Here is a 112,560-nt window from a genome sequence, read left to right on the forward strand (position 1 = left end):
AGTTCGTAGAGGACCCTGGCGTACGTCTCCGGGCGGGGCGGTTCCGCGAGGGCGCGCCCCAGGCAGCGGCGGGCCGCCTCGGGGGCTCCGACGGCGAGGTGCTCGACGGCGGCGGCCCTGAGCTGGCTGACGACGTCCTCGTCGTCGTCCGGGTGCACTTCGAGGAGGTGCCGCGAGACGGCGGCGGGGCCGAGGCCCGCCGCGGTGAGCGCCCAGGCGGCGCGCCCGTGCAGGGCGGTCCGGACGGCCGGCGGCACCGATCCGTAGACGGCGGTCGCGATGAGCGGGTGCACGAACTCGAGACGGTCCGTGGCGGAGGCCGTGACCGCCGTCCGCGTCTGCACGATCCGGGCGTGGCGGAGCCGCTCGGTGTGTTCGGCCACCTCCGCCGGGCGCATGCCCGTGAGCTCGGCGAGGAGTTTCGGTGTGCTGTCCGAGTCGAGGACGGCGATCGCCCAGGCGAGGCGGGCGGGGCCGGAGCCGAGCGCCTCCAGGCGGGAGACGAGGCCGCCGCCGCGCGCGGCCGCGCCGAGGTCGCGGAGGAGTGCGGCCGATCCGGCGACGGGTTCGAGCATCCGGTCGCGGACCTTGGCGAGCAGCTCGACCGTCTCGTACGGGTTGCCGGAGGTGACGGTCCACAGTTCGTGGCAGAACGCCTCGTCCGCGTGTCCGCCGAGCACGTCGCGGGCCAGTGCGGCGGTGGCGGTGGGCGTGAGGGCGTGCAGGCCCAGGGTCAGGACGGCGCGGTCACCGATCGCGGCGAGGGTGGCGGGCACGCCCGGGCCGCTCGGTTCCGTCGGCAGGGGGCGGTGGGCGAGGACGACGAGGGCGGGCAGCCGGCCGTCCCGCCGGATCCGGGTGAACGTGTCGAGCCAGGCCAGCGATTCGGCGTCGGCCCATTGCGCGTCGTCCACGAGCAGGACCAGGGGCCGGTCCCGCAGCCGGTCCGCGAGGTTGTCCAGGAGCTTGGCGAGTCCGTCCCGTACGCCCTGGGGGTCGGCGGGCGCCGCCGAGGGCGGGGGCGGCGGTGCGAGGCCCAGCGCGGGGGCGAGGAGGTCGAAGTGGCCGCCGAAGAGGAGGCGGACGTCCTCGGCGTCGAAGCCGTCCAGGGCGGGCTGGAGGAGCTGACGGGCGAGGTGGAAGGGGACCGAGGTGAGGGTCTCGCCGCCCCGGGCGGTCAGGACGGTGCACCGGTCCTGGGCGGTACGGCGTATCTCGGCGAGCAGCGCGGTCTTGCCGATTCCCGGTTCGCCTTTGTAGACGAGGATGCCGCCGTGCACGGGGCCGCCCGCCATGGCCGCGGCGACCAGCTCGTCGACGGCGTGGACGGCTGCGGCGAGTTCAGGACCGCGTTCGAGCAGCCCGTCCTGCGGTGAGGGTGCGGAGGCCGCCGCACGACCGGGACCTGCGGGGGTCTCGAAGGGCCTGACGGGCGGCGACTGTTCGGATTCCGACGGCACCGGTGACTCACTCCCCACACGTACAACTGCCTTGACGTGACCCGCGCGACCCACGCGGACCAGTGACCCACTGGATCGATGAGCCTAGCGGTCCTGATCGTCCAAAGGGCGACAATGGACGGGTGAAGCGGACAGTGAGTGACCGTGGGAGAGACCGTGACGACGAGGGGCGGGCCCGCAGCGCGCGTCCCAGGGACGGCCTCGGCCGGCCGCTGCCGTACGGCACGGAGGGCGTGCCCCGGCAGCCGGAGGGCGTCGTGCGTGGCCCCGCCGAGACCCTGCGGGAGGCGCAGCGGCTGCTCGACGCCGGAATGCCCTTCCACGCGCACGAGGTCTTCGAGGACGCCTGGAAGTCCGGCCCGGAGTCGGAGCGGGAACTGTGGCAGGGCCTCGCGCAACTCGCGGTGGGCCTGACACACGCGGCCCGCGGCAACTCGGCGGGCGGGGCACGGCTGCTGCGCCGCGGCGCGGACCGGCTGGCGGGGTGGGAGGCGGGGGGCGGGCCGGGGGCGGGGGGTGAGACGGCCGGTGGTGAGGTGCCCGGCGGTGTGACGGCCGTCGGTGAGACGCCCGGCGGGGGGACGGCCGGCGGGGGGACGGCTGGCGGTGAGGCAGCCGGCGGGGGGAGGCCCAGCGGCGTGACGACCGGCGGCGGGACGGCCGCCGGTGCTACGCCCGGCAGTGAGGTGCCCGCCGGTGAAGTGCCCGCCAGCCAGGCGGCTGCCCGTGAGGCGCCCGCCAGTGACGCGCCCGTCGGCGCGTACGGCATCGATGTCGGCGGGCTCGTGTCGTGGGCGCGGGGGTTGGCCGACCGTACGGAGGGCGTCGCGGTGGTCGGCGCGGTGGTCGGCGCGGTGGTCGACGCCGCAGGCGAGGCGCCCCGGTTGTGCCGGGGCACGCCCTGAGGGCGGTTACCTCCCGGACGGGTCGAGCTCGCGTCGCAGCACCGAGGTGTGGCTGACGGCCGGGTCCTTGGCCGCCGTGAGAAGGGTGACGGTCTGCCCGGCCGCGAGCTCCCGCAGCCGGTCGAGGGCCGCGGCGGCCTCGGGGGCGGCGAGTTCGGCCTCGTACCGGCGGCAGAACTCCTCGTACTCGCCGTCCGGTCCGTGGTACCAGCGGCGGAGTTCGGTCGACGGGGTGAGGGCCTTGGGCCACTCGTCGATACGGGCGTCGGTCTTGGCGAGGCCGCGCGGCCAGAGCCGGTCGACGAGCACCCGGACGCCGTCGTCGGGCGAGGGCGGCTCGTAGATCCGCCGGACGCGAACGTCATGGCTGCGTGCGGGCATGCTTCCAGCGTGCCGGACGCGGTGGGGGGTGTCCTGGCGATGGGGCCGACCGGGGTCAGCTCACGCCTCGGCGCGGGAATCCGGGGACACCCGTCTCCACGCCGGAGCCCGGGGACGCCCGTCTCCACCCGAGAGCCCGGGGACGCCCCGCCTCCACGCCGGAGCCCGAGGACGCCCGCCTCCACGCCGGAGCCCGAGGACGCCCGCCTCCACGCCGGAGCCCGGGGACACCCGCGTGCCACGCCGGAGCCCAGGGCTTCAGCCCTCGACCCGCAGGGCCGGGAGGAGGACCGCGTCCACGAAGCCGCGCAGGGGCGTCGCGTCCGTGAAGCGTTCCTCGAAGAGGCGCTCGATGCGGAGCATGCCCAGGAAGCAGGGCGCGACGAAGCCGATCGCCGGGTTGTCGGCGTCCACCTCGCCCCGCTCCACCGCGCGCGCCACCACCGCGTCGATCGCCGCGACCTCGGGGGCGATGACCGTCTCGCGGAGCGCGGCCCGCAGGTCGGGGTGCTGGATGAAGGCCTGGGCGACGGCCTCCATGAGTTCGGCGTCGCGTTCACGGTGGGACGCGGCGATACGGGCCGCCTCCCGCAGGTCCCCCGCGAGGGAGCCGGTGTCGATGCCGGCGAAGACGACGCAGCGCCGCCGGGCGAGCGCGGCCGTGACGAGCTGCGGTTTGGTGCCCCACTGGCGGTAGAGCGTGGCCTTGCCGCACTTGGTGCGGGCCGCGACGCCCTCCATGGTCACCGAGTCGTAGCCGCCCTCCCGGAGGAGGCGGAGCACGGCGTCGTACAGCTCCGTCTCGCGCTCCGGCGTGATCTTGCTGCGACGGGCTGCGGCGGTCGCGGCCTCTGTGGACATCGATCTCTCCCGGACACCTGACACCGGACACCTGAACACCTGGTTCTGCACATACGAGAGTAGGGGGTGCACAATCGAGACGCAAACGTATCGAGACGTTTGCGTCTCGATGAAATCGGATCTAGGCTCACTCCGTTTGTTGCCGATTGGACGGATTAGAGGGCCGCGCGATGGCTGCCGGGACAGGCGGGATACCAGGACCACGTCCTGCGAGACCGGGGCTGACGCCTACCCCCGGCGCCGCCGGGCACCACGGGCACGGCGGGGACACGCCGGGGCAGAGCGCGGGCGGGGACACTCCGGAGGAGAGCGCGGGCGGCGAGCGCTCAGGCGAGTCCGCCAGACCGCCCCTCCTGCGCGAGCTCGCCCTCGTGACCGCGCTCTTCCTCGTCTACAAGTTCGGCCGGCTCTTCGCCAACGGCCACGAGACCCGCGCCTTCCGGAACGCCGACCGCGTCTGGGACGCCGAGCGCGCGGTCCACCTGCCGGGCGAGGGAACGGTCCAGCAACTGCTCCTGCACGGCGAACCCCTGGTCCGGGCGGCGAACACGTACTACGCGGCCGTGCACTTCCCGGCCACCCTCGCCTTCCTCGTCTGGCTCTACGTGCGCCGCCCCGACCACTACGTGTGGTCGCGCCGCGTGCTCGCGCTCCTCACCGCCGCCGCGCTCGCCCTGCACCTGCTGATGCCGCTCGCCCCGCCCCGGATGCTCGCGGCCAGCGGACTCGTCGACACCGCCCGGGTCTACGGGCCCTCGGTGTACGGCGCGACGCCGGAGACGGACTCGATGGCGAACCAGTTCGCGGCCATGCCGTCGCTGCACTTCGGCTGGGCGCTCATGGTCGCGATCGGCCTCATCGCCGCCACCCGGTCCCGCTGGCGGGTCCTGTGGCTGCTCCATCCGCTGCTCACCCTGCTCGTCATCGTCGGCACCGCCAACCACTACTGGTTCGACGCGCTCGCCGCCGCCGCGCTCCTCGGCCTCGCGCTGCTCGCAGTCCGCGCCCCCGGGCACCGGACGGCGCCCCCACCCGCGCCCCGCGCGCTCGGGACGACCCCTCTCCCGGCCGGAGCCCTCCGATGAACGCCGCCGCCGGCACCGTCGTCGCGGTGCTCCTCTCCCTCGTCTCCGCCGCCGGATACGCGCTCGCCGCCGTCGCCCAGTCCCGGCTCGCCGCCGCCTCGCCCGTCCAGGACGGGCGAGGGGCGCTGCGGGCGCTGCTCGCCCACGGGCAGTGGTGGTCGGCGGTCGGCCTCAACGCCGCCGGAGCCCTCGCCCACGTGGCCGCCCTGCACTACGGGCCGTTGACCTTGGTCCAGCCGCTCGGCGCGCTGACGCTCGTGGCGGCGCTGCCGCTGGGCGCGTACCACGCACGGCGCCGGGTGACCCGTACCGAGTGGCGCGGGGCGCTCTGGACCTTGGGCGGCCTGCTCGGCCTGGTCGCCGTGACCGGGCCCGCGGCGCCCGGCGAAGCGCTCAGCCTGAGCGAGGCCCTGGTCGTCGCCGCGGCGACGGCGCTCCTGATCGCCGCGCTCGCCTCCGGCCGGGGGCACGGGCGCCAGGGTGGGGCGGGCGCCCGGGGCCGGCGCGGACTCGGTCACGCCACGGCCTCCGGCATCGCCTCCGGGGTCGCCTCGGCGCTCACCCAGACGCTGACGGCCGCGCTCGCGCGGGAACTGCCGGGCGGCGCGGCGGCCTGGTGGCAGACCACGCTGCTCGCGCTCCTCGTCTCGGGCTTCGCGACGGGCGGACTGCTGCTCTCGCAGGCCGCCTACCGAGGTGGCCTCGCCGCGCCGCTCGCCGTGGTCAACCTCTCCAACCCGGCGGCCGCCGCGGTGATCGGGGTGGCCCTGCTCGGCGAGACGTTCCGCGCGGGCGCGTGGGGCTGGCTCGTCGCGGCCGCCGCCTCCCTGGTCGCGGCCCGGGGCGTGGTCCTCCTGACGAAGGACGGCGCCACCACCCCCGAACCCGACGCCACGCGCGCGCGTGAAGCCGAGGACGGCCCCACCCCCGAACCAGCCTTCACGCGTGCGCGTGAAGGCTGGGAGACCCGGACGATACCGTCGCCGCGCGTGACCGGGACGGCCGGCGGGGAGGGCGCCGCCGCGACGGCGGCCGGGGCACGCACGGAGCTCGTCGCCGTCGACGCGATCGCGCCCCTGGCGGAGTTCGCCGTCACCGGCACGGCGGCCACCGATTCGCCCCGCGCCGAACCGAACCGCGGCCTCACCGAACCGATCCGCGCCCTGGTCGAACCGGACCGCGGCCCGGCCGAACCCGAACCGGTCCGCGGCCTCGCCGCGCCCGAAGCCGAGCCGTTGCCCGCGCCCGAAGCCCAGCCGCTGCCCGCGCCCGTCGCGGGCTGAGAGCGGCCCCCCTCACTCCCCACCTCATCCCGCCCCGATCTTGCATTCGTCATCTTGACGACAAGCGACGGAACCCCCTATCGTCAACCTGACGACAAGGGGGCTTCTCTCATGGCAGACATCACCCGCCGCGCCGGCTGGCGCCACCTGCGCTCCGCGCCCACCGCGCACATCCGTCACCAGCGCCGCGGCCGGCTCGTGCACGACGGCGAAGGGCTGAGCTTCTGGTTCCGGCCGCTCACCGCCGCCCTCTCCGAGGTCCCGGTGAACGACCGTGAGCTCGCGATGGCGTTCCACGCCCGTACCGCCGACTTCCAGGACGTCAGCGTCCAGTCCACCGTCACGTACCGGATCGGCGACCCGGCGGCCGCGGCCACCCGGCTCGACTTCTCCATCGACCCCGACACCGGGGCCTGGCGCGGCGCCCCGCTGGAGCAGATCGCCACCCTCCTCACCGAGACCGCCCAGCAGCACGCCCTCGACGTCCTCGCCCGTACCGCGCTCGCCGAGGCGCTCGTCGACGGCGTGGCGGCGGTACGGGACCGCGTCACGGCCGGGCTCGCGGCCGAGCCCCGCCTGCCCGCCACCGGCATCGAGGTCGTCGCCGTCCGGGTGGTGGCGATCCGCCCCGAACCCGAGGTCGAGCGCGCCCTGCGCACCCCCGCCCGGGAACAGATCCAGCAGGAGGCCGACCGGGCCACGTACGAGCGCCGCGCGGTTGCCGTCGAACGCGAGCGCGCCATCGCGGAGAACGAGCTCGCCAGCAAGATCGAGCTGGCCCGGCAGGAGGAACGGCTCGTCGAGCAGCGCGGCACCAACGCGCGCCGCGAGGCCGAGGAGAACGCCGCCGCCGACGCCGTACGGGCCGAGGCCGAGGCCGTACGGAAGGTCCGCCTCGCGCGGGCCGAGGCCGAGGCGGCGCGCGAGGTCGGCACGGCGCGCGCCGGCGCGCAGTCCGCGTGGCTGCGAGCGCACACGGAGGTGGACCCCGCCACCCTGCACGCCCTCGCCGTGACCACGGCCGCCGAGAACCTGCCCCGGATCGAGCACCTGACGCTCTCGCCGGACGTCGTGACGGGGCTGCTCGCCAAGCTGGGCGAGGGCGGGGCCCGGCCGTGAGCCTCGCGCCGCGCGCGGTGCTCGTGCACCGGACCACGGAGTACGAGGAGCTGCTCGCCCGGCACGGTACGCACGGCCAGGCCGCGTTCTTCCTCTCCGCGCGCGGCCGTTCGGTCGACGCCGTGCGCGAGCGGCACGAGCGCGCCCTCCGGGCGCTGGCCGAGGTGGCGGGCGCGGTGCCGCTGACGTGGCGGCAGACCCGGGTGGAACGGGCCGACCTGGACCGCTTCCTGTTCGGTCCGGAGGACGTGGTCGTCGTGGTCGGACAGGACGGTCTGGTCGCCAACGCCGCGAAGTACCTGAGCGGCCAGCCGGTCGTCGGGATCGACGCCGACCCCGGGCGCAATCCGGGCGTCCTGGTCCGCCACCGCGCGGACCGGGCACGACGGCTGCTGCCGTACGCCGCGGGGGACGCGGCCATGGTCGACGAGCTGACGATGGTCGAGGCCGTCACGGACGACGCTCAGCGACTCCTCGCCCTGAACGAGATCTACGTCGGCCCCCGCGGCCACCAGACGGCGCGCTACACGCTGGACCTGGACCCGAGGGCTGTTCCGCCCGAGCCCCAGGCCTCCTCGGGTGTGCTGGTCGGCACCGGCACGGGGGCCACCGGGTGGCTGCGGTCCCTGTGGGAGCAGCGCTCCAGCGCGCTCCCGCTGCCCTCGCCGGCGGACGCCCGGCTCGCCTGGTTCGTACGCGAGGCCTGGCCGTCGCCGACGACCGGCACGAGCCGGGTGGAGGGGCTCCTCGATCCGGGGCAGGGCCTGCGCCTCACCGTCGAGTCGGATCGTCTCGTCGCGTTCGGCGACGGCGTCGAATCGGACGCCCTGGAACTGACGTGGGGTCAGACCGTCCGTCTGTCGGTGGCCGGTCCGCGCCTGCGTCTCGTCCACTGAGGAATGCCGGGAATGCCCCTTCCGGGCAGCCCGCGGGCCGCGGCCGGAATCGATCGGCCGTCAGCCGGCCCGGTCCCGCGCGGCGCCGTGACGGCGCTATGCTCGGCGCGCTTTGTCCGCTTTCCCAAGCGGTCTGTGCGATCCGCGCAGTCCACGTCAGTCGTACGACCCGTGGGGTCCGTTCGGCCCGCGGGGTCCGTGCGGCCGTGCGGCCCGTGCGACCGGACAGCCACCCGCCCGCTCCCGGCCGTCGAAGGACTCCCCATGGTCTCCGTCTCCTCCGGCTTTTCCGGCTCCGGCTCCTCCGGCTCGCTGTCCGTCTCCCCCGCCTCTGCCCAGGACTGGGAGCTCGTGCGTTCCTGGGCCGCCGAGGAGGGGTGGAACCCCGGTCTCGCCGACGCCCGGGCGTTCTTCGCGCAGGACCCCCGGGGCTTCTTCCTCGGGCGGATCGACGGGGAGCCGGTATCCGCCATTTCCGTCGTCACCTACGACGACGCCTACGCGTTCCTCGGCTTCTACCTCGTACGTCCCGAGCTCCGCGGCCTCGGTCACGGTCTGGCCACCTGGCAGGCCGCGCTGGCCCACGCGGGCGACCGGTCCGTCGGGCTGGACGGGGTGCCGGCGCAGCAGGACAACTACCGGCGCTCCGGCTTCTCCACGGCGTACCGCACGGCGCGCTACGTGGGCGAGGTCCCGGCCCCCGACGGCCCGGTGCCCGGTGTGGTGGCCGCCCGGCGGGTCGATCCGGGCGCCCTCGCCGCGTACGACAGCGCCTGCCACCACGCCGACCGGCCACGGTTCCTCGCGGCCTGGCTGACCACGCCCGGCCATCACGCGCTGGTCCGGGTCGTCGACGGTCGTGTGACCGGGTACGGAGTGGTCCGCCCCGCGCGGGACGAGGCGCGGGTGGGGCCGCTGTTCGCGGACAGCCCGGCCGACGCGGCCGCTCTGCTCGACGGGCTGGCCGCCGAGGCGCGGGGCTTCGGGTCGGCCCGGATCGCGGTCGACATGCCGGAGTCGAACCCGGCGGCGGCGCGGCTCGCCGAGGAGCGGGGTCTCGAGCCGACGTTCGAGACGGCCAGGATGTACACGGGCCCGGTGCGACCGGTGGCGCGCGAGCGCGTCTACGGTGTCACGACGCTCGAACTCGGCTGAGCACACGACGCTCGAACCCGGCTGAGGGTCACGACGCTCGGACCCAGGAGGGTCACGACCGCTCGGACCCGGCCGAGGGACACGACCGCTCGAACCGACTGCGGCACCCGGCCCGGCCGGCCGACCTGCCACCCCTCACTCCGAGGGGCCGGCCGGCCCCGACCCGCCCCCTGGCGGCCCTCCCCTCACCGACCCCCCGCCGCCCCCCGAGGGGTGACAAGGGTTTTCCCCGTATCGGGTTCACCCTCCCGTTCCCTACTGTCCTCCGCACCGGCAGATATCATCCCCCGATCGCACCCTGACAGGTGCATGAGGAGGGTGGCGTCCGCCGGTGACGGCCTTGACCCGGGCCGTCGCGCCGGTGGCGGCGCACGGGCTCCCCAAGCCCAGGGACCGACGGACAGCGACCCCACTTCGCCCCGTGTGTCCCGCGCCGCCGCCACTGCTCCGCAGTTACGTCGTACTTGAAAGGGCCACACCTTGAACGGTTCCAGGCGGAGAGTCATATCCGTGGTCGCGAGCGCCGCCATCCTCGGCGCCGCTGCCACCACCTCCGGGGCGTTCGCCGCCGCCCCGGGCGCTGTCACCCCGAAGCCCGCGCCGGCTTCGCAGACGATGCGGGCGCTCCCCAGCGCCCCGGTCGAGAAGGTCATCGTCACCTACAAGAGCCAGGCCGCCGAGGCCGGCTCCAACACCGCCGCGAAGAGCGACACGGCCGAGAAGGCCGCGAAGACGGGCGAGCAGCTCTCCTTCGAGCGTCGCCTCGCCGGCGGTGGCGCCCTGGTCGACCTGGGCGACAGCGCCACCAAGCAGGACCTGACGGAGGTCATGGACGCGTTCCGCGCCGACCCCGCCGTCGCCTCCGTCGAGCCCGACATCCGCGCCTACGCGATGGCGGCCACGCCGAACGACACCGACTACGCCAAGCAGTGGGACCTCTTCGAGCCCACCGGTGGCATGAACGTTCCTGCGGCCTGGGACAAGACGACCGGCTCCGGCGTCACCGTCGCCGTCATCGACACCGGCTACGCCGCCCACTCGGACCTGGCGGCCAACACCGTCGCCGGTTACGACTTCATCTCCACCTCCTCCGACGCCCGCGACGGCAACGGCCGCGACGCGGACGCGAAGGACGAGGGCGACTGGAACGCCACGGACGGCGAGTGCGGCACCGGCTCCCGGGCCTCCAACTCGTCGTGGCACGGCACGCACGTGGCCGGCACCATCGGCGCGGCCACCAACAACACCAAGGGCATCGCGGGCATCGCGTACGGCTCGAAGCTCCAGCACGTCCGAGTCCTCGGCAAGTGCGGCGGCTCGTCCTCCGACATCGCCGACGCCATCACCTGGGCCTCCGGCGGCTCCGTGCCCGGCGTCCCGGCCAACGCGACCCCGGCCAAGGTCATCAACCTGAGCCTGGGCGGAGCCAGCTCCACCTGCCCGAGCGTCTACCAGACCGCGATCAACGGCGCCGTCCAGCGCGGTACCACCGTCGTCGTCGCCGCGGGCAACAGCAACGCCAACGCCTCCGGCTTCACCCCCGCGAACTGCTCGAACGTCATCAACGTGGCGTCGACCAGCCGCGAGGGCAACCGGTCGTACTACTCCAACTACGGCACGATCATCGACGTGTCCGCGCCCGGTGGCGAGACCCGCCGCTCCACCGACACGCCCGGTACCGTCACCACCCCCGAGAACGGCATCTACTCCACGCTGAACTCGGGCTCGACGACCCAGTCGACCGAGAACTACAAGCCCTACCAGGGCACCTCGATGGCGGCGCCGCACATCGCCGGCCTCGCCGCCCTGCTGAAGTCGGCCAAGAGCACCCTCACCCCGGCCGAGATCGAGTCCGCGATCAAGACCAACGCCCGCCCGCTGCCCGGCACCTGCACCGGCGGCTGCGGCAGCGGTATCGCGGACACGGCGAAGACCGTCGACGCCGTCACCGGCACCACCACGCCGCCGACCGGCAACGTCTTCACCAACGCGACCGACGTCACGATCTCCGACAACACCACCGTGTCGTCCTCGATCGCCGTCACCGGCCGCACCGGCAACGCCCCCGCCGCCCTCAAGGTCGGCGTGGACATCAAGCACACCTGGCGCGGGGACCTGGTCATCGACCTGATCGCCCCCGACGGCACGGTGCGCAACCTCAAGGCGTCCTCCTCCTCGGACAGTGCCGACAACGTCCTGACCACGTACACGGTCGACGCGTCGAGCGAGGTCGCCAACGGCACCTGGAAGCTCCAGGTCCGCGATGTGGCCTCGGGTGACACCGGCTACATCAACTCGTGGAGCCTCACCTTCTAAGGCACGACCGCTCCACCACCGAACCACCCCCCACAACAGCATCATTGCTGGTCAGCGGCGCGCTCGTGGTCTACACCACGGGCGCGTCCTGGCGTTCGGCCGCACCGCTCCGCCGGGGTGCCCTGTCCGTATGCCGGACAAGGGGCCTGGACTCCGCCGGATGGCTCCGTATTCTCTGCCCACGGGGCTCTTGGGCAGGGGGCCCGAGCGGCGGAGGTGGTGGGACAGTGACGACAGCTCCGTATGCCGCCCTGCGCCCTGCGGGCGCGGGGGCTCCCCCGGCGCCGGTGGGCCGCGAGGAACTCCTCGGCCGGCTGGAACGCGCCCTGCACACCCGCGGCCGCGCCCTGCTCACCGGGCCCGCCGGTGTCGGCAAGACCGAACTCGCGCTCGCCGAGGCGACCCGCGCGGAGGCGCGCGGCGAGACCGTGCTGTGGCTGGCGACCCTGCCGTCCGACCGTGAGATACCCGGCGCGTCGGCCGCCGCGCTCGTGGCCTCGGTGGCGGCCACGGTGTCCTGGCCGGACCTCGGCCCCGGCCGGCCGGAGGCCTGCGGGGTGTTCGACGAACTTCCCGGCCCCCAGCGCACCGCCGTCGCCATGCTCTGCCGCGAGGCACCGCTCGACGCGGGCGGCTGGGACCCGATCGCGCTCCGGCTCGGCATCGCCCAGATCCTGCGCACACTGGCCGGCCGGGGCCCCGTCCTCCTCGTCGTCGACGGCGTGCAGCACATCGACGCCGACAGCGCGGACCTGCTGCGGTTCGCCCTCCACCTGGCGCCGCCCGCGCTGCGGGTCGTCGCCGTGGAGACCCCGGAACCGTACGGCGAGGCCAAGGAGCCCCACCGCCCCGAGGACCCGCACGCCACCCACCTCTGGGTGCCGTCGGAGGCGGACGTGCTGCTGGTGCCCCCGCTCCAGGCCGACGAGATCGCCGCCCTCCTCATCCACCACCGGCTGCCCTCCCGGATGGCCGGCCGCATCCACCGCGCCAGCGGCGGCAACCCCCGGCTCGCCCTCGCCGTGGGCCGCTCGCTGGCCGACGCGCGGACGCCCGTGCACCACGCGGAGGCGCTGACGCTCTCCGGGCGGGCCCGCGACCTCGCCCGCCAGCTCCTGGGCGCCGCGCCCCTCGCCGTACGCGAGACGCTGCTGCTCGCCGCCCTGGCGCTGCGCCCCTCGTCGACGCTGGTACGGCGGGCCGGGCGGCCCAACGCCGAGGCGGACCTTGCGGCGGCCGAGCGGGCCGGTCTGGTGTCGCTCGCCGAGGACGGCTCGGTGACCTTCACCGCCGGGCTGCTGCCCTCCACCCTGGTGCACGACGCCTGCTGGGCCGAGCGCAGCGCCGGACACGCGGCGCTCGCCGAGGTCGTGGACGACCCCGTCGAAGCGGTACGCCACCGGGCGCTCGCCACCGACAGCCCGGACGAGGACCTCGCCGCCGAGGTCGCGGCCGCCGCCGACCTGGCCCGGCGGCGCGGCAACAGCGCCCTCGCCGCCGAACTGGCCCTGCTCGCCGCCGAGTCGACGCCCGGTCGGCACGGCAGGCGGCGGATCGCGCGGCTCGTCGACGCCGCCGAGGAGGCGGCCCGGGCCGCCCGCGCCGACCTCGCGATGCGGGCCGCCACCGATCTGCTCGCCCGGGACGCGGCGCCCTCCGACCGGGTCAGGGCGCGGCTCGCCGTACTCGACACGGCGGGCCAGGGACTGACGGGGCTCGACGAGATGTACGTCCACGCCATGGAGGACTCCGAGGGCGACACCGCCCTGCGGGCCGCCGTCCAGCTCCGCCTCGCCGTCAAGTACGTCCTGGCGGACGGTGATCCGCAGCGCTCCCGTGCGGCGGCCGTCGAATCGGCCGCGCTCGCCGCCTCCATGGGCGATCCGCGTACGGCGGCGCAGGCCCTGACCGTACAGGCCCGGATGGAACGGGCCCTCGGATCACCGGACGCGGAGGCGGTGCTCGCGCAGGCCCGCGCGCTGGAGTTGGCCGAGCGTCCGCTCGGGATCCGTAACGCCGCACAGATTCTGACGATCCGTCACGCCCTCTTCGACGACCGGCTCACGGACGCCCGCGACGAGCTCAACGCGCTCCTCCCCCTCGTGCAGCGGCGCGGCTCGGTGGAGGACGCCATCGAGCTGTTCTCCACGCTCGCCGCGATCGAGTCCCGCAGGGGCGCGTGCCCGGCGGCCCTGGCCCACGCCGGGCAGGCCCTCGCGCTGACGCTTGAGGCGGGTCTCTCCCCGGGCCCCGCCTGGTACACCCTCGCGCTGGCCGAGACGGCGGGCGGCAGCTTCGCGCGGGCGGCGAGCTACGCCCGGCGCAGCATCCAGGCCTCGGAGGAGGAGGGCGACCGGGTCTTCCTCTCCCGCAGCCGGTACGCGCTCGGCCGCGTCCAGCTCATCAACGGGGACGTCGCCGCGGCCCTGGAGACACTGCGACGCGTCCAGGCCGACGAACGCGCCCAGTCGACGATGGACCCCTCGATGCTGCGCTGGCACGAGGAGCTCGCCGAGGCGCTGCTCGCCCACGACGCGGCCGACGAGGCCCTGGCGGTCCTCGAAGAGGTACGGCCGGTGGCGTCCCGGCTCGGACGCTCCACGGTCCTGCTCGGCTGCGACCGGGCGTACGCCCTGTGGCTCGCGGTGGAGGGCCGGACCGACGAGGCGGCGGACCTGCTCACCCGCACGGCCGAGGCCTTCGGGCGGGCCGGGCTGCCGCTCGAGCGGGGCCGGGCCCTGATCGCGCTCGCCCGGGTGGAGCGCCGCAGACGCCGCCGGTCGGCGGCGCAGAGCGCGCTGCACGCGGCGGCCTCGGTGTTCGAACGGGCCGGGGCGGCTCCCTGGCTGGTGCTGGCGAGCGAGACCCCGGCGGGCCCCGCGGGCGAGACCCCCGGGGGCGGTTCCGGGGGTGAGGAGGCTCCGGCCGCGCTCTCGGCGCTGACGGAGGCGGAGCTGCGTCTCGCCCGCCTCGTGGGTCAGGGCGCGAGCAACCAGGAGGCCGCGGCGAAGCTGTACCTGAGCGTGAAGACGGTCGAGGCGCGCCTGACCCGGATCTACCAGAAGCTCGACGTCCGCTCCCGGGCGCAACTGGCGACGGCGCTCAGACGGTGACCGGCGCGCCGGTACGGATGCCCGTACCGGAACGCCGAAGCGCGCTCAGCCCTTGGCCGCGCCGAACCACTCGCTCAGCCGGCCGCGCAGCCCCTCCTGGTCCTCACCGACCCACACCACGTGTCCGTCGGGCCGCAGCAGCACCGCCGGGACGTCGAGTTCCTCGCTGACGTCGACGACGTGGTCGACCCGGTCCGCCCAGCCCTCCACCGAGAGGCTGCCCGTCTGGTCGAGGAGCAGTCCGCGGCCGCCGCGCATCAGCTCGTACAGCCGCCCCCGCTTCAGCTCGACGTCCCGCATCCGCAGGCCGAGCAGTTCGTGGCCCTCGCCGACGTCGTAACGCACGTCGACCGCGGTGATCATCGCCGTCACGTACCGGTTGACCTCCTCGAAGTCCATCAGCTTCGAGAACAGCTCCCGCAGCGCCGTCGCACCCGCGTCGGTGCCGAGCAGCGTCATCTGCGCGCGGGTGTTCTCCACCACGCGGGCGCCCGCCGGGTGCCGTTCGGCCTGGTAGGTGTCGAGGAGCCCCTCCGGCGCCCATCCGTCCACCTCGGCGGCCAGCTTCCAGCCGAGGTTGAACGCGTCCTGGACGCCGAGGTTGAGTCCCTGCCCGCCGGTCGGCGGGTGGATGTGCGCCGCGTCGCCCGCGAGGAACACCCGGCCGACGCGGTAGCGCTCGGCCTGCCGGGTGGCGTCGCCGAACCGGGAGAGCCAGCGCGGCGAGTGCACCCCGAAGTCGGTCCCGGCGACGGCCCGCAGCTGGGTCCTGAACTCGTCGAGGGTCGGGCCGGTCGCCCGGTCCTCCGCCACTCCGTCGGCGGGCACGACGATCCGGAACACCCCGTTCTCACCGGGGATGACGCCGAACCGCAGCTGGGTCTTCTGGACTTCCTTGACGGTGGCCGCGATCGTCTCCGGATCGGCTGTCGCCTCCATGTCGCCGAGGAGCGTCTCCACGGTGGCGGGCTCGCCGGGGAAGTCGACGCCGATCAGCTTGCGCACGGCGCTGCGGCCGCCGTCGCACCCGACGACGTAACGCGAGCGCAGCCGCGGCCCGTCCGCGAGCTCGACGGTCACCCCGTCCTCGTCCTGGCTCAGCCCGACGACTTCGCAGCCGCGCCGGATCTCGGTGCCGAGTTCGCGGGCGCGCTCGTCGAGCAGCCGCTCGGTGACCGGCTGCGGAACGGCGACACCGAACGGGTGCGCCGTGTCGAGGCTCGTCGGCCACGGCTTCATGATGCCGCCGAACAGGCCGCCCACCTGAAACTTCGGGCTGACCTCGAGGAACCGGTCGAGCATGCCCCGCTGGTCCATCATCTCCACGCTGCGCGCGTGCAGGCCCTGCCCCCGCGACTCGCCGCTCGGCTCGTCCCGCTTCTCCAGCACGACCACGTTCACGTCGTGGAGCCGCAGTTCGGCCGCCAGCATGAGACCGGTCGGTCCGCCGCCGACCACGATCACGTTCATCATCAATTGCGCCCCGTTTCAGAAAATCGCCAGAGTCACTGGCCACGAGCGGAGATTCTGCAACACGACGGGGGCCTTGCGGCAAGGCCCCCTGTGCGCTATACCTTGAGAGTGGCAAGGAGTGCTCGACTCTCCTTGTCCTTCTTTTTGCCCTCAGGTCGTGACCGGCCCTCAGGTCGTGACCAGCCCTCAGATCGCTCAGATCGTGAACGGGCGCTGGGTGAGGAAGTCCTGCGCCGGTGTGCCCGTCAGGTAGAGGTTCGGGCTCTGGGTCGGGGGCAGCCGGCGCTGGATCGCCCGGTGGAAGTCGCGGTAGCCGCCTCGGAAGGCGCCGTCGTCCCACACCCGGAGCAGGGCCGCGGTGAAAGCTCCGTTGACGTCGCCGTCGGAGGCGACCTGGTTGTCCTGGCAGGCCGACACGAGGAGCGCGTCGGGGCCCGCCCCGTCGGCCGGCGCTTCCTTCGCGAGGGAACGCCGGAGCTCCTCGAAGAAGCCGCGGTCCCGGTCGGCCAGCTGCCTCTGCTGGGGTTCGGGGAGATGGCGGGGCGTGCCCTCGGCCGCCGCGCCGCCGCCGGGGACCTCGATGCTGCTGCCGCTGTGGCAGCAGTCGAAGAGGGCGAAGATCCGTACGTCGTCGGCGAAGGCGCGGAAGGCCCGCTGGACCTCGTCGTCGAGGAACTGGCGGTCGTAGAGGACCAGGGTCTCGTCGAGCGCGTCCGGTTCGTCGTCGGAGCCGGTGGCGTCCACCTGCCCGCCGTGGCCCGAGTAGGTGAGGAGCAGGATGTCGCCGGAGCCGAGCCGTGCGGCGGCGTCGCCGAGCGCGGCGGTGACGTTGGCGACGGTGCCGTCCGGGGTGAGCAGGACGGTGCTCTCGAATCCGGCGGTGCGGGCGAGTCGCGCCATGTCGTGGGCGTCGTTCTCGCAGGCGACCAGGGTGCCGTCCCAGCCTTCGTAGCGGGCGGGGTCGACGCTGTTGAGTCCGATGTGCAGGGCGAGTCCGGTGGCCATGGTTGCCTCCTGGCGGGAAGCGGAGGGAGACCGGCGGGGGCGTCTGATCGAGTGGCCTGTGGTCCGGCGCCGAGCGCGACCCTCTCCACGCGGTACTTACATCGTATGAACCCTTCCGATCTCCCGCCCCCTCCGGGCTCGGGCGGCGCCCCCCGTGATCTGCTCGCCGACCGTGCCGGCTACGACGAGAGCTTCCTCGGCCCGGTGGTCCCGCTGCCGCTCCCGGCGCGGGAGGCGGTCGAGACGGTGGTCCTGCCGTACACCCACTTCACCGTGGTCTTCCGGCCCGACCGCCGTCTGGCGGTCTCGACAGCGGTGTGCATCGAGGGGCGCGAGCTCCAGGAGGACGTACCCCGGGACGACGTCTGGCTGTTCGATCCCCGGCTGCCCGAGGAGCAGCAGACGGGCAACGAGGTCTACCGGAACAACAGCCTCGACCGCGGCCATCTGGTGCGCAGGCTCGACCCGGTCTGGGGGCCCGCGGCCACGGCGCTGCGCGCCAATACGGACACCTTCTACTTCACCAACGCCGCACCCCAGGCGGACGTCTTCAACCAGGGCAGACAGCTCTGGCAGGGCCTGGAGAACCACCTCCTCGACCACGCCGCCGGTTTCGACCGGAAGCTGACCGTCCTCACGGGCCCGGTGCTCCAGGACTCCGATCCGCCGTACCGGGGGATCCAGGTGCCGATGCGTTTCTGGAAGGTGGCCGCGTTCCTCCAGGACGGGGCGCTCGCCGCCGCCGCGTACGTCCTCGACCAGAGCCCCGACCTGAGCCGGGACGCGGAGCGGGCGCTCGCCGGGGCGACGGCGGGGGCGCCGCCGCCGCTCGGCCCGTTCCGTACGTACCAGGTCCCCGTCTCGGACATCGCGGAGATCACCGAGCTGGAGTTCGGGCCGTTGCCCGACGTGGACGTGATGCCGCCGACGCGCGCGCCCGAGGAACGCTGGCGGCGCCTCGAGTCGTACGAGGACATGGTCCTGCACCCCTGACCCTCCTCGCCCGTCCCCGGCGGCCGCGATTGCGACGCCTCCGGGCCGGTGGAACGATGGGAGGGATCGGTCGTCACATCCGATCGGTCACGTCCCGGCGCCGGAGCTTTCCGGCGCTGCGCCGAGAGCGCCGGACAGGTGCGGTATGCCGCTCACCGAGACCGAGTGGGGGCTCGTCGTCAGCTGGGTGCGGGACCATCTCCTCGACACCCCGGAGCCACGCGGCCGGTTGCTGCGCGCGGGCCTCCCGGCCGACTTCGTCGAGGATCTGCCGCTCACCCCGGACGCCGACCGGAACGCCCTGCTGGTGGTCGCGGCCGCCCGCCGGGACATCGCCCACCAGCGCCGGCTGCTCTCCGTCCTGGCCGGTCTCGACGCGCTGGCCGCCATCGACGCGCCGCACGCCTTCGAGCAGGGCGCGGAGGCCCGGAACCTGCTCACCCGGCTACGGGAGGACGAGCGGCTCGGGCGCTCCCCGCGGGACCCGTTCGACAGTCTGCTCCTGAAGCACGGCACCGCGGTGTTCCTCGACCGGTCCGAGCTGCGCGAGAAGCTCCGGGGCTTCCTCGCCGACCCGGAGCAGACGGTCCTGATCGTCGACGGCCCCCCGGACAGCGGCCGTTCCTACACGTACGAGCTGATCCGCCACCTCGGGCAGCACTGCGGCTTCCGTCCGGTACGGGTGTCCCTGTCCCGCACGTCGACCGCGGCGCGTCTGATGGAGCGGCTCTCGGCGTTCCTCGCGGGGCCGGAGGCCGACGGCTTTCCGTTGAATCCCACACGGTTGAACGATCCACTGCCGTCCTTCGAGGACGCCGCCCACCGGATCGTCGCCCGCGCGACCGCCGCCGAGGACCGCTTCTGGCTGGTCCTCGACGACTGCGACCGGCTCGACCCGCACACGGACGTGTGGGACGCCATCGGCGTCCTGGCACGGGCGATCTACGAGCACACCCCGGTACGGACCGAGACGGTACCCCGCCTCGTGCTGCTCGGCTACGCCACGACGATGCGTCAACTCCCCTACGAGATACGCAAGAACGAGTGCCGGGACACCACGCGACTCGCGGACGAGGACGATGTACGGCACTTCTTCCGGGAGTTCTTCACCGACGCGGTCACCCCCGGACAGGAGCAATGCGTCCACGAGCTGACCGAGACCGCCGTGGCGGAGACCTTCCGTTCTGTCAGTTCACCGTCATGCGACGACAGTTACATGCGACGGCTGTGTACGGCGGTGGAGGACGTCGTACGGATCTACCGGACCCTCCCGCCGTCGCCCCCGCCCGGGGAGGCGGTCCGGCTGCTGTGCGACGCCCTGCGCGCGACCCTCTCCGCTCCCGCCGCCGCCCTGCCCGACCCCCGCCGCTCCTACCGTGAGGCGGCCTGCCTGCTCCAGGAGTTCGACCCCGCCCTGCTCCGCCTGCCCGGCGAGGAACGGTCCACCGGACGAGCCGTCCTGGAGCTCGTCGACGACTGTACGGCCCTGCCGTCGCCCGGGGCCACGGTCTGGACGCTCAAGCCCGAGATCCGCGACGCGACGCTCGCGGGGCTCGCCGGGCCCGGTGCCGCGCTCGACGTCCTGCGGACCAACATCGGGCTGCGCCCCGAGGGACCCGGCCCGGAACGCACCGCCCTGACGCTGCTCGCCGGCGCTCCCGTCGGCGCGCCCGTCGCGGCGCCACCGACGTCGGCGGCGATGGAGGACGACGAGGTCGAGGAGTTGTCCGACACCCTTCAGGCCGTGCTCTGGCTGGGCCGTGTACCGGGCGTGACCGGTCTGCCCTCCGTCGACGAGATCCAGCACCATCTGGAGGAGGCCCGGCTGCTCCAGCCGCTGCGCCGGCTGATCCGGGGGACCTTCCACGGCCGCGCCGCCGAACTCGACTCCCTCCACGCCTACCTCGCTCTGCCCGAGGAGCCCGCGGAACCCCCGGTACTCCTCCACGGACTCGGTGGCATCGGCAAGAGCACCCTGCTCGCCAAGTTCCTCGTCGACGCCCTGGCCGCCTCCCCCACCGGATTCCCCTTCGCCTACATCGACTTCGCGCGGCCCACGCTCTCCGTCCACGAGCCCGCCACCGTGATCGCGGAGACGGCCCGGCAGATCGGCGTCCACCACCCCGGCCTCCGCACCTCCTTCGAGGCGCTCGCGGACGAGTGCGAGCGGACGGCGGCGGCCCAGCGCGGTGAACGCAACGAGCTCGACGAACTCCGCGGTCTCGCCGGCACCCGGGCCACCCTCGCCCGCGACTACTCGTCCGACTTCCACGCCCGTGCCAGCGCCCGCGAGCAGGAACTCGCCCACCGCCTCGCGTCCCTGGTCGCCGAGGCGGTCCGCCCGGAGCCCGGTGGGAGCGCGCCGCCGTTCCTCGTCGTGATCGACTCCTTCGAGGAGGCCCAGTACCGCGGCTCCCCCGTCATCACCCGGATGTGGGCGATCTGGACGGCGCTCAGGGCCGCCTACTCGCGCCTGCGGTTCATCGTCTCCGGGCGCGCGCCGATCGACCACCCGGCCCGGGTCCTCACCCCGCGCACGATGGAGCTGACCGAGCTCGACCACCAGGCGTCGGTGGATCTGCTCATGTCGTCCGGGGTCCTCGACGAGACACTCGCGGAGGACCTCGCGGACCGGATCGGCGGCCATCCGCTCAGCCTCAAACTGGCGGCCCGGACGGCCGTCGCCCTGGGGACCGACTCCCCCTCACTCGGCGGACTCCTGCGCGGACTGCCGTCCCGGCGACGGTACTTCGACCGCCAGGTCGACCAGATGCTGATCCAGGGCACGCTGTACGACCGCATCCTCAAGCACATCGCGGAGGACGACGTCAGGGCCCTCGTCCAGGCGGGTCTCGCGCTCCGCTTCATCACCCCCGACCTGGTCCGGGAGGTGCTCGCCGGTCCGGCGGGGCTGACCGTCACGACCGCCGGAGAGGCCCGCCGGCTGTACGGGCTGCTCACCTCGCGGGTCGACCTGATGGAGTCCGCGGGGCCCGACGCCATACGGCACCGGGCCGATCTGCGGGCCATCATGCTGCGCCTCTCGGACAGCGCGCGGACCGATCTGATGCGGGCCGTCGACCAGAGCGCCGTCGCATACTACGCGGTCCGCGAGGGGGCCCGGAACCGCGCCGAGGAGATCTACCACCGGCTCCGGCTCGGCGAGAACCCCCGTACCGTGGAAGAGCGTTGGGAACCCGACGTCGCCGCCTACCTCGGCGGGGAGACGCACCGGGAGATGGCTCCCCGCTCGGCCGCGTTCCTGCTCGGCAGGATCGGCGGCCACGTACCCGACCAGATCATGATCGAGGCCGACCAGGAGGACTGGGAGCGGATCGCCGCGCGCGAGGTCGAGGACCTGCTCACCCAGGGGTACGTGGAGGCCGCCGCGCAGCGCCTCGCGGAGCGGCGCCCGTGGACGCCGTGCAGCCGGCTGCACGCTCTGCTCGCGGAGACCCTCGCCCGCTCCGGGCGGACGGCGGAGGCGCGCGCGGGCGCCGAGCGGGCCGTGGACGGGGCGGCGGAGGCGGGCTGCGCGGAGACCCAGCTCGAACTGCTCCAGCTGTCCGCGCGGCTGGCGCAGGACACGGGCGACTTCGCGGCAGCGGACCGGAACCTCCAGGAGGCGGAGGAGATCGCGGCGGGCCTCGGGCTGCGGTACGAGTCCCTGGGCGTGCTGGTCGCCCGCTCACGGCTCGCGGCGCTCGCGGACGTCGACGCCGCACCGACACGGGAGCGGCTGGCCCGGACACTGCGCGGGATGCCCGACGCCGACCTGGCGAGGCAGCCTTCCCTGGCCCGTACGGCGGCGGCCGCTGCCTGCGGGTCGGATCCCCAACTCCTGGAGCACACCCTGAGGTTGGTGGGGCTTCCGGCGGACGAGGACACGGTGGTGACCGAGCTCGCCCACTGGATCGACACCACCCTCACCGACGAGCCCGGCCTCCGCGAGCCGCTGACCCGCATCCTGGAGGAGGCGGCGGGCGGGGCGTCAATCACCGGGGACCGATACCCGTCACCCGTCGCGGACCGATACCCGTCACCCGCCGACGAGGCATATCCGCCGACGGCCGGGGCGGGCTACCCTTCGGCCGCCGAGGAGGCCTATCCCGCCCCGGAGACGGCCGCCCCGCTGGACCTCGCCCGGATCGAGCGGGACCTGTCGGAGGCGCGGCGGCGCGGCACTCTGGACAGCGTCGCCCGGCAGGTGCTGACGCTCAGGGACGGCAGCGGGGACCTGCTGCTCGGGGTCGCCGCCGCGATGGACTCGGGTCCGCTGCCGCGCGGCGCGACACGGCGGGCCGTCGCCGGCCGCGGCGCGTCCTCGCGCGGCCTCTCGTCGTCCGGCGGGGAGCCGGGCCCCCTGGCGGCCACCCGCCCGGGCCAGGGCGGCGCGGGCCTGTGGACGCGGCCTCCCCCGAACGCCGCCGGAGCCGCGCTCCGCTCGGAGCCGTTCCTCCCGCAGCGGGAACTCGTCCGCCTCCGCAACGCCACCATGGAGGCGGGGCTCGCGGACCGGGCCCTGCGCGCCGCCCTGCTCAAGGGCATCCCCCGCTACTTCACGGCCACGCTCGAACCGCTCGACGACCCCCGGGAGCAGGTCCACGCCGACCTGAACGCGATGAACCAGGTCGAGCGGCTGATCGACGGCCTCGTCCCGCTGGAGATCTGGCTGCACAACGCGATCGAGAACACCCATGAACCGGGCCCGCGCGCCGTCCTTCAGGGCGCCCTCGACACCGTGGCCCGTGCGATCACCGGCGAGGCGGAGCTGCCGGCGGACATGATGCCCGGGGAGATGAAGGAGGAGATCGTCCTCCAGGACGACACCGTGCCGTACGAGTTCCTGCACGGCGGCATCCGGGCCGGCGCCTGCGTCGCGCTCCTGCGGATCCCCCCGTACGAGTCGGGCGCCCCGCTCCTCCCCTCGTATCCGCACGGCGGTACGGGCTGGATGATCGCGCCCGGCCTGCTGATCACCAACCACCATGTGGTGATGGCCCGTTCGCACGAGCCGGGTGTCCGTCCGTACGTGAGCGACGAGGATCTGCGGCTCCAGGCGTTGATGTCCCGCTCCCGCTTCGACTTCGTCGAGAACGCGGCGGCCGCGCCGGAGGCGACGGCCGGTGAGCTCGCCGCGTGGGACGCGACGCTCGACTACGCCATCGTGCGGCTCTCCCCCGACCAGGAGCAGCGCCCGATGCTCAGGGTCGCCACCCGGCCGCTGCTCGTCCGGGAGCGGCAGCGCGTCCCGGTCAACATCATCCAGCACCCGGGCGGCCTGCCGAAGCGGGTCGCGCTGCGCAACAACCTGGTCTACCGGGCGGACGAACACGACATCCTCTACTTCACCGACACCCGCGGCGGCTCCTCCGGCTCACCGGTCTGCCTCGACGACTGGACGGTGGTGGGGCTGCACCGGGGGACGCGGAAGGTCGACGAGGTCGAGTTCCAGGGGGCGCGGACACGGTTCGTGAACGTCGGGACCCAGATGAGCAGCGTCCTCGCCCATCTCCGGGATTTCCGGCCGAAGTTGTACGAGGAGATCATGGCGGCCCAGTCGGGGCGGCCGGGCCCCACGAGCGCGACGAACGGAAGGCCGAGGTGAGGGACCATGGCGAGCGGATCACGGAGGGTGTCACCGGTCGCGACCGCCACCGAGCAGATCTTCGGCGATCTGCGGGAGGTCGCCGCCCGGGTGCGCGGGGATCTGGAGGCGGAGATCGCCGAGTCCACGTTCGAACTCCCCGCCGACGTGGCACCGGCGGCCGAGTTCTCCCGCTTCGCCCGTGAGGAGCGGGCCCGCGTCCTGGAGGCCGGGGTCAGCGGTCTGGAGAAGCTGGCCGCGCACCGGGAGGACGAGCTCGACGGGGACGAGGTCTTCGGGGTGGAGGCGATCGTCCTCCTGGAAGGCCGTCCCGCGATCCTGGTCCAGCGCCAGGACTTCGCCCCCCAGCGCGACGAGTGGGCGGTCCTCGATGTCCAACGGCCTTCCATCCGTGAGTCCCTGGCGCGGGTCGGCCGGGTCGAGGTCACCGGGCACCCGCGGCTCGACTGGGTCGGCACGGCCTTCCTCGTCGGCCCACGCACGGTGATGACGAACCGTCATGTGGCGGTGGAGTTCAGCCGTCTCCAGGGCGACGGCGCCCCCTGGGTCTTCGAGTACGGCATGTCGGCGCGGGTCGACCCGGCGGAGGAACTGCCGGTCGACGGCGGGCCGCCGGGGGCCGCCGCCCCGTACGAGATCACGGAGATCATCGGTATCCACGAGGACGTCGACATGGCCCTGCTGCGGGTCGAGCCCTCGGCCGAGGGCGGCCTGCCCACCCCGCTGGCGGTCGCGGCGGACGCCCCGGCGAGCGTCCCAGGCCGGCCGGTGTACGTGGTCGGCTATCCGGCCTGGGACGGCCGGCGCAACGAACCGGAGTCGATGCGCCGGATCTTCATGGACGTCTACAACGTGAAGCGGCTGCAGCCGGGCATGGCGACCGAGTTCACGCCGGGCGGTCTGGTGCTGAAGCACGACTGCTCCACGCTCGGCGGCAACAGCGGCTCCCCGGTCTTCGACCTCGGTGACCACCGCGTCCTCGGCCTCCACTTCGGCGGCCGCTACCGGACGGGGAACTTCGCCGTCCCGCTCTGGGAGCTGGTGGACGATCCCCTGCTCGCCGCGGCGGAGGTCAACTGGGTCTGAGGACCGCCCGGACGCTCAGCCCCGCCCGGCGTCGGTGAGGACGACGGCGAACTCGCCCCGGGCGGTGGTCCCGTCGGGGAGCCGCCACTCGGCGACGACCCGGCCGGCGCCGTCCGGGGCCGAGTCGGTACCGGCGCGGAGGACACGCCGTACCCGCAAGGTCAGCGGTGCGGACGCGCCGGGCGCCCGTACCACCACGTCGGTGTGGTCGGCGCCTTCCGTGACCCGTACGAGCTCCACGTCGGCCGCGTCCTCCGCCGGGACGGGAGAGACGGTGACGGTGGGGTCGAGGGCGCCGGTCTCGGACTGGGCCTGGGCCTGCGCCCGGCCGGTGAGGAGCGCGTACAACTGGGCGACGAACACCGGGTCGTGGGTGGCGTCGTGGACCCAGCGCTTTCCGAGGACGCCGTGCTCCATGGTCCCGATCAGGGCGAGCTCGGCGCCCGCAACGGGCCCGGAGCGGTACGTCATGGGGGCGAGGTACGTGACGGCCGCGTCGCCCTCGCCGTCGGTCACCACCATGAGTTCGATGCCGACCTCGCCCGCCGGGTCGTCGAGCCGGAAGCCCCCGGCCTTCACCGGCCGCGCCTCCGTGCCGGTGTACCACTCCCGGGCGGGGAGCCACTCCGTGAGCAGTTCCAGCTTGGTCGGCTGCAGGGTGGTCTGGTGGATGACGGCCATCGTGCGGTCTCCCTCTCCTCCGTGATCCGGGCCTCCGCAACGTAACAGAACGCGTCGGGGGGTCCAGCCGACCCCGTCGACCGTCCTCGTGGCAGAGTCTTGGGGGTACGGCCGACCGTTGGAGGAGCGAATCATGGGACGAGTGACCGCGCGGCGGCGCGTCCTGCGCGTGCGAGATGGAGAAGCCTCCTACCGCCCGGACACGCTGGCCGCCGAGGAGCCGATGGAGATCCGCGTCGGCGGACGCCCGCTGACCGTCACGATGCGGACCCCCGGCGACGACTTCGACCTCGCCGCCGGGTTCCTCGTGAGCGAGGGCGTGGTGCACACCGCGGAGGACGTGGCCGGAATCCGCTACTGCGCCGGCGCCACCGCCGACGGAAGCAACACCTACAACGTGGTCGACATCGGCCTCGCCACCGGCGTGGCCGCTCCCGACGCGTCACTGGAGCGGAACTTCTACACGACCTCGTCGTGCGGCCTGTGCGGCAAGGCCAGCCTGGACGCGGTCCGCACCACCGCCGCCTGGACCGTCGCCGAAGATCCCCTGCGGATCAGCACCGACACCCTCGCGGCGCTCCCCGACAAGCTACGGGCGGCCCAGCGGGTCTTCGACACCACCGGCGGCCTCCACGCCGCCGCACTCTTCGCACCCACCGGCGAACTCCTCTGTCTCCGCGAGGACGTCGGCCGTCACAACGCCGTCGACAAGGTCATCGGCCACGCCCTGCGCGAAGGACACCTGCCCCTCCGCGGCACGATCCTCATGGTCAGCGGCCGCGCCTCCTTCGAACTCGTGCAGAAGGCCGCCATGGCCGGCATCCCCCTCCTCGCCGCCGTCTCCGCCCCCTCCTCACTCGCCGTCGACCTCGCGGCCGAAACCGGCCTCACCCTCGTCGGCTTCCTCCGCGGCACCTCCATGAACATCTACACCCACGACGAACGCCTCGACACCGCATAGGTCCCTGGCATGACGCCGCCAACGACCCCAGGCTGTCGCCCGAGCACCAGGGCGAGCTGCGCTTCTACCGAGGTCTCGGTACGGGCGCCCTGGCGGCCGAGGCGCAGACCGACGGCAACTGGGAGGGGAAGCCGGGAGCGGGCTACCGCCAGTCGTCCCAGGGCGGCGGCTCCTCCATCCCGTCCATGTCGTAGGGCGGCTCCTCGTCGTACGGCTCCGCGGACTCCGGAGCCGCGGGTACGGACTCGGCAGCGGCGACGCCCGCCGAGGGCGCGGCGGCGGGCTCGGGAGCAGCGGTGGCGCCGCACTCCGCCAAGGCGGCCAGGACGCCCTCGGCGTACTTGGTGAGCTTGGCCTCGCCGACGCCGCCGATGGTGCCGAGTTCCTCGGCCGTGGCGGGCAGTCGCGTCGCGATCTCGCGCAGTGTGGCGTCGTGGAAGACGACGTACGCCGGTACGCCCTGCTCGCGCGCCGTCGCCGCCCGCCAGGCGCGGAGGGCCTCGAAGACCGGCACGGCAGCCGCCGGCAGGTCGACCGGCACCCGGGCGCCCTTCCCCGAGCGCGCCCCGGACTCCTTGCGGGCGGGGGCGGCCGGCGCCTTCTCCTTGCGCATCGTGACGGTGCGGCTCCCGCCGAGCACCTCGCCGCTGTCCTCGGTGAGCACGAGCGTCCCGTAGTCGCCCTCCACCGCCAGGAGTCGCAGCGCGAGGAGCTGACGGACGACCCCGCGCCACTCCGCCGTCCCCAGGTCCGCGCCGACGCCGAACACCGAGAGCGCGTCGTGGTCGAACTGGATGACCTTGGCGGTCTTCTTGCCCTGAAGGATGTCGATGATCTGTCCCGCGCCGAACTTCTGGCGCCGCTCCTTGGCGAGGCGCCACACGGTGGAGAGCAGCTTCTGCGCGGCGACCGTGCCGTCCCAGGACTCGGCCGGCGTCAGACAGGTGTCGCAGTTGCCGCAGGGCTCGCCCGTCTGCCCGAAGTACGCGAGCAGCCGTACGCGGCGGCAGTCGACCGTCTCGCAGAGCGCGAGCATGGCGTCCAGGTGCATGGCGAGTGCGCGCCGGTGCTGCTCGTCGCCCTCGGAGCCGTCGATGAGCTTGCGCTGCTGGACCACGTCCTGGAGGCCGTACGCCAGCCATGCCGTCGCCGGTTCGCCGTCGCGGCCGGCGCGGCCGGTCTCCTGGTAGTAGCCCTCGACCGACTTCGGCAGGTCGAGGTGGGCCACGAAGCGCACGTCCGGCTTGTCGATGCCCATGCCGAAGGCGATCGTCGCCACCACGACGACCCCGTCCTCGCGCAGGAAGCGGGCCTGGTTCGCCGCGCGCGTACGGGCGTCCATGCCGGCGTGGTACGGCACGGCGTCGATGCCGTGCTCCACGAGGAGGGCCGCGGTCTTCTCCACCGAGGCGCGGGAGAGGCAGTAGACGACTCCGGCGTCCCCGTCGTGCTCGGTCCTGATCAGTTCGAGCAGCTGCTTGTGCGGGCTGTTCTTCGGGACGATGCGGTACTGGATGTTGGGCCGGTCGAAGCCGGCGACGAAGTGCCGGGCGTCCTCGAGGCCGAGCCGCGCCGCGATCTCCTTGTGCGTGGCCGCGGTGGCCGTCGCGGTCAGCGCGATGCGCGGCACCTTGGGCCAGCGCTCGTGCAGCATGGACAGCGCGAGGTAGTCGGGGCGGAAGTCGTGGCCCCACTGGGCGACGCAGTGCGCCTCGTCGATCGCGAACAGCGACACCTTGCCCCGGTCGAGCAGCCGCTGGGTGCCCTCGGTGCGAAGGCGCTCGGGGGCCAGGTAGAGCAGGTCGAGCTCGTCGGCGAGGAAGGCCTGCTCGACGGCCTGGCGCTCGTACGGATCCTGCGTCGAATTGAGGAATCCGGCCCGCACCCCGAGGGCCCTGAGCGCGTCCACCTGGTCCTGCATCAGGGCGATGAGCGGCGAGATCACGACGCCCGTGCCGTCTCTGACGAGGGCCGGGATCTGGTAGCACAGCGACTTGCCACCGCCGGTCGGCATCAGCACGAGGGCGTCGCCGCCGCCGACGACCTGCTCGATGATCTCCTGCTGCTCCCCTCGGAAGGAGCTGTAGCCGAAGACGCGGTGGAGGGCACCCGCTGCCTCGGAGATCTCGGCGGAATCGTCGGTAAGGACCATTCACCCACCCTATCGGCCGACAAGGACACCCCCGGCGTCTCCGCCGGAACCTGTGGACAACCGGAACCTGTGGACAACCCTCCGGGCGGCAGGTCACCCTCTGAGGCAACGTGCGGGGCGAACCCCGCGTCCTTCCTGGCAGGGGACGCGTCGGCCGACACGACACCCCGGCCCCAGGGAAGAGGACACACCATGAGCGACAAGGCCCGCACTCTCTTCGACGCGCTCGACCTCGACCACGACGGGACGCTGACCCGCGCCGAGGTGATCAGTGCCCTGCTGGCCAAGGGCCCGACCCTCGCCGCGCAGGGAGTGATCCCCTTCTGGGGCGTGGGGAACGCCGACGACTCCTCGGCCCTGTTCGACGCGGCCGACCAGAACGGCGACCGCGTCCTGTCGTTCGAGGAGTTCGCCGCACTGGTGGACCGCCGCTTCGGCTGGTGACCCGGGCGCGCCGTACATCACCGCCCGCTCACCTGCCCGGGGGCGTGTACGTATTGACCGGAGCGGCACCCCAGGGGCTACAGTCCTAAAAACTTGCGCCGCTAGTTTAAGGCCTTCGCCACCCCTTGGAGCCGTGACCATGCGCCCCGTGTACTTCGCCGCCGCCAGGCGCACCCCGATCGGCCGCCTCCGTGGTGCCCTCTCCGGCGTCCGGCCCGACGATCTCGCCGCGACCGCCGTCCGCGCGGTCCTGGACGCGGTGCCGTCGCTCGACCCGGCCCGGATCGACGACGTCTACTGGGGCGCCGCCAACCAGTCCGGCGAGGACAACCGCAACGTGGCCAGGATGGCGGTGCTGCTCGCCGGGCTCCCGGACTCCGTCCCCGGCGCCACCCTCAACCGGCTCTGCGCCTCCGGCCTGGAGGCGGTCACCACCGCCGCCCGGGCCATCGCCTCCGGCGAGGCCGAGATCGTGCTGGCCGGCGGCTCGGAGTCGATGAGCCGCGCCCCCTTCGTCCTCCCCCGGGCCGAACAGTCGCTCCCCCACCACCAGACGATCCACGACACCAAGCTCGGCTGGCGGATGACCAACCCCCGGATGACGGACCTCCACGGGGTGCTGTCCATGGGAGAGACGGCCGAGGAGGTCGCCGCCCGGTACGGCGTCAGCCGCGCGGACCAGGACGCCTTCGCCCTGCGCAGCCACCGGCTCGCCGCCACGGCCCGCAAGGACGGCCTGTTCGACGCCGAGACCGTCCCCGTCACCCTCCCGGACGGGACCGTCGTCACCCACGACGAGTCGATCAGGCCCGACACCACAGCGGAGAAGCTGGCCGCCCTCAAGCCGGTCTTCCGGCCCGACGGCACCGTGACCGCCGGCAACGCCTCACCGATGAACGACGGGGCCGCCGCGCTGCTGCTCGTCACCGAGGACGTCCTCCACGAGCTGGGCCTCGAGCCTCTCGGCCGCTACGTGGCCGGCGCCAGTGCCGGTGTCCACCCGGACGTCATGGGCATCGGCCCGGTCCCCGCCGTACGCCGGGTGCTCGCCCGCACGGGCCGCGCCCTCACGGACATCGACACCGCCGAGTTCAACGAGGCCTTCGCCGCCCAGGCCCTGGCCTGCGTCCGCGAACTCGGCATCGACCCCGACCGGGTCAACCCCCAGGGCGGCGCGATCGCCCTCGGCCACCCGCTGGGCGGCTCCGGCGCCCGTATCCTCACCACCCTCCTCCACCGCATGCACCGCACCGGCGACCGCCACGGCCTCGCCACCATGTGCGTCGGCGTCGGCCAGGGCACCGCGGTCCTGGTCGACCGGGACTGAACGGCCCCGCCCCCGTGGTGTGACGGGGCTCACGCACCCTCTTCGGGATCGGTGTAGACCGTCGAGGCCCTGCCAGGCGTATGCCCGGTGAAGCGAGAGACCCGGGAGTTGCCGTTGACCGTCGAAGAGTTCGAAGCGTTCTACGTCCAGGCGGTCGGGCGGCTCACCGGGCAGCTCTACGTCATGCTCGGCGACCTGCAGGAGGCTGAAGACGTTGTCCAGGAAGCGTTCATCAAGGGGTGGAACCGGCGCCGGCAGCTCGACCGCGACGGCGGACCGGAGGCATGGGTCCGGAAGGTCGCCTGGCGTCTGGCCGTGAGCCGATGGCGCTTTCGACGCCGTACGGCCGAGGCCTGGAGCCGCCGGGCGGCCCCGACCGACATGCCAGGTCCTGGGCCGGAGCACGTGGTGCTGGTCGAGGCGCTGCGCACCCTGCCGGCCCAGCAGCGGCGCACCATAGCCCTCCACTACCTGTGCGATCTCACCGTCGAGCAGATCACGGGCGAGACCGGGCTGTCCGCCAGCACGGTCAAGACTCACCTCGGCCGCGGGCGTGCCGCTCTGGCCGACCGACTGCGGGACAACGTGCAGGAGGCTCCCGGTGCATGACGACATCGACGACCCGTCCCTGAGGAGCTTGTTCCGGGCAGCCGCCGATCACGGCCGACGGCACGCCACCCCCCTGCCCATCGCGCAGGTCGTCGAGCGGGGCAGGCGATCACACCGGCGGCGCGTGACCCTCGCCCTGGTCACGGCGAGCGCCGTCGCCGCCCTCGGCGTGGTCACGGCGGTCGGGCTCGTGCCCGCGGACCCCGGCCCCGCCCTGCCCGCGACCAGTCCTTCCGCACCGCAGCCGGGACGCACCACGCCCCCACCGGGGCCCCGGCCCACGGAGACGGAGACGGACCGCTCGTTCCCGCCCACGACCCCGGGCACGACGGCCCTCCACCGCTGACACTTCACGTCCCCGCTTCCGGGACGACCCGCACGTCCGGTGCCGCCCTGCCGCGTACCGCCCGGCCCTGCCACCTCATCACGGGCCCGCGCGGCCCTTCCACGTACCCACGGGCCCGCCGCCCGGGCCTTCACGTACCCACGGAGAGACCTCACCCATGCCTGTCACGGCACCCGCCTCCCCGAGGCATGCCCCCGTAGGGACGGACCCCGCTGCACCCCGGCCTCCCGAGAACGCCCGGCGGGCGGATCGCCCAGGCCGCAGGGACACGCTGCCCGGACGCGCCCTGTCCCGTCTGCGACCGGTCGACCGCGAGGTGCTGTGGCTGTACCTGGTGACCAGGGCGGCTCTGTGGACGACCGCGTACTGCACCCGCCGGCTGTTCCCCACGGACGGCGACGCCCGAACGCCCGAACCGGTGCTCGCGTCCTTCGAGCGCTGGGACTGGGGGCACTTCCTCCACATAGCCCGCGACGGCTACTTCCCGGACCCCGGCCCCGGACCCGGCCAGGGGGACAACAGGGAGGCGTTCTTCCCCGGCTTCCCGCTGCTCCTGCGGGCGGTGCACACCGTGGTCGCCGACTGGACCGTCGCCGGTCTGCTCATCTCCTTCGCCGCCGGCGCGGTCGCCGTGGTGGCGCTGGCCCGGATCGCCGAACTCCATCTGCCCGGCTCGCACACGGGCAGACGCGCCGCCCTGTTCCTCCTGCTGTCCCCCTGCGCGGTCTTCCTCGCCGCCGGATACAGCGAGGCCCTTTTCCTTGCCTTCGCCCTCCCGGCGTGGCTCGCCGCCCAGCAGCACCGCTGGCCTCTCGCCGCGCTCCTCGCCGCCGGTGCCACGACCGTCCGCGTCAGCGGTCTCTTCCTCGCCGCCGCCCTCGCCGTCCAGTTCCTCATGACGGTACGCACGCGGCGACGGCGCGTGGCGCTCCTCGCGCTGCCGGCACTGCCCGCGCTCCTCTACTTCTGGTACCTGTACGAGCGGACCGGCGACTGGATGGCGTGGAAGCACGCCCAGGAGCGCGGCTGGTACCGCCACTTCCGCGCCCCCTGGGAAGCCTGGTCCCAGACCTGGCACGAGGCCTTCGCCCACACCCAGGCCACCGGCTACGCCGCCCTCTTCCAGGCGGACCTCGTCGCCATGCTCGTCGGCCTGGCGCTTCTGGCCCTTCTCGTCCGCCGGCGCCGCTGGCCGGAAGCCGTGTACATCGCGCTGACGTTGTGGGCGCTCGGCACCTCGTACTGGTACATGTCCATCGCCCGCAGCACCCTGCTGTGGTGGCCCCTGTGGATCGGCCTCGCCGTCTGGAGCCTGCGCGGCAGAACGACGACGGCGCTGTACGTCTGCCTGGTCGCCCCTCTGAACACGGTCCTGACCCTCACCTTCCTGACGGGCCGCTGGGCCGGCTGACGGGGCCTCCCCACAGGTTCACACCGGCTGATGCGACACGGCCACAGAGGCCGTCACCTCCCGCCGCTCGAGCTTCTCGGCGACACGGTCGCGGAGAAGCTCGTACTCCTGGCGAAGCCTGCGCCATTCGGTCACGGGCGGGCGGGCGATCACGATGCCTCCCGTGACGATCTCCTCCGGCCCGAACTGCTCGCGGGTGAGGTCGATCTCGATACCCATGCCCAGGCGGTTCCACCAGTGGTAGTCCACACGCTCCCCGTCGACGTGGACCTCCCCCCGGATCAACTCACCTCCCACCAAGTCGTTGAGCACCATGGCGGTCACCCCGCACTGATCCCGGGCCGGATTGTCCTTCGTCCAACGCGACCGGAACTCAGGCGTGCACGTCTCGGCACTCCAACTGCTGCGGACGGCTCGTTCGATGTCGGTGAGAAGCAACGGTGTCATGCCGGTGATCCTGCCAGCAGGCACTGACAACGCACCGGACCTGGCCGGACTCGGCGATAACGGAGGCGCAGTCGACTGGTCGAGGGAGAGGGGCAGGGAGAGGTCGCGTTGATCAACGGCGATGCCCCATGACAAAGTGTTCGCACTTGCATTCCGCGAACAGACGTACGCACGGGGGAATTTCCAACATGGCAGTCACGGTGCCGGACTGGGCGGACACACTGCTCGACCTGGTGGGGGTCAACTGGCCCAACGTCGATGAGGACGCCTACCGGGAGATGGCGGACGCGCTCCGGGAGTTCGCGGACGACCTCGCCGACGACGGCCAGCTCGCCAACAACCACATGGAGCGTCTGCTGTCGTCGGGTCACGGCGAGGCGATGGACGCGCTGAACGAGCACTGGGGCAAGGTCAAGGGCAAGCACCTGAACGACCTGGTGTCCGCGGCCCGGACGATCGCGGGCGCGCTGGACATGGCGGCCGGTGCGATCGAGGCCATGAAGTGGAAGGCGGTCGCGGAGCTCGGGATCCTGGCGGGCCAGACCGGTCTGGCCATGGCGCTGATCCCGGTGACCGGTGGCCTGTCGGCGCTGCTGGGTGCCGGTGCGATCGCCTTCACGAAGAAGCAGCTGCTGAAGCTCATCACGGGCGCGATGGAGGAGGCGGTCGGTCACATCGTCGGTGTGATGACCGAGCCGGCCGTGGCGGCGCTGGAGAACATGGCCGCGGACCTGGTGGTCCAGGTCAGCATGGACGCCCTGGGAGTCCAGAACGGTGTGGACCTCGACCAGACGAAGCAGGCCGGGAAAGAGGGTCTGAACCTCGCCTCCGCCGGAAGCGGAGGCGGAGGCGGAGGCGCCAAGGGCAAAGGCTTCCACATCGAGCACGAAGAGCACGACAACGCCGGCACGAAGCTGAGCGGCGTGAGCGTCGGCATCCACGGCAAGACCACCGGCAAGCTCACCAAGGCGAAGTCCGCGCAGGGCCGTAACAAGGGCCGCGACGACATCGCCAACGCCCTCGACCCCGTCATCGAGAAGGCCATGGGCGCTCTCGTGAAGTCCGCCAAGACCATGGGCGACCACGTCGGCGAAACCCTCCCCAACGCCGTCAAGCGCATATCCAAGGATCACAAGAGCAACGACGACGCCGTCCGCGACCGCCTCGCCCGCGAACGCAAGGACGACGACGGCAAGGGCAAGGACCCCACCGGACACGGGAAGGGCGGCAAGGGGCCCGGCTCCGACACGCGCGCCAGGCCGGAGCCCCTCAAGGACAGCACGTCCGACCCCCGCGGCAAGAGCATCGAGATGCGCGACCGCACCTGCGAAGGCGACCCCGTCGACATCGCCTCCGGTGAGATGACGATGGAGCAGGTCGACCTGTCCCTGGCGGGCGTCCTGCCGCTGCTCCTGCGGCGCACCCATCTGTCGACGTACCGCCACGGTCACTGGTTCGGGCCCAGTTGGGCCTCGACCCTCGACGAGCGGCTCGAACCGGCGCCGTCCGGGCAGGGTGCCTTCTGGGCGCGCGAGGACGGATCGGTCCTGTGGTTCCCGGCGCTCCCCGCGGCCGGTGCGGCGGACCCGGTCCTTCCCGTGGAGGGTCCCCGCGTGGCCCTCCGTCACGGCGACCAGGACGATGCCGTGACCACGTACCGCGTCACCGACCCGCGCACCGGAGTGATCCGCACCTTCGCCGGAAGCCCGTACCACGAGTCCTCGGCGTACTGGCTCACCGAGATCGAGGACCGCGGCGGCAACCGGATCACCATCAGCCGGCGGGGAGACGGCATGCCCACCGCCGTGTCCCACTCCGGCGGATATCTGGCGACGCTCACGGCCGAGGACGGCAGGCTGCGCGAGCTCGCCCTCCGCACGCCCGACGGCCCCCGGACCGTGATGCGCTACGGCTACGACGAGTCGGGCCGACTCACCCAGGTCATCAACTCCTCCGACCTGCCGCTGCGGTTCGGCTACGACCCGGACGGCCGCATCACCTCGTGGACGGACCGGAACGGCTCCACGTTCCGGTACGAGTACGACGTCGAGGGCAGGGTCGCCCGTACGATCGGCCCGAACGGCTACCTGTCGTCGACGTTCGCGTACGACGTCCACCCCTCCACCGGCGACCGGATCACCCGGTTCACGGACTCCACCGGCGGGTCCAAGGTCTACGTCCTCGACGACCGCCTCCACGTCCTCTCCGTGACAGACCAGTCGGGCGGCACCGTCCGCCAGACGTGGGACCGCCACGACCGGCTGGCAACCCGCACCGACCCGGCCGGGCGGACCACGGCGTACACCTACGACGAGCGCGGCAACCTCACCGGAGTCGCGCACCCGGACGGCAGCTCGGCCGGGGTCGAGTACAACGAGCTGAACCAGATCACGGTCGTCACCGGTCCGGACGGTTCGGTGTCCCGGCAGGAGTACGACGAGAACGGCAACCCGGCCCTGTTCACCCGTCCCAACGGGACGACGACCAGGCTCAGTTACGACGCACGGGGCCGCCTCACCGGGGTCGACGACTCGCTGGGCGCCGTGGACCGGGTCGAGAACGACCCGGCGGGTCTCCCGCTCGCGGTGCGCGGTCAGCACGGCGGGGTCACCCGTTACGTCCGCGACGCGTTCGGCCGGCCCGTGCGGATCACCGACCCGCAGGGCCGCAGCACCGAACTGGAGTGGACCGTCGAGGGCCGGCTCGCCCGGCGTACCGATCCGGACGGGGCCGTCCAAACCTGGGCGTACGACGGCGAGGGCAACTGTGTCCTGCACGTCGACGCGATGGGCGGCGAGACCCGCTTCGAGTACACCCACTTCGACCTGGTGAGCGCCAGGACGACACCGGACGGGGCGCGCCACGAGTTCACGCACGACACCGAACTGCGCCTGACGCACGTCACGAACCCGCAGGGCCTCACCTGGTCCTACAGCTACGACCGTGCCGGTCAGCTGACCGCCGAGACCGACTTCGACGGGCGCACCCTCGGCTACACGTACGACGGGTTCGGGCGGCTCGCCTCACGGACCAACGGGGCGGGGCAGACGGTCCGTTACGTGCGGGATGCCGGCGGCCGGATCATCGCGAAGGACGCCGATGGGGCGGTCACCCGCTTCAGCTACGACGCCCGGGGCCGTCTGGCCGGTGCGATCGGCCCCGACTCCGAGCTGTCGTACGTCCGCGATGTCTCGGGCCGGGTGCTGGAGGAGACGGTCGACGGCCGGACGCTGACCCGCGCGTACGACGAGGCGGGGCGCACTGTGCGGCGCACCACGCCGTCCGGGGCGGTCAGCTCCTGGTCGTACCCGGCCGGCTCCACCGCGCGCCTGGACGCCTCGGGATACCGGGTCGACTTCGAGTTCGACGCGTCCGGTCTGGAGACCACGCGGCGCGTCGGCGCCACGCTCACCATCGATCACGCCTACGACGCCGTGGGCCGCCTCACGGGTCAGCACGTCCGGACGGCCGAAGCCGGGCTCGTCCAGCAGCGCGCGTACACCTACCGTCCGGACGGCCACCTCACCGCCGTCGACGACCGTCTGGCCGGTCACCGGCAGTTCGAACTGACCGCACAGGGCCGGGTCACCGGCCTCAGGGCCGAGAACTGGACGGAGCGGTACGCCTACGACGAGGCCGGCAACCAGACGCACGCCTCCTGGCCCGGCGCGGGCACGGCCGATGGCGACCGGGAGTACAGCGGCACCCGCATCGTCCGCGCGGGCGCGATCCGCTACGAGCACGACGCCCAGGGCCGGGTGGTGCTGCGGCAGAAGGCCCGCCTCTCCCGCAAGCCGGACACCTGGCGTTACGACTGGGACGCCGAGGACCGGCTGATCGCCGTCACCACCCCGGACGGCACACGCTGGCGGTATCTGTACGACGCGCTGGGCCGGCGTGTCGCCAAGCGGCGCCTCGCGGACGACGGGGTCACCGTCGTCGAGGAGACGCTGTTCACCTGGGACGGCGACACCCTCTGCGAGCAGTCGACCCGCGCTCCTGGCGCACCGGAGAGCGTCGCGATCACCTGGGACCACGACGGCTCCAAGCCGCTCACCCAGGTCGAACGCCGGTTCCTGGACAGCGCGGAGGTCGACCGCCGCTTCTTCGCGATCGTCACGGATCTGGTCGGCACTCCCCGCGAACTCGTCGACGAGTCCGGCGACATCGCCTGGCGCACCCGCGCGACCCTGTGGGGAACCACCACCTGGAACCGGGACGCGACGGCGTACACCCCGCTGCGCTTCCCCGGCCAGTACTTCGACCCGGAGTCCCAGCTCCACTACAACCGCCACCGCCACTACGACCCCGCGTCGGGCCGTTACGTCTCCCCGGACCCGCTCGGCCTCGTACCGGCGCCGAACTCGGTTTCGTACGTGGAGAATCCGACCAGGTGGATCGACCCGCTGGGCCTGGCGGGATGCCCGCACCGGGGCGCGGACAAGCCCCGGCACAGCGTCGTCCTGGGGCCGAACCGACCGCCCACCCACGCGTCGAACGAACTGGCCCGGTATCTGCGCAACGACCCGGACGACCCGGATCACGACCCCGAGCGCGAGAGGGATCCGGGGGCCCACACGTACAACGGCAACGACTACGCGTACGGCACGCCGCCGGACTGGATGACCAATGTCTCCGGCGCGGTCGCCGACCGGGGGACGAGGCTGTCCATCACGCTCGACGGCATGCCGAACAGCCGTGGCGAGGTGGGGAATTGGAACACGCCGGAAACCATCGTGGAGGCCTTCCGGGAGGCCGCGGTGTTCGGCTCCCAGTTCAACATGAGCCACGAGGACAACTACCCGCCCGCCGGTGTGGGCGGAACCGCGTGGGAGATGAGCGTGGTCGCCCGTGCCGTGCGGCAGTACGACGGCGACGCGGCCTGGGGGGAGCCGGACGAGGAGCGTCTCGGCCGCCCCTGGGAGGAGATCGACTGGTACTCGAACAATGAGAAGATCGAGGTTCCCAAGCCGAATATCCCGGAAATCCAGCCCGACCTTTCGAAGCTTCCGAAGCACATGAGATGAGAGCAGAGAGATGACGGACGACGCCGACACGCGGAGTGCCGCGGAGATCGTGGCCGGGGAGTGGCGCTTTCTCCTCGGCGCAGGTCACGACCTGATCGACACGGAGACCGTCCGCGCGGCTCACGCGCTGCCGCGGCTGCGGCAGCTCTTCCCTCTGGTCAGTCATGGAGTCATGTACTTCAGCGGCTGCACCGGAATGCCGGCCGCCCACGTCGGCGGGCAGGTCCATCCGCGGGGCGCCGACGGACGGTACCGGGTGGCCGGCCCCAAGGGCGTGGGGACCCTCGGCAGAGCGGAGACGCTGGACGAGGCGTTCGCCCTGGTCGTCGGCAACCTTCCGGAGGAGTGCGGGCCGGCCGCGCTCGGAGGCGCGGGCCGAGTCTGACCGCGGGGGCGAGGTGCGCCCGGCCCCCGAAAACGATCGAGGGGCCGTTTCAGATCACTCTGAAACGGCCCCTCGATCTACGACTCTTTCGAGTCGGGACGACAGGATTTGAACCTGCGACCCCTTGACCCCCAGTCAAGTGCGCTACCAAGCTGCGCCACGTCCCGCTACCCGCCTGACCTGGGGTTTCCCCTGGCTGAGCGCGCATGAGAACAATACCGCACTTTCTCTGGTGGTCACGAACCCTTTCCCCGGCGCCCGGGGAGGGGCGAGCGCCGGGTACTGGGCGTTCACTCTCCGTGACGCGCCTTCACGCCGGGGGGTGCGCCCGCGCGCCCGCCTCGGGCGGTCCGAGAGGGCGTGCGGGAGGTCGTGAGGGCGTTCCACCTGGGCAGGAAGAGGGCGTAGAGATTCCGGAATCGAGGGTTCCTTGGGGACGAAGGTGCTCATGTGGTGACCCGGCCGCTCTCATGGCCATATGACCGCCGGTTCGTTGCCGTTGGCATGTGGCAGAAAGATGCCCACAGGGAATGGACTGCGGATCGGGCCGAGCTGGCCAAGACCACGCGAAACACAGTCAGAATCAATCGTCAACCGCTCGGGTTTCGGACAAATCTCGTGGCGATATTGATCCGTCCCGGAAAGATCAACACCATGAAGTGGTCGGCCTGTTCGGGACGGGACCACTGCCGATGCACCACCTGTTCGGACAACCGATCAGGCGTTTCGCAGGGGAGGGACTCGTATGGACGGCTACTTCAGCAGTCGACTGCATCATCAGCTCAGGGAGACGGTCCGTGACTTCGCAGAGCGTGAGGTTCGGCCACGGATAGCCGAGATGGAGGCATCCCGCACGGTCCACCACGAACTGTCACGGCTGATCGCCGAGCAGGGCTGGCTGGGCGCGACTATCGGCCAGGAGTACGGCGGCATGGGCGCCGGCCATCTGGCCAAGACCATCATCATCGAGGAGCTGTCCCGGGTCAGCGGCGCCATGGGCGCCATGGTCCAGGCCTCCCAGCTGGGCACCGCCAAGATCGTCCACTTCGGCAGCGACGAGCAGCGGAAGACCTGGCTCCCGGCGATCGCCGCCGGCGAGTGCCTGCCCACCATCGCGGTCACCGAGCCCGAGTCCGGCGGACATGTCCTCGGTATGAGCGCCAGCGCCGTGCGTGACGGTGACGACTACATCCTCAACGGCAGCAAGGTCTTCGTCGGCAACAGCCACGTCGGCGATCTGCACGGGGTCGTGGTCAGGACCGGTCCTGGTTCAAAGGGACTTACGGCCTTCCTGGTCGAATCCGATCGCCCGGGATTCAGGACCGGTCCCCAGCAGCAGGCCATGGGACTCCATGGTTTCAGCTTCGGCGAGCTGATCTTCGAGAACTGCCGGGTGCCGGCCTCCAATCGCCTGGGCGACGAGGGCGACGGCCTCTCCGTCGCGTACTCCTCCAGCGTGCTGTACGGCCGGGCCAACCTGACCGCGGTCTCGCTCGGCATCCACCAGGCGATCCTGGAGGAGACCACCCGGTTCGCCTCCGAGCGCATCCGGTACGGCAAGCCGCTCCACGACCTCCCCACGGTCAAGCTGAAGCTGGGCCAGATCCAGTCCCGGCTGATGACCGCCCGGCTCGCCGCGTACCACGCCGTGCACATGCTCGACCAGGGTCTTTCCTGCGACGCCGAGCTGATGAACGCCAAGCTCGTCAACGTCGAGTCGGCGATCGACTCCGGCCGTAACGCGATGGAGATCCACGCCGCCGCCGGGCTCTTCACGGACCGGGCCATCGAGCGGTACCTCCGGGACGCGCACCACATCTTCGCCCCGGCCGGCACCTCGGACATCCAGCTGCTGCGCCTGGCCGAGGTAGCCCTCGGCCAGGACAAGGGCAGTTGGTCGGAGCGGCTCTCCGAGCTGGTCCGCACGCCGGAACCGGAGCCGGTGCACGCCTGACACCCGTGCACGTCCGGCACCCGGGCCTGACACCCATGGAATGCAGGGAGCCCCGGTACGGCGGCGGCCGTGCCGGGGCTCCCTGCATCTCGGGTGGAGCGGGTCAGAACATGCCGTCCTCACGCCGGTTGATCTGCTCCATCAGCTCGGCGGCCATCGCCTTGATCGTCTCGAGGCCGGCGCGCCCCCACGGCCGGACGTCGGTGTCGACGACGCAGATGGTGCCGAGGGCCACTCCGGTGCGGTCGATCAGCGGGGCACCCATGTAGGAGCGGATGCCGATCTCGTCCACGACCGGGTTCCCCGCGAAGCGCGGGTAGTCGCAGACGTCTTCGAGGACGAGTGCCTTGCGCCGCACGACGACGTGCGGGCAGTAGCCGTGGTCGCGGGCCATGAACCGGCCGACGCCGCCGGCGCCCGCCGCGGCCGCGCCCAGGTCGCTGCCCGAGTGGGTGCCCTCGGGGGTGTGCAGGCCCGCGAAGAACTGCCGGTTCTCGTCGATGAAGTTGACCATCGAGAACGGCGCCCCGGTCACGTCGGCGAGGCGGTGGGCGAACTCGTCGAATGCCGGCTCCGGCCGCTCCCCGAGACCGAGTTCACGCAGCCGCTGCACACGGGCGGGCGCGTCCTTGTCGACGGGGGTCAGCAGGAGGTGACCGGTCGGGTCGTACGTCATGGTGTGGCTCCATAGCTCGGCACGGTGGCCGGGATGGTGGTGAGGAGATGCTGGACGAGGGTCAGCAGGGTGCGGATGCCGGAGCTGGAGATCCGGGCGTCGCAGAGGACGACCGGCACCTCCGGCTTGAGGTCGAGCGCGGCCCGTACCTCGTCCGGTTCGTAGCGGTAGGAGCCGTCGAACTCGTTGACCGCCACGACGAACCGGATGCCCCGCCGCTCGAAGAAGTCCACGGCGGAGAAGCACTCCTGGAGCCTGCGCGTGTCGGCGAGGACGACCGCCCCGAGCGCGCCCTCGGAGAGTTCGTCCCACATGAACCAGAAACGTTCCTGGCCAGGGGTTCCGAAGAGGTAGAGCACATTGCGGTCGTCGAGCGTGATGCGGCCGAAGTCCATGGCGACGGTGGTCGTGGTCTTGGACTCCACGCCCTCCAGGCTGTCGGTGGCCGCGCTGACCGAGGTCAGCAGTTCCTCGGTGCTCAGCGGTTCGATCTCGCTGACCGCGCCCACGAGGGTCGTCTTGCCCACCCCGAATCCTCCCGCCACCAGGATCTTGAGCGCGGTGGGGAAGGGGTCGGCGGCGAAACTGTCGTGGCGCTCAGAGCCGTTGTCGTAGGCCATCGAGCACTGCCTCCAGCAAGGAACGGTCGGTTGGGTTGGCGTGGAACCGGGGGGCGCGGGCGGTGAGCGCCCCGCAGTCCACGAGGTCGGAGAGCAGGACCTTGGTCACCACGGCCGGGAGCCGTAAGTGCGCCGCGATCTCGGCCACCGAGGTGGGCCCGTCGCACAGCCCGAGGGCCAGGCTGTGCTCGGGTCCCATGTGCGCCTGGGGTGACGATCCGGTCGCCATCACCATCGACAGCAGGTCCAGGGCGGTGGTCGGCTTGGTCCGACCACCGCTGACGGTGTACGGGCGGATCAGCCGGCCGGCCGCGTCGTCGAGCCAGGGGCCTTCCTGAGGGGACGTCACGTTCACTGCCCGAGGCCACCCACCGCTCCGGCTGCCTGCCGGGCGGGGGTGACCAGGTACGGCCGGACGCTCTTGACGAGCATCGCCATCTCGTACCCGAGGACCGCTGCGTCCGCCTCGCGCCCGGCGAGGACCGCCAGGCAGGTGCCGGATCCGGCGGTGGAGACGAACAGGAGGGTGGAGTCGAGCTCCACGACCACCTGCCGGACCTCACCGCCGTCGCCGAACCGGGCGCCCGCGCTGCGGCCGAGCGAGTAGAGCCCGGAGGCGAGGGCCGCCATGTGGTCGGCGGCGTCGGGGTCGAGACCGTGGACGGATTTGACGAGGCCGTCGGAGGAGAGCAGAACCGCGTTGCGGGTGTACGGGACCCGCTGGACCAGTCCGCTCAGCAGCCAGTCGAGGTCCGAGGAATGGCCGGTCGGCACATTGCTCGCCATGGTGCATCTACTCCTTGTGCGCGTCGCCGGGACGCAGCGGTTCATGGGGGGCGGGCTGGGATTCGGCGAGACCGATACCGCGCTGGAACGCGGCCATCAAGCCGGGGTCGTGCAGGGCGTGCTCCTCGGGCTTGCGGGCCGCGGGCTCGTCGCGCAGCTGCGGGACGAGATGCTCCTGGGCTCGCCGCTTGGGGAGCAGGGGCCGGCCGTTGGCCTCGGGCGCCGGGGGGAGCGGCGACAGGAGGGAGGCCGGCGGGCCCGAAGGTGCGGCGCCGGCCGACTGGGCCGGTATCACGGGGGTGCGGTCGGAGTCCGCGTACCCATTCGACCGCTCGCTCGTGCGGGGGTAGGTGAGCGGGTCGGTGGCGGGGCTCTCCGCGTGGCGGGCGGTGGCCCGCTCCGGGGAGGGGGCCGGCTGCGGTACGGGTGCGGTGGCGGCCGCACTCATGGCCGCGGGCACGGGGGCCTGGGGGTGGGCCGGTGCCGGGGCCGTCATCGGGGCCGTCATCGGAGCCGCGAGAGGGGCCGGGAGGGGTGCCGGGGCCGCCGTGGGGGCGGTGACCTCGGGCGCGCTCGTGGCCGGCTGGTGCGACGGCGACTGCGGAGCCTGCTGGGACTGCAGCTGCACCTGGTGCGGCGGGACCGCGGCGGAACCCGCGGCCGCCGCGGCCTGGCGCTCGTGCTGGGCGAGTCCCTCGGGGTCGGCGCCGAGGAGGCCCTGCGGCAGCACGAGGACGGCCTGGACTCCGCCGTAGATGTTGGACTGGAGGCGTACGGCGATGCCGTGCCGGCGGGCGAGCGCCGAGACGACGAAGAGGCCGATCCGGCCGTCCTGGAGCAGATGCGCGACGTTGACCTGGTCGGGATCGGCGAGCAGGGCGTTCATCTTGTTCTGCTCGGTGACGGGCATACCGAGGCCTCGGTCCTCGACCTCGATGGCGAGGCCGGCCGTGACGTACTGCGCGCGGAGCAGCACCGTGGTGTGCGGCGCGGAGAACAGCGTCGCGTTCTCGACGAGTTCGGCGAGGAGGTGGATGACGTCGGCCACGGCATGGCCCCGGAGCGTACCGTCGATCGGCGGCACGAGCTTCACGCGCGGGTACTGCTCGACCTCGGCGATGGAGGAGCGCAGCACCTCGGTCATGGTGACCGGGTTCGACCACTGGCGCCGGGAGATGGCGCCACCGAGCACGGCGAGGTTCTCCGCGTGCCGGCGGATGCGGGTGGCCAGGTGGTCGACGTGGAACAGGCCCTTGAGCAGCTCCGGGTCCTCGACCTCGTTCTCCAGCTCGTCGAGGAGCTGGATCTCGCGGTGGACGAGGGACTGCAGGCGCCGGGCGAGGTTGACGAAGACCTCGACCTTCTGTTCGTTCCCGACGCTGCTGGAGAGTCGTGACGCCTGCACGACGGCCGCGACCGCGGCTTCGTGAGAGCGCGTCAGCTCGTGGGAGAGCAGGTCGAACTCATCGCCGGTCGGGGTGCCGGCGGGCGGCGCGGGGCGGGGCGGGGGCCCCTCCCCCCTGCGCAACTGTTCGACGACGGTCCGCAGTTCGCTCTGCCCACGGGCGCTGGAGCGGCGCAGTGCGTTGCAGCGGTCGAGCACCGACTTGGCGACCCTGTCCGCGCCGAGCGCGGCGGCCGTCACGGAGGCGACGGTGAGGGCGGCGGCGCCGGTGAGCGCGGCCCAGAGGCCGGGCGTGGGGGCGGCGCCGGTGGAGCGGATGGTGAAGAGGACGGCCGCGGCCCCGCCCAGTGCCACCGCGACGGCGGGGAGCACGGAGGTGCGCAGGAGTTGGGGGCGTATGCGGGCTTCCGTCGTGTGCTGCGCGGACGACGGTGCCGGGGGGCTGTTGTGGGTACCGGGGGCGGAGCGGGCGCCTGACCGGCCGTGCCGCCCGCCCTCGCGTCGATCTGACCGCGAGGCGGGTGCGCGAAGTTGAGACATGAGTGTCCTTGGTACGTGCCCAGGAATCGGCGTACTGCGGGGTGTGCTGCGGGGGTGGTTCAGGGGGTGGACGACAAGGGTGCGATGAGCCTATCGATGATCACCAACCACACACTGTAGTCGTCAACCATTCATGTGCGGTGCGCAGTTGGCAAACTTACCCGCAGAGGGGCCCGGTCTGGTATCGCCCGTCGCACGTCAGGCCGAGAACGTTCGGCCGAAAGTCGATGGCATGGCGGGGAATCGCGGTCGGGGGCCGGGAACGGAAGAGGGCGGAGGCGCTCCCACGCCTCCGCCCTCTGCGGAAATCGACCCCTACCGGAATCCCCCGGAGGGGTACGGACCGTCAGGGTCCGCTCGCGATGTCAGGGGGTCCGTGCCGCCTCCGGCGTGCCCAGGCCGCCGTCCGCGCCGGGCTCGCCGGACGCCCGTCCGGCGTCCGCGCCGGTGTTCAGGTCCACGGTCACGTCGGCCGCGCCCGTCAGCGGCATGTGACCGTCGGTGAGAGCCGGGACTCCCCAGCCGGCGGCCGGGATCCGGGCGACCGGACGCCACCAGGGGGTCTCGGGCAGCCGCTCGGAACCCGGCTCGAACGGTTCGCCGGGGACGGGCAGGGCGACCCGCTGGGAAGCGCCGGCGGCGGCCTCCACGGTGCCCTCGCCCGGCTCGGCCCACGGATGCGGGGCGAGGTTGAAGGTGCCCCAGTGGATCGGCAGCATCACACCGGCCGGCCCGCCGCCCTGGAGGTCCAGGTGGGCCCGCATGCCCTCCGCCGGGGTCATGTGGATGTCGGCCCAGAACTCCGAGTAGGCACCGATCTGGATCATGGTGGCGTCGAAGGGGCCATGGGTCGCGCCGATGTCCTTGAAGCCGGAGAAGTAGCCGGTGTCGCCGCTGTGGAAGATCCGGTGGGCGGGTCCGGTCACCACCCAGGAGGCCCAGAGCGTCATCTGCCGGTTGCGCAGCCCGCGGCCGCAGAAGTGCCGGGCCGGGGTGGCCGTGAGCCGCAGCTCGCCGACCTCGGTGGACTCGTTCCAGTCCAGTTCGCGCAGGCGGGAGGCGGGCACGCCCCAGCGCTCCAGGTGCGCGCCGACGCCGAGGGGCACCGCGAAGAGGGTGTCGGTGGTGGCGAGCGCCTTGATCGTGGGCAGGTCGAGGTGGTCGTAGTGGTCGTGCGAGATCACGACGACGTCGACCGGGCCGAGCGCGGCGAGCGGCGCGGGTACCGGATGGAGGCGCTTGGGTCCGGCGCAGGGGAAGGGGGAGCAGCGCTCGCCCCAGACGGGATCGAAGAGGACCCGGTGGCCGTCGATCTCCGCGAGGACGCCGGAGTGCCCCATCCAGGTCAGGCGCAGACCCGTGACCGGGGGCCTGGCCAGGTCGGCGAGGGTGGTGGGGTGGACGGGGATCGTGCCGGTGGGGGCGCGGCGCGACCGTCCGTCCTTGTCGAAGTAGATCTTGGCGATCTCGACGCCGGAGCCTGAGGGGCCGCGTCGGGCCGGTTCGGGGTTCTGGAAGATCCCGTCCGCGAAATTCGGCGAGCGGCGGATGCGGGCGAGGCGCTCGCCCGTGGGATCCGCGCCGAAGGACTCGGGGCGCAGCGCGCGCAGCCGGGCCCGCGGCGAACGGTCGGAGCCGGTACCGGTCACAGGACCTCCTGATCCATGGGGGTCGTTCCATTATGGGCGGCCCGCGCCCCGAACGGTCGGGGCGGCCCACCATACTGAACGACGGTTCAGTACGACCTTCCGGCCCATGGCCCCTTCCCGAGGAGACGCGCGATGAGTTCCGCCCCCCTGCTTTCCGTCGGCTGGACCGACCACGTGACCGGCCGACAGGGCCATCTGGTGGTCGACCGGCTGGTGCGCGGAGTGGCCAGCGGCGGCCTCCGGATGCGGGAGGGGTGCACGGCCGAGGAGGTCGCAGGGCTCGCGCGGGGCATGACCATGAAGGAGGCCCTGCACTACGACCCGAGCGCCCGGTACGTGCCGCTGGGCGGCGCCAAGGGCGGCATCGACTGCGACCCCCGCTCCCCCGAGGCGTACGGCGTCCTGGTGCGCTACCTGCGGGCGATGCGGCCGTACGTGGAGCGGTTCTGGACCACCGGCGAGGATCTGGGGCTGACCCAGGACCTGGTGGACCGGGCGGTGTCCGAGGCCGGTCTCGTCTCCTCGGTGCAGGCCGTGTACCCGCTCCTGGACGACGAGGCTGCGGCCAGGAAGCGGCTCACCGACGCCTTCGCGATCGAGATCGACGGCGTCGGCCTCGACGAGCTGGTCGGCGGCCTCGGCGTCGCGGAGTCCGTGCTCGTCGCCCTCGACCGGGCCGGCCGCGAGTACACCGGGACCCGGGTGTCGATGCAGGGCTTCGGCACCATGGGCGCGGCCACCGCCCGGTTCCTCGCGCGGGCCGGGCTGCGGGTGGTGGCCGTGGCCGACGTCCGGGGCACGATCGTGAACGCCGACGGCCTCGACGTCGAGGCGCTGCTCGCGGCCCGCGACGCCCATGGGACCGTCGACCGCTCCGCCCTCCGGCCCGGCGACCGGGAGGAGCCCGGGGACGCCTGGCTCGCGGCCGAGGCGGAGGTCCTGGTCCCGGCGGCCGTCTCGTACGCCGTCGACGCCGGGAACCAGGGGCGGATCACGGCCCGCTGGATCGCGGAGGCCGCCAACATGCCGGTCCTGCCGGAGGCCGAGGAGGCGCTCTCCGCACGCGGGGTGACCGTGCTGCCCGACGTGGTCGTGAACTCCTGCACCAACGCCTGGTGGTGGTGGACGCTGTTCGGCGACATCGAGGCCGACGCCGGCCAGGCCTTCGACCGGGTACGGCGGGCCATGCGGGTACTCGTCGGCGGGATGCTCGACCGGGCGGAGGCGGACGGCACGAGCCCGCGCGCCGCCGCGCACGCGCTGGCGGAGGAGCGGCTGCCGCTGATCGCCGAACGTTACGGCTGGTACTGACGCCGTCACGGATCACGACCGCGGACGATCATGCCCGCGTCATGTGCTGTGTAGGCTGCACGGCGTGGCGAGAGTGCGGTTGAGCGTGGCCGAGCGGCGGGAGGAGCTGCTGCGGGCCGCCGTCGAGCAGATCGAGGCGCGCGGTGTCGCGGCCGTCCGGATCTCCGACGTGGCCTCCGCGCTCGGAGTGAGCAACGCGCTGGTGCTCTACCACTTCTCGTCCAAGGAACAGCTGGTCGCCGCGGCCTTCGCGCACGCCGCCGAGGCCGACCTCGCCCATCTGCGCAGGCTCCTCGGGCGCCGCTCCACGGCGGTGCGACGGCTGCGGGCGGCGGTGCGCTGGTACGCGCCGACCGGTCAGGCCAAGGGCTGGCGGCTGTGGATCGAGGGCTGGGCGGCCTCCCTGCGCGACCCGGAGCTGCGCCGGGTCGCCGCCTCCCTCGACCAGGAGTGGAAGGCCGCGCTGACCCGGGTGATCGCGGAGGGGGCCGCCGCCGGGGAGTTCCGCTGCCCGGACCCGGCCGCGGCGGCCTGGCGGCTCACCGCCTTCCTCGACGGCCTCGCCGTCCAGACGACGGCCTACGCCGGCTCCCTCTCCCGCCCCGCGATGCTGCGCTGGGCGGACGCCGCCCTCGCCCGGGAACTGAACCTGCCGGAGGAGGACGGGGACGCGGGCGGGGACGACAGGGACTCAGGCGGGGACCCGGGCGGCGGCACGGACCAGGGCGGCGAACCGGGCGACGGCGACCGGTCGGGAGAGGGCTGACCGGCCTGATACCCGGTCACCTTGCCCGCTCCCGGCTCCCCTCACACCACCAGGGACCGACCCGGCGGGGGGCGTTGTCGGTGCCGCTTGGTAGAACTCTTGGCATCAGCCGATCCACGCCAGTTCGCCGTCCGGGAGCGCAGTCATGACCGTTGACCACCACACGCGGGAATTCCACGACCTGCCCGTGTTCGACTTCCCGGCCGAGGACGCGCGGGTCGAGCTGCCCGACGCGGCGGCCGTCGCCTGGCGGATCTCCTCGCCGACCTACTGCGAGCCCGAGGACGAGCAGTGGGGGCCGCTCTTCGAGCGGTTCCTGAAGACGGTCGACACGGGGCGCGTGCGCGCGCTGGTCGTCGGCGGCTGGGACGAGGCGTACGAGACCTCGTCGGCCGCCATCGTGGCGGCGCTCATCGGGGCCAACGACCGGCTCACCGCCCTGGAGGCGGTCTTCCTCGGGGACATGACCTCCGAGGACTGCGAGATCTCCTGGATCATCCAGTCCGACGTGACGCCGCTGCTCGCCGCCTACCCGGCGCTGCGGGAGTTCGTGGTACGCGGTGGCACGGGACTGGTCTTCCCCTCCGTCCGGCACACGGGGCTCGAGACCCTCGTCGTGGAGTCGGGCGGCCTGGGTGCCGAGGTCGTGCGCGGGATCGCCGGCAGTGACCTGCCCGCCCTGGAGAACCTGGAACTCTGGCTCGGCACCGACACGTACGGCGGCGACAGCACCCCCGAGGACCTGGCGCCGCTGCTCTCCGGAACGGCGTTCCCCGCCCTGCGCAGCCTCGGCCTGTGCAACAGCGTGGTCCAGGACGCCGTCGCCGCCGCCGTGGCGAGCGCCCCCGTCGTCGCCCGGATCGAACGGCTCGACCTCTCCATGGGCGTGCTCACCGACGAGGGCGCGGCGGCCCTGCTCGACGGCCGGCCGCTGACCCACCTCGCCCACCTCGACCTCTCCCACCACTTCCTGTCGGACGCCATGCGGGAGCGGGTGCTCGCCGCGCTCGTCCCGCACGGTGTGACCGTCGTCCTCGACGACGCGCAGGAACCCGATGAGTACAACGGCAAGGTCTACCGGTACGTCGCGGTCGCCGAATGACCGCCGCCCCGCGGCTCGTGGTCGTCGGCGATCCGGCGGGCCGCCGCGTCGCGTTCTTCCAGGACGCGCTGCGGACCGCCGGGCTGCCCGAGGCGCGGGGGGTGTCCTGGCCCGAGGTACTGCGCGGTCGCGCGCGGTTCGCGGCGGGCGAGACCGTACGCCTGGACTCGCCCGGCGAGGACCCGGAGGCCGACCGGCTGCTGCGGGGCGTCGACGATCCGTCCCGGGTCGAGGGCTCCGGCCGCTGGTACGAGCGGTTCGTCGAGGCCGTGGCGGGTCTCGCCCGGTCCGTCACCGAGGCGGGCGCCACCCTCGTCGACGATCCCGCCGACCTCGCGGGCCTGTTCGACAAGCGGCTGAGCCACGGCCTGCTGCGCGCGGCCGGGGTGCCGGTGCCCGACTCCCCGACCTCCGGGCCGTCCGCCCCGGTGGTGCGCGACTGGGAGCACCTCGGGTCGCTGACCGCCGAGGCGGGGCTGCGCCGCTTCTTCGTGAAGCCCGCGCACGGTTCCTCCGCGTCGGGGGTGCTCGCGGTGGAGACCGACGGCGCGGGCCGGGTCCACGCCACCACCTCGGTGGAGCGCGGGCCGGGCGGACAGCTCCACAACTCCCTGCGGGTACGGCGCTACACGACCGAGCGCGAGGTCGCCGCCCTCGTGGACGCCCTCGCCCCCGACGGTCTGCACGTCGAGCGCTGGCTGCCCAAGGCCTCCCAGGACGGCCGGGCGGCGGATTTTCGGGTGGTGGTGATCGACGGGCGGGCCACCCACGCCGTGCTCCGCACCAGCCGCTCCCCCATGACCAATCTGCATCTGGGCGGCACCCGGGGCGACCTGGACGCGGCCCGCGCCGCGATCGACGCGGCCGGCGGGCGGTGGTCGGACGCGCTCGACGTGTGCGAGCGGGCCGCCGCCGTGTTTCCCGGCACCCGGTGCGTGGGCGTCGATCTGCTGCCGGCGACGGGCTGGCGGCGCTTCGCCGTCGCCGAGGTCAACGCCTTCGGTGATCTCCTGCCGGGCCTGACGGGCCTGCCCGGCAGCGGCGCCGAGGGGCTCGACACGTACGCGGCGCAGGTCGCCGCGCAGTTCCCGCAGACCCGAACGACCCAGCAGCGCCTCCAGACCCCCCAGCCCCAGCTGGCCCCGCTGGCCCAGAAGCCCGCGCGGACCCCACAGACCACGCGGACCCCACAGCCCCGCCCCACCCCCCGCGCCACAGGAACGAGCACCACGTGAACCAGCAGCCCGACATGAACGCGATCGTCGGCAGCCACGACCTGCTCCTGGTCACCCTCGACACCCTGCGGTACGACGTGGCGGTGGAGCTCGCGGCCGCGGGCCGTATCCCGAACCTGGCCCGCCATCTGCCCGGCGGCGTCTGGGAGCGGCGGCACGCCCCCGGCAGCTTCACCTACGCCTCCCACCAGGCGATCTTCGCGGGCTTCCTGCCGACCCCGGCCGCCCCGGGGCCCCACCCGCGCCTGTTCGCCGCCCGGTTCGCGGGCAGCGAGTCGACCGCCGGCGGCACCTATGTCCACGACACCCCCGACCTGGTGTCCGCGCTCGCCGGCGAGGGCTACCGGACGGTCTGCGTCGGCGGTGTCGGCTTCTTCAACAAGCAGCCGCCCCTCGGCGCCGTGCTCCCCGGCCTGTTCCAGGAGAGCCACTGGGAGCCCGCCTTCGGCGTCGCCTCCCCGACCTCCTTCGAGTCCCAGGTCGCGCGCGCCGAGGAGGTCGTCGCCGGGCTCCCCCACGGGCGCCGGCTCTTCCTCTTCGTGAACGTGTCCGCGCTGCACCAGCCCAACTGGTTCCATCTGCCGGGGGCGACCCGTGAGGCGGGGGACTCCCGGGCCACCCACGCGGCGGCCCTGGAGTACGTCGACCGGCACATCGGACGGCTCTTCGCCGCGATGAGCAGCCGGCGTCCCTGCTTCGCGATCGTCTGCTCCGACCACGGCACCGCGTACGGGGAGGACGGCCACACCGGGCACCGCCTCGGTCACGAGGTCGTGTGGACCGTCCCGTACGCACAGTTCGTGCTCGCGGGCCCGGAGCGGGAGGCCCTGGCATGAGCGACGCCATCCGCCCGTACCGCAGCTACGTCTACGCCTACCCGCACAAGACGGCGTACCGGCCGCTCCCCGACCCGGCACCGGCCCTGGCCTCGCTCTGGCGGGACGAGCCGAAGGACGCGCTCTCCCTCTACGCGCACATACCGTTCTGCGAGGTCCGCTGCGGCTTCTGCAACCTCTTCACCCGGATCGGCGCACCCGACGAGCTGACCAGCCGCTACCTCGACGCCCTCGACCGTCAGGCCACGGCCGTGCGCGAGGCTCTCGGGGACGCGGCGCCGGTGCGGTTCGCGACGGCCGCGTTCGGCGGGGGCACACCCACCTTTCTCACCGCCGGAGAGCTGGAGCGGCTCTGCGACATCGCCGAGAAGCGGATGGGGGTGAATCTGCGGGCGGTGCCGCTCTCCGTGGAGACCTCGCCCGCGACGGCGACCGCGGACCGGCTCGCGGTCCTCGCCGACCGGGGCGCGACGCGGCTCAGCATCGGGGTGCAGAGCTTCGTGGAGGCCGAGGCGCGGGCAGCCGTCCGGCCGCAGCGGCGCGCGGACGTCGAGGCGGCGCTCGGGCGCATCCGGGACACCGGTGTCCCCGTGCTCAACATCGACCTGATCTACGGGATCGACGGCCAGACCGAGGAGTCCTGGCGCTCCTCGCTCGACGCGGCCCTCGCCTGGCGCCCGGAGGAGCTGTACCTGTATCCGCTGTACGTGCGCCCCCTCACCGGCCTCGGCCGGATCTCGCCCGCCGACCGGCTGCGGGCCGACCGGGAGTGGGACGAACAGCGGCTGCGTCTGTACCGGCACGGCCGGGACCATCTCCTCGCGCACGGCTACGAGCAGGTGTCCATGCGGATGTTCCGGCGGACGGACGCCGCACCGCTCGGCCCGGACGACTACGCCTGCCAGACGGACGGCATGATCGGCCTGGGCTGCGGGGCCCGGTCGTACACGTCGGCGCTCCACTACTCCTTCGACTACGCGGTCGACATGCGGGAGATCCGCTCGATCATCGATTCCTACACGGAGACCGAGGACTTCTCCCGCGTCGAGGTGGGCCGCTGGGTCGATGCCGGGGAGGCCCGTCGCCGCCATCTGCTCCAGTCGCTGCTCCAGGCCGAGGGCATGCCGGTCGCGGGGTACGCGGAGCGGTTCGGGTCCTCGCCGTTCGCGGACTTCGCCGAGGAACTGGGCCGGTTCGAGGCGCTCGGCTGGCTGGACGCGGAGGCCCCTGAAGGGCTCCTGAGACTGTCGCCGGAGGGACTCTCGTACTCGGACGGGCTCGGTCCTGAGCTCTTCTCCTCCTCCGTGCGGGCCGCGATGGCCGCGTACGAGCCGAAGTAGGGGGCCGGCATGGAGCTGACCATCGACTCCGGCATGGAGCTGACCACCGACTCCGGCATGGACCTGACGCTGCTCTACCGGGGGCCGCTCTCCTCCTGCGACTTCGACTGCCCGTACTGCCCGTTCGCCAAGCGCCGGGACAGCCGGGAGCAGCTGCGCGCGGACCGGGCCGCGCTGGAACGGTTCACCGGCTGGGCCGCCGCACAGACCGGCGACCGGCTGCGGATCCTCTTCACCCCGTGGGGCGAGGGCCTGGTGCGCTCCTGGTACCGGCGGGCGCTCGTCGAGCTGTCGCGGCTGCCGCAGGTCGAGCGGGTGGCGATCCAGACCAATCTGAGCTGCCGGACCGACTGGCTGGCGGAGGCGGACCCGGAGCGCGTGGCGCTCTGGTGCACGTACCACCCCGGGCAGACGCCCTACGAGCGTTTCCTCGCCAAGTGCGGGGAACTGACGGAGCGGGGCGTCCGGTTCAGTGTCGGCGTGGTCGGTCTGCCCGAGCACGCGGAGCACGCCCGGCGGCTGCGCGCCGCGCTGCCTCCGCACGTGTACCTCTGGGTGAACGCGGCGGAGGGGTACACGTACACCGACGCGGAGGCCGACGAGTGGACGGCGGTCGACCCGCTGTTCCCGTACAGCCGTCATCCGCACCGCTCGGCGGGGCTGCCCTGCCGGACCGGGGAGTCGGTGATCTCGGTGGACGGTGAGGGGACGGTGCGGCGCTGCCACTTCGTCAAGGCCGAGCTGGGGAACCTGTACGACGGTTCGTACCGCGCCGCCCTGCGTCCCCGGGCCTGCCCCCTCGCCGTCTGCGACTGTCACATCGGTTATGTCCACCTGGAGACGCTGCCGCTGTACGACGTGTTCGCCGGCGGGGTCCTGGAGCGGATCCCGGCCGGCGGCCCGTCGTCCCTCAGAGGGGCATGAGGTCGGGGCGCTTGGCCTCGACGTGGTCGCCGGAGCTCTCGCCGCGCAGCCGGCGCCCGATCCACGGCACGAGGTACTCCTTCGCCCAGTTGATGTCGTCCCGGCGCAGCTCCAGCGAGCCGCGCGGGGCTACCGGCGGCCAGGCCTGATCCGGGTCGGCGGGCACCGGCAGGCCGAGGACCTGGGCGGCGCGGAGGGCGACCCGGGTGTGCCCCTCGGCGGAGAGGTGCAGCCGGTCGAGGTCCCAGGCCCGCCGGTCCTGCACGGACCTGAGGGACCACAGGTCGAGGACCGGGCAGTCGTAGCGGTCCGCGATGGCCCGGACGTGGGCGGTGTAGGTGGCGATCTTGCCGCGCAGGTGCCTGAGCACGGGCACGTCACGGGTGTCGAAGCCAGTGGTCACCATGACGGTGCCGACGGCGGAGGTCAGTTCGGCGACGGCCCGCTCGAAGCGCTCGGCCACGTCGTCGGGGTCGCTGCCGGGGCGGATGATGTCGTTGCCGCCGGCGCAGAAGGTCACCAGGTCGGGGGCGAGTTCCTTCGCCCGGGGGACCTGTTCCGCCACGATCTGGTCGAGGAGGCGCCCGCGTACGGCCAGGTTGGCGTAGCGGAAGGCGTCGTGCTCCGGCAGCTGGTCGGCGAGCAGGACCGCGAAGCGGTCCGCCCAGCCGACGTACGTCCCGCCGGGCCCGGGGTCTCCGACGCCCTCGGTGAAGCTGTCACCGATCGCCGCGTACGACCCGAATGCGTTCTTGTCTCTTGATCTCGAATCGTCTGCCACGGGAGCACATCCTTCCCTTTTGGATGTGACCTACGCGACCGTAAGGAGGGGTTGACGCCGGGTGATATATGCCACCGATAAAGAAATTGCCAAGCCGGAATAGATGGGGAAACGCCGGAGGCCCGGCACAGGAGTGCCGGGCCACGCGGGGTGTCGGTGCGTCAGATGGAGACGCCGTGCTGGCGGAGGTAGCCCAGCGGGTCGATGTCGGAGCCGTAGCTCGGCGAGGTGCGGATCTCGAAGTGCAGGTGCGGGCCGGTGGAGTTGCCGGTGGAGCCGGAGAGGCCGATCTGCTGGCCGCCGGTGACGGTCTGGCCGGACGAGATGGAGAGGGAGGAGAGGTGGGCGTACTGCGAGTAGCTGCCGTCGGCGTGCTGGATGACGACCTCGTTGCCGTAGGCGCCGCTCCAGCCGGCCGAGACCACGTTGCCGGCGCCGACGGCGCGGACGGTGGTGCCGGAGGAGGCGATGAAGTCGACACCGGTGTGGTAACCGGAGGACCACATGGAGCCGGAGGCGCGGTACGGGGTGGAGATGCCGCCGCTGACCGGGGCGACCCAGCCGGACGCGGAGGTCGAGGCGCCCGTCGACTCCTGCGCGGAGGAGGACGAGCCGGCGTCCGAGGACGGGGCGGTGGTGGCCGGGGCGGCGGCGCGCTCGCTGCCCCGGGAGGCGCGCGGGGTGTCGCCGTTCTTCGAGGAGGTCTCGGCGGACGGCTCCGGGGCGCTCTTGGGGGCGGCCGCCCGGGGCGCGGCGCTCTTCGGAGCGGAGGCCTTGGCGGTGCTCTTGGCGCCGAGCGTGAGCTTCATGCCGGGCAGGATGAGCGAGGGGTCCTCGCCGACGACCTGGCGGTTGTCGGAGTACAGCTTCTGCCAGCCGCCGGCGACGTGGTGGTCGGCGGCGATCTTCGACAGGTAGTCGCCGCGCACGACGGAGTACGTCTTCGGTGCGGCCTTGGCGGCGGGCGCGGCCTTGGCGGCGGCGAGGGCCTCCACCTGGGCGGCGGCGGTGACGGCCTGGCTGGGGGCGGCAGTCTGCTCGGCGGCGTGGGCCCCGGTGGCGCCGAAGAGCGGGAGGGCGACGACGGCGCCTCCCGTACCGGCGGCGGCGATTCCGCGGGTCAGTCGGTTGGTCTTGGTACGGCGGTGCTTACCCGTCGCGGGCATGGCGAATTCCTCTCCGGCGCCTACGAGGTGAGCTGTCGGGTTCGGACTGGAGATGCCCGGCCGCGTTCTCACGCGGCTTCACCCCAAGCCGTCCTGCGTCGCGGGACCGGCGTACTTCCTGGGTCCCCCGCTCCTGCCACACATGGGATGAGTGGGAATTCCGGACGGTGGCAGGATTCGGCGGTCCGACCGGATTGACGGTGACGCTAGACGAGGGGGTCGGCACGGACAAGCCGCTGATTTCCACCGGCTTTCCCCGCCACGTCTTCCGGCCGGAATTCCGGTCACCCTCTGTGGATGACGGTCCTTCGATGTCCCTTTTCCGTACGGCAATTGGTTCCGGCCGTCGGCCACGATCCGTCACTTCTATGACGCTGCTCACGCGCCGATGCCCATCTCGCCCGCAAACAGGGCGCGTTATACGTAAGGCCTCAATTCGGACAGATCACCCATTCCCGTCCAGGGGGGTGCGCCGACACCCTCCCGCCTGGATGATTGCCCCAGGAACCGATCTCGCTTCGGGCACCCGAACGTCGACCACCAGGAGCACCCGTGACGCAGCAGCTGCCGCAGGTCCCGCCCATCGAAATGACCGAACCCGAGCTGGCCGAGGTCCGCAACTTCCGGGACGTGGGCGGCCTGCCGACGACGGACGGCCGGGCCGTCCGCACCGGGCGCCTCTTCCGCAGCGGCCACCTCGCCCACGCGACGGCGGCGGACGCCGCCTTCCTCGACTCGCTGGGACTGCACACCGTGTTCGACTTCCGGAACATGGCCGACCGGAAGGTCGAGGGTCCCGACGTCGAGCTGCCCGGCGTACGGAACGTGAACATACCGCTCAACGATCCGGCGGAGGGCAAGGAGTTCTGGAAGCTGGTGCGCGGCGGCGACATAACCCAGCTGCGCGAGATCCTCGGTGACGGCAAGGCGGCCGCCAACATGTCCGACTCGTACCGGAAGATGGTGATCGAGCGGACCGCGGAGCACAGCCGGATCCTGCACGCCATGGCTGAGGACAGCCTCCCCGCCCTGATGCACTGCGCGGCCGGCAAGGACCGCGCCGGGCTCTCCATAGCGATCACCCTGCTCGCCCTCGGGGTCGAGCGGGCGGCGATCGAGGCCGACTACGTGAAGTCGAACGACCCGCACCGCCGCTACAAGGTGCGCCGCAGCTCCACCGCCCCGGACGCCATGTCGCCCGAGGTGATGGAGCTGCTGAGCCCGCTCTTCGACGCGCGGGTGGAGTACCTGCGGGGGGCCTTCGAGACGATCGAGGCGACCTGGGGCTCGGTGGACGCCTACCTCGCGACGGGCCTGAAGCTGGCCCCGGAGACCCGCGAGCGCCTGCGGGAGCGCCTGCTCACCGAGGTGTGAGTCCGCCGCCTACCGGTTCTGGCCACCCAGCGCGAAGAGCAGGTAGAGGAAACCGGCGAAGAGGTGGCCGGCGACCAGGTAGGCGAAGAGGCGCAGGACCAGCCCCTTGGGGAACTTGCCCTCCCCACGCTCCTCACCGGTGACCGGTCGTGACTTGTCGGACATGTCGGTCCTCTCGAAGGAATGAAGAGCCACAGGGAAGGATGCCCCACGGGGCTCAGCGCCGGTGCGGGGTCCCGTCGCCGAGGCACAGCTCGGCCGCGGGACTCTGCATCAGGGTGTGGACGAACAGCAGCTCCGCCCCGCCGGGGGTGGCGGCGCCGATCCGGTGCGGGGTGAGCGAGTCGAAGTGCGCGCTGTCCCCGGGATCGAGGACATGCACGGCGTCACCGAGCGCGAGCCGCACCCGGCCCTCCAGGACGTGGATCCACTCCTCCCCCGGGTGGACGCGCACGATGTCGGCCCTGGTGGCGTACGGCACGTGGACCCGCAGGCACTGCAGGGCGCGCCCGGCACCGCCCGCCTGGCGGTAGACCCAGCCGTCGGCCTCGACGGGTTCGGAGCGGCCGGCCCGGACGACGGGGTCGCGCTCGGCCGGTGCCTCACCGAGGAGCTCGGAGACCGTCGTACCGTAGATGCGGGCGAGGGCGAGCAGCATCGGCAGCGAGGGCTGCCGGTTCCCGGTCTCCAGGCGCGAGAGGTGGGCCGGCGAGAGGCCGGCCCGCTGGGCGGCGGCCTCCAGGGTGAGGCCCCGGCGACGGCGCAGACCCCGCAGCTGCGGGGCGACGTCCGGCAGGGCGCCAGGGACGGCGGGGTCCGGCAGGGCGCCTGAGGCAGCGGCGTCCGGCGGTGCGCCGGTGGCGGCGGGGTCCGGGGAGGTCTCCCCGGGGACGTGGTCCATGCGTCCATTCCGCCAGCATCGTGCCTCTGAGGCAAGTTTCTTGCCCCAGAGGCAAAACTCCACGCTCGACCGGATCCGCCGTCAGCGCTGCGCCACCGACTGCTTCACCAGAGTCCTCCCGAAGTCCCACATCAGCCCGCCACCGCCGTGGGCCTCGTCCATGACCGCCGTGAAGGCGGTGACGAACCGGTCCACGTCCGCCTCGTCGATGATCAGCGGCGGGATCAGCTTGATCACCTCCAGGTGGTCCCCGGAGACCTGGGTGAGGATCCGGTGTCGCTGGAGCAGCGGGACGACGACCATCTGCGCGAAGAGCCCCTTGCGGGCCGCCTGGAGCATCGTCCAGCGCCCTCGGAGCCCCAGCGAGGACGGCCGGCCGAACTCGATCCCGATCATCAGCCCGCGCCCGCGGATCTCGTGGAGCAGTTCGTACCGGGGCACGAGCTCCTCCAGGCGGGAGCGGAGCAGGCCGCCGATCCGCCGGACGTGGGCGACCGTGTCCTCGCTCTCCATGACCGAGAGGACGGCGAGCCCGGCCGCCATGGCCTGCGCGTTCGACCCGAAGCTCGCCGAGTGGACGAGGACCCGGTCCATCGACGAGTAGACCTTCTTGAAGATCCAGTCCTTGCCGAGGGTGGCCCCGACCGGCACGTAGCCGCCGGAGAGGGCCTTGGCCACGCAGACCAGGTCCGGTTCGACCCCTTCCTCGTGCTGGTACGCGTAGAAGTCGCCGGTCCTGCCGAGGCCGGTCTGCACCTCGTCGGCGATCAGCAGGGCCCCGTGCTTGTGCAGCAGCTCCTGGGCGGCGCGCAGGAAGCCGGGCGGGGCCTCGTGGACGCCCTTGCCCTGGATCGGCTCCACGACGAAGGCGGCCACGTCGCCCCGGCGCAGCTCCCGCTCCAGGGCTTCGAGGTCGCCGAGCTCGATCGCCGTGTCGGGCAGGAGCGGGGCGAAGCCGTCCCGGAAGCCCTTCTCCCCGTTGACGGAGAGGGAGCCGGTGGTCAGGCCGTGGAAGGCGTGGGAGCAGTAGAGGACCCTGGGCCGCCCGGTGGCGTACCGGGCGAACTTGAGGGCGGTCTCCACGGCCTCCGTGCCGCTGTTGCCGAAGAAGACCCGGTCGAGGTGCGGGCTGTGGGCGAGCAGCCGTTCGGCGAGGAGTCCGGGCAGCGGCGGGCAGTCGAAGCGGGTGAGATCGGCGAGCTGGGCGTCCAGGACGTCGTGGAGGGCCTTGCGGACGACGGGGTGGTGCCGTCCGAGGCCCATCACGCCGAAGCCGGCGAGCATGTCGAGGTGGTCGACGCCGTCGGCGTCCCAGAAGTGGGCGCCCTCGGCCCGCTCGTACACCTTGTCGAAGCCGATGGTGTGGAGCATCCGCGGCAGCTGGTGGTTGAGGTGCTTGGCGTGCAGCTCGTAGCGCTCGCCGCCGCGTTCGGCGAGGAGCGCCCGCAGGTCGAACGCACCCTTCGCCGGACGCTCGTCCTCGCCCTTCACGGGGCACTCACCGCTTGTCCCCGGAGACCGTCTCCCTGACCGCGCGCAGGGACTCCTTGAGGGAGCCCATGGTGGCGAGGACGGCGGTGGGCTCGTAGCCGCAGTGCGCCATGCAGTTGGCGCAGCGCGGGTCCTTGCCGCGGCCGTACTTCTCCCAGTCGGTGTCCTCGATGAGTTCGCGGTACGTGGGGACGTATCCGTCGCTCATCAGATAGCAGGGGCGCTGCCAGCCGAAGAGGGAGTAGTTCGGAATGGCCCAGGCGGTGCAGGGGAAGTCCGCCTTTCCTTCCAGGAAATCCAGGAAGAGCGGCGAGTGGTTGAGCCGCCAGCGGCGCCGGTTTCCGCCGGCGAAGGCCTTCTTGAAGAGTTCGCGGGTCTGTTCCACGCCGAGGAAGTGCTCCTGGTCGGGGGCCTTCTCGTACGCGTAGGCGGGCGAGATCATCATCTCGTCGACCTGGAGGTCGTCGTTGAGGAAATTGAGGACCTCGATGATGGTCTGCGGGGTGTCGGTGTTGAAGAAGGTCGAATTGGTGGTTACGCGGAATCCGCGTCGCTTCGCCTCCTTGATGGCCGCCACCGCCTCGTCGAACACGCCTTCCTTGGCGACGGATTCGTCGTGCCGCTCACGCAGGCCGTCGATGTGCACGGCGAACGCGAAGTACGGGGAGGGCGTGAAGTCCTCCAGCTTCTTGCGCAGCAGCATGGCGTTGGTGCACAGGAAGACGTACTTCCGCTTCGCCACCAACTGGCGGACGATCTCGTGGATCTGAGGGTGCATCAGGGGCTCGCCGCCCGCGATGGACACCATGGGGGCGCCGGACTCCAGGACCGCGCCGACCGCCTGGGCGACCGGCATGCGCTGCTTGAGGACACCCGCGGGGTGCTGGATCTTTCCGCAGCCCTCGCACTTGAGGTTGCACGCGAAGAGCGGCTCGAGCTCGACGATCAGCGGGAACTTCTCGCGCTTGCGGAGCTTCTGTTCGATGAGGTAGGTCCCGACCCGGATGGACTGACGGAGCGGCATGGCCATAACTCGTTCACCTCCTGGGGAGCAGCAAAGAACGGTGCCATTCGAAGAAAGCGGGAAGGACGGCACGAAGGACACGGAAGGCCGATATTCCCCCGCGTACCGTGCCGATCCGGACCAGCTCATGTTCTGGAGCGTCCACGACCACCCGGACGGCCGCAACCGGGCGGGCGTCCGGCCCTCCGCCGAGGCCTACGGCGGCCCGTGCGGTACGCAGAGTCGCGGCGGACTCCATGTCGACGGCGATCGCGCCGGTGGCCCGCAGCGCTGCCCGCTCGGGGCCGCGCACCACGTGGTCGGAGCCGGTCAGCGGCCCGGTGTGCACGGCACGCCCGGGCACCGCCCTGGCCAGGGCCTGCACCAGGAGCTCGGTCCCGGTGCAGGAGAGCGTGCCGTCGGGGCCGCGGGTCTCTTCGGCGACGATCAGGTCCCCCGGGTGCATGCCGGGGGCGAGCCCCGCGCAGAAACCGGAGGCGATGACGGCGGCGTCCCGCCACCGCTCCTCGCCGAGCGCCCGGGAGACCGCCCGGTTGGCCCGGTCGGGTCCCATGCCCGTACGGAGCACGGTCACGGGCCCGGGGGCGCCGCCGCGGTCCCCGGTGCGCAGGGCGAGCTGCTCGATGCCGAGGGCGCAGGCGATGAGCAGCGGTGGTGGGGCGCCGGGGCCCGGCTCGCGCCCCATCAGCGTCCCTTGCCGGGCGACGGCTCCCCGTACACGTAGCGTCCGAGCGCCGTGAGGGGGAACACCTGCCGGTAGAGGTGGTAGTTGATGGAGAAGTCCCAGGGGAAGCCGGTGCCGGTGAAGTACGGCTCGTCCCAGGAGCCGTCCTCGCGCTGGGTCGCGGCGAGCCAGGCGACGCCCCGCCGTGCCGGCTCGGAGTCGCGTTCGCCCGCGGCGAGCAGGGCGATCAGCGCCCAGGCGGTCTGGGAGGCGGTGGAGGCGCCGCGTCCGATCCACTCCGGGTCCGAGTAGGAGCGGAGGTCCTCGCCCCAGCCACCGTCCTCGTTCTGGGTGGTTCCGAGCCAGTCGACGGCCCGGCGGATCGCGGGGTGGGAGACGGGCAGCCCGGCCGCGGTGAGCGCGGGGAGCACCGAACCGGTGCCGTACACGTGGTTGACGCCCCAGCGGCCGAACCAGGCACCGTTCGGCTCCTGTGCGGCGAGCAGCCAGTCGATGCCCCCGCGGGTCCGGGGGTCCGCGGCGAGCCCCTCGTACGCCAGCATCTCCACCACATGGGCGGTGACGTCGGCGGAGGGCGGGTCGATCACCTCGCCGAAGTCGCAGAACGGCAGCCTGTTGGGGAAGGCGCTGGTGTTGTCGGCGTCGAACGCGCCCCAGGCGCCGCCCCGCGACTGCATGCCGAGCGTCCAGCGCGTGCCCCGGGCGACGGCCGCCTCCACCCGGGCCGGCTCGGGGTGCCGGACCCGGCGCAGGGCCAGCACCACCTCGGCGGTGTCGTCGATGTCGGGGTAGTTGTCGTTGTGGAACTCGAACGCCCAGCCGCCCGGGGGCAGTCCGGGACGCCGTACCGCCCAGTCCCCGGTCCGGGTGATCTCCTCGTCGAGCATCCAGTCGACGGCCTTCACAAGGGCGGGGTGGTCCGGCGGGAGCCCCGCGTCGGCGAGGGCGATCGTGGCGAGGCAGGTGTCCCAGACGGGCGACTGGCAGGCCTCGATCATCCGGGAGCCGTCCTCGCGCCACACCGCGAACCGGTCGAGCGACTCGAGGCCCGCCCGCATGACGGGGTGCTGGAGGTCGTAGCCGAGGAGGTGGAGGGCGATGACCGAGTAGACGGCGGGCGGCTGGATGCCGCCCCAGCAGCCGTCGTTCTCCTGCCGCTCGACGATCCAGCGCGCGGCGAGGTTCATGGCGGTCCTGCGCAGGGCGCGCGGCGCGACCCGGTGGTAGGCGTGCAGCGCCTTGTCGAGCCGCTGGAAGATCCCGTCCCAGCCGGTCGCGGGGGCGAGGGGCCGGGGCGGGTTCGGACGGGCGGGGTCGGTGTGCAGCTCGTCGAGGGGGAAGGGCGCGGGGCGGACCGGGCGCTTCGCGGAGACGACGGTGAGCGGCACGATCGTCTGCCGGGCCCAGCAGCCGAAGTCGTAGATGTTGAGCGGGAACCACTTCGGCAGGAAGAGCAGTTCCGGGGGCAGCTCGGGCAGGTCCTCCCAGCGCCACCAGCCGAAGAGGGCGAGCCAGATCCGGGTGAAGACCCGGGCGGCGGCGATCCCGCCCCTGGCACGGACCCAGGCGGCGGCGCGTGCCATGTGCGGGGCCTCGGGCGGGTCTCCGGCGAGCCGGAGTGCCACATAGGCCTCGACGGTGGCGGAGACCTCGCCGGGTCCGCCGTAGAAGGTGGCCCAGGCGCCGTCCTCGCGCTGCTCACGGCGGATGTGGAGGGCCGCGGCGCGGGTGGTGTCGGCGTCGAGGACGCCCAGGAACTGGCGGAGGAGGAGGTCCTCGGCGTCCATGGTGACGTTGGTCTCCAGGTCGCCCTTCCACCAGCCCTCGGGGTCCTGCCGGGCGAGCAGGTGCTCGACGGCCCGTTCCGCGGCCCGTGCGGCGGCTTCGTCGAGATCCGGCGTGGAGGCGTCGGTGTGGTGCGTGGTGCTGGCCGCGGCCGCCCGGGGGCCCACGGCCCCGGCGTTCCCGTCGGTCGTCGCTGTCATGGCTTCCCCTTTGGCAGTAGGTTCATCTGCTTCTACGGGTCTGCCGTCGGCCGGCGCCGAAGGGCACCGGCCGGCGACCGCGCACTCATATCAGGGTGATGGTGATCATCTCTTCCGTACGACCACGAAGTCGGCGAGCGCGGTGAGCTGCGCCCGGACGCGGGCGGGCATGTCCACCTCGTCCAGGGCCTCGATCGCGACGGCGTGCTGCCTACGGGCCTCCTGGGAGGTCCACTCGCGTCCGCCGGCCTCCTCGATGAGGGCCGCCCGGTAGGCGAACTCCTCCTCGGAGAAGGTGTCGAAGTCGTTGGACTTGGCGTCGGCGGCGAGCAGTTCGCCGAGCCGCTCGGAGGCCTCGCCGCCGGCAGCGAGGGCGGCGACGACCGGCAGGGACTTCTTGCGCTGCCGCAGGTCGCTCCAGGTCTGCTTGCCGGTGGCCTCCGGGTCGCCCCAGATGCCGAGGAGGTCGTCGACGGCCTGGAAAGCGAGGCCGAGGTGGTAGCCGTACTCCTCCAGCTTGTCGGCGGTGCGGTCGTCGGCGCCGCCGAGCACGGCGCCGATGGAGACGGCGCAGGCGAGCAGGGCGCCCGTCTTGTTGCCCTCCATCTCCAGGCACTCCTCGACGGTGACCCGCTCGCGGTGCTCGTACGCGATGTCCTGGGCCTGCCCGTCGATGAGCTTGCGGGAGGCCGTGGTGAGCCGGCGGGTGGCCCGGCCGGCCTCGACGGTGCCCAGTTCGAGGAGCAGCTCGTTGGCGAGGGCGAACAGGGCGTCGCCCACGAGGATGGCCTGCGCGGGGCCGTGCACCTTCCACACGGTGTCGCGGTGGCGGCGCTGCTCGTCGCCGTCCATCAGGTCGTCGTGGAGCAGCGAGAAGTTGTGGACGAGTTCCACGGCGACGGCGCCGGGGATCCCGACCTCGGGCGCGGCGCCCGCGGCCTCGGCCGACAGCAGGGCGAGCGCGGGGCGTACGGCCTTGCCGCCGTCGCCGTCGGCGGGGTTGCCCTGGGCGTCGATCCAGCCGAAGTGGTAGGCGGCCACGGTGTCCATGGGCGGCGCGAGGCGGTCGACGGCCGCCCGCAGTACGGGGGTGGACAGGGTCCGCCCCCGCTCCAGCAGTGCGGACACGTCCGCGGTGTCGACGGCCGGATTACCCGGCGGCACAGTCGGCACGGTCTCTCCTCTTGTTCCGGTACTCACACTCATGCCGCCTCCTGCAGCGGATGGTCATGGTGGCGGCCGAGGGCGGAGAGCGCGGCGCCCGCCGCGCTGAATCCGCTGCGGACGGCACCCTCCATGGTCGCGGGCCAGCCGGTGGCGGTCCAGGCTCCGGCCAGGTAGAGCCCCGGGGCCCGGGTGCGGGCGCCGGGGCGGAGTCGGCCGACGCCCGGGGTGGGGGCGAACGTGGCCGTCCGCTCCCTGGTGACGAAGAAGTCGCGGATCCCGGCGCCGCGGGCGGCGGGCAGCAGCCGCTCCAGCTCGGGGAGGTACTTCGCGCGCAGGGCGGCGACGGGTTCGTCGATCTCGTCCTGGGCGGCGGACTGGGAGACGGCGAGGTACTGGCCGCCGCCGGTGAGCCCGGAGGATTCGGTGCGGTCGAAGACCCACTGCACCGGGGAGCCGAGCGTGGTGAAGAAGGGCTGCTTGAGGACCTTGCGGTCGTAGACGACGTGCAGGTTGAGGATGGGCGCGACGGTGATGTCGAGGAGCCGGTCGGGGTCGTCGAGGGCGCCGTCGGGCAGCAGGCCGTGGGTCTCCTGCTGGGGTACGGCGAGGACGACGGCGTCCGCCGTGAGCGTCTCGCCGGGTACGTCGACGGCCCAGCGGCCGTCGTCCGTACGGGAGATCCGCTCGGCCTTGGTACGGAGCAGGGTGCGGACGCCGAGGGCGTCGAGCTCCTTCGCGGCGCGGGTGTCGTGGAGTTCGCCGAGGGGGACGTGGGCCCAGCCGATGTCGGCGGCGCCGGGCTCGGTGAGGAGCGCGGTCTTGAAGACCATCGCGGCGAGCCCCATGGAGGACTCGGGGGCGGGGGCGTTGAGCGTGGGGATGCCGATCAGGTCCCAGAGGGCCTCGACGGCCCGGGGGGACTGCCCGTGCCGGCCGAGCCAGGTGCCGAAGTCGATGCCGTCGAGCGCGGGATCGGCGGGGTCGAGCTTCTTCAGGGCGAGCGCGGCCCGGCCGACGGAGGCACGTTCCGCGAGGGAGAGGTGCGGGTACGTGGCGAGGGTCCGCGCGAGGTGCAGCGGTACGGGGAGGTTGTCGCGGCGGATCCGGCCGAGCCTCGGTCCGCGGGGGTGGCCGACGTCGAGGACGGGGACGTCGAGGCGGTCCTGGAGGGGCGCGAGCCGGGCGCCGTCGATCCGGTCGAGGAACCAGCGGTACGCGGTGCAGCAGCGCAGGTAGACGTGCTGGCCGTTGTCGACGGTGAGGTCGCCGCGGCGGAAGGAGAAGGCGAGGCCGCCGAGCCGGGGCCGGCCTTCGAGGAGGGTGACGCCGGCGCCCGCCTCGGCGAGCCGGAGCGCGGTGGTGATCCCGGCGAGCCCGCCGCCGACGACGACGGCGTGGGGCTGCCGGGCGTTCTGCTCGGTTCCTTCGTGGGTCACGCGGCCTCCGCTCGGGTCGTCTCGGGCAGGGACGCCGGAACGGCGCCCGGGGTTGCCCGGCGCTCGGTGGCGTACGGGCTCATCAAGCTCGCCCCCTGACGGTACGGCGGGCGATGTGGCGGGTGTCGAGGCCGGAGAGCCCGCGGACGGCGACGTACGCCTTCTCTCGGCCCGGCAGCGAGACCCGGCCGCGCAGCACGGCGCCGGGGTCGCGTTCGATCCGGTCGAGGAGGCGGCGGTAGATGCCGGCCATGGCGGCGACGCAGGCGCCGCTGCGCCGGTCGAGCATGGGCAGCAGCCGGTAGCCCTCGGCGAACAGGGCGCGGGCGCGCCGTACTTCGAAGTGGACGAGGCCGGCGAAGTCGGCGCCGGGGGGCGGGGTGTCGCTCCCGAAGCCGTCCCCGCAGCCGAACTTGGCGAGGTCGTCGGCGGGCAGATAGGTCCGCCCGTTGGCCGCGTCCTCGCGTACGTCCCTGAGAATGTTGGTGAGTTGGAGCGCGAGGCCCAGGGTGTCGGCGTACTCGGGGGCCCGGTCGGCGCCCGCGGCGCCGGGCTGGGTGCCGAAGACGCCGAGGGAGAGCCTGCCGATCGCCCCGGCGACGCAGCGGCAGTAGACCTTGAGGTCGTCCCAGGTCTCGAAGGTCGCGCCGTGCACGTCCATGAGGACGCCGTCGATGAGTTCGTCGAGGCCGTCGAGCGGGAGCGGGAAGCGGCGGGCGGAGTCGGCGAGAGCGACGGCGACGGGGTCGGTGTCGTCCTCGTCGACCTCGCCGGCGCGGACCCGGTCGAGCAGGGCGCGGGTGGCCTCAAGGCGCTCCCGCTTGACCTCGGACGCGAGGGTGCCGTCTCCGATGTCGTCGACGCGCCGGGAGAACGCGTACAGCGCGGACATGGCCTGGCGCTTCTCGGTCGGCAGCAGCCGGATCCCGTAGGCGAAGTTGCGTGCCTGCTGTCCGGTGACCGCCTCGCAGTAGCTGTAGGCGGCCTGTACCGGTGCGGACGGCTGAAGCTGTGCCTCCACGGTCGCGCTCACCCCTCTCTCCGCGCCCGGAGCAGTACCGCTCCCACCTGGCGCATCAGGCTCGGCTTGGTGGATTTCGGTGCACCGCTCAGTACGTCGAATCCGGCGTCGGTGACCGCGTCGAGCGCGGCGAGTCCCCCGGCGGTGAATCCCGCGAGGAGGAGGCGGAGCCGGCCGTGGACGCTGCCGACGAGCGGGGTGCCCGCGTGGAGCAGTTCGCGGGCACGCTCGGCCTCGAAGGCGATCAGTGCGCGCACGGCGGCGCCGGCGGTGGGGCGGGCGAGGTCGGCCTCGGTGACGTGGAACCGCTTGAGGTCCTCGGCGGGGAGGTAGATCCGGTCGGCGCCGAGGTCCTCGGCGACGTCCTGGAGGTGTTCGACGATCTGGAGGGCGGTGCAGATCTCGTCGGAGCGGCGGATCCGCTCGGGGGTGTCGGTGCCGGTGATCGCGAGGACGAGGCGGCCGACGGGGTTGGCGGAGAGCTCGCAGTACGCGAGGAGGTCGTCGTACGTCTCGTAGCGCGTGACCAGCTGGTCCTGGCGGTTGGCCGCGATCAGTCCGAGGAAGGGCTCGGGGGTGAGCCGGTGGCGCTGGACGGTCGGCCGGAGGGCCCGCAGCAGGGGGTGGCGGGGGGCGCCGTCGAAGACGCGGCGGAGGTCGGCCTCGAAGGCGTCGAGGAGCGCGAGCCGGTCCTCGGCGGCCTCGGGGTCGAGGCCGAGGTGGCGGGCGTCGGCGCCGCCGGGGGCGAGGTCGCCGTCACCGATGTCGTCGACGAGGCGGGCGAAGCCGTAGACGGCCATCAGGTCGTCGCGCCAGGCCCGGGGCAGGAAGAAGGGGGCCACGGGGAAGTTCTCGTCCGCGGCCTTGCCGAGTGTGGCGCGTGAGGAGGCGTCGGGGCGCCCCTGCCGCGTGTCCGTCACAGGTCACTGCCCGACGGAGGGACGGCGACACCCTCGTGGAGCTGGAGATTCTGCGTCATGGCCGTCACGTCTCCCGTTCTACACTGCCGATCCAATCCATCCTATTTCGGACACGCCGCCGACCCCTGCCCGTAGGGCCGCCGCCCGGAGGCCCGATGGTCGTGGGGTATCGCCCTACTTGCCGCGAAACAGACCGGTCCAGCTTACGTTGTACGACGGCCGTCGCCATTCCGGGGTGGCCGACGCCGGGAAGCTCACTCGTACGAGTCGTCAACCCGCCCGTACCGCAAGGGAGTTCGGGTCGGAAGGCGGCTCAGAGGGCACGTGCGCCGGAGACCACCATGGCGAGGGTCGTCTCGACGACGGCGTTCCTGCGCTGCGCGGGAAGGCGGCGAAGAGGGCCGTCGACCAGGAGAAGTGACAGTCCGTGCACGGCCGACCACGCTGCGGCGCCACTGGCGACTCGTGCGCCCTGTCGGGCGCCGCGCCGGGTGAGCGCGTCGAGCGCCTCCCCGAGCAGGGTGAACGCGCGGATCTCGGGCTCGGTGGGCGGGCGCTCCGCCGCGGGTCCGCCCGCCTCGGCCCGCCTGGGGACGCAGAACGCGGCCCGGTAGAGGCCGGGCTGCTCCACGGCGAAGCCGACGTATCCGCGACAGAGGGCGGCGACCCGGCGTTCGGCCGCGAGGGCGGGATCGTCGGCGCCGGGCTCGCGGGCGGCGGCCCGCTCCATGGAGTCGGCGAGCTCCCGCCGGGCGTGGGTCCTGACAGCGCCGAGGAGTTCGCCGCGGCCGTCGAAGTGCCGGTAGGCGGCGGTGGGCGAGACACCCACCCGGCGGGCCGCCTCGCGCAGGACGACCCGCTCGGGGCCGCCTTCGGTGGCGAGATCGACGGCCGCGCAGATCAGCGCGTTGCGCAGATCGCCGTGGTGGTAGGTCTTTCCCCCCGAGATCGCTGCCATGGGCTCATCCTGCCCGATGTTGACCGCATGAACATTCCAGGTGGTGGCACGACGCGCGGAAAGCGGAACCGCCCCCACCGAAAAGGGTGGGGGCGGTGCGGAAGGACGCGGGTCAGCGGGCGGTCTCGCGCTCGTACGCCTTGAGGACCTCGTCCGTGGGGCCGTCCATCAGGAGCTGCCCCTTCTCCAGCCAGAGCACCCGGTCGCAGGTGTCCCGGATGGACTTGTTGCTGTGGCTCACCAGGAAGACCGTGCCGGCCTCCTTGCGGAGTTCGCGGATCCGCTCCTCGGAGCGGATCTGGAACTTGCGGTCACCGGTCGCCAGCGCCTCGTCGATGAGGAGGACGTCGTGGTTCTTGGCCGCCGCGATGGCGAAGCGGAGCCTGGCGCCCATGCCGGAGGAGTACGTGCGCATGGGCAGGCTGATGAAGTCGCCCTTCTCGTTGATGCCGGAGAAGTCGACGATGCCCTCGTAGCGGGAGCGCACCTCCTCGCGGCTCATGCCCATGGCGAGGCCGCCCAGGATCACGTTGCGCTCACCGGTGAGGTCGTTCATGAGGGCCGCGTTGACGCCCAGGAGCGAGGGCTGCCCGTCGGTGTAGACCATGCCGCTCTCGGTGGGCAGCAGACCGGCGATGGCGCGCAGCAGCGTCGACTTGCCGGAGCCGTTGGAGCCGATGAGGCCGATGGCCTCGCCCCGGTAGGCGGTGAAGGTGACACCGCGGACCGCGTGGACCTTGCGGACGCCCCGGGAGACCTCGGCCTTGCCGCGGCCGAGGATCCGGCTGAGCGCCGCGGTGGCGCTGCCCTTGCCTCCGCCACCGGTGTTGACCCGGTAGACGATGTGGACGTCGTCGCAGATGACGGTGGGGACGTTGCCGTCGTCGATGTCAGCCACGGCCGTACCTCTCCTCGGCCTTCCAGAAGTAGACGAAGCCGCCGATGCCGACGACCAGTGCCCAGGCGAGGGCGGTCATCCAGACGTGGTCCGGCAGGTTGCTCGCGCTGTAGCCGTCGATGAGGGCGAAGCGGATCAGGTCCATGTAGACGGACGCCGGGTTGTACATGAGGACGTCGGCGATCCAGGCCGGCTTGTCGGCGAGCATCACCGGGATCGAGAACATGACGCCGGACGCGTACATCCAGGTCCGCATGATGAACGGCATCAGCTGGGCGAGGTCGGGCGTCTTGGAGCCCATCCTGGCCACGATCATCGCGAGGCCCACGTTGAACACGAAGTGCAGGAAGAGCGCCGGGATCACGAGCAGCCACCGGAGGGAGGGGTAGCTGCCGAAGGCGATCACGATCGCCACGAGGACGATCATCGAGAACAGCAGCTGCTGGAGCTGCTGGAGGGAGAAGGAGATGGGGAGGCTGGCCCGCGGGAAGTGCAGGGCCCTGACGAGGCCGAGGTTCCCCGAGATCGCCCGGACGCCGGCCATGACCGAGCTCTGGGTGAAGGTGAACACGAAGATGCCGGTGACCAGGAAGGGGATGTAGACCTCCTCGGACATCCCCTGTCCCGCGCCCAGGATGAGCCCGAAGATCAGGTAGTAGACCAGGGCGTTGAGCAGCGGGGTCGCCACCTGCCACACCTGGCCCAGCTTGGCCTGGCTGTACTGGGCGGTCAGCTTGGCCGAGGAGAAGGCCAGGATGAAGTGGCGGCGGCTCCACAGTTCACGGACGTACTCGAACAGTCCGGGCCGGGCGCCGCTGACGGAGAGGCCGTACTTCGCGGCCAGCGCGGCCGGGGCCAGGCCCTCGTCGACGGACGGGGGCGCGCTCGTCGCGACCGCCCCGCCCTGGTGTGTGTCACTCACAGTCGAAACTTTCGTGTTCAAGATGCGCGGCACGTCGGTACCACGATGTCAGACGACCGGGGGGCGACCCAGCCGGGTCAGCCGCCACACCGTACGCCACCTCATGGGGCGGCGCGGTCCGCAGGGGGTCGTCCAGCCCTCGCGGAAGCCGCCGCACCACGCCTTCAGCGCGGAGAGGGAGGGCCGCCGGGCCAGGGTGAGCAGAAGCCAGACGCCGAGATAGACCGGCACCAGGGGCGCGGGCAGATTGCGACGTGCCAGCCACACTCGGTTGCGGGCCACGTTGAAGTGGTACGAGGCGTGCCGGGACGGGGCTGTGGTGGGGTGCAACAGCACCATGTCGGAACGGTAGTCGATCATCCAGTCGGCGTCGAGCGCGCGCCAGGCGAGGTCGGTCTCCTCGTGCGCGTAGAAGAACTCGCCCGGCAGGGCGCCGACTTCGGCGAAGACCTTGGTGCGGACCGCGTTGGCGCCACCGAGGAAGGTGGTGACCCGCGAGGAGCGCATCGGGTCGGAGGCGCGCAGGCGCGGCACGTGCCGGCGCTGGGTGGTCCCGGTCTCCGGGTCGGCGATGCGGAAGGTGATGATGCCGAGGCGCGGGTCGGCGGTGAAGGCCTGCCGGACCAGTTCGGCGGTGTCCGTGTGCGCGAGGAGTCCGTCGTCGTCGAGGAACAGCAGGACGTCGACGTCGGTGCCGCCCGGGCCGAAGGCCTCGATGCCGACGTTCCGGCCGGCCGGGATGCCGACGTTCTCCGGCAGGTCGACGGTCCGCACCCAGTCGGGCAGCCCGGTGACCGGGGTGCCCTGTCCGACGACGACGACCTCGACCCGGTCGCCCTCCTGCGCGGCGACCGAGTCGATCAGCGCGCGCAGCTCGTCGGGGCGGTTGCCCATCGTGATGACGACGGCTCCCACCCTGAGCGGCGCACCGGGGACCGGCCTCACTTCAGCCTGCTGGAGACCATGATCGACACCAGGTGGAGCACGGTCTGGAGCAGCGCGATGCCGGCGAGGACGGCGACGCCGACCCGGGAGAAGAACAGATCGCCGCGGACGTGGTCCGCGATCGCCAGGGCCACGATCAGGAGCGAGGCCTCGATGCCGAGGACGAGCCGGTGGAACTTGAGCGCCGCGGCGGCCCTGCGGGCCAGCGCCATGCCGGAGGAGCGCGGTTCGGACGCCGCCTCCTTGACCGGCGGCAGACCGCCCTGGTGGCGGGCGACACCGACGAGGTCGGTCTCGGCCTTGATCAGGATGGCGCCGAGGGCGGCGAGCGTGCCGAGGAAGGCCCACAGCCAGTCGATCCGGCCCGAGCCCCACAGGTCGGCGGCGCGCAGGCCGAAGCCGACGAGCACGGCCGCGTCGCACAGATAGGCGCCGACCCGGTCCAGGTACACCCCGCCGAGCGAGAACTGCTTCTTCCAGCGGGCCACCTCGCCGTCGACGCAGTCGAGCAGCAGGTAGAGCTGGACCATGAGCGCGCCGAGGAGGGCACCCGGGATCCCCGGCACGAGCAGCGCCGGGGCCGCGAGGACGCCCGCGAGGGTCATGACGTAGGTGAGCTGGTTCGGTGTGACCCGGGTGCCGACGAGGTGGCGGGTGATCCGGAGCGAGATCTCCCGCATGTACAGACGGCCGCCCCAGTGCTCACCGCTGCGCCGGTCCTTCACACCCGGGGGGTGGACGACCGGTCGGAGCTCAGCTACCGATGGCTTTTGCATAGTCGGCGTACGCGTCCCTGATCTGGTCGTCGGACAGGTCGAGGTGTTCGAGGATGGTGAAGCGGCCCGGCCGGGTCTGCGGGGCGAAGGACACCGCCTGCACGAACTCGTCCACGGTGAAGCCCATCTCCTCCGGCCGGACGGGCAGCCCGTGCCGGCGGAGGGTCTCCACCATCTGCGCGGACCCCTCGCGGGCGCCGCGCAGGTGCATGGCGAAGGCCGCTCCGAGACCGCACTGCTCGCCGTGGCTGGCGGCGCGGGCCGGGAAGAGCAGGTCGAAGGCGTGGCTGATCTCGTGGCAGGCGCCCGAGGAGGGGCGGCTGTCCCCGCTGATCGACATGGCGATGCCGGACATCACCAGGCCCTCGGAGAGGGAGACGAGGAAGTCGTCGTCGCCGACGCCGCCGGGGTGGCGGAGCACGGCCTCGCCGGCGCTGCGGGCCATGGCGGCCGCGAGGCCGTCGACGGGCTCGCCCGTCACCTCGTGGGAGAGCTCCCAGTCCGCGATGGCGGAGATGTTGGAGATGGCGTCGCCGATGCCGGAGCGGACGAAGCGGACCGGCGCCTCCCTGATCACGTCCAGGTCGATGACGAGGGCGATCGGGGTGGGGACGCCGTAGGAGCCCCGGCCGTTGTCGTTGTCCAGGGTCGAGATCGGGGAGCAGATCCCGTCGTGCGACAGGTTGGTGGCGATGGCCACCAGCGGCAGCCCGACCCGGGCCGCCGCGTACTTGGTCACGTCGATGATCTTGCCGCCGCCGAGGGCGACCACGGCGTCGTACCGCTTGCCGCGCATGGCGTCGGCGAGCTTCACGGCCTCGTCGATGGTGCCGCCCGCCACCGGGTACCAGTCGGCACCCGGCAGCTCGGCGGCGAACTGCTCACGCAGCTTGAGGCCCGAGCCGCCGCTGATGGCGACGGCGATCTTGCCGTTGCTGGAGATCCGCTGGTCCGCGAGGAGCGCGGACAGGTCGTCCAGCGCTCCCCTGCGGATGTCGACGACGACCGGCGAGGGGATCAGCCGAGTCAGTACTGGCACGCGATCTCACGGCCCTTCGCGAGGTCGTCGTGGTTGTCGATCTCGACCCACTTGACGTCGCCGATGGGGGCCACGTCGATGGTGAAGCCGTCGTCGACGAGCTTCTGGTAGCCGTCCTCGTAGTAGAGGTCCGGGTCGCGCTCGAAGGTCGCCTTGAGGGCGTCGGCGAGCGCCTCCGCGGCCTCGGGCTCGATGAGCGTGACGCCGATGTACTCGCCGGTCGCGGTGGCCGGGTCCATGAGCTTGGTGATGCGCTGGACGCCCTTGCCCTCGGCGGTGATGACCTTCATCTCCTCGTCGGCGAGGTTCTTCACCGTGTCGAGGGCGAGGATGATCTTCTGGCCGTTGCCGCGGGCGGCGAGCAGGGTCTCCTCGACGGAGACCGGGTGGACGGTGTCGCCGTTGGCGAGGATCACACCGCGCTTGAGGACCTCACGGGCGCACCACAGGGAGTAGGCGTTGTTCCACTCCTCGGCCTTGTCGTTGTCGACGAGGGTGATCGTGAGGCCGTACTTCGCCTCCAGGGCCTCCTTGCGGGCGTAGACGGCCTCCTTGCGGTAGCCGACGACGATCGCGACCTCGGTGAGGCCGATCTCGGCGAAGTTCTTCAGCGTCCCGTCGAGGATCGTGGTCTCGCCGTCGACCGGCACGAGGGCCTTCGGAAGGGTGTCGGTGTAGGGGCGCAGACGCCGTCCGGCACCGGCTGCGAGTACGAGGCCGATCATGCTGTTTCTCCTTCGTCGTGAACGGCGGGTGCTCCGGAGGAGACCCAGAAGCGGATGGACTCCACGAGCACCACGAGCGCGACGGCTGCCGCGAGAGCGGTCAGTGCCAGGGTGAAGTCGTCACCGCGGTCCGCCAGGAGGGCGGCGAGGACGGCCACCAGGAGCGTGCGCCCCTCGTGTCCGCCGGTGACGCGCACCAGCCAGGCGGGCGGCGCGCCGGTGCCCCCGCGAATGCGGTACACCGTGTCGTAGTGATGGTAGGCGACTGCCGCGACCAGGCCGAATGCCGCGGGAAGGGCTCCCGGGGCGTCGGAGCGGGCGGCGAGGACGAGGACGGTGGTGTACTCGGCGGCGCGGAAGAGCGGTGGTACGAGCCAGTCCAGGGAGCCCTTGAGCGGGCGGGCGACGGCCGCGCCGGCGAGCACCACGTACAGGACCGCGACGACGACGGTCTGCCGGTCCCCGAAGGGGCGGGCGAGGACGCCGGTGAGGAGTGCGCCGGTGGCGATCGCGGCGAGGACGACGCCGGGGCCGAGCGGGCCGGTGCGGCGGAGGGAGCGGGCGATGCCGCCGGCCAGCGGGCCGGAGTCCGCGAGGTCCGCCAGTGCCTGGGCGGCGCGGTCGGTGCGCTTCGCCTTGCGGGTGAGGGAGCGCAGGACGCGGCCCGCCGTGGTGTAGCAGGCGCCGAAGGCGCAGCCGATGATCAGCGCCCAGAAGACGATCCGGGGGCTGGTGACGGCGGTGAGGACGGCGATCATCGCCCAGCGCTCGCCGATCGGCAGGATGATCATGCGGCGGGCCCAGACGGTCCAGCCGAGGCTGTCGAGCCGGTCGGAGAGGGCCGCGGTGGGGCTGGTGTTGGCGGTGGCGTCGTGATTGGCCTCGTTGAACGAGAAGTCCACGACGTGCCGGCAGGTCATCAGGACCATCGCGCCGAGCGCCAGGGCCCAGACGTCGTCGCCGTTACGGGCCGCGCCGAGGGCGAGGCCCGCGTAGAAGGCGTACTCCTTGGCGCGGTCGAAGGTGGCGTCGAGCCAGGCGCCCATCGTCGAGTACTTCAGCGCGTACCGGGCGAGCTGCCCGTCGGTGCAGTCCAGGACGAAGGAGACGAGGAGGAGGACGCCGGCGGCGATGTAGCCGCCGCGCTCGCCGGTCGCCGCGCAGCCGGCCGCGATCAGGGCGGTGAGCAGCGAGGCGGTGGTGACCTGGTTGGGGGTCAGTCCGCGGCGCGCGCACCAGCGGGCGATGTAGCGCGAGTACGGGCTGATGAAGAAGGTGGTGAAGAAGCCGTCGTGGGCCTTCACGGCCGAGCGGAGGCGTACGGCCTCGTCGTCGACCGCGTCCACGGCGGCGCGTGCCTCGTGGCGGGTCTCCGGGTCGGCGGGGACGGTGGCGACGAGGGTGCCGAGCTGGGGCCGGTGCACGGCGACGCCGTCGGCGTCGAGGGCGTCGGCGACCGTGCCGGGGAGGTCGCCGGTGGCCGGGGCGTCCTTCAGCGCGCGGGCGAGCGCGGGACGGGCCCCGCTCTGCGCGGTGAGGGCGCCGGGTACGGCGGCTGCCGGGAACCGGGGGTCGGTGAGGGCGAGGCGCAGCGCGTGCAGGTGGCCGACGAACCGGGGGTCGACGAGCGCGACGCGCTCGCCCGCCGGGACGGTGGCCAGCACGGCGGCGGCCTCGTCGGCGCCGGACGCGGCCTTGACGTCGAAACCGAGCGACCGCAGATCACCGTCGAGCGAGGATCCGGGTGCCGGCGGGCCGGTGAGGATGGCGGTCGACAGACGAACTCACTCCTTGGAGCTGACGGAGGGGCCGGCGGGGCCCATGGCGCCCCGGGCGCGGCGGTGCGGCCCGGCACCGGGCGGCGGCACGTCGGCTGAGGCTATCGGATGAACAGAGCGTGAGTTCACCGAGGCTTCGCGGGCAGGACTCCCCCGGGCCCACCCGTGTCCTCGTGGGTGAGCCGCGCCCTGCGGAGATCATCATGGGCGATCGGCGGCCCGCCCCACAACCGGCGGACCGTCCCACTCACCGCGGTCGGGCGCCGCCGCGAGGGCCCTGGGCGCCGGGTTTGGGCCACGGCCGGACAGCCTGGCATCACCGCAGGTCAGAGCATATGACAACGGTGTTCAGTACCGTGTTGCACATACCCCCCACCCGTAGTTGACTTGCTGCTCGGGGCACCTGCGACGACATGATCTGGAGGCCATTCCATGGGGGCTGGACACGACCACGGGCACAGTCACGGCGGCCCGCCGCCGACCGGTACCGCCGCGGCCGCGTACAAGAACAGGCTGCGGATCGCACTCGGCATCACGCTCTCCGTGATGGTGATCGAGATCATCGGCGGTGTGCTCTCCGACTCGCTCGCCCTGATCGCCGACGCGGCCCACATGGCGACCGACGCGGTCGGCCTCGCGATGGCACTGCTCGCGATCCACTTCGCCAACCGGCCGCCCTCGGGGAACCGCACCTTCGGGTACGCGCGGGCCGAGATCCTGGCGGCACTCGCGAACTGTGTGCTGCTGCTCGGTGTCGGCGGTTACGTGCTGTACGAGGCGATCCAGCGGTTCGTCGAGCCGGCCGAGACCAAGGGCGGCCTGGCGATCGCGTTCGCGGTGGTCGGCCTGGTCGCCAACGTCATCTCGCTGTCGCTGCTCATGCGGGGCCAGAAGGAGAGCCTCAACGTGCGCGGGGCGTATCTGGAGGTGCTCGCGGACGCCCTGGGCTCGGTCACCGTGATCGTCGCGGCGGGCATCATCCTGGCCACGGGCTGGCAGTACGCCGACCCGATCGCCTCGATCGTGATCGGCCTGATGATCGTCCCCCGCACGGTCAAGCTGCTGCGCGAGACCCTGGACGTGCTCCTGGAGGCGGCCCCCAAGTGCGTCGACATGGCGGAGGTACGGGCCCACATACTGGCCCTGCCGGGGGTCGAGGACGTGCACGACCTGCACGCCTGGACGATCACCTCGGGGATGCCCGTGCTCTCGGCGCACGTGGTCGTGGACCAGGGCGCGCTGGACTCCGTCGGCCACGAGAAGATGCTGCACTCCCTCCAGGGGTGCCTCGGCTCACACTTCGACGTGGAGCACTGCACCTTCCAGCTGGAGCCGGTCGGGCACGCGGAGCACGAGGCGAAGCTCTGCCTCTGAGCCCCCGGAGGCGCAGGCCGCCTGTTAGTCTTTTCGTACGAACGTGTGTGAGAGGAGCTGAGGTTGATGACCGTCGCGATGGAGGCTGCCCGCAGCGGCAGCGCCCGGTCGTCCCTCAGCCTCCGGGTCTCCGGCTGACCTGATCCCGGTTCCCACCGGTTCGTCACGTCGTCGGCCGGGGCCCTCTCACCAAGGGTTTCCCACGTTGTCCGACAACGCACTGCACGACTCCTTCTTCGCCCTGCACCACGGTCTTCCGCGGCAGGGCCCCGGCTCCGACACCACGACCCGTCGGCTCCTCGCGCTCGCGGGGACGCTTCCGGAGCGTCCCCGCGTGCTCGACCTGGGCTGCGGCCCCGGCCGTTCCTCGCTGCTCCTGGCCGCCGAGGCGGGCGCCGATGTGACCGCCGTCGACACCCACGAGCCGTTCCTCGCGGAGCTGCGCGAGTCCGCCGCCGCCCGCGGACTCGACGGCTCGGTCCGTACCGACGGCTCGGTCCCTACCGGCAGCTCCACGATCCGTACCGGCGGCTCGGTCCGTACCCTCCGCGCGGACATGGGCGCGCTGCCGTTCCCCGACGGTTCCTTCGACCTGGTCTGGGCGGAGAGCTCGGTCTTCGTCCTCGGTTTCGACCGGGCACTCGCCGAGTGGCGCAGGCTCCTGGCACCCGGAGGCACGCTGGTGCTCACCGAGTGCGTCTGGACCACCGGGGAGCCGGACCCGGTGCCCCGCGCCTTCTGGGAGGAGCACTACCCGCTCCGCAGCATCACCGGGAACGCCGAGGCGGCGGTCGAGGCCGGCTACCGGGTGCTCGGAACCTTCACCCAGCCCGAGAGCGACTGGGACGAGTACTACGGCCCCCTGGCCGCGCGCGCCGAGGCGGCGGACATCACCGTGCCGGGCATGGCCGAGGCCGTGGCCGGGGCGCGGGCCGAGATCACCCTGCGGAGTGAACACGGCTCCGACTACGGGTACGCCGGATTCGTCCTGCGGCCCGCCGACCCCCGCTGGCCCACCCGTCCGGAGACCGCCGAGGACGCCCCGGCGGTCCGGCGGATCGTCGCCGAGGCCTTCGGGTCGGACGCGGAGGCCGAGCTGGTCGACGCGCTCCGGCGGGACCCCGACGCCTGGCTCCCGGGCCTGTCGTACGTGGCCGAGGCGCCGGACGGCTCGGTCGCGGCGCACGCCCTGGTCACCCGCTGCCGGGTGGGTGACGCCCCCGCGGCGGCGCTCGCGCCGGTCTCGGTGGCTCCGGAGCACCAGCGGGCGGGGGCCGGGCAGGCCGTCGTCCGGGCGGTGCTCGACGCGGCCCGGCTGCGGGGAGAGTCGCTCGTCCTGGTCCTGGGCCATCCGGAGTACTACCCGAGGTTCGGGTTCGCACGCGCGTCCGCGTACGGGATCAAGCCAGGTTTCGAGGTCCCGGACGAGGCGATGATGGCGCTCGTCCTGGACGACTCCGTGCCCGTTCCGCCGGGCACGATCGCCTATCCGGCGGCTTTCGGGGTCTAGCCTCCTCGCGCCGTCCCTCCGCTCCCGCCCACCGGTGGTACTCCGGTGCGGCGGGAGCGGCCGCGTCCGGCCGCCGAAGTACGGACAAGCCGGGTTTGTACGGCAGACTGAGGTGGCCCTACCGGGCCGAGGACCGATGCGAAGGATGGGTATGCCGACCACACCAGCCACCGCGGCTCAGATCTCTCCGGAGATCATGTCGAACGGTGTCCAGCCGTCCGGAGTCCCGGCGCCGATCATGCTCGAACTGGTCGACGAGGACGGGACGACGATCGGCACGGCCGAGAAGCTCGCCGCGCACGAGGCGCCCGGGCTGCTGCACCGCGCCTTCTCCGTCTTCCTCTTCGACGAGTCGGGCCGGCTGCTCCTCCAGCGCCGGGCGCTCGGCAAGTACCACTCCCCCGGCGTCTGGTCGAACACCTGCTGCGGCCACCCCTACCCGGGCGAGGCGCCGTTCACGGCCGCCGCCCGGCGGACCTTCGAGGAGCTGCGCGTCTCGCCCACGCTGCTCGCGGAGGCGGGCACCGTCCGCTACAACCACCCCGACCCGGCCTCGGGTCTGGTGGAGCAGGAGTTCAACCATCTCTTCGTCGGTCTCGTGCAGGCCACGCCCCGACCCGATCCGGAGGAGGTCGGGGACACCGTGTTCGTGACCGCCGCCGAGCTGGCCGAGCGCCACGCCGCCGCGCCCTTCTCCGCCTGGTTCATGACGGTGCTCGACGCGGCGCGTCCGGCCGTCAGGGAACTGACGGGTCCGTCCGGGGGCTGGTGACGACCGGCTGGTGGATCACGGCCTCCGGCCCCGGTGCCATCGGGGCCAGGGGCAGTGCCGCCCAGATGATCTTGCCGCCGCTCGCGGTGTGCTCGACGTCGCAGGCGCCGCCGGACTCCTGGGCGATCTCGCGGACCAGGAGCAGCCCGCGGCCGCCCGTCTGCCCGTAGTCCGCCACGAGGGCCTTGGGGCGGTACGGGTGGTTGTCCTCGACGGACACCCGGATCCACTCGGGGCCGATGGCCACCTCCACCGCTATCTCCGGCGACAGCAGCGCCGCGTGCCGCACGGCGTTGGTGACCAGCTCGGAGACGATCAGCAGCAGGCCGTCCATGATCTCCTCATGGACGGGGACGCCCTGGCGTACCAGCAGGTCGCGTACGGCGTGCCGGGCCTGCGGGACGGAGACGTCGACCGCGGCAGCGGTGAAGCGCCAGACTCCTTCGTAGGACGGTTGCCGGGCGGGGCCACCCCCGTGGGTCTCCACGGTCCGGTTCCCACCCTCGTGCTCGATTCTCGCCACGGATCGAGTCTTGGCAATGCGCGCGGGCGGACCGGCCTACTGACCAGAAGTCGACACTTATCGGCCGCTTTCCGATCGGTTGATTATGCCCATGTCAGTTGTTCGACTGATCGGTTGCGCTTTCTGACGGATCCGGGGCGGGGGCCGGAGCCGGTGTCACCATACTCACGATCCTCCGCCCGCCCACGCCGATCGCGATCAGGCCGAGGCCGTCGAAGAGCAGCGCGAGCGAGAAGAAGACCCCGAGGACGTACCGGCTGCTGTCCGGCCAGTCGAACAGGACCAGCAGACCGAGGAGCAGACCGAAGGCGCCCTGGAGGAGGGTCCAGCCGAACTGCGGCCCGCGCACCACCACACTGCCGACCAGCCGGAAGACACCACCGGTCAGGAAGAGCAGGGCGGCGAACATCGTCAGCGCCTCCGCCGAGCCCTCCGGGTGACGGAGCACCACGAGGCCGACGGCGATGTTCAGGGCGGCCACCACCGCGGCGAGCCAGAAGTAGCTGGTGCCCCGCGACTGGATGGCCTGGAGCAGACCCACGGCACCGCCGATCAGCAGCAGCCAGCCGAAGAGCAGCATCGAGGTGAGGGTGGCGAGGCCCGTGTAGACCAGGCCGACGACGCCGCCGACGACGAGCAGGACGCCGAGCACGGCCAGCCAGCTGAAGCTCCTGTTGAGCCGTTTCCCCTCGCGTGCCATCTCGCGGACCGGGTCCGGTCCCTCGTGCGGCTCGTGGGCGTCCTTGGCCATGCGGTGCCTCCTCGGGACGGCCCCTTCCTGATCGTACGTTCGGGTACGGCGGATAGCATCCGGCCCATGGAGCCGCAGCTGCAGGACAGCGTCACGGACGGGATCGCCACCGTCGTCATCGCCAACCCCGCCAAGCGCAACGCGATGAGCGCGGCCATGTGGCGCGCCCTGCCCGGTGTCCTGGAGCGGCTCGCCGCCGACCCCGCGGTGCGGGTCCTGGTCCTGACGGGCGAGGGCGACACCTTCTGCGCCGGGGCGGACATCTCCGCGCTGCGGGAGCCCGGGGACGAGCAGCAGACGCTCGCGGTACGGGCCGAGGAGGCCCTCGCGGCCTTCCCCAAGCCGACCCTCGCCGCCGTCCGGGGCTTCTGCGTCGGGGGCGGCAGCCAGCTCGCCGCCGCCTGCGACCTGCGGTTCGCCGAGGAGGGGGCCCGCTTCGGGATCACCCCGTCGAAGCTCGGGATCGTCTACCCGTCCTCCTCGACCCGCAGGCTCGCCGCCCTCGTGGGTCCTTCGACCGCCAAGTACCTGCTGTTCTCCGGTGAGTTGATCGATGCCGAGCGGGCGCTGCGGACCGGGTTCGTGGACGAGCTCCATCCCGTGGGCGAGCTGGACAAGCGGGTGGCCGAGTTCGCCCGGGTACTGGCCTCGCGCTCGCTCCTGACGCAGGCGGCGGCCAAGGAGTTCGCGGACGGGCGTCTCGACCGGGACTCCCACTGGGCCGAGCAGGCACGCGGCAGCGGCGACACCGCGGAGGGTGTCGCCGCCTTCCTCGAGCGCCGCGCGCCCCGCTTCACGTACGGACTCTGAACCTCGGCTCGCGTACGGGCTCTGAACCCGGTACGGGCTCCGGGCCTCGGCTCGCGTAAGGGCTCCGGGCCTCGGCTCGCGTAAGGGCTCCGGGCCTCAGCTCTCCCGCGCGAGCGACTCGACCGGCTGTCCGCGCCAGTGCGCCACGATCGCGGCCGGGGCCTTCTCCGGCGAGCCCGCGTCGTACGGGGGCTGCGGGTCGTACTCGGTGAGCAGCTGGATCGTCTGGGCGGTCTCGTCGCCCGCGATCCGGCCGATCAGGTGCAGGGCCATGTCGATGCCGGAGGAGACGCCGGCGGCCGTGACGTACTTGCCGTCGAAGACGACCCGCTCGCCGGTGGGTTCGGCTCCCAGCGCCTTGAGCTCCTCGTAGGCGAGCCAGTGGGTGGTGGCGCGGCGGCCGCTCAGCAGTCCGGCGGCGCCCAGGATCAGGGATCCCGTGCAGACCGAGGTGGTCCAGGTGCTGGTCTCGTCCGCGGCACGGAGCCAGGCCTGGATCTCCGGGTCGTTCATGGCCTGCCGGGAGTCGGGGCCGCCGGGTACGAGGACGATGTCCGGGTGCGGGACGTCGGCGAGGGACTTGTCGGCGACGAGGGCGAGGCTGCCCTGGTCGTTGCGGACGGGTCCGGTCTTCTTGGCGACGAAGACGGTCTCGGCCCCGGGCAGCCGCGCGAGCAGCTCGTACGGGCCGACGGCGTCGAGGGTGGTGAGGCCCTCGTAGAGCAGGACGGCGATCTGCATGGTGATCCTTTTCAGTCGACTCGGTGGACAGGTGCGTGGAAGCGGCGGCGGTACTCCGCCGGGGCGGTCTTCAGGGCCTTCAGGAAGGCGCGGCGCATCGCCTCGGAGGTGCCGTAGCCGGAGGCGCGGGCGACCTCCTCGACCCCGCGCGAGGTCTCCTCCAGGAGCCGGCGGGCGTGTTCGAGCCTGACCCGGTCGACGTAGCGGCCGGGCGGGGTGCCGGTCTCCGCGTGGAAGGCGCGGGCGAAGTGGCGGGGCGAGAGCCGGGCACGGGCGGCGAGCGCGTCGACGGAGAGGTCCGACTCGGGGTGTTCGGTGATCCATTGCTGGAGGTCGCGGAGCGGCTCGCGGCGGGCGGTCTGGGCGGACAGCTGGGCGCTGAACTGGGCCTGGTTTCCGGGGCGGCGCAGGAAGACGACGAGGTGGCGGGCGACGGTGAGGGCCACGTCCCGGCCGAGGTCCTCCTCGACCAGGGCGAGCGCCAGGTCGATGCCGGCCGTGACACCGGCGGAGGTGGAGAGCCGGCCGTCCCGTACGAAGATGGGGTCCGGGTCCACCTCGACCTCGGGGTAGTCGCGGGCGAGGTGGTCGCAGGTGGCCCAGTGGGTCGTCGCCCGGTGTCCGTCGAGCAGCCCGGCCTCGGCGAGGAGCAGCGCCCCGGTGCAGACGGAGACCAGACGCCCGGCGGCCGGGGCGTGCGTGCGCAGCCAGTCGATCAGGGCGGGGGCGGGGTCGCGGGTGCCCTCGCCGCCGGGGACGACGAGCGTGTGCGGGGCGCCGTCGGCGACGGCTTCGGCGAGGGTCGTGTCGGGGAGCAGACGCAGGCCGCTGTGCGTACGGACCGGTCCGCCGTCCAGTGAGGCGGTGGTGAGCGCGTACGCGGACGGGTCCCCCGAGGCGCGGCCGGCACCGGCGAACACCTCGAAGGGGCCGGTGACGTCGAGGCTCTGGACCCCGTCGAAGAGGACGACGAGAACGGTTCGCTGCGTCATGCGCTCCATCCTTCGCGGGTCCCGCGGCGTCCGCAACGACGGGGACCCCACCTTTTCTGCCATCGGGGGTTTGGTCGTTTGCCCCGGCCCGCCTGTTCCCGTCGTACCGACCAGTCGGTAACATTCGGCCATGACGACCTCGCTCCCCCCGCGCGCCGGACGCCGCTGCCACAACGCCGTCAACACGACGCACACCACGCTCTACTTCTCGCCCGACCTCGACCGCGAGTTCGGCGCCCTCGGCATCACCGACGGCGCCGCGGCGCGGCTCGCCGCCCGCAGCGCCCCCCTCGGCGCCGTCGGCGCCGGCACCGTCGCCGCGACCTTCTACAACTACAACCACGAGCTGCTCGCCCAGCACCTGCCCGCCGTCTGGGAGGCCGCGTCGCCCGCGGCCGTCCTCGACGCGCGGCTGCGCGCCGCCGACGCCACCCTCCGCCGGCTCCTCGGCGAGGAGACGCTCGCCTCCCCGGAGATGGCCGAGGCCGCCGAACTGGCCCTGCGCGCCGCCGAGGCCTGCACCCGGCACGCCCGGCCCCTCTACTCCGCCAACGCCGATCTGCCGGTGCCGGAGGCCCCCCACCTCGCCTACTGGCACGCCGCGACCCTGCTGCGCGAGCACCGGGGCGACGGCCACCTCACGGCCCTGCTCACCCTCGGCCTCGACCCGATCGAGGCGGTCGTCTCGCACACCGCGACCGGCAGGGCCATGAGCCCGCGCTGGTTCCTCGGCAGCCGCGGCTGGCGGCGCGCCGACTGGGAGGCGGCGGCCGAGCGACTGCGCGCACGCGGCCTGCTCGACACCGACGGCGAGCTGACCGAGGCCGGAGCCCGGCTGCGTGAGGAGGTGGAGGAGATCACCGACCGGCTGGACTCCGCCCCGTACGAGCACCTCGGCGTGGCCGGGGTCGAGCGGCTCACCGAACTGGCCCGCGGCTTCGCCGTCTCCGCGGCCGGCGCGGGCGGCTTCCCGGCGGACCTGCTCGGCAAGGGCTGAGACACGGGGTCCCGGCGCGCGGGTATTCGGGTCGGATGCCGCGTACGGGTGAGCGACCCGGCACAATGCACTCGCAAGCTTGAGGCACGAGAAGGCGAGTCGGGACACCGTGACCACGTCCATCGAAGCAAGGATCGCCGAGGAGCTCGGCGTACGCGAGCGACAGGTGAAGGCAGCCGTCGAGCTGCTCGACGGCGGTTCGACCGTGCCGTTCATCGCGCGCTACCGCAAGGAAGCGACGGAGATGCTCGACGACGCGCAGCTGCGCACCCTGGAGGAGCGGCTGCGCTATCTGCGCGAGCTGGAGGACCGCCGGTCGGCGGTCCTCGACTCGGTACGGGAGCAGGGCAAGCTGACGGAGGAGCTTGAGGCCCGGATCCGGGCCGCCGACACGAAGGCGCGGCTCGAGGACATCTACCTGCCCTTCAAGCCGAAGCGCCGGACCAAGGCCCAGATCGCGCGCGAGGCCGGTCTCGAACCGCTGGCGGAGGGGCTGCTCACCGACCCGTCGGTGGAGCCGGCGTCCGCCGCCGCGGCCTTCGTGGACGTGGACAAGGGCGTCGCGGACGCCGCCGCGGCCCTGGAGGGCGCGCGGGCGATCCTCGCGGAGAGGTTCTCCGAGGACGCCGACCTCATCGGGGAGCTGCGCGAGCGCATGTGGGGCCGGGGCCGGCTGGTGGCGAAGGTGCGGGACGGGCAGGAGGAGGCGGGGTCGAAGTTCGCCGACTACTTCGACTTCGCCGAGCCGTTCACGGCGCTGCCCTCGCACCGGGTGCTCGCCATGCTGCGCGGCGAGAAGGAGGACGTGCTCAGCCTCGACCTGGAGCCGGAGGAGCCCGTCGAGGGACCTTCTTCGTACGAGGGGATCGTCGCGCACCGCTTCGGCGTGGCCGACCGGGGGCGCCCCGGGGACAAGTGGCTCCAGGACACCGTCCGCTGGGCCTGGCGGACCCGCATCCTGGTCCACCTCGGGATCGACCTGCGGCTGCGGCTGCGGACGGCCGCCGAGGACGAGGCGGTCCGGGTGTTCGCGGCGAACCTGCGCGATCTGCTGCTCGCCGCACCGGCCGGCACCCGGGCGACGCTCGGCCTCGACCCCGGCTTCCGTACGGGGGTGAAGGTCGCCGTGGTCGACGCGACCGGCAAGGTCGTCGCCACCGACACGATCTACCCGCACGTGCCCGCCAACAAGTGGGACCAGGCGCTCGACAGGCTGGCGCGCCTCGCGAAGGAGCACGCCGTCGAGCTGGTCGCGATCGGCAACGGCACGGCCTCCCGCGAGACCGACAAGCTGGCGGCCGAACTCCTCGCCAAGCACCCCGACTTGAACCTGACCAAGGTGATGGTCTCGGAGGCGGGCGCCTCGGTCTACTCGGCGTCCGCGTTCGCCTCGCAGGAACTGCCCGGTCTCGACGTGTCGTTGCGCGGGGCCGTCTCCATCGCCCGACGGCTCCAGGACCCGCTCGCGGAACTGGTGAAGATCGACCCGAAGTCCATCGGCGTCGGCCAGTACCAGCACGACCTGGCCGAGGTGAAGCTCTCGCGCTCCCTCGACGCGGTCGTCGAAGACTGTGTGAACGGCGTCGGCGTCGACGTCAACACGGCCTCCACGCCGCTCCTTTCGCGGGTCTCGGGCATCAGCTCCGGTCTCGCGGAGAACATCGTCGCGCACCGGGACGCCAACGGTCCCTTCCGCTCCCGCCGGGCGCTCAAGGACGTGGCCAGGCTCGGCCCGAAGGCGTACGAGCAGTGCGCGGGCTTCCTGCGCATCCGGGGCGGCGACGACCCGCTCGACTCCTCGTCGGTGCACCCCGAGGCGTACCCGGTGGTACGCCGGATGGTGAAGGCGACGGGCGGCGAGGTCGCGGCGCTCATCGGTGACACGGGCAGGCTGCGCTCGCTCCGGGCGGACGACTTCGTCGACGAGACCTTCGGTCTGCCGACGGTCACGGACATCCTGCGCGAGCTGGAGAAGCCGGGCCGTGACCCTCGTCCGGCGTTCAAGACGGCCACCTTCAAGGAGGGCGTCGAGAAGATCGGCGACCTGGAGTCCGGGATGATCCTCGAAGGGGTCGTCACCAACGTGGCCGCCTTCGGGGCGTTCGTGGACATCGGTGTGCACCAGGACGGTCTCGTCCATGTGTCGGCGATGTCGAAGAACTTCGTCAAGGACCCGCGCGACGTGGTGAAGCCCGGCGACGTGGTCAAGGTGAAGGTCCAGGACGTGGACATCCCGCGCAAGCGGATCTCGCTGACGCTGCGGCTCGACGACCAGGCCGGCACCGAGACCCCGGACGGAGCGCCCCGGCGCGAGCGGGGCGAGCGCTCCGGACGCCCGCCGCAGCAGCGGCAGGGCGGCGGGGGTGGCGCCGGCGGCGGCCGGGGCGAGCGCGGGAACCAGGGCGGGAACCAGGGCGGACGGTCCGAGCGGGCCGGACAGTCCGACCGCGGCGGCCGGGACAACCGGGGCGGCGGCGGTCAGGGCGACCGGAACGGCCGGGGCGGGCAGTCCGGACGGGGCGGCCAGTCCGAGCGGGGCGGCCGGGACCGCGCCGCCGCTCCCGCGCCCGGGAACAGCGCGATGGCCGACGCCCTGCGCAAGGCAGGCCTGCTGGGCGAGGGCGGCGGCAAGCGCCGCTGACCGCACAGGCCGCACGAGGCCACAGCCCATCGGGCTGTGGCCTCGTCGCATGAGGAAGCTCCTCCGCGGCGCTACGGCAGGAAGCGCATGGCCCAGTCGGCGCGGTTGGCGACGGAGAGGTCGTCGTCCGCCGTGAGCGGCTGGAGGAGGGAGCGGGCCGTCTTCGGGTCCGCCTGGACCAGGTCGACGATCTCGGCGGCCAGGCCGTCCTGGTCGTCACCGAGGTCGACGGCGGAGGCACGGATCAGCGCGGGGAGGGCGTCCGGGCCGCCGACGGCCGCGAGGACACCACCGAGGAGTTCACGGGCGTAGGCGTTCCGTTCGGTCAGGGCGCGGTCCAGCTCCACCTGGAGGCGCGGCAGGAGGCCGGCGTCGCCCGAGGCCGCGATCTCGTCGGCGAGGTCGATGGTCTCGTCGACGTCCGCGTCCAGATCGTCCAGCATCTCGGTCAGCCGGGTCAGTAGGTCGGTCATGGTGCCTCCTGGAAAGCGCCGTCCACGAGGACGGGGACGGCCGTCGAGCTGTCGACCTCCGCCGCCACGGCCACGTCCTGCGGAAAGCCGTACTCGTACAGTTCACGGCCCGAGTCACAGCCGTGCAAGGCGGCGACCGGGTCCTCGGTGGCCGACCACAGCGTGGCCGCCGCGGTCGCCTCCGGGGTCAGGGTGTGCGGGCCCACGAGCCCGGCGAGGACGGCGCCCGCGCCGAGCAGGTCCTCGAGCGCCGGGCGCAGCGAGCCGTCGGGCCACCGCTCGCCGGACGCGATGACGGCGAGCGGGCGCTCGGCCGAGCCGTACCCCCGGTCCGTGAGCCAGCGGGCGACGGCCGAGTGGTTGCGGAGGGAGGCGGCGACGACGGTGGCGTCGGCGGCCTCCGCCGCGATGGTGGAGCCGTTCGGCGAGGGCAGGACCAGGCGCGGCGGCATCGGGGCGGCGCGCAGGGCGGCCGCGGAGAGTGTCCACGGGTGCGTCGCCGTGGCCTCGCTCCGGCCGACGGCGAGGACGGCGTTCTGCTGGTGCGCGTACGCCTCGGCGGTCGCGTCCCGCCAGCGGTACGGGTACACGGCCGCGCCGCCCTCCACGGCGACGCCCACGGCCGTGGTGAAGGACAGCACGTCCACGACGACCACGCAGGCGGCCGAGGGGGCGAGGACCCGCGCCGCGACGGGCCCCCACCCGAAGGAGACCGTCATCGCGGGCCCCGGCGGGACGCGAGCGCCGGAGCCGGGCGCCGGCCGTGCGTGAGCGCCGCCGGAGCCGGGCCCCGGCGGGACGGGAGCGTCATCAGAGTTCGGTCACCTTGCCGGCGGCGACCTCGATGCGCCGGGTGGTGCTGACCGCGTCGAGCATCCGCCGGTCGTGGGTGACGAGCAGCAGGGTGCCGGTGTACGAGTCGAGCGCGGCCTCCAGCTGTTCGATGGCCGGCAGGTCCAGGTGGTTGGTCGGCTCGTCGAGGACGAGCAGGTTCACACCCCGGCCCTGGAGCAGCGCGAGCGCGGCGCGGGTCCGCTCGCCCGGAGACAGGGTGGTGGCGGGCCGCATCACATGGACGGCCTTGAGGCCGAACTTGGCGAGCAGCGTACGGACCTCGGCGGGCTCCATGTCCGGCACGGCCGCGCAGAACGCGTCGAGGAGCTTCTCCGTACCGTGGAAGAGCTTCCGCGCCTGGTCGACCTCGCCGACGACGACGCCCGAGCCGAGGACCGCGTCACCCGCGTCGAGCGGCAGCCGGCCCAGGAGGGCGGCGAGCAGGGTCGACTTCCCCGCGCCGTTGGCCCCGGTGACGGCGACCCGGTCGGCCCAGTCGATCTGGAGGGTGACGGGGCCGAAGGAGAAGTCGCCCCGGCGCACCTCGGCCTCGCGCAGGGTCGCGACGACCGAGCCGGAGCGCGGCGCGGCGGCGATCTCCATGCGCAGCTCCCACTCCTTGCGGGGCTCGTCGACGACGTCGAGGCGTTCGATCATGCGCTGCGTCTGGCGGGCCTTCGCGGCCTGCTTCTCGCTGGCCTCGCTGCGGGCGTTGCGTCCGAGCTTGTCGCCGTCGGTGGCCTTGCGGCGGGCGTTCTTGACGCCCTTGTCCATCCAGGACCGCTGCATGTGGCCCCGCGCTTCGAGGGCCGCCTTCTTGCCCGCGAACTCCTCGAAGTCCTCACGGGCGTGCCGCCTGGCCCTGTCCCGCTCCTCCAGGTACGCGTCGTACCCGCCGCCGTACAGGGTGATCTGCTGCTGGGCGAGATCGAGCTCGAGGACCTTGGTGACGGTGCGGGTGAGGAACTCGCGGTCGTGGCTGATGACGACCGTCCCGGCCCGCAGTCCCTTCACGAACGCCTCCAGGCGCTCCAGACCTTCGAGGTCCAGGTCGTTCGTGGGCTCGTCGAGCAGGAAGACGTCGTAGCGGGAGAGGAGGAGCGAGGCGAGTCCCGCGCGGGCGGCCTGGCCGCCGGAGAGGGAGGTCATCGGCTGGTCGAGGCCGACGGTGAGGCCGAGGGAGTCGGCGACCTCCTCGGCGCGCTCGTCGAGGTCGGCGCCGCCCAGGTTCAGCCAGCGGTCCAGCGTCTCGGCGTACGCGTCGTCGGCGCCGGGCGTGCCGTCGACGAGGCCCTGGGTGGCCTCGTCCATGGCCGTCTGGGCGGCGGCGACGCCGGTGCGCCGGGCGAGGAACTCACGGACGGTCTCCCCGGGGCGCCGCTCCGGCTCCTGCGGGAGGTGGCCGACGGCGGCGGTGGGCGGGGAGAGCCGGAGCTCGCCCTCCTCCGGGGCGTCGATCCCGGCGAGCAGCCGCAGCAGGGTCGACTTGCCGGCGCCGTTGACGCCGACGAGGCCGATCACGTCGCCGGGGGCGACGACGAGGTCGAGGCCGGCGAAGAGGGTGCGTTCGCCGTGGCCGGCGGCGAGGTCCTTGGCGACGAGGGTTGCAGTCATCAGGGAACGAATTCTAGGGCCTGTCCCGAACGGCGTGCGGAGGCGTCGAGGAGCCGCAGCAGTACGGCCCGGTAGTCGGCCCCGTGGAAGCGGTACGGGCCGACGCCGGGGTACCCGTCGCGGGCCGGGTCGGCGGCGGGTCCGGTCTGCCAGGCGAAGTCTCGCCAGACGATGACATCGCCGTGCTCGCCGTACTCTCCGTACTCGCACTCGCGCTCGACGACGGCCGTGACGACTCCGCAGCCGGGGTCCGCGCAGTCGGGGCAGGAGTAGATCACCTGGCGGCCGTCGGCGGGCGCGGGGGCGGCCTCGGGGAGGTGACGGCCGTGCGTCGGCGCCGGGGCGGCGGCGAGCAGGCGGTGGATGTGCTCGGCGCGGAGGGTGGGCGGCAGGTCGGCCGCGAGGGGCGAGACCGCGTCGGTGCCGTCGGCCCCGTCGAGCCGGTGGAGGAGCGGTCTGCCGTCGACGACCAGGTCGACGTCGTCGGGCCGGGGGCGGGCGAAGCCGCTCGGGAGGGCACCGTCCGGGAGGACGGCGGGGGCGAGGTCGAGGGTCGTGTACGCGGCCGGCATGACTACGAGCATTCCCCGGCCGGGGTCCCGGTTCCATGGCTGGGCCGTCCCGGAAATGTACCGGTCCGGGTACGGCCCGCCCCTGGTGGGCGACGTGGGCGGCCCGGTCGGCGTCCGACGACCGCGGGGCGGGTGCCGGTCTCGCCGATCGGCCCCGCCCCGCTCACCTCGCTACGACTACTTCCAGAGCGGCGGCTTGTTGTTGTTCTCCGCGTCGGCGCACTGGCGGGCGCGCCGCTCCAACGCGTCGGCGCGGGCGATGGCCTTGCGGGCCTCCGCCGTGGCGCCGAGACGCTTGAGCTGGGCCGCCCGGTCGCGCTCCTTGCGGGCGTCGGCCTTCAGCTTGTTGACGTTGCAGGTGATGGTGCCGGCGGCGGCGGGCTCCGCGGTCACCGTCTGGCCGAGCAGCACGCCTCCGGCGAGCAGCGTGGTGGCGAGCAGTGACGTCAGGGCGCGACGCGCGGTCTCCGTGTTACGCATGGTGGTTCTCCAACTTCCAGGCCGTGGAGGCCTGTTCGAGGCATGGTCAGTACCAGTCGGTAACTTTACCTCGGCAAACGTCGGATTCACGCCATCGCGGCCCTGCGGCACGTGATCGTCAACACCTTTCCACAGGACTCCCACTGACGAGGTGATAGGTGGCCCGCGCGTCCAGGAGCAGCGGGACGAGCGCCCGTCGCGATTGGCCCAGCGGCACGAACGCGCCCGAGCCCTCCGGGCGCACGGTGACGCCGTGCAGGGCGAGTTCGTCGCCCACCTCGGCGTACTGGGCGGCGTCGAGGCGGTAGCCGCACGGCGGGTCGGCGATGATCTCCCCGGGCTCCGGCGGGTCGTTGTCGGCGCCGCCGAGGTGGACCGGCCCCCGGTCGGCGTATCCGACGCTCCGGGCGATGGCGGTGGCCGCCGTGAGCCGTCCGCGCCGCTCCTCGACATAGGCGAAGGCACCTTCGAGAGCGACGTGCTGGGTGGCGACCCGGCGTCGGTGGTTGCGGGCGGGATCGTTCTGCTCGGCCTCGTCGAGCGCGTCCACCCGGGTCTCGACGAGCAGGCCCACGGAGTGCTTGATGCCGGCCGTGTTGCGCAGGATCCGCTCCTGGCCGTCACCGGCGACCTGCTTGAGCGGCTTTCCGGTGAGGGGGTCGGTCCAGATGCCGTAGATGCCGCTGCTGTAGCCGGCGAGCCCGGCGGCGGGCCTGACGTAGGCCTCGGAGAGGGTCCGGGACTCGTCGTGGACGTGCGGGTCGGTGTCGAGGCTGCGCGGCCAGAGGGCGAGCAGGTCCTTGTCGTAGTAGCGGGGGGTGGCACCGTACTCGTGCAGGTCGTAGACGAGTTCGGGGCGCCGGTCGCGGATGACGGCGGCGACCGCCCGCGCCTCGGCGGTCCGCAGGGCGATGTGGTCGCGGTTGACGTCGACGCCGTCGCCGTTGCCGCGGGTGTCGGCGTCCCGGCCGTCGGGGTTGGCGGTGGGGACGACGAGGAGGGTCGTACGGGCGAGGAAGCGCCGGGTCTCCGCGTCCTGGGCGTGGGCGAGGTCGCGCACCGTGCTCAGACAGGCCTCGCGGCCGGCGGGCTCGTCGCCGTGCTGGCTGCAGACGAGCAGCACGGTGGTGCGGCCCGTGCCGAGGGTGGCGAGCCGGAGCGGGCGGCCCTGCGCGGTGGTGCCGATCACCCGCAGCGACAGGCGTGCGCTCGCCCGGTCGACGGCCGCGAGGAAGTCCCGCTCCTCGGCCTCTGTGGTCCATCGCGCGCCCCGGCTCTCCTCGAATCCGGTGCGGGGCAGCGGCTTCACGGGAGCGCTGTCCGCCGCCTCTGCGGGGAGGGCGACGAGCGGCAGGGCGAGGGCCGCGGCGCCCGCCACGAGGGCGAGGGCGCGCCGCGAACTCCTTAGTGCGGTAGGGGGCTTCATCGGGCGGCTCCTGATCCGGGAAGGCGCGGCCCGGTGACGGCGGCCGGCGGTTCGGCGCCGCTCAGGGACGGTACGGCGGTGGGCGTCGGCACGGCCGGGTACGGCCCCGAGGTGGCCCCGGCGAAGGCCGCGGCACCGCCCACCAGCGGGAGCTTCGCCCAGGTGCGGGCGAGGTCGAGGGTCAGGGTCGGGGTGGTGGTCGGGGGGTCGAGCAGGTCCTTGTCGGTCCCGCCGACGATGAGGGCGAGCCGGTGTCCGGCCGGGACGACATGGTCGGTGGCGGCGAGGTCCAGGGTCATCGTGTACGCCCTGCCGGGGGTCAGCGGGCGTTCCTGCCGCGGGTCGGCCCAGGTGCCGAGATCGGCCCAGCCCCGGCTGACGACCGTGTAGCCGACGGCCGTCGTACGGGCCTCGGTCTCCTTGAAGCAGGCGCTGTCGCCGGGTGTGCTCGCGCCCCAGCAGGTGCGGTCGGTGCGGGTGGTGATGCCTTCGCCTGGGGCGCCGTAGTCGCGGATCGTGTCGGGTCCGAGGTCGACGAGGACGGCGGAGAGGTGCGCGGTGTCGGTGCTCGGGGTGGCGGTGACCGTCACCTTCGAGGAGCCGGCGATCCGCAGGTCACGGGAGAGGGGGCGGGTGACGAACCCGGCCTTCTCGGGGGTGGCGCTGTCGATCCGGGCTGCCCAGTCGAGCTCGCCGAGGCCGGGATCGTCGGTGAAGGTGGCGGTGGAGCCGGGGGCGGCGGGGGCGCGGCCGAGGACGCCCGGGCCCGCGGCGGCGCCGGGGGCGGGGCGCAGGGTGGTGCTCGTGGTGGCGCGCGGCGGCCAGTGCCGGTCGGTGGTCCAGCGGTCCGGGGCGCGCTCGATGTCGGCGACCGGCTCGCGGTCGATGCCGTTCTCGTAACCGAGGAGGTAGTGGTCGAACCAGCGGTGCAGGGTGTGGACCCAGTCGGCGCGGCGGAAGTCGAAGGGGTCGACGTGGCCGGTCTGGGAGAGCCAGATCTTCCGCTCGACGCCGTGGGCGGCGAGCGCGTCCCACCACTGGCCGAACTGGTTGGCCCGCACGTTGAGGTCCTGCTGTCCGTGCACGACGAAGACGCTCGCCTTGACCTTCCCCGCGTTCCGCACGTGGTCGCGCTCGGTCCAGGCCCGGGTCCAGTCACCGCTGTAGGGGGTGCCGGCGGCGACGCGGTCCTGGACGGCGCCGCAGCGGGCCCGCGCCTCGGGGCTGTTGACGTACTCGGAGAGCCAGCTCGGGTTGGCGTTGTAGAGGGGGGCGCCCTGGGAGTGGAAGTAGTCGTACCAGGAGGAGATGGCGCCGATCGGGACGATCGTCCTCAGTCCTTCGACGCCGGTGGCGGCGACGCCGTTGGCGACGGTGCCGTCCCAGCTCTTGCCGATCATGCCGACGTTCCCGGTGCTCCAGGTGGTGGCGCGGGCGCGGGTGTCCCCCGTACGGGAGGTGTAGCCGCGGGCCCGGCCGTTCAGCCAGTCGACGACGGCCTTGGCCGACTGGACGTCGGAGCGCCCGCCGACGTCGTCGCAGCCGTCGGAGCGGTTGGTGCCCGCGAGGTCGACGGCGGCGAAGGCGTATCCGCGGGGGACGAAGAAGTTGTCGTAGTAGAGCGGGAACTGGACGGGGTTCCCGTCGGCGTCGTAGGTCTTCCTCTGTCCCTCGTTGCCGCGTCCGCAGCAGGCGTAGTACGGGCTGGCGTCCATGATGACCGGGATCTTCCGGCCGGCCGCGGCGGTCTCCCGGGGGCGCACGATGTCGACGGCGACCCGGTCCGCGCGCCCGTCGCCGTCGCCGTCGAGGCCGGTGTCGACCCAGACGGACTCACGGATGGCGTCGGCGTACGAGTGCACGGGCCGGGACTCGCGACCGGAGGGTCCCGTGGGCTCCGGCTGTGCGCCCGCCGGGGTGACCAGGGTCGCGAGCAGGGCGGCGGCGGCCGCGGCCACGAGGGTTCCGTACGGCAGTCGGGCTCCGCGGGTTCTCCGCATTCGCATCGGCATGGGCGGGAAGTTACTCCGGTCAACTCCCGTGCAAAAGAGTGCCTGTTCCCGCAGAGGACGTGTTCACGTCGGTTTCGTGTGGCGATCGAGCCTCTCTCGACCGCGGTAGCTCCGGAGACGCGAGGGATTCATGTCGGCCGAATGGCGATCGTGTGACAGGGGTCCTCTGGACGTGACGGTGCGTCGGGGCGCTGAATAGTGTCCGGACTAAGGACCGACGCCCACCCACGCGTCTTACGCCTCCTATGACTTGGGGAGCACCCGTGCACCGCAGAATCATCGTTCCGAGCGCCCTCGCGGCCTCCTTGCTGCTGGCGATCCCGGCATCGGCGGCCGACTACTCTCCCGGGGCCCCGGGCATCGGCGACTCCTACTACCCCACCAGTGGCAACGGCGGCTACGACGTCTCCCACTACGACCTGCGCCTGAAGTACCAGCCCGCCACCGACCTCCTGGAGGGCACGGCGACGATCATCGCCACCACCAGGCAGAACCTGTCCCGGTTCAACCTCGATCTGGGTCTGGACGTCAGCGAGGTCCGGGTCAACGGCCGCCTCGCGAGGTTCACCACCTCGGGCGACCACGAGCTGGAAGTCACCCCGGCCACACCACTGGAGCGGAACAAGGCGATCTCGGTCGTCGTCCGCTACGCGGGCAAGCCCTCCGAGGTGAAGATCGACGGCTGGTCGGCCTGGGCCCGCACACCGGACGGCGGTGTCGCCGCGCAGGAGCCGGATTCGGCCGTCTGGTGGTTCCCGTCCAACGACCATCCCCTCGACAAGGCCACCTTCGACGTCTCCGTCTCGGTGCCGGACGGCCACCAGGCCATCAGCAACGGCGTGCTGCAGTCGCAGTCCTCGCGCCTCGGCTGGACCCGCTTCAACTGGCGCTCCGACAAGCCGCAGGCCACGTATCTGGCCACGCTCGCCGTCGGCAGGTTCGACATCACGACGGACAGGACGGCGAACGGGCTGCCCGTCCTCAACGCGTACAGCAAGGACCTCGGCGGCAACGACGGCGCGGCACGCGCCTCCATCGAGCGCACGACCGAGGTGGCGGAGTGGCTGGAGTCGGTCTTCGGGCCGTACCCCTTCAACTCCCTCGGCGGCTACGTGCCGAACGTGACCAGCGGTTACGCCCTGGAGACCCAGACCCGCCCGTTCTACAGCCCGCGCCAGTTCGCCAACGGCGCGAACGTGTCGGTGGTCGTCCACGAGCTGGCGCACCAGTGGTACGGCGACAGCGTGTCCGTCCGCGACTGGAAGGACATCTGGGTCAACGAGGGCTTCGCCCGCTACAGCCAGTGGCTGTGGTCGGAGAAGGAGGGCGAGGGCACGGCCCAGGAGCTCGCGGACTACGTGTACTCCATCCGGACCGCCGACGACCCGTTCTGGAAGGTGAAGCCGGGCGACCCGGGCGCGGAGAACCAGTTCCACATCGCCGTCTACGACCGGGGCGCGCTGGCGCTCCAGGCCCTGCGCAACGAGATCGGCGACGAGGACTTCTTCGCGATCCTGAAGGGCTGGCCGCAGGAGTTCGCCTACGGCAACGCGCGGGTCTCCGACTTCGTGCGGTACGCGGAGCGGGTCTCCGGCAAGCCGCTGGCCGGGCTCTTCGACACCTGGCTGTACCAGCCGTCGAAGCCGTCCGCGTCGACAGCGGCCGCGGCCGGCCTGTCCGCCCCGGCCGCGCGGTCGACCGCTCGGGCGACGGCGCCGTCGAAGCCGGAGCGGCCCGGGCCGGCGCAGCCCAGGTCGTGGAAGAAGATCGCGGAGACGAACACGGTTCACGAGACCGGGGAGCACCACCCGCACTGACCGCTACGTCGACCGGGGCCGTCCGTCAGCGCGAGGCGCGGCGGGCGGCATCGCGTGCCGTACGGGCCAGGGGGAGGTAGCGCAGCCGCTCCGGCAGCACGGGGACCACGAGCCGGACGACCCGGGCGAACCGGCGCAGGGCGCGCTCCTGGGCGTCCGTCCACTCCAGGCCGATGGCCTCCCGGGCGTCCGGCGGCATCAGGCCCACGGTGAGGAAGGCGCGTACCCGCAGGAACGGGCGGCGCAGGGCGGGCCAGAGCAGCCGGAGGGCGAGCCTGAGCGGCAGCGGGCCCCGGTCGGGGGCGGGCACCGGCTGGTCGGGGTCGAGCAGTTCCCGGACGACGACGGTCGCCTCCAACTCGTCCGCCAGGACCTTCCGGTAGTACGGCCAGAACTCCTCGATCGTCTGCGGCATGTCCCGGTCGTGGATGCCGAGGATCCGGCCGACCTGGAGCCATTCCGAGTACAGCTGCCGTTCCTGCGCCTCGGTGAGGGGCCGGGCGAGGAGGCGGAGCCCCCAGGTGTAGACGGGGAAGCCGGTTGCGTGGACCCAGGAGTAGTAGGCCGGGGTGAGAGCGTGGTAGCGGCGGCCGTGGGCGTCGGTGCCCTGGATGGTGCGGTGCAGTTCCCGCAGGCGGCGCCCTTCCCGTGCGGCGTCCTCGCCGCCGTAGATCCACAGCTGGAGCGAGCGCAGGGAGCGTTCGCCGCGGCCCCAGGGGTCGGTCCGGAAGACGGAGTGCGCGTCCACCCCGGCGCCGATCGCCGGGTGCGCGACCTGCATGGCGAGGGCGGCGGGCAGCATCAGGAGCGCCCGGATGTCACCGGCGACGCTCCACAGCACTCCGCCGACGGGCGGCCCCGTGGGGTCCGTGGGCTCGGCGGGGCCGGTGGGGTCGGTGGGTTGTACGTGTTCCATGGGGCTCTCCTCACCCTCCAGGCTGCACCCACGACGAAGGGGCCGTCACCCGGGCCCTGTGGACCCTGGTGACGGCCCCTTCCGGGGAGTACGGATCAGGCGCGGTCGGCGCCGACCGGCTCGCCGACGATACGGGCGGCGAGGGCGTGGGCCCAGGCGTCGACGTCCGCGGTGAGCTCGCGCTCGGCGGCGACGCGCTCGGCGGCGATCTTCTCGGCACCGGCGGTGATGATCGCGTCCCGCTCGGCGTTGCCCTCGGCGCGGGCGGCGGCGATGGCGACGGAGCCCTCCTCGACGGCCTTGGAGCGGATACGGGCCGCGTCGTGGCGGGCCTCGGCGAGCTCGGCCTCGTACTGCTCACGGATCTGCGTGGCCTCGGCGCGCAGGTCGTCGGCGCGGTCGGTGCCGCCTTCGATGGCGTCTTCGCGCGCGTCGAGGGTGCGGCGGATCTTCGGCAGGATGCCCTTCGCAAGGAAGAGGAAGGTGAGACCGAACAGGACCACGCCGAGGATGAGCTCGGCCCAGACGGGGTTGAGCGGACCGAGGTCCATCTTGAAAATCTGTGAGTTGCTCGCGAGGGTCATGCGCGCATTCTACCTGGACAAAAACACCACAAATCAGACAACGGTCAGAGAGTTGGCGCGCTTGTGCGAGCCCGGCAAGATTCCCGGCATCCAAAGGCTACCGGAAGGTAACCCTGGCTGATTGTATGTGCGGCGCCAGGTCAACCCCCCACCCTCTTTTGGGAGTTCACGTGTCGTTCGCCGCGCTCCGCCGTGCACCCGGCGCCACCCTTTCGCTCGCGCTCGCCGCCGCCACCCTGGCCGCGACCGCGCCGGGCGCGACCGCAGCCTCCGCCACGGCCGCCGAGGCCCCGCGTCTGAAGGTGCTCTCGTACAACGCGTTCCTGTTCTCCAAGACCCTGTACCCGAACTGGGGCCAGGACCACCGGGCCAAGGCGATCCCCGCCGCCTCCTTCTTCCAGGGGCAGGACGTCGTCGTCGTCCAGGAGGCCTTCGACAACGCCGCTTCGGACGCGCTCAAGGCGAACGCCGCGGACCGGTACCCGCACCAGACCCCGGTCATCGGCCGCAGCAAGACCGGCTGGGACGCCACCGGCGGGGCCTACTCCGCGACGACGCCCGAGGACGGCGGCGTGACGATCCTCAGCAAGTGGCCGATCGTCCGCAAGGAGCAGTACGTCTACAAGGACGCCTGCGGCGCCGACTGGTACTCGAACAAGGGGTTCGCGTACGCCGTGCTCGACGTGAACGGCAGCCGGGTCCACGTCGTCGGCACCCACGCCCAGTCCACCGACCCGGGCTGCTCGGCGGGCGAGGCCGCGCAGATGCGCAGCCGCCAGTTCAAGGCGCTCGACGCCTTCCTCGACGCCAAGAACATCCCGGCGAACGAGCAGGTGATCGTCGCCGGTGACATGAACGTCGACTCCCACACGCCCGAGTACGGCACGATGCTCGCCGACGCGGGCCTGGCGGGCACGGACTCCCGCACCGGCCACCCGTACTCCTTCGACACCGACCTGAACTCGATCGCCTCCGAGCGCTACCCGGACGACCCGCGCGAGGACCTCGACTACGTCCTCTTCCGCGCCGGGAACGCCCGCCCCGCGGGCTGGACCAACCACGTGATCCTGGAGCAGAGCGCTCCGTGGACGGTCTCCAGCTGGGGCACGCGGTACACGTACACCAACCTCTCCGACCACTACCCGGTCGTCGGGTTCTGACCTCTCCGACCCGGCGACCGGCGGCGGGCGCGGCTCAGTACCCGTACCTGCCGAAGAGGCTGTAGAGCCAGACGCCGAGTACCCCGGCGACGCAGAGCAGCACGAAGAAGGAACCCAGGCTCGTGTGCCGCTGCCTGCGGGGCCGGCGGGGTCGGGCGGCAGGAGCCGCCCGACCCGGCTTTCTCTGCTTGCCCGGCACCCGCCCCGAAGGCCGGGGAGCCGGCTCGACGGCCGCGGCGACCTCGGCGAGGAGACTCCGGCAGACCGCTGCCAGCTCCGCCGTCCCGGCCGTCAGGTCCACGACCACCTCGGTCCGGGCCGGGGCGGTGGTCCCCCCGTCGAGGAGCCGCCCGGCGCGCAGCAGCGCCTGGTCCTTCCCCCCGGTCGGACCGAGGCTGATCCACCGCCCCACGTGCTCGCCCCGGATCACCACACCGCCGCCCCGCTCCCGGTAGACGGTGTGCTCCCGCCACAGGACCGCGGCCAACTCGTCTGCCGTCTCCCTGAGTTGCGTGTACATCTGAATCCCCTGTCCCCAAACCCCCGGTCCGAACAGCCGCAGACTCTAGCCCGCGCCCGCCGAACCCTTCACGACACCCCGGCCCCGCGCCCCTTACGCGCCGAAGTCATACACGGTGACCGATATCCCCCGCTCCACGAGCCGCCGGACGACCAGGGGCTCGACCCGCTCCCAGGAACCTCCGGCGAGCCCGCAGCCGATGCGCGGCATGTGGACGGAGGCGCCGAGCTCGGTCGCCCTGTCGGCGAGCAGCCCGAGCGCGGCGTCGATCGCCTCGTACCGCACGGGCACGCCGGTGCTGCGCCCGGTGCGTATCCCCCGCTGCCCCACCAGATTGGCCACCCAGAGGTACGGCTCGACCTGGACGAGCTGGGCGGCGCCGAGGCCGAAGTCGTTCCGCGCCCGCTCGCGGTGCCAGCGCCGGTAGGCCGCCTCCGGTTCGCTCCAGCGGCGTGAGACCGCCACGACGAAGCCCTTGCCCCAGCCGCCGAGGTCGTTGCAGACATGGGCGACGATCTTGACGCCCTTGCCCCGCGGTGAGGTCGCGTCCCCCTGGACGTACGTGATGCCGGTCATGTCGATCACGCTACGCGCCGCCACTGACAGCGCTGCCCCCGCCGATGACGGCGGCCCCTTACGGGCGGACGTAGCGGCGGATGCGGTAGCGGAGGGTGGTGGTGGAGTGCTGCCAGTCGGTGTCTTCGGCGAGCTGCCAGGTGGGGTCCACGGCGGGGGCGTAGGTGTCCCCGGCGATCGGGGTGTCGACCTCCGTCACCGAGAGCGTGGCCGCGTGCGGGAGGGCGGCGCGGTAGATCTCGCCGCCGCCCATCACCCACGTCGTGCCCGTGCCGGTCGGGTCGGACGCGAGGTGCAACGCCGTTTCGATCGAGTCGGCGCGCTCCGCGCCTTCGGCCGTCCAGTGCGGATCACGCGTCACCACGATGTTGCGCCGGCCGGACAGCGGGCGGAACCGCGCGGGCAGCGAGTCCCAGGTCCTGCGCCCCATGATCACGGGGTGGCCGAGGGTGGTCGCCTTGAAGTGCGCCATGTCCTCGGGGAGGCGCCACGGGATCGTGTTGCCCGCGCCGATCACGCCCTCGGGGGTCTGGGCCCAGATCAGTCCGACGGTCATGCCGTCGGTGGTGCCGATGGTGCCGGTGCTCATACGGCGACCTGCGCCTTGATCGCGGGGTGGTGGCGGTAGTCCACGATCTCCACGTCGGGGTACGTGTACGCGAACAGCGAGTCGGCCTTGTGGAGGCGCAGCTCCGGGAAGTCGTACGGCGTGCGCGAGAGCTGCTCGGTGACCTGCTCCACGTGGTTGTCGTAGATGTGGCAGTCGCCGCCGGTCCAGATGAAGTCGCCCGGCTCAAGACCCGTCTGCTGCGCCACCATGTGGGTGAGCAGGGCGTAGCTCGCGATGTTGAACGGGACGCCGAGGAACAGGTCGGCGCTGCGCTGGTACAGCTGGCAGGAGAGCCTGCCGTCGGCGACGTAGAACTGGAAGAAGGCGTGGCACGGGGCGAGCGCCATGCGGTCGAGTTCGGCGACGTTCCAGGCGGAGACGATCATCCGTCGGGAGTCCGGGTCGTCGCGCAGGGTGTCGAGGACCTGGCTGATCTGGTCGACGTGCCGGCCGTCGGGCGTGGGCCAGGAGCGCCACTGCACGCCGTAGACCGGGCCGAGCTCGCCGTCCGCGTCGGCCCACTCGTCCCAGATGCTGACGCCGTGCTCCCGCAGCCACCCGACGTTCGAGTCGCCGCGAAGGAACCACAGCAGCTCGTACACGATGGACTTGAGGTGCACCTTCTTGGTGGTGACCAGCGGGAACCCCTGGGAGAGGTCATAGCGGAGCTGGTGCCCGAAGACACTTCGGGTGCCGGTCCCGGTCCGGTCGGCCTTGGCCGTCCCGGAGGTGAGCACCAGTCGCAACAGGTCTTCGTACTGTGTATCGGCCACGGACGTCGAGTTTACTGCCGGCCGCGGGATGTCCCGTACCCGCGCTCTTCTACAGCGATGGTGAGACAGCAATACTGTTCAAGCGACCCGGACCGGCGGGTCGGCCGGCAGGGGAAGTGAGGGCACGCTGTGCCGAGTGAAGACGTGCCGAGCTACACCGTCGACGAGCTGGCCGCGCGGGCCGGCGTCACGGTGCGGACCGTGCGGTTCTACGGGACCCGGGGGCTGCTGCCGCCGCCCGTGATCGGGGCGCGGCGGGTCGGGCACTACGGGCCGGGGCACCTGGCGCGGCTCGCGCTCATCGAGGAGCTCCAGCGGCGGGGCATGACGCTCGCGGCGATCGAGCGGTACGTGGAGCAGTTGCCGCCCGACCTCAGCGCCCAGGACCTCGCGATCCACCGGGCCCTCGTCGCCTCCTGGGCGCCCGAGTCGGCCGAGGTCATCACCCGGCGCGAGCTCGAACGGCGCGCCGGGCGGGCGCTCACCGGGCAGGACATCGACCGGCTTGCCGCAATGGGCGTACTCGACCGGACCTACGACGCCCGGACCGACGATGCCCGGGGCGATGACGCCCGGGCCGACGGCGACCCGACCGACGGCGACCGGACCGGCGACGGCCAAACCGGCGACGACCCGACCGACGACGCCGACACCTTCCGGCTCGACGGGTCTCTGCTGCGGCTCGGCGTGGAGCTGCTCGACGTGCCGATCGAGCACGAGACGATCCTCGCCTCCCGGACCGTGCTCCTGGAGCACGCCCGCGCCGCCGCCCAGGAGCTCTCGCGGCTCTTCCAGGAGCAGGTGTGGAACCCGTACAAGGAGAGCGGTGAGGACCCGGACCACCTGACCGCGATGAGGTCGCTCTCGGCGCACATGCAGCCGATGGTGGTCCAGGCCCTCGTCACCGCCTTCCAGCGCTCGCTGAGCGAGGAGCTGAGGGCCGCGTTCAGGAGTCGGTGAAGACCTCGCCCCGGTCCGCCTTCTCCACCAGGAGGGCCGGGGGCTCGAACCGCTCCCCGTACGTGGCCGCCAGCTCGCGGGCGCGGGTGACGAAGCCCGCGACACCACCCTCGTACCCGTTGACGTACTGCAGGACGCCGCCGGTCCAGGCCGGGAAGCCGATGCCCATGATGGAGCCGATGTTGGCGTCGGCGACCGACGTCAGGACGCCCTCCTCCAGGAGCCGGACGGTGTCCAGGGCCTCGGCGAAGAGCATCCGCTCCTGCATGTCGCGGAACGGGATCTCGTGTCCGGGCTTGGCGAAGTGCTCGCGCAGGCCCGGCCACAGCTTGCCGCGCTTCCCGTCCTCCCCGTACTCGTAGAAGCCCGCGCCGCCGCTGCGTCCGGGCCGCCCGAACTCGTCGACCATGCGGTCGATCACGGCCTCGCCGGGGTGCGTGACCCAGGTCCCGCCGGCCTCCTCGATCGCCCGCCTGCTCTCGTTGCGGATCTTGCGGGGCAGGGTGAGGGTCAGCTCGTCCATGAGGGAGAGGACCTTGGCGGGGTAGCCGGCCTGGGCGGCGGCCTGCTCGATCGAGGCGGGCTCGATGCCCTCGCCGAGCATGGCGACGCCCTCGTTGATGAAGTGGCCGATCACGCGGGAGGTGAAGAAGCCGCGCGAGTCGTTGACGACGATCGGCGTCTTGTTGATCTGCCGGACGAGGTCGAAGGCGCGGGCGAGGGCCTCGTCGCCGGTCCGCTCGCCCTTGATGATCTCGACGAGCGGCATCTTGTCGACGGGCGAGAAGAAGTGCAGGCCGATGAAGTCGGACTGGCGCTCCACGCCCTCGGCGAGGACGGAGATCGGCAGGGTGGAGGTGTTGGAGCAGAGCAGGGCGTCGGGGGCGACGACGGCCTGGATCTCCTGGAAGACCTTGTGCTTGAGCGCGGTGTCCTCGAAGACCGCCTCGATGACGGCGTCGCAGCCCGCCAGGTCGCGGACCTCGGCGGTCGGCGTGATCCGGGCCAGGAGCGCGTCGGCCTTGTCCTGGGTGGTACGGCCGCGGGACACGGCCTTGGCGCAGAGCGCCTCCGAGTAGGCCTTGCCCTTGGCGGCGGACTCGGCGGAGACGTCCTTGAGGACGACCTCGATGCCGGCGCGGGCGCAGGAGTACGCGATGCCGGCGCCCATCATGCCGGCGCCGAGGACGGCGACCTTGCGGACCTGGCTCCGCGCGATGTCCTTCGGGCGGCTCGCGCCCGAGTTCACCGCCTGGAGGTCGAAGAAGAAGGCCTGGATCATGTTCTTCGCGGTCTGGCCGACGACCAGCTCGGTGAAGTAGCGGGACTCGATGGTGAGCGCGGTCTCGAAGTCGACCTGGGAGCCCTCGACGGCGGCCGCCATGATGTTGCGGGGGGCCGGGTAGGGGGCGCCGTTCAGCTGCTTGCGCAGGTTGGCCGGGAAGGCGGGCAGGTTGGCGGCGAACTTCGGGTTCGACGGGGTCCCGCCGGGGATCTTGTAGCCGGGTACGTCCCAGGGCTGCCGCGACTCGGGGTGCGCGTCGATGAAGGCGATGGCCTTGGCCATCATCTCCTCGGGGCCGGCGGCGACCGCGTCGACGAGTCCGTTCTCCAGGGCGCGCTTCGGGGTGTACTGGGTGCCCTGGAGCAGCACCTTGAGGAGGGCGTCGGTGATTCCCATGAGGCGTACGGTGCGGGCGACGCCGCCGCCGCCCGGCAGCAGGCCGAGGGTGACCTCGGGCAGGCCGATCTTGGAGCCGGGGGCGTCGAGCGCGACGCGGTGGTGGGAGGCGAGCGCGATCTCGTAACCGCCGCCGAGCGCGGCTCCGTTGATCGCGGCGACGACGGGCTTGCCGAGGGTCTCGATGCGGCGCAGCGCCTTCTTCATCTCCATGGCGGCGTCGAAGATGGACTCGGCGTGCTCGGGGCCCGCCTTGACCATGTCCTTGAGGTCGCCTCCGGCGAAGAAGGTCTTCTTGGCGGAGGTGTAGATGATGCCGCGGATGGAGTCCTTCTCGGCCTCCAGGCGGTCGGCCACGGCGGTGATGGAGGCCCGGAAGGCCTGGTTCATGGTGTTGGCGGACTGGTCGGGGTCGTCCAGGACGAGGGTGACGATCCCGGTCTCGTCCTGCTCCCAGCGGATGGTGGTGCGCTCGCTCATGACTGATGCTTCTCCGTTTGAGGGGTTCGGACGGGACGGTCAGACGCGCTCGACGACGGTGGCGATGCCCATGCCGCCGCCCACGCAGAGGGTGGCGAGGCCGTAGCGCTTGTCCTGCCGCTCCAGCTCGTCGACGAGGGTGCCGAGGATCATCGCGCCGGTGGCGCCGAGCGGGTGGCCGAGCGCGATGGCTCCGCCGTTGACGTTGACCTTGTCCAGGGAGATCCCCATGTCCTTGACGAAGCGGAGGACGACGGCCGCGAAGGCCTCGTTGATCTCGATCAGGTCGATGTCGTCGATGGTGAGGCCGGCCTTGGCGAGCGCCTTGCGGGTCGCGGGGGCGGGGCCGGTGAGCATGATGGTCGGCTCGGAGCCGGAGACGGCGGCCGAGACGATCCGGGCGCGGGGCGTGAGCCCGTACCGCTCACCGACCTCCTTGGAGCCGATGGCGACGAGGGAGGCGCCGTCGACGATGCCGGAGGAGTTGCCCGCGTGGTGGACGTGGTCGATCTCCTCGACCCAGTGGTACTTCTGCAGCGCCACGGCGTCGAAGCCGCCGAGTTCGCCGATGTCGGCGAAGGAGGGCTTGAGGCGGGCGAGGGAGTCGGCGGTGGTGCCGGGGCGCAGGTGCTCGTCGTGGTCGAGGACGACGAGTCCGGCGCGGTCGCGGACGGGGACGACGGAGCGGGCGAAGCGCCCGTCCTTCCAGGCGGCGGCGGCCCGCTCCTGGGAGAGTTCCGCGTACTCGTCGACGTCGCGGCGGGTGAAGCCCTCGATGGTGGCGATGAGGTCGGCGCCGATGCCCTGGGGGACGAAGTTGGTGTCGAGGTTCGTCATCGGGTCGGAGAACCAGGCGCCGCCGTCGGAGGCCATCGGCACCCGGGACATGGACTCGACTCCGCCGGCGAGGACGAGGTCCTCCCAGCCGGAGCGGACCTTCATCGCGGCCATGTTGACCGCTTCGAGACCGGAGGCACAGAAGCGGTTCTCCTGGACGCCCGCGACGGTGTCGGGGAGTCCGGCGGCGATGGCGGCGATCCGGGCGATGTCGGAGCCCTGGTCGCCGACGGGCCCGACGACGCCGAGGACGATGTCGTCGATCGCGGCGGGGTCGAGGTCGGGGTTGCGGGCCTGGATCTCCCGGATGAGGCCGACGACCAGGTCGATGGGCTTGGTGCCGTGCAGGGAGCCGTTGGCCTTGCCGCGTCCGCGCGGGGTGCGGATCGCGTCGTACACGTACGCTTCGGTGCTCACGGAAAGCCTTTCGCGATGAGGGTGGGAGAAGTCGGGCGGCGGGAGGTCAGCCGAGGAGGGAACGGCCGATGATCTCCTTCATGATCTCGGTGGTGCCGCCGTAGATGGTCTGGATCCGGCCGTCGGTGTAGGCGCGGGCCACCGGGAATTCGCTCATGTAGCCGTATCCACCATGCAGTTGCAGGCACCGGTCGGCGACCCGCTTCTGGAGCTCGGTCGCCCACCACTTGGCCATGGAGGCGTGGACGGCGTCGAGCGCGCCGTTCGCGTGTTCTTCGATGCAGCGGTCGACGAAGGTGCGGGTGACGGCGCACTCGGTGGCCATCTCCGCGATCTCGAAGCGGATGTGCTGGAGCCGGGCGAGGGGCCGGCCGAAGGCCTCCCGCTCCTTGACGTACCGGGTGGTGATCTCCAGGAGGTGCTCGGCGCCCGCGATGCCGGCGACGGCGATGGCGAGACGCTCCTGGGCGAGGTTGGTCATGAGGTGGATGAAAGCGCCGTTGAGCTCGCCGAGCAGGTTCTCCTTGGGGACGCGGACGTCCGTGAAGAACAGTTCGGCGGTGTCCTGGGACTTCTGGCCGATCTTGTCCAGGTTCCGGCCGCGTTCGAAGCCCTCGGCGCCGCGCTCGACGACGAGGAGGGAGAGGCCGTGCGCGCCGCCCTCGGGGGTGGTGCGGGCGACGACGATCACGAGGTCGGCGAGGATGCCGTTGGAGATGAAGGTCTTGGAGCCGTTGAGGATCCAGTGGTCGCCGTGGTCCTCGGCGGTCGTACGGATGCCCTGGAGGTCCGAGCCGGCGCCGGGTTCCGTCATGGCGATGGCGGTGATCAGCTCGCCGGAGCAGAAGCCGGGCAGCCACCGTCGCTTCTGCTCCTCGGTGCCGAGCGAGGTGAGGTACGGGCCGATGATGTCGTTGTGCAGGCCGATGGCGAGTCCGGGGGCGCCGGCCCGGGTGAACTCCTCGGCGAGGACGGCGCCGTAGCGGAAGTCGGGGTTGCCGCCGCCTCCGTACTCCTCGTCGACGGCGAGGCCGAGCAGCCCCTGTCGTCCGGCGGCGAGCCAGACCTCGCGGGAGACGACGCCGTCCTTCTCCCACTGCTCGTAGTGGGGCAGCACCTCCTTCTCCAGGAAGGTGCGGACGACTCCCCGGAAGGCCTCGTGGTCGGCGGTGTAGAGCTGACGCTTCATGCTTCGGTCTCCTGGGGCTGCTGGGTGCGCTGGGCGTGCTGCGTCTGCTGGGTCTGCTGGGTCTGCGGGGTCTGCTGGCCGGGCTGGGTCTGCTGGCCGGGCTGGGTCTGCTTCGGGCTTTCGAGTGCGGGGACGGACCAGTCGAGGGCGACGGCCGCGGTATCGGCACCGGGCAGGGCAGGGCCCGTACGCAGGCTGCCGGGGGTGACGGAGAAGCGGGGCGCGGGGGCGGGCTGGGCGATGCCGCCGTGCTCGGTGAAGGTGGCGCGGGCGGCGAGGTGCGGGTGGGCGGGGGCCTCGCGCAGCGAGAGGACGGGCGCGACGCAGGCGTCACTCCCGTCGAAGACCGCTGTCCACTCCTCGCGGGTACGGCTCCGGAAACGCCCGGCGACGGCCTCGCGCAGCTCGGGCCAGCGGGCGAGGTCCCGGCGCGCGGGTGCGACGTCCTCGACGCCGAGGAGGCGGACGAACTCCGCGTAGAACTGCTCCTCGAGGGCCCCGACCGCCATGTGGCCGCCGTCGGAGGTCTCGTACACGCCGTAGAAGGGGCAGCCGCCGTCGAGGAGGTTGACGCCCCGCCGGTCCTGCCAGCCGCCGGCCGCGAGCATGCCGTGGATCATGGTGGTGAGGTGGGCTGTGCCGTCGACGATGGCGGCGTCCACGACCTGGCCCTCGCCGTGCGCGCGGGCGTGCTGGAGCGCGGCGAGGACGCCGATGACGAGATAGAGGGAGCCGCCCGCGTAGTCGCCGACGAGATTGGCCGGGACGGTGGGCGGGCCGTCCGGGTCGGGGCCGATCATGCCGAGCGCGCCGGTGATCGCGATGTAGCCGATGTCGTGGCCGGCGGTCGAGGCGAGCGGTCCGTCCTGGCCCCAGCCGGTCATCCGCCCGTAGACGAGCCGCGGATTGCGGGCGAGGCAAGTGTCGGGGCCGACGCCGAGGCGCTCGGCGACGCCGGGCCGGTAGCCCTCGATCAGGATGTCGGCCCGCTCGACCAGGTCGAGGACGGTGGCCGGGCCGCCGTCGGCCTTGAGGTCGACGAGGACCGAGCGCTTGTTGCGGTTGGTGAGGTCGCGGGCCGGGTCGATGCCGAGACCGGGACCGCCGGGGCGGTCGACGCGGACGACGTCGGCACCCAGGTCGGCGAGGAGCATGGCGGCGAAGGGGCCGGGGCCGATGCCGGCGAGTTCGACCACGCGTACCCCGGCGAGCGGGCCGTCCCCGGTGGTGTGTGTCGTGCTCATCGAGCCCCCAGGCATGTGTGACACCAATGATGTAACACCGGAGATGCTAGGAACGTGTTCCACTCCGCACAAGCCCCCCGGCCGAGCAAGCGCTTGGAAATACGGCACCCGGGGCGCGGGCCGTCCCCGGCCCCGGACCCGCTATCCTCCGCCGACGACGACAACCGCGCGCGGCGGCGCGGTACGGCCGAAATGAGGGGCTGGATGGAGACAGGGGCGGCGGGCGTGGGACGCGAGGGCGAAGCCGGGGCTGAGATGGAGTCGGGGATCGGGGCGGGGGTCGGGGCGGGGTCGGAGATCGGGGCGGGGTCGGAGGTCGGGGCGGGATCGGGGGCGGTTCCCGCGGCCGGGGCCGAAGGAGAAGCCGGGGCCGGGCGTGAGGGCAGGCCGTACGACGTGGTGCTGTTCGGGGCGACCGGGTTCGTGGGCGAGCTCACCGCCGCGTACCTGGCCGAGCACGCCCCCGCGGAGTGCCGCTGGGCGCTCGCGGGCCGCAACCGGGCCGGCCTCACCGCCCTGCGGGAACGGCTCGCCGCCCGCTGGCCGCACTGCGCCGGGCTGCCGCTCGTCGTCGCCGACGCCGCCGACCCCGGCTCACTGCGCGAACTCGCCGAGTCCACCCGGGTGGTGGCCACCACCGTCGGCCCGTACGTCTGGTACGGCGACGGGCTCGTCGCCGCCTGCGCGGAGGCCGGCACGGACTGCGTGGACCTCACCGGTGAGGCCGAGTTCGTCGACCTGACGTACGTCCGGCACGACGCGCGCGCCCGGGAGACCGGTGCCCGGATCGTGCACGCCTGCGGATTCGACTCCGTCCCGCACGACCTGGGCGTGTACTTCACCGTCCAGCAGCTCCCGGAGGGCGTACCGCTCCGGGTCGACGGCTTCGTCCGGGCCGGCGCGACCTTCTCCGGCGGCACGTTCGCGTCGGCGCTGACCGCGTTCGGCCGGGGCCGCGAGATCCTGGCGGCCGCGCGTGAACGGCGCCTGCACGAACCGCGGTTGGTGGGCCGCCGGGCCAGGGCGCCGCTGGGAGCACCCCACTTCAGCCGGGAGACCGGGACGTGGGCACTGCCGCTGCCCACGCTCGACCCGCAGGTCGTGGCCCGCTCCGCCGCCGCCCTGGAACGGTACGGGCCGGACTTCCGCTACCGGCACTACGCCTCCGTGAAGACGCTCCCCATGGCGCTCGGTGGCGCCGCCGCCGTCGGAGCGAGCGTGGCGGCGGCTCAACTGCCTCCGGTACGCGACTGGCTGATGGCGCGTTACCAGGCGGGCCAGGGACCGTCCGAGGAGCGGCGGGCCCGCAGCTGGTTCTCGGTGCGCTTCGTCGGCGAGGGCGGCGGACGCCGGGTCTTCACCGAGGTGTCGGGAGGCGATCCGGGGTACGACGAGACGGCCAAGATGCTCGCCGAGTCGGCCCTCTGCCTCGCCTTCGACCCGCTCCCGAAGACGGCGGGCCAGGTGACGACGGCGGCGGCGATGGGCGAGGCGCTCACCGCCCGGCTGAGCGCGGCGGGGATCCGCTTCCGGGTGGCGCACCGGGGCTGAGCTGAGGGGCGTACGGCCCCGATCAGGGCCGTACGAGCCGGAACGGGTGCCCGGCCGGGTCGGCGTAGACACGCCAGGCCGGGTCGCCGCCCCCGTCGTCGACCCCGCCCCCGCCGAGCAGTACGGCTCCGATCGCGAGGACGGCCTCATGGGCGGCCGCCAGGTCGTCGACCCGGACATCGAGGTGGAACTGCTGCTCGGGCGCTCCCCAGACGGGCGGCCGGTGATCTGCCACGCCCTGGAAGACGAGGGCCTGCCCCCCGTCGCCGCGCAGCACGGCGGCGCCCTCGCCGACGGCCCACCGTGGATCGGAGCTCTCCACTTCCCCGCCGATCAACTGACGGTAGAACTCGGCGAGTTCCCGGGCGTCCGGACAGTCGAGGACGAGACAGCGCAGTCGCCCGATCACGCGAGGACCCAGGCGGCGACGACGTACAGCATGGCGCAGGACCAGGCGAGGGCGACAAGGCCGGCGCAGGCGAGAACCAGGTTCAGGCCGCGCCCGGCGGAACGCGACGGAGCGGAGAGGGGTGTTGTCATGGACCCCACCCTGCCGGGCGGGGCGAGGCCTCGGTATCCGTACAGCTACTCAGCTTGTCCTTCAAGGTCGGACCGGGCCAGTGGCGACATGAGCGGCGGGGAACCAACCGCCCCAAGGAAATCCATGGCACCGACAGCCTTCGAGCGACGAGACTGGGTGGGTGAACCCCCTGCCGCCGGCCCCCCGCCCGCTCCCTGTACCCGTACCGGACCCGCGCGCCCGCAACGTCGTTCTCGACTATGAGCTCACAGAAGGCGCCGTAACCAGCGCCGCCCCTCGGCCCGAAGCGACAGCCGCCTGCATGAGCGGAGAACAGCCCGAGGACCGACTCGCACGGCTTTGGGAGGAACACCGGCGCGCACCGTATCCCGACAGCTTTCGCGGCGTGGACATCGAGGGCGTGGAACTGGTCCTCCTGGACGCCGATGTCGCGGGCCTCGTCCACAGCGAGCTGAACGGGGGACTCGACGACAACGGCGTTGCCATCCTCTGGGCCTGTATCGCCGACCTCGACAAGATCGAGGCCCGGATCAACTCGGAGTACTGCGCCTCCTACTTCACGAAACTCCGGACGATGGCCAAACTCGCAGCGGCGGGCCACATCCCCACCGCGATCTGACCCCCAGGGTTGACTTACACGGCGGCAAGCCAGGCACCTCGGCTTCGTCCACAGGGCTCGAGCCGAGCAAGGTGACGCGAGCCCCTGACATGCGGCCCGCATTCAGACGGTGAACGACAAGCTCAGGTACCGCTCACTCCTCCCCCAGCGCCTCCTTCAGGGCGCGGCGGCAGAGGGAGTCGGCGTGGCGGGTGGTCTCGGGGAGTCGGTAGCGCGGGGTGAGGTGGAGGGTGTGGGCGCAGGCGTTGGCGAGGGAGACCCGGTGGCCGACGGAGACGAACACCGGCTTCACCCCGGACCGGGTGCGCAGGGCGCGTCCCACTTCCTCTTCGTCGGCGAGGAGCGGGGCGAACTCGCCGCGTGCGGCGCCGGGTTGCTCGTACGTGAAGGTGAAGGGGTTCTTCGCGACGCCGATGGCCGGCCGGCCGGTGAGCACCCCCAGGTGGCTGGCGAGCCCGATGCGGCGGGGGTGGGCGAGGCCGTAGCCGTCACAGACGAGGAGGCCGGGGTCGACGGTGAGGCGGTCGAGCGCGGCGAGCACGGTCGGGATCTCGCGGAAGGCGAGGAGCCCGGGGACGTACGGGAACGAGACCCGGCCGACCGCCGTGGTCTCCGCCACCACCTCCAGGGTCCGCGCGTCGAGGACGACGGCCGCCGCCGCGACCAGGTCGCGCTCGTCGTCGTAGGCCACGTCGAGCCCCGTGACGTGCCCTTCGCCGATCGCCGGCCCTTCCTCTTCGCGTACGAGACGCCCGCGCAGCTCCTGTTGGACGGCTCGGGCGGCGGTCTCGTCGGCGGGCCAGCCCGCCGGAATCTCGATGATCGTCATGATGCGGGCCACCCTATGTTCGCCCGTGGGCCGGCTCCCGGGCGGAGGGCACCGGGTAGCCTGCGATCATGTTCGTACTGGAATTGACCTACACCGCGCCCGTCGAGCGGGTCGACGCGCTGCTCGACGCGCACATCGAGTGGCTGGACGCGCAGTACGCCGCCGGCGTGATCGTCGCCTCGGGGCGCAAGAACCCTCGTGACGGCGGGGTGATCCTGGCCGCCGGGGTCGACCGCGCGGAGATCGAGAAGATCGTGGCGGCCGACCCGTTCAGCGTCGAGGGGGTGTGCGCGTACCGGATCACGGAGTTCTACGCGACCAAGACGGCCGAGGGCCTGGCCGCTTTCCGGGAGCAGCTGCCCTCGTAGGTGACCGGGCTTGATGCCCGGGCTGGGGGCCGTACCCGGCCTGGGTTCCTACGGAGCCAACCGCGCCACCGCTATCCGGCCCTTCTCGCCCGAGGCCCAGCAGGAGCCGTCGGGTGTGCAGTCCACCGTGTCGTACGAGCCGGTGTCGACCGTGCGCCAGGTGCGGCCGCCGTCGGTGGTCAGGTCCGTGCCGGTCGGGCCGACGGCGAGCGCCGCGTTCCGGCTGTGCGGGAGCCAGGCGACGCCGGAGCGGTACGCGGGCGGGGCCGTGGCCGAGGCGCGCCAGGTGCGGCCCCCGTCGCCGGTGACCGCGGCTGCCTGCGGGGACGGCTGGTCCTTGCGGTAGTCGCCGCCGACGGCGATGCCGTGCGCACGGTCCCGGAACGCGAGCCCGAAGACGCCTCGGGCCGGGTCACCGGCCGGGACGGGCGAGACGGTGGCGGTCCAGGTCAGCCCCCGGTCGGCGGAGTGGAGCACGCGCGCGGTGGCCCCGCCGCCCGTCGCCAGCCACACGTCCCGCGGCCCGGCCGACACCAGGCACTGGCCGCTCGCCGCGAACCCCGCCTCGCCGGGGAGCGCGTCCGGCATCCCGGCGCTCGGCAGTACCTGCCAGGAGCGGCCGCCGTCGCGGGTGGAGAGGATGCGGTACTTCCCGTCGACGGGGTCGCTCATGGCGAGTCCGTGCCGGCGGTCGAAGAACG

At 72.7% G+C, this 112,560-nt stretch carries 98 protein-coding genes, 1 tRNA gene, 1 pseudogene and 1 riboswitch (2 of these 101 running past the window's edge); of the genes and pseudogenes, 40 read left to right on the forward strand and 60 right to left on the reverse strand.

Annotation, left to right across the window (positions count from 1 at the left end; translation table 11 throughout):
* A protein-coding gene (locus tag ACIRB7_RS15345; RefSeq protein WP_403598807.1) for an ATP-binding protein crosses the window boundary here: on the reverse strand, nt 1-1,361 show its 5' portion. The gene continues 1,318 nt to the left of window position 1, outside the view; 1,361 of the gene's 2,679 nt are visible here — the first part of the coding sequence; the start codon lies at nt 1,359-1,361; the stop codon falls past the left edge of the window.
* A 233-nt stretch (nt 1,362-1,594) separates the two neighbouring features.
* Between ACIRB7_RS15345 and ACIRB7_RS15350 the strand changes: the two are divergent.
* Nucleotides 1,595-1,987: pseudogene (locus ACIRB7_RS15350) on the forward strand (DUF309 domain-containing protein); the annotation flags it as partial.
* 384 nt (nt 1,988-2,371) lie between these two features.
* Here ACIRB7_RS15350 and ACIRB7_RS15355 read toward each other — a convergent pair.
* A complete protein-coding gene (locus tag ACIRB7_RS15355) occupies nt 2,372-2,746 on the reverse strand; it encodes a DUF488 domain-containing protein (RefSeq protein WP_403597840.1) in 375 nt (124 codons plus the stop codon).
* Nucleotides 2,747-3,004: 258 nt separating this feature from the next.
* Nucleotides 3,005-3,607, reverse strand: coding sequence for a TetR/AcrR family transcriptional regulator (locus ACIRB7_RS15360; RefSeq protein ID WP_403597843.1), 603 nt, complete (start codon nt 3,605-3,607; stop codon nt 3,005-3,007).
* 170 nt (nt 3,608-3,777) lie between these two features.
* On the opposite strand from ACIRB7_RS15360, the gene ACIRB7_RS15365 reads away from it, so the two are divergent.
* From ACIRB7_RS15365 to ACIRB7_RS15395, 7 genes are all read left to right on the forward strand, one after another.
* Complete coding sequence (locus tag ACIRB7_RS15365) at nt 3,778-4,692, forward strand: phosphatase PAP2 family protein (RefSeq protein WP_403597846.1); 915 nt, start codon at nt 3,778-3,780, stop codon at nt 4,690-4,692.
* Nucleotides 4,689-5,975 (forward strand): DMT family transporter, encoded by a 1,287-nt coding sequence (locus ACIRB7_RS15370; protein ID WP_403597849.1) that lies wholly within the window; start codon nt 4,689-4,691, stop codon nt 5,973-5,975. The genes ACIRB7_RS15365 and ACIRB7_RS15370 overlap by 4 nt, the downstream gene beginning before the upstream one ends.
* Before the next feature lie 111 nt (nt 5,976-6,086).
* Nucleotides 6,087-7,094, forward strand: a complete 1,008-nt coding sequence (locus ACIRB7_RS15375) for an SPFH domain-containing protein (RefSeq protein WP_403597852.1) — start codon at nt 6,087-6,089, stop codon at nt 7,092-7,094.
* The gene (locus ACIRB7_RS15380) at nt 7,091-7,990 is read left to right on the forward strand and encodes a hypothetical protein (RefSeq protein ID WP_403597854.1); all 900 of its coding nucleotides are present in this window, start codon (nt 7,091-7,093) and stop codon (nt 7,988-7,990) included. Before ACIRB7_RS15375 ends, ACIRB7_RS15380 begins: the two co-directional genes overlap by 4 nt.
* A 264-nt stretch (nt 7,991-8,254) precedes the next feature.
* Complete coding sequence (locus ACIRB7_RS15385; RefSeq protein ID WP_403597856.1) at nt 8,255-9,145, forward strand: GNAT family N-acetyltransferase; 891 nt, start codon at nt 8,255-8,257, stop codon at nt 9,143-9,145.
* A gap of 510 nt (nt 9,146-9,655) precedes the next feature.
* Nucleotides 9,656-11,461, forward strand: coding sequence for a S8 family serine peptidase (locus tag ACIRB7_RS15390; RefSeq protein WP_403597859.1), 1,806 nt, complete (start codon nt 9,656-9,658; stop codon nt 11,459-11,461).
* Nucleotides 11,462-11,688: 227 nt separating this feature from the next.
* Complete coding sequence (locus ACIRB7_RS15395; RefSeq protein WP_403597862.1) at nt 11,689-14,574, forward strand: AAA family ATPase; 2,886 nt, start codon at nt 11,689-11,691, stop codon at nt 14,572-14,574.
* A gap of 45 nt (nt 14,575-14,619) precedes the next feature.
* On the opposite strand, the gene rox is transcribed toward ACIRB7_RS15395, so the two are convergent.
* Both rox and ACIRB7_RS15405 read right to left on the reverse strand, forming a co-directional pair.
* Nucleotides 14,620-16,047 (reverse strand): rifampin monooxygenase, encoded by a 1,428-nt coding sequence (rox, locus tag ACIRB7_RS15400; RefSeq protein ID WP_403597865.1) that lies wholly within the window; start codon nt 16,045-16,047, stop codon nt 14,620-14,622.
* Between the two features lie 195 nt (nt 16,048-16,242).
* Nucleotides 16,243-17,052, reverse strand: a complete 810-nt coding sequence (locus ACIRB7_RS15405) for a caspase domain-containing protein (RefSeq protein WP_403597868.1) — start codon at nt 17,050-17,052, stop codon at nt 16,243-16,245.
* Between the two features lie 105 nt (nt 17,053-17,157).
* Here ACIRB7_RS15405 and ACIRB7_RS15410 point away from each other — a divergent pair, with 105 nt between their 5' ends.
* The 3 genes from ACIRB7_RS15410 to ACIRB7_RS15420 all read left to right on the forward strand — a co-directional run bounded on the left by ACIRB7_RS15410 (nt 17,158) and on the right by ACIRB7_RS15420 (nt 24,739).
* Nucleotides 17,158-18,045 carry a DNA/RNA non-specific endonuclease gene (locus ACIRB7_RS15410; protein ID WP_403597871.1) on the forward strand — a complete coding sequence of 296 codons (888 nt, stop codon included), beginning with the start codon at nt 17,158-17,160 and terminating at the stop codon, nt 18,043-18,045.
* Between the two features lie 145 nt (nt 18,046-18,190).
* The gene (locus ACIRB7_RS15415; protein ID WP_403597874.1) at nt 18,191-23,653 is read left to right on the forward strand and encodes a trypsin-like peptidase domain-containing protein; all 5,463 of its coding nucleotides are present in this window, start codon (nt 18,191-18,193) and stop codon (nt 23,651-23,653) included.
* 6 nt (nt 23,654-23,659) lie between these two features.
* Nucleotides 23,660-24,739, forward strand: a complete 1,080-nt coding sequence (locus ACIRB7_RS15420; RefSeq protein WP_403597877.1) for a trypsin-like serine peptidase — start codon at nt 23,660-23,662, stop codon at nt 24,737-24,739.
* A gap of 15 nt (nt 24,740-24,754) precedes the next feature.
* Here the strand turns inward: ACIRB7_RS15420 and ACIRB7_RS15425 are convergent, their stop codons facing one another.
* Nucleotides 24,755-25,420, reverse strand: coding sequence for a 1,4-alpha-glucan branching protein (locus ACIRB7_RS15425; protein ID WP_403597880.1), 666 nt, complete (start codon nt 25,418-25,420; stop codon nt 24,755-24,757).
* Between the two features lie 133 nt (nt 25,421-25,553).
* Between ACIRB7_RS15425 and fdhD the strand changes: the two genes are divergently transcribed.
* Nucleotides 25,554-26,381: a formate dehydrogenase accessory sulfurtransferase FdhD gene (fdhD, locus tag ACIRB7_RS15430; protein WP_403597883.1), complete on the forward strand. Its 828-nt coding sequence runs from the start codon at nt 25,554-25,556 to the stop codon at nt 26,379-26,381.
* A gap of 142 nt (nt 26,382-26,523) precedes the next feature.
* Here the strand turns inward: fdhD and recQ are convergent, their stop codons facing one another.
* Nucleotides 26,524-28,533, reverse strand: a complete 2,010-nt coding sequence (gene recQ / locus ACIRB7_RS15435) for a DNA helicase RecQ (protein ID WP_403597886.1) — start codon at nt 28,531-28,533, stop codon at nt 26,524-26,526.
* A 192-nt stretch (nt 28,534-28,725) separates the two neighbouring features.
* Here recQ and ACIRB7_RS15440 point away from each other — a divergent pair, with 192 nt between their 5' ends.
* The 5 genes from ACIRB7_RS15440 to ACIRB7_RS15460 all read left to right on the forward strand — a co-directional run bounded on the left by ACIRB7_RS15440 (nt 28,726) and on the right by ACIRB7_RS15460 (nt 32,670).
* Nucleotides 28,726-28,977 (forward strand): EF-hand domain-containing protein, encoded by a 252-nt coding sequence (locus ACIRB7_RS15440; RefSeq protein WP_403597889.1) that lies wholly within the window; start codon nt 28,726-28,728, stop codon nt 28,975-28,977.
* A 139-nt stretch (nt 28,978-29,116) separates the two neighbouring features.
* Nucleotides 29,117-30,304, forward strand: coding sequence for a thiolase family protein (locus ACIRB7_RS15445; protein WP_403597891.1), 1,188 nt, complete (start codon nt 29,117-29,119; stop codon nt 30,302-30,304).
* A 114-nt stretch (nt 30,305-30,418) separates the two neighbouring features.
* Nucleotides 30,419-30,913 (forward strand): SigE family RNA polymerase sigma factor, encoded by a 495-nt coding sequence (locus tag ACIRB7_RS15450; protein WP_403597894.1) that lies wholly within the window; start codon nt 30,419-30,421, stop codon nt 30,911-30,913.
* On the forward strand, nt 30,906-31,259 hold the full coding sequence (locus ACIRB7_RS15455) for a hypothetical protein (RefSeq protein WP_403597896.1): 354 nt from the start codon (nt 30,906-30,908) through the stop codon (nt 31,257-31,259). The genes ACIRB7_RS15450 and ACIRB7_RS15455 overlap by 8 nt, the downstream gene beginning before the upstream one ends.
* A gap of 157 nt (nt 31,260-31,416) precedes the next feature.
* The gene (locus tag ACIRB7_RS15460; RefSeq protein ID WP_403597899.1) at nt 31,417-32,670 is read left to right on the forward strand and encodes a mannosyltransferase family protein; all 1,254 of its coding nucleotides are present in this window, start codon (nt 31,417-31,419) and stop codon (nt 32,668-32,670) included.
* An 18-nt stretch (nt 32,671-32,688) separates the two neighbouring features.
* Here ACIRB7_RS15460 and ACIRB7_RS15465 read toward each other — a convergent pair whose 3' ends face one another.
* Nucleotides 32,689-33,117 carry a hypothetical protein gene (locus tag ACIRB7_RS15465; protein WP_403598810.1) on the reverse strand — a complete coding sequence of 143 codons (429 nt, stop codon included), beginning with the start codon at nt 33,115-33,117 and terminating at the stop codon, nt 32,689-32,691.
* A gap of 188 nt (nt 33,118-33,305) precedes the next feature.
* Between ACIRB7_RS15465 and ACIRB7_RS15470 the strand changes: the two genes are divergently transcribed.
* Nucleotides 33,306-38,144 carry an RHS repeat-associated core domain-containing protein gene (locus ACIRB7_RS15470; RefSeq protein ID WP_403597902.1) on the forward strand — a complete coding sequence of 1,613 codons (4,839 nt, stop codon included), beginning with the start codon at nt 33,306-33,308 and terminating at the stop codon, nt 38,142-38,144.
* A 10-nt stretch (nt 38,145-38,154) separates the two neighbouring features.
* A complete protein-coding gene (locus tag ACIRB7_RS15475; RefSeq protein WP_403597905.1) occupies nt 38,155-38,529 on the forward strand; it encodes a DUF6193 family natural product biosynthesis protein in 375 nt (124 codons plus the stop codon).
* A gap of 93 nt (nt 38,530-38,622) precedes the next feature.
* Here ACIRB7_RS15475 and ACIRB7_RS15480 read toward each other — a convergent pair.
* A tRNA-Pro gene (locus tag ACIRB7_RS15480) sits at nt 38,623-38,696 on the reverse strand.
* Between the two features lie 578 nt (nt 38,697-39,274).
* On the opposite strand from ACIRB7_RS15480, the gene ACIRB7_RS15485 reads away from it, so the two are divergent.
* The gene (locus ACIRB7_RS15485) at nt 39,275-40,483 is read left to right on the forward strand and encodes an acyl-CoA dehydrogenase family protein (RefSeq protein ID WP_403597908.1); all 1,209 of its coding nucleotides are present in this window, start codon (nt 39,275-39,277) and stop codon (nt 40,481-40,483) included.
* 103 nt (nt 40,484-40,586) lie between these two features.
* Here the strand turns inward: ACIRB7_RS15485 and ACIRB7_RS15490 are convergent, their stop codons facing one another.
* The 6 genes from ACIRB7_RS15490 to ACIRB7_RS15515 all read right to left on the reverse strand — a co-directional run bounded on the left by ACIRB7_RS15490 (nt 40,587) and on the right by ACIRB7_RS15515 (nt 46,159).
* Nucleotides 40,587-41,159: a GAF domain-containing protein gene (locus ACIRB7_RS15490; RefSeq protein ID WP_266898923.1), complete on the reverse strand. Its 573-nt coding sequence runs from the start codon at nt 41,157-41,159 to the stop codon at nt 40,587-40,589.
* Complete coding sequence (locus ACIRB7_RS15495) at nt 41,156-41,779, reverse strand: ATP/GTP-binding protein (protein ID WP_351211927.1); 624 nt, start codon at nt 41,777-41,779, stop codon at nt 41,156-41,158. Before ACIRB7_RS15495 ends, ACIRB7_RS15490 begins: the two co-directional genes overlap by 4 nt.
* Entirely contained in the window at nt 41,757-42,128 is a 372-nt protein-coding gene (locus ACIRB7_RS15500; protein ID WP_073812833.1) for a DUF742 domain-containing protein, read from the reverse strand. The genes ACIRB7_RS15495 and ACIRB7_RS15500 overlap by 23 nt, the downstream gene beginning before the upstream one ends.
* 2 nt (nt 42,129-42,130) lie before the next feature.
* Nucleotides 42,131-42,565 (reverse strand): roadblock/LC7 domain-containing protein, encoded by a 435-nt coding sequence (locus tag ACIRB7_RS15505; RefSeq protein WP_041132185.1) that lies wholly within the window; start codon nt 42,563-42,565, stop codon nt 42,131-42,133.
* Nucleotides 42,566-42,572: 7 nt separating this feature from the next.
* On the reverse strand, nt 42,573-44,510 hold the full coding sequence (locus tag ACIRB7_RS15510) for an ATP-binding protein (RefSeq protein ID WP_403597913.1): 1,938 nt from the start codon (nt 44,508-44,510) through the stop codon (nt 42,573-42,575).
* A gap of 365 nt (nt 44,511-44,875) precedes the next feature.
* Nucleotides 44,876-46,159 (reverse strand): MBL fold metallo-hydrolase, encoded by a 1,284-nt coding sequence (locus ACIRB7_RS15515; RefSeq protein WP_403597916.1) that lies wholly within the window; start codon nt 46,157-46,159, stop codon nt 44,876-44,878.
* A 132-nt stretch (nt 46,160-46,291) separates the two neighbouring features.
* Between ACIRB7_RS15515 and ACIRB7_RS15520 the strand changes: the two genes are divergently transcribed.
* The 7 genes from ACIRB7_RS15520 (at nt 46,292) to ACIRB7_RS15550 (ending at nt 53,673) form a co-directional block, all read left to right on the forward strand.
* Nucleotides 46,292-47,470 carry a Glu/Leu/Phe/Val dehydrogenase dimerization domain-containing protein gene (locus ACIRB7_RS15520; RefSeq protein ID WP_403597919.1) on the forward strand — a complete coding sequence of 393 codons (1,179 nt, stop codon included), beginning with the start codon at nt 46,292-46,294 and terminating at the stop codon, nt 47,468-47,470.
* A 64-nt stretch (nt 47,471-47,534) separates the two neighbouring features.
* Nucleotides 47,535-48,236, forward strand: a complete 702-nt coding sequence (locus ACIRB7_RS15525; RefSeq protein WP_403597922.1) for a TetR/AcrR family transcriptional regulator — start codon at nt 47,535-47,537, stop codon at nt 48,234-48,236.
* A gap of 145 nt (nt 48,237-48,381) precedes the next feature.
* Nucleotides 48,382-49,338 carry an STM4015 family protein gene (locus ACIRB7_RS15530; protein WP_403597925.1) on the forward strand — a complete coding sequence of 319 codons (957 nt, stop codon included), beginning with the start codon at nt 48,382-48,384 and terminating at the stop codon, nt 49,336-49,338.
* On the forward strand, nt 49,335-50,573 hold the full coding sequence (locus ACIRB7_RS15535; RefSeq protein ID WP_403597928.1) for an STM4014 family protein: 1,239 nt from the start codon (nt 49,335-49,337) through the stop codon (nt 50,571-50,573). Before ACIRB7_RS15530 ends, ACIRB7_RS15535 begins: the two co-directional genes overlap by 4 nt.
* A gap of 14 nt (nt 50,574-50,587) precedes the next feature.
* The gene (locus ACIRB7_RS15540; RefSeq protein WP_403598812.1) at nt 50,588-51,409 is read left to right on the forward strand and encodes an STM4013/SEN3800 family hydrolase; all 822 of its coding nucleotides are present in this window, start codon (nt 50,588-50,590) and stop codon (nt 51,407-51,409) included.
* Nucleotides 51,406-52,749 (forward strand): STM4012 family radical SAM protein, encoded by a 1,344-nt coding sequence (locus ACIRB7_RS15545; protein ID WP_403597931.1) that lies wholly within the window; start codon nt 51,406-51,408, stop codon nt 52,747-52,749. Before ACIRB7_RS15540 ends, ACIRB7_RS15545 begins: the two co-directional genes overlap by 4 nt.
* 57 nt (nt 52,750-52,806) lie before the next feature.
* Nucleotides 52,807-53,673, forward strand: coding sequence for an STM4011 family radical SAM protein (locus ACIRB7_RS15550; RefSeq protein ID WP_403598815.1), 867 nt, complete (start codon nt 52,807-52,809; stop codon nt 53,671-53,673).
* Here the strand turns inward: ACIRB7_RS15550 and ACIRB7_RS15555 are convergent.
* Nucleotides 53,660-54,454 carry an SGNH/GDSL hydrolase family protein gene (locus ACIRB7_RS15555; protein WP_403597934.1) on the reverse strand — a complete coding sequence of 265 codons (795 nt, stop codon included), beginning with the start codon at nt 54,452-54,454 and terminating at the stop codon, nt 53,660-53,662. The genes ACIRB7_RS15550 and ACIRB7_RS15555 overlap by 14 nt on opposite strands.
* A gap of 161 nt (nt 54,455-54,615) precedes the next feature.
* A complete protein-coding gene (locus ACIRB7_RS15560) occupies nt 54,616-55,620 on the reverse strand; it encodes a LysM peptidoglycan-binding domain-containing M23 family metallopeptidase (protein WP_403597937.1) in 1,005 nt (334 codons plus the stop codon).
* A gap of 4 nt (nt 55,621-55,624) precedes the next feature.
* A riboswitch (cyclic di-AMP (ydaO/yuaA leader) is annotated at nt 55,625-55,813 on the reverse strand.
* 359 nt (nt 55,814-56,172) lie between these two features.
* Here ACIRB7_RS15560 and ACIRB7_RS15565 point away from each other — a divergent pair.
* Complete coding sequence (locus tag ACIRB7_RS15565; protein WP_403597939.1) at nt 56,173-56,994, forward strand: tyrosine-protein phosphatase; 822 nt, start codon at nt 56,173-56,175, stop codon at nt 56,992-56,994.
* Between the two features lie 9 nt (nt 56,995-57,003).
* Here the strand turns inward: ACIRB7_RS15565 and ACIRB7_RS15570 are convergent, their stop codons facing one another.
* The 18 genes from ACIRB7_RS15570 to ACIRB7_RS15655 form a co-directional block, all read right to left on the reverse strand.
* Entirely contained in the window at nt 57,004-57,159 is a 156-nt protein-coding gene (locus ACIRB7_RS15570) for a DUF6126 family protein (protein ID WP_403597942.1), read from the reverse strand.
* A 52-nt stretch (nt 57,160-57,211) separates the two neighbouring features.
* Complete coding sequence (locus ACIRB7_RS15575) at nt 57,212-57,895, reverse strand: helix-turn-helix domain-containing protein (protein ID WP_403597944.1); 684 nt, start codon at nt 57,893-57,895, stop codon at nt 57,212-57,214.
* Between the two features lie 81 nt (nt 57,896-57,976).
* Nucleotides 57,977-59,386 (reverse strand): aspartate aminotransferase family protein, encoded by a 1,410-nt coding sequence (locus tag ACIRB7_RS15580; protein ID WP_403597945.1) that lies wholly within the window; start codon nt 59,384-59,386, stop codon nt 57,977-57,979.
* A gap of 7 nt (nt 59,387-59,393) precedes the next feature.
* Complete coding sequence (gene hpnH, locus ACIRB7_RS15585) at nt 59,394-60,416, reverse strand: adenosyl-hopene transferase HpnH (protein WP_403597948.1); 1,023 nt, start codon at nt 60,414-60,416, stop codon at nt 59,394-59,396.
* Between the two features lie 7 nt (nt 60,417-60,423).
* Nucleotides 60,424-61,095 carry a 1-hydroxy-2-methyl-2-butenyl 4-diphosphate reductase gene (locus tag ACIRB7_RS15590; RefSeq protein ID WP_403597951.1) on the reverse strand — a complete coding sequence of 224 codons (672 nt, stop codon included), beginning with the start codon at nt 61,093-61,095 and terminating at the stop codon, nt 60,424-60,426.
* Nucleotides 61,095-63,080 (reverse strand): squalene--hopene cyclase, encoded by a 1,986-nt coding sequence (shc, locus tag ACIRB7_RS15595; protein ID WP_403597954.1) that lies wholly within the window; start codon nt 63,078-63,080, stop codon nt 61,095-61,097. Before shc ends, ACIRB7_RS15590 begins: the two co-directional genes overlap by 1 nt.
* A gap of 105 nt (nt 63,081-63,185) precedes the next feature.
* Nucleotides 63,186-64,286: a polyprenyl synthetase family protein gene (locus ACIRB7_RS15600; protein WP_403597957.1), complete on the reverse strand. Its 1,101-nt coding sequence runs from the start codon at nt 64,284-64,286 to the stop codon at nt 63,186-63,188.
* The gene (gene hpnE, locus ACIRB7_RS15605) at nt 64,283-65,683 is read right to left on the reverse strand and encodes a hydroxysqualene dehydroxylase HpnE (RefSeq protein ID WP_403597960.1); all 1,401 of its coding nucleotides are present in this window, start codon (nt 65,681-65,683) and stop codon (nt 64,283-64,285) included. The genes ACIRB7_RS15600 and hpnE overlap by 4 nt, the downstream gene beginning before the upstream one ends.
* A gap of 82 nt (nt 65,684-65,765) precedes the next feature.
* Nucleotides 65,766-66,716, reverse strand: a complete 951-nt coding sequence (gene hpnD / locus ACIRB7_RS15610) for a presqualene diphosphate synthase HpnD (RefSeq protein ID WP_403597963.1) — start codon at nt 66,714-66,716, stop codon at nt 65,766-65,768.
* Nucleotides 66,713-67,624 carry a squalene synthase HpnC gene (gene hpnC, locus ACIRB7_RS15615; RefSeq protein ID WP_403597966.1) on the reverse strand — a complete coding sequence of 304 codons (912 nt, stop codon included), beginning with the start codon at nt 67,622-67,624 and terminating at the stop codon, nt 66,713-66,715. The genes hpnD and hpnC overlap by 4 nt, the downstream gene beginning before the upstream one ends.
* 313 nt (nt 67,625-67,937) lie before the next feature.
* Nucleotides 67,938-68,582 carry a TetR/AcrR family transcriptional regulator gene (locus tag ACIRB7_RS15620; RefSeq protein ID WP_403597969.1) on the reverse strand — a complete coding sequence of 215 codons (645 nt, stop codon included), beginning with the start codon at nt 68,580-68,582 and terminating at the stop codon, nt 67,938-67,940.
* A gap of 112 nt (nt 68,583-68,694) precedes the next feature.
* Nucleotides 68,695-69,480: an ABC transporter ATP-binding protein gene (locus ACIRB7_RS15625; protein ID WP_403597971.1), complete on the reverse strand. Its 786-nt coding sequence runs from the start codon at nt 69,478-69,480 to the stop codon at nt 68,695-68,697.
* The gene (locus ACIRB7_RS15630; RefSeq protein ID WP_403597974.1) at nt 69,473-70,402 is read right to left on the reverse strand and encodes an ABC transporter permease; all 930 of its coding nucleotides are present in this window, start codon (nt 70,400-70,402) and stop codon (nt 69,473-69,475) included. Before ACIRB7_RS15630 ends, ACIRB7_RS15625 begins: the two co-directional genes overlap by 8 nt.
* A 48-nt stretch (nt 70,403-70,450) precedes the next feature.
* Nucleotides 70,451-71,296 (reverse strand): glycosyltransferase family 2 protein, encoded by an 846-nt coding sequence (locus ACIRB7_RS15635; RefSeq protein ID WP_403598818.1) that lies wholly within the window; start codon nt 71,294-71,296, stop codon nt 70,451-70,453.
* A gap of 47 nt (nt 71,297-71,343) precedes the next feature.
* A complete protein-coding gene (locus ACIRB7_RS15640; RefSeq protein WP_403597977.1) occupies nt 71,344-72,123 on the reverse strand; it encodes a CDP-alcohol phosphatidyltransferase family protein in 780 nt (259 codons plus the stop codon).
* A complete protein-coding gene (locus tag ACIRB7_RS15645) occupies nt 72,101-73,162 on the reverse strand; it encodes an iron-containing alcohol dehydrogenase family protein (protein ID WP_403597980.1) in 1,062 nt (353 codons plus the stop codon). Before ACIRB7_RS15645 ends, ACIRB7_RS15640 begins: the two co-directional genes overlap by 23 nt.
* Nucleotides 73,150-73,887 (reverse strand): sugar phosphate nucleotidyltransferase, encoded by a 738-nt coding sequence (locus tag ACIRB7_RS15650; RefSeq protein ID WP_403597982.1) that lies wholly within the window; start codon nt 73,885-73,887, stop codon nt 73,150-73,152. The genes ACIRB7_RS15645 and ACIRB7_RS15650 overlap by 13 nt, the downstream gene beginning before the upstream one ends.
* A complete protein-coding gene (locus ACIRB7_RS15655) occupies nt 73,884-75,665 on the reverse strand; it encodes a DUF5941 domain-containing protein (protein WP_403598821.1) in 1,782 nt (593 codons plus the stop codon). Before ACIRB7_RS15655 ends, ACIRB7_RS15650 begins: the two co-directional genes overlap by 4 nt.
* Nucleotides 75,666-76,097: 432 nt before the next feature.
* Between ACIRB7_RS15655 and ACIRB7_RS15660 the strand changes: the two genes are divergently transcribed.
* From ACIRB7_RS15660 to idi, 3 genes are all read left to right on the forward strand, one after another.
* Nucleotides 76,098-77,039: a cation diffusion facilitator family transporter gene (locus ACIRB7_RS15660; RefSeq protein WP_403597985.1), complete on the forward strand. Its 942-nt coding sequence runs from the start codon at nt 76,098-76,100 to the stop codon at nt 77,037-77,039.
* Between the two features lie 205 nt (nt 77,040-77,244).
* A complete protein-coding gene (locus ACIRB7_RS15665) occupies nt 77,245-78,549 on the forward strand; it encodes a GNAT family N-acetyltransferase (RefSeq protein WP_403597987.1) in 1,305 nt (434 codons plus the stop codon).
* Nucleotides 78,550-78,700: 151 nt separating this feature from the next.
* The gene (gene idi, locus ACIRB7_RS15670; protein ID WP_403597990.1) at nt 78,701-79,321 is read left to right on the forward strand and encodes an isopentenyl-diphosphate Delta-isomerase; all 621 of its coding nucleotides are present in this window, start codon (nt 78,701-78,703) and stop codon (nt 79,319-79,321) included.
* Here idi and ACIRB7_RS15675 read toward each other — a convergent pair.
* Nucleotides 79,287-79,844, reverse strand: a complete 558-nt coding sequence (locus ACIRB7_RS15675; protein WP_403597993.1) for an ATP-binding protein — start codon at nt 79,842-79,844, stop codon at nt 79,287-79,289. The genes idi and ACIRB7_RS15675 overlap by 35 nt on opposite strands.
* Nucleotides 79,845-79,938: 94 nt before the next feature.
* Nucleotides 79,939-80,595 carry an HdeD family acid-resistance protein gene (locus ACIRB7_RS15680; RefSeq protein ID WP_403597996.1) on the reverse strand — a complete coding sequence of 219 codons (657 nt, stop codon included), beginning with the start codon at nt 80,593-80,595 and terminating at the stop codon, nt 79,939-79,941.
* A 66-nt stretch (nt 80,596-80,661) separates the two neighbouring features.
* Here ACIRB7_RS15680 and ACIRB7_RS15685 point away from each other — a divergent pair, with 66 nt between their 5' ends.
* Nucleotides 80,662-81,405: an enoyl-CoA hydratase/isomerase family protein gene (locus ACIRB7_RS15685; protein ID WP_403597998.1), complete on the forward strand. Its 744-nt coding sequence runs from the start codon at nt 80,662-80,664 to the stop codon at nt 81,403-81,405.
* A 96-nt stretch (nt 81,406-81,501) separates the two neighbouring features.
* Here ACIRB7_RS15685 and ACIRB7_RS15690 read toward each other — a convergent pair whose 3' ends face one another.
* Both ACIRB7_RS15690 and ACIRB7_RS15695 read right to left on the reverse strand, forming a co-directional pair.
* Nucleotides 81,502-82,146, reverse strand: a complete 645-nt coding sequence (locus ACIRB7_RS15690; RefSeq protein WP_403598001.1) for a DJ-1/PfpI family protein — start codon at nt 82,144-82,146, stop codon at nt 81,502-81,504.
* Nucleotides 82,147-82,157: 11 nt separating this feature from the next.
* Nucleotides 82,158-83,138 (reverse strand): GlxA family transcriptional regulator, encoded by a 981-nt coding sequence (locus tag ACIRB7_RS15695; protein ID WP_403598004.1) that lies wholly within the window; start codon nt 83,136-83,138, stop codon nt 82,158-82,160.
* A gap of 130 nt (nt 83,139-83,268) precedes the next feature.
* Here ACIRB7_RS15695 and ACIRB7_RS15700 point away from each other — a divergent pair, with 130 nt between their 5' ends.
* On the forward strand, nt 83,269-84,135 hold the full coding sequence (locus ACIRB7_RS15700) for a hypothetical protein (RefSeq protein WP_403598005.1): 867 nt from the start codon (nt 83,269-83,271) through the stop codon (nt 84,133-84,135).
* Nucleotides 84,136-84,244: 109 nt separating this feature from the next.
* The gene (locus ACIRB7_RS15705; RefSeq protein ID WP_403598008.1) at nt 84,245-86,776 is read left to right on the forward strand and encodes a Tex family protein; all 2,532 of its coding nucleotides are present in this window, start codon (nt 84,245-84,247) and stop codon (nt 86,774-86,776) included.
* 71 nt (nt 86,777-86,847) lie between these two features.
* Here ACIRB7_RS15705 and ACIRB7_RS15710 read toward each other — a convergent pair whose 3' ends face one another.
* The 7 genes from ACIRB7_RS15710 to ACIRB7_RS15740 form a co-directional block, all read right to left on the reverse strand.
* Nucleotides 86,848-87,249 carry a hypothetical protein gene (locus ACIRB7_RS15710; RefSeq protein ID WP_403598011.1) on the reverse strand — a complete coding sequence of 134 codons (402 nt, stop codon included), beginning with the start codon at nt 87,247-87,249 and terminating at the stop codon, nt 86,848-86,850.
* On the reverse strand, nt 87,246-87,968 hold the full coding sequence (locus ACIRB7_RS15715; RefSeq protein ID WP_403598014.1) for a 2-phosphosulfolactate phosphatase: 723 nt from the start codon (nt 87,966-87,968) through the stop codon (nt 87,246-87,248). The genes ACIRB7_RS15710 and ACIRB7_RS15715 overlap by 4 nt, the downstream gene beginning before the upstream one ends.
* 91 nt (nt 87,969-88,059) lie before the next feature.
* Nucleotides 88,060-89,697: an ABC-F family ATP-binding cassette domain-containing protein gene (locus tag ACIRB7_RS15720; protein ID WP_403598017.1), complete on the reverse strand. Its 1,638-nt coding sequence runs from the start codon at nt 89,695-89,697 to the stop codon at nt 88,060-88,062.
* The gene (locus ACIRB7_RS15725; protein WP_403598020.1) at nt 89,697-90,269 is read right to left on the reverse strand and encodes a hypothetical protein; all 573 of its coding nucleotides are present in this window, start codon (nt 90,267-90,269) and stop codon (nt 89,697-89,699) included. Before ACIRB7_RS15725 ends, ACIRB7_RS15720 begins: the two co-directional genes overlap by 1 nt.
* Before the next feature lie 177 nt (nt 90,270-90,446).
* Complete coding sequence (locus ACIRB7_RS15730) at nt 90,447-90,749, reverse strand: hypothetical protein (RefSeq protein WP_403598023.1); 303 nt, start codon at nt 90,747-90,749, stop codon at nt 90,447-90,449.
* A 118-nt stretch (nt 90,750-90,867) separates the two neighbouring features.
* Nucleotides 90,868-92,175 carry a M14 family metallocarboxypeptidase gene (locus tag ACIRB7_RS15735; RefSeq protein ID WP_403598026.1) on the reverse strand — a complete coding sequence of 436 codons (1,308 nt, stop codon included), beginning with the start codon at nt 92,173-92,175 and terminating at the stop codon, nt 90,868-90,870.
* The gene (locus tag ACIRB7_RS15740) at nt 92,172-94,187 is read right to left on the reverse strand and encodes a Xaa-Pro dipeptidyl-peptidase (RefSeq protein WP_403598029.1); all 2,016 of its coding nucleotides are present in this window, start codon (nt 94,185-94,187) and stop codon (nt 92,172-92,174) included. The genes ACIRB7_RS15735 and ACIRB7_RS15740 overlap by 4 nt, the downstream gene beginning before the upstream one ends.
* A gap of 263 nt (nt 94,188-94,450) precedes the next feature.
* On the opposite strand from ACIRB7_RS15740, the gene ACIRB7_RS15745 reads away from it, so the two are divergent.
* A complete protein-coding gene (locus tag ACIRB7_RS15745; protein ID WP_403598031.1) occupies nt 94,451-96,004 on the forward strand; it encodes a M1 family metallopeptidase in 1,554 nt (517 codons plus the stop codon).
* Nucleotides 96,005-96,029: 25 nt separating this feature from the next.
* On the opposite strand, the gene ACIRB7_RS15750 is transcribed toward ACIRB7_RS15745, so the two are convergent.
* The gene (locus tag ACIRB7_RS15750) at nt 96,030-96,920 is read right to left on the reverse strand and encodes an oxygenase MpaB family protein (RefSeq protein ID WP_403598033.1); all 891 of its coding nucleotides are present in this window, start codon (nt 96,918-96,920) and stop codon (nt 96,030-96,032) included.
* Nucleotides 96,921-97,015: 95 nt separating this feature from the next.
* Complete coding sequence (locus ACIRB7_RS15755; protein WP_403598035.1) at nt 97,016-97,504, reverse strand: hypothetical protein; 489 nt, start codon at nt 97,502-97,504, stop codon at nt 97,016-97,018.
* A gap of 125 nt (nt 97,505-97,629) precedes the next feature.
* Here ACIRB7_RS15755 and sph point away from each other — a divergent pair, with 125 nt between their 5' ends.
* Complete coding sequence (gene sph, locus ACIRB7_RS15760) at nt 97,630-98,664, forward strand: sphingomyelin phosphodiesterase (protein ID WP_403598038.1); 1,035 nt, start codon at nt 97,630-97,632, stop codon at nt 98,662-98,664.
* Between the two features lie 34 nt (nt 98,665-98,698).
* Here sph and ACIRB7_RS15765 read toward each other — a convergent pair whose 3' ends face one another.
* The 4 genes from ACIRB7_RS15765 to ACIRB7_RS15780 all read right to left on the reverse strand — a co-directional run bounded on the left by ACIRB7_RS15765 (nt 98,699) and on the right by ACIRB7_RS15780 (nt 101,143).
* Complete coding sequence (locus ACIRB7_RS15765; RefSeq protein WP_403598041.1) at nt 98,699-99,184, reverse strand: hypothetical protein; 486 nt, start codon at nt 99,182-99,184, stop codon at nt 98,699-98,701.
* A 93-nt stretch (nt 99,185-99,277) separates the two neighbouring features.
* On the reverse strand, nt 99,278-99,760 hold the full coding sequence (locus ACIRB7_RS15770) for a macro domain-containing protein (protein ID WP_403598044.1): 483 nt from the start codon (nt 99,758-99,760) through the stop codon (nt 99,278-99,280).
* 58 nt (nt 99,761-99,818) lie between these two features.
* On the reverse strand, nt 99,819-100,316 hold the full coding sequence (locus ACIRB7_RS15775; protein WP_403598824.1) for a dihydrofolate reductase: 498 nt from the start codon (nt 100,314-100,316) through the stop codon (nt 99,819-99,821).
* 29 nt (nt 100,317-100,345) lie between these two features.
* On the reverse strand, nt 100,346-101,143 hold the full coding sequence (locus ACIRB7_RS15780) for a thymidylate synthase (RefSeq protein WP_403598047.1): 798 nt from the start codon (nt 101,141-101,143) through the stop codon (nt 100,346-100,348).
* A gap of 129 nt (nt 101,144-101,272) precedes the next feature.
* Between ACIRB7_RS15780 and ACIRB7_RS15785 the strand changes: the two genes are divergently transcribed.
* A complete protein-coding gene (locus ACIRB7_RS15785) occupies nt 101,273-102,103 on the forward strand; it encodes a MerR family transcriptional regulator (RefSeq protein ID WP_403598049.1) in 831 nt (276 codons plus the stop codon).
* On the opposite strand, the gene ACIRB7_RS15790 is transcribed toward ACIRB7_RS15785, so the two are convergent.
* The 4 genes from ACIRB7_RS15790 to ACIRB7_RS15805 are packed head-to-tail and all read right to left on the reverse strand — an operon-like array spanning nt 102,090 to nt 107,951.
* Nucleotides 102,090-104,264, reverse strand: a complete 2,175-nt coding sequence (locus tag ACIRB7_RS15790) for a 3-hydroxyacyl-CoA dehydrogenase NAD-binding domain-containing protein (protein ID WP_403598052.1) — start codon at nt 104,262-104,264, stop codon at nt 102,090-102,092. The two genes, ACIRB7_RS15785 and ACIRB7_RS15790, sit on opposite strands and share 14 nt — an antisense overlap.
* A gap of 39 nt (nt 104,265-104,303) precedes the next feature.
* Nucleotides 104,304-105,518: an acetyl-CoA C-acetyltransferase gene (locus ACIRB7_RS15795; RefSeq protein WP_403598054.1), complete on the reverse strand. Its 1,215-nt coding sequence runs from the start codon at nt 105,516-105,518 to the stop codon at nt 104,304-104,306.
* A 46-nt stretch (nt 105,519-105,564) separates the two neighbouring features.
* Nucleotides 105,565-106,707 carry an acyl-CoA dehydrogenase family protein gene (locus ACIRB7_RS15800; RefSeq protein ID WP_403598057.1) on the reverse strand — a complete coding sequence of 381 codons (1,143 nt, stop codon included), beginning with the start codon at nt 106,705-106,707 and terminating at the stop codon, nt 105,565-105,567.
* Nucleotides 106,704-107,951 carry a CaiB/BaiF CoA transferase family protein gene (locus tag ACIRB7_RS15805; protein WP_403598060.1) on the reverse strand — a complete coding sequence of 416 codons (1,248 nt, stop codon included), beginning with the start codon at nt 107,949-107,951 and terminating at the stop codon, nt 106,704-106,706. Before ACIRB7_RS15805 ends, ACIRB7_RS15800 begins: the two co-directional genes overlap by 4 nt.
* A 204-nt stretch (nt 107,952-108,155) precedes the next feature.
* Between ACIRB7_RS15805 and ACIRB7_RS15810 the strand changes: the two genes are divergently transcribed.
* The gene (locus ACIRB7_RS15810) at nt 108,156-109,502 is read left to right on the forward strand and encodes a saccharopine dehydrogenase family protein (protein WP_403598063.1); all 1,347 of its coding nucleotides are present in this window, start codon (nt 108,156-108,158) and stop codon (nt 109,500-109,502) included.
* A gap of 22 nt (nt 109,503-109,524) precedes the next feature.
* On the opposite strand, the gene ACIRB7_RS15815 is transcribed toward ACIRB7_RS15810, so the two are convergent.
* The gene (locus ACIRB7_RS15815) at nt 109,525-109,911 is read right to left on the reverse strand and encodes a VOC family protein (protein WP_403598066.1); all 387 of its coding nucleotides are present in this window, start codon (nt 109,909-109,911) and stop codon (nt 109,525-109,527) included.
* The gene (gene mmpA / locus ACIRB7_RS15820) at nt 109,908-110,042 is read right to left on the reverse strand and encodes a morphogenic membrane protein MmpA (RefSeq protein WP_403598069.1); all 135 of its coding nucleotides are present in this window, start codon (nt 110,040-110,042) and stop codon (nt 109,908-109,910) included. The genes ACIRB7_RS15815 and mmpA overlap by 4 nt, the downstream gene beginning before the upstream one ends.
* A 386-nt stretch (nt 110,043-110,428) precedes the next feature.
* Between mmpA and ACIRB7_RS15825 the strand changes: the two genes are divergently transcribed.
* On the forward strand, nt 110,429-110,662 hold the full coding sequence (locus tag ACIRB7_RS15825; protein ID WP_403598072.1) for a hypothetical protein: 234 nt from the start codon (nt 110,429-110,431) through the stop codon (nt 110,660-110,662).
* 133 nt (nt 110,663-110,795) lie between these two features.
* On the opposite strand, the gene ACIRB7_RS15830 is transcribed toward ACIRB7_RS15825, so the two are convergent.
* On the reverse strand, nt 110,796-111,491 hold the full coding sequence (locus tag ACIRB7_RS15830; protein WP_403598075.1) for an endonuclease V: 696 nt from the start codon (nt 111,489-111,491) through the stop codon (nt 110,796-110,798).
* Nucleotides 111,492-111,559: 68 nt separating this feature from the next.
* Between ACIRB7_RS15830 and ACIRB7_RS15835 the strand changes: the two genes are divergently transcribed.
* Nucleotides 111,560-111,859, forward strand: a complete 300-nt coding sequence (locus ACIRB7_RS15835; protein WP_030313612.1) for a YciI family protein — start codon at nt 111,560-111,562, stop codon at nt 111,857-111,859.
* Nucleotides 111,860-111,907: 48 nt separating this feature from the next.
* Here ACIRB7_RS15835 and ACIRB7_RS15840 read toward each other — a convergent pair whose 3' ends face one another.
* Nucleotides 111,908-112,560, reverse strand: the 3' portion of a protein-coding gene (locus tag ACIRB7_RS15840) for a WD40/YVTN/BNR-like repeat-containing protein (protein WP_403598079.1). It continues 511 nt past the right edge of the window; the window shows 653 of its 1,164 coding nt (coding positions 512-1,164); the start codon falls outside the window, past its right edge — the gene reads right to left on this strand; its stop codon occupies nt 111,908-111,910.

Source organism: Streptomyces sp. NPDC093795, assembly GCF_044764665.1.
Taxonomy (GTDB): domain Bacteria; phylum Actinomycetota; class Actinomycetes; order Streptomycetales; family Streptomycetaceae; genus Streptomyces.

What these genes read in the sequence shown, in the direction of transcription:
- ACIRB7_RS15355 (WP_403597840.1), bottom strand. Translation starts at nt 2,746, where the DNA reads ATGCCCGCACGCAGCCATGACGTTCGCGTCCGGCGGATCTACGAGCCG.
- ACIRB7_RS15360 (WP_403597843.1), bottom strand. Translation starts at nt 3,607, where the DNA reads ATGTCCACAGAGGCCGCGACCGCCGCAGCCCGTCGCAGCAAGATCACG.
- ACIRB7_RS15365 (WP_403597846.1), top strand. Translation starts at nt 3,778, where the DNA reads ATGGCTGCCGGGACAGGCGGGATACCAGGACCACGTCCTGCGAGACCG.
- ACIRB7_RS15370 (WP_403597849.1), top strand. Translation starts at nt 4,689, where the DNA reads ATGAACGCCGCCGCCGGCACCGTCGTCGCGGTGCTCCTCTCCCTCGTC.
- ACIRB7_RS15375 (WP_403597852.1), top strand. Translation starts at nt 6,087, where the DNA reads ATGGCAGACATCACCCGCCGCGCCGGCTGGCGCCACCTGCGCTCCGCG.
- ACIRB7_RS15385 (WP_403597856.1), top strand. Translation starts at nt 8,255, where the DNA reads ATGGTCTCCGTCTCCTCCGGCTTTTCCGGCTCCGGCTCCTCCGGCTCG.
- rox (WP_403597865.1), bottom strand. Translation starts at nt 16,047, where the DNA reads ATGATGAACGTGATCGTGGTCGGCGGCGGACCGACCGGTCTCATGCTG.
- ACIRB7_RS15405 (WP_403597868.1), bottom strand. Translation starts at nt 17,052, where the DNA reads ATGGCCACCGGACTCGCCCTGCACATCGGACTCAACAGCGTCGACCCC.
- ACIRB7_RS15410 (WP_403597871.1), top strand. Translation starts at nt 17,158, where the DNA reads ATGAACCCTTCCGATCTCCCGCCCCCTCCGGGCTCGGGCGGCGCCCCC.
- ACIRB7_RS15415 (WP_403597874.1), top strand. Translation starts at nt 18,191, where the DNA reads ATGCCGCTCACCGAGACCGAGTGGGGGCTCGTCGTCAGCTGGGTGCGG.
- ACIRB7_RS15420 (WP_403597877.1), top strand. Translation starts at nt 23,660, where the DNA reads ATGGCGAGCGGATCACGGAGGGTGTCACCGGTCGCGACCGCCACCGAG.
- ACIRB7_RS15425 (WP_403597880.1), bottom strand. Translation starts at nt 25,420, where the DNA reads ATGGCCGTCATCCACCAGACCACCCTGCAGCCGACCAAGCTGGAACTG.
- fdhD (WP_403597883.1), top strand. Translation starts at nt 25,554, where the DNA reads ATGGGACGAGTGACCGCGCGGCGGCGCGTCCTGCGCGTGCGAGATGGA.
- recQ (WP_403597886.1), bottom strand. Translation starts at nt 28,533, where the DNA reads ATGGTCCTTACCGACGATTCCGCCGAGATCTCCGAGGCAGCGGGTGCC.
- ACIRB7_RS15440 (WP_403597889.1), top strand. Translation starts at nt 28,726, where the DNA reads ATGAGCGACAAGGCCCGCACTCTCTTCGACGCGCTCGACCTCGACCAC.
- ACIRB7_RS15445 (WP_403597891.1), top strand. Translation starts at nt 29,117, where the DNA reads ATGCGCCCCGTGTACTTCGCCGCCGCCAGGCGCACCCCGATCGGCCGC.
- ACIRB7_RS15460 (WP_403597899.1), top strand. Translation starts at nt 31,417, where the DNA reads ATGCCTGTCACGGCACCCGCCTCCCCGAGGCATGCCCCCGTAGGGACG.
- ACIRB7_RS15465 (WP_403598810.1), bottom strand. Translation starts at nt 33,117, where the DNA reads ATGACACCGTTGCTTCTCACCGACATCGAACGAGCCGTCCGCAGCAGT.
- ACIRB7_RS15470 (WP_403597902.1), top strand. Translation starts at nt 33,306, where the DNA reads ATGGCAGTCACGGTGCCGGACTGGGCGGACACACTGCTCGACCTGGTG.
- ACIRB7_RS15475 (WP_403597905.1), top strand. Translation starts at nt 38,155, where the DNA reads ATGACGGACGACGCCGACACGCGGAGTGCCGCGGAGATCGTGGCCGGG.
- ACIRB7_RS15485 (WP_403597908.1), top strand. Translation starts at nt 39,275, where the DNA reads ATGGACGGCTACTTCAGCAGTCGACTGCATCATCAGCTCAGGGAGACG.
- ACIRB7_RS15490 (WP_266898923.1), bottom strand. Translation starts at nt 41,159, where the DNA reads ATGACGTACGACCCGACCGGTCACCTCCTGCTGACCCCCGTCGACAAG.
- ACIRB7_RS15495 (WP_351211927.1), bottom strand. Translation starts at nt 41,779, where the DNA reads ATGGCCTACGACAACGGCTCTGAGCGCCACGACAGTTTCGCCGCCGAC.
- ACIRB7_RS15505 (WP_041132185.1), bottom strand. Translation starts at nt 42,565, where the DNA reads ATGGCGAGCAATGTGCCGACCGGCCATTCCTCGGACCTCGACTGGCTG.
- ACIRB7_RS15510 (WP_403597913.1), bottom strand. Translation starts at nt 44,510, where the DNA reads ATGTCTCAACTTCGCGCACCCGCCTCGCGGTCAGATCGACGCGAGGGC.
- ACIRB7_RS15520 (WP_403597919.1), top strand. Translation starts at nt 46,292, where the DNA reads ATGAGTTCCGCCCCCCTGCTTTCCGTCGGCTGGACCGACCACGTGACC.
- ACIRB7_RS15530 (WP_403597925.1), top strand. Translation starts at nt 48,382, where the DNA reads ATGACCGTTGACCACCACACGCGGGAATTCCACGACCTGCCCGTGTTC.
- ACIRB7_RS15535 (WP_403597928.1), top strand. Translation starts at nt 49,335, where the DNA reads ATGACCGCCGCCCCGCGGCTCGTGGTCGTCGGCGATCCGGCGGGCCGC.
- ACIRB7_RS15540 (WP_403598812.1), top strand. Translation starts at nt 50,588, where the DNA reads ATGAACGCGATCGTCGGCAGCCACGACCTGCTCCTGGTCACCCTCGAC.
- ACIRB7_RS15545 (WP_403597931.1), top strand. Translation starts at nt 51,406, where the DNA reads ATGAGCGACGCCATCCGCCCGTACCGCAGCTACGTCTACGCCTACCCG.
- ACIRB7_RS15550 (WP_403598815.1), top strand. Translation starts at nt 52,807, where the DNA reads ATGGACCTGACGCTGCTCTACCGGGGGCCGCTCTCCTCCTGCGACTTC.
- ACIRB7_RS15560 (WP_403597937.1), bottom strand. Translation starts at nt 55,620, where the DNA reads ATGCCCGCGACGGGTAAGCACCGCCGTACCAAGACCAACCGACTGACC.
- ACIRB7_RS15570 (WP_403597942.1), bottom strand. Translation starts at nt 57,159, where the DNA reads ATGTCCGACAAGTCACGACCGGTCACCGGTGAGGAGCGTGGGGAGGGC.
- ACIRB7_RS15575 (WP_403597944.1), bottom strand. Translation starts at nt 57,895, where the DNA reads ATGGACCACGTCCCCGGGGAGACCTCCCCGGACCCCGCCGCCACCGGC.
- hpnH (WP_403597948.1), bottom strand. Translation starts at nt 60,416, where the DNA reads ATGGCCATGCCGCTCCGTCAGTCCATCCGGGTCGGGACCTACCTCATC.
- ACIRB7_RS15590 (WP_403597951.1), bottom strand. Translation starts at nt 61,095, where the DNA reads ATGGGGCGCGAGCCGGGCCCCGGCGCCCCACCACCGCTGCTCATCGCC.
- shc (WP_403597954.1), bottom strand. Translation starts at nt 63,080, where the DNA reads ATGACAGCGACGACCGACGGGAACGCCGGGGCCGTGGGCCCCCGGGCG.
- ACIRB7_RS15600 (WP_403597957.1), bottom strand. Translation starts at nt 64,286, where the DNA reads ATGAGTGTGAGTACCGGAACAAGAGGAGAGACCGTGCCGACTGTGCCG.
- ACIRB7_RS15620 (WP_403597969.1), bottom strand. Translation starts at nt 68,582, where the DNA reads ATGGCAGCGATCTCGGGGGGAAAGACCTACCACCACGGCGATCTGCGC.
- ACIRB7_RS15635 (WP_403598818.1), bottom strand. Translation starts at nt 71,296, where the DNA reads ATGGGCAACCGCCCCGACGAGCTGCGCGCGCTGATCGACTCGGTCGCC.
- ACIRB7_RS15640 (WP_403597977.1), bottom strand. Translation starts at nt 72,123, where the DNA reads ATGCAAAAGCCATCGGTAGCTGAGCTCCGACCGGTCGTCCACCCCCCG.
- ACIRB7_RS15650 (WP_403597982.1), bottom strand. Translation starts at nt 73,887, where the DNA reads ATGATCGGCCTCGTACTCGCAGCCGGTGCCGGACGGCGTCTGCGCCCC.
- ACIRB7_RS15660 (WP_403597985.1), top strand. Translation starts at nt 76,098, where the DNA reads ATGGGGGCTGGACACGACCACGGGCACAGTCACGGCGGCCCGCCGCCG.
- idi (WP_403597990.1), top strand. Translation starts at nt 78,701, where the DNA reads ATGCCGACCACACCAGCCACCGCGGCTCAGATCTCTCCGGAGATCATG.
- ACIRB7_RS15680 (WP_403597996.1), bottom strand. Translation starts at nt 80,595, where the DNA reads ATGGCCAAGGACGCCCACGAGCCGCACGAGGGACCGGACCCGGTCCGC.
- ACIRB7_RS15685 (WP_403597998.1), top strand. Translation starts at nt 80,662, where the DNA reads ATGGAGCCGCAGCTGCAGGACAGCGTCACGGACGGGATCGCCACCGTC.
- ACIRB7_RS15690 (WP_403598001.1), bottom strand. Translation starts at nt 82,146, where the DNA reads ATGCAGATCGCCGTCCTGCTCTACGAGGGCCTCACCACCCTCGACGCC.
- ACIRB7_RS15695 (WP_403598004.1), bottom strand. Translation starts at nt 83,138, where the DNA reads ATGACGCAGCGAACCGTTCTCGTCGTCCTCTTCGACGGGGTCCAGAGC.
- ACIRB7_RS15700 (WP_403598005.1), top strand. Translation starts at nt 83,269, where the DNA reads ATGACGACCTCGCTCCCCCCGCGCGCCGGACGCCGCTGCCACAACGCC.
- ACIRB7_RS15710 (WP_403598011.1), bottom strand. Translation starts at nt 87,249, where the DNA reads ATGACCGACCTACTGACCCGGCTGACCGAGATGCTGGACGATCTGGAC.
- ACIRB7_RS15715 (WP_403598014.1), bottom strand. Translation starts at nt 87,968, where the DNA reads ATGACGGTCTCCTTCGGGTGGGGGCCCGTCGCGGCGCGGGTCCTCGCC.
- ACIRB7_RS15720 (WP_403598017.1), bottom strand. Translation starts at nt 89,697, where the DNA reads ATGACTGCAACCCTCGTCGCCAAGGACCTCGCCGCCGGCCACGGCGAA.
- ACIRB7_RS15725 (WP_403598020.1), bottom strand. Translation starts at nt 90,269, where the DNA reads ATGCCGGCCGCGTACACGACCCTCGACCTCGCCCCCGCCGTCCTCCCG.
- ACIRB7_RS15730 (WP_403598023.1), bottom strand. Translation starts at nt 90,749, where the DNA reads ATGCGTAACACGGAGACCGCGCGTCGCGCCCTGACGTCACTGCTCGCC.
- ACIRB7_RS15735 (WP_403598026.1), bottom strand. Translation starts at nt 92,175, where the DNA reads ATGAAGCCCCCTACCGCACTAAGGAGTTCGCGGCGCGCCCTCGCCCTC.
- ACIRB7_RS15740 (WP_403598029.1), bottom strand. Translation starts at nt 94,187, where the DNA reads ATGCCGATGCGAATGCGGAGAACCCGCGGAGCCCGACTGCCGTACGGA.
- ACIRB7_RS15750 (WP_403598033.1), bottom strand. Translation starts at nt 96,920, where the DNA reads ATGGAACACGTACAACCCACCGACCCCACCGGCCCCGCCGAGCCCACG.
- ACIRB7_RS15755 (WP_403598035.1), bottom strand. Translation starts at nt 97,504, where the DNA reads ATGACCCTCGCGAGCAACTCACAGATTTTCAAGATGGACCTCGGTCCG.
- sph (WP_403598038.1), top strand. Translation starts at nt 97,630, where the DNA reads ATGTGCGGCGCCAGGTCAACCCCCCACCCTCTTTTGGGAGTTCACGTG.
- ACIRB7_RS15765 (WP_403598041.1), bottom strand. Translation starts at nt 99,184, where the DNA reads ATGTACACGCAACTCAGGGAGACGGCAGACGAGTTGGCCGCGGTCCTG.
- ACIRB7_RS15770 (WP_403598044.1), bottom strand. Translation starts at nt 99,760, where the DNA reads ATGACCGGCATCACGTACGTCCAGGGGGACGCGACCTCACCGCGGGGC.
- ACIRB7_RS15775 (WP_403598824.1), bottom strand. Translation starts at nt 100,316, where the DNA reads ATGACCGTCGGACTGATCTGGGCCCAGACCCCCGAGGGCGTGATCGGC.
- ACIRB7_RS15790 (WP_403598052.1), bottom strand. Translation starts at nt 104,264, where the DNA reads ATGAGCGAGCGCACCACCATCCGCTGGGAGCAGGACGAGACCGGGATC.
- ACIRB7_RS15800 (WP_403598057.1), bottom strand. Translation starts at nt 106,707, where the DNA reads ATGAAGCGTCAGCTCTACACCGCCGACCACGAGGCCTTCCGGGGAGTC.
- ACIRB7_RS15805 (WP_403598060.1), bottom strand. Translation starts at nt 107,951, where the DNA reads ATGAGCACGACACACACCACCGGGGACGGCCCGCTCGCCGGGGTACGC.
- ACIRB7_RS15810 (WP_403598063.1), top strand. Translation starts at nt 108,156, where the DNA reads ATGGAGACAGGGGCGGCGGGCGTGGGACGCGAGGGCGAAGCCGGGGCT.
- mmpA (WP_403598069.1), bottom strand. Translation starts at nt 110,042, where the DNA reads ATGACAACACCCCTCTCCGCTCCGTCGCGTTCCGCCGGGCGCGGCCTG.
- ACIRB7_RS15830 (WP_403598075.1), bottom strand. Translation starts at nt 111,491, where the DNA reads ATGACGATCATCGAGATTCCGGCGGGCTGGCCCGCCGACGAGACCGCC.
- ACIRB7_RS15835 (WP_030313612.1), top strand. Translation starts at nt 111,560, where the DNA reads ATGTTCGTACTGGAATTGACCTACACCGCGCCCGTCGAGCGGGTCGAC.